The following is a 113442-nucleotide window of genomic DNA, read 5'->3' on the forward strand; positions in this document are numbered from 1 at the left end:
ATGGCGAAAGATTTTCTTACTCATCCTGGCGGCATCGCTCACTTTGAACAGCTACGGCTTTTCTTTGAGTCCAGCCTGGTACGCTATGCGGCGGAACATGCCACCGACGAGCAGATCGCGTTGTTAACGAAAGCGCTGGAAATTAATAGCCAGTCGCTGGATGACAACGCGCTGTTTATTCGTTCGGATGTCGAGTTTCACCGGGTGCTGGCTGAAATTCCCGGCAATCCGATCTTTATGGCTATTCATGTTGCTCTGCTGGACTGGCTAATCGCCGCTCGCCCAAGCGTTCCCGATCGTGAGCTGCATGAACATAATAACGTGAGTTATCAACAGCATATTGTGATTGTTGATGCCATTCGCCAGCGAGATCCCGATAAAGCGGATCGCGCTCTGCAAACCCACCTCAATAGCGTTTCCGCTACCTGGCACGCGCTCGGTAAAAAAAGTCAAAAAATGCGGTAGCGATCGCACCTCCGATCCCGGTTTAGTGAAGCAGATCGCACTATAAGCGTTCTGTATTATTTGCTGCTTATTTGATCTGGTATAACAGGTATAAAGGTAGGTAGTTAATATATTCATCATCCGTAGAGGTAGGTATGGCAAAAGCATTGCAAGGCGTAATGGCGGCGTTGTTGACCCCATTTGATCATCAGCAGCAACTGGATAGCGAAAGCCTGCGCCGTCTGGTGCGTTTTAACATCGGGCAGGGTATCGACGGGCTGTACGTTGGCGGTTCCACCGGGGAAGCATTCGTACAGAGCCTTGCTGAAAGAGAGCAGGTACTGGAGATTGTCGCCGAAGAGGCGAAGGGAAAAATCACGTTGATCGCCCATGTCGGGACGGTAAGCACCGCAGAAAGCCAGCAGCTTGCCAGCGCCGCAAAGCGTTACGGTTTTGATGCGGTCTCTGCGGTGACGCCTTTTTATTACCCTTTCAGTTTTGAAGAGCACTGTGACCATTATCGGGCAATCATTGATTCCGCAGATGGATTGCCGATGGTGGTATACAACATTCCGGCGTTAAGCGGTGTAAAACTTACCCTCGATCAGATCAATACGCTGGTGACATTACCGGGCGTGAGCGCGCTCAAGCAAACCTCCGGCGATCTCTTCCAGATGGAGCAGATCCGCCGCGCGCATCCGGATCTGGTGCTGTACAACGGTTATGACGAAATCTTCGCTTCCGGCCTGCTGGCGGGCGCGGACGGCGGTATCGGCAGCACATACAACATTATGGGCTGGCGTTATCAGGGGATTGTTCAGGCATTGCGTGAGGGCGATGTGGCGAAAGCGCAGCGTCTGCAAACCGAGTGCAATAAGGTTATTGATTTACTGATTAAAACCGGCGTATTCCGCGGCCTGAAAACGGTCCTGCATTATATGGACGTGGTATCGGTGCCGCTGTGTCGTAAACCGTTCGCGCCTGTTGATGAAAAATATCTGCCGGCGCTCAAGGCGCTGGCTCAACAACTGATAGAAGAAAAGGCGTAACAGCATAATGCCGGGGGCGCTACGCTTGCCCGGCCTACAACAGTGTGAGCGGTAGGCCGGATAAGGCGGAGCCGCCATTCGGCATAACGACAACAAAAATCGTCGGGAGAGTAAAATGAGTACTTCTACCCAAAACATCCCGTGGTATCGCCATCTCAACCGGGCGCAGTGGCGGGCATTTTCCGCTGCCTGGCTGGGATATCTGCTTGATGGTTTTGATTTTGTGTTGATTGCTCTTGTACTGACTGAGGTACAAAGCGAATTTGGGCTGACGACGGTACAGGCGGCAAGCCTGATTTCTGCGGCTTTTATCTCTCGCTGGTTCGGCGGGTTATTACTGGGCGCGATGGGCGATCGCTATGGGCGTCGTCTGGCGATGGTCAGCAGCATCATTCTGTTTTCGGTGGGAACCCTGGCCTGCGGGTTTGCGCCCGGTTACACCACCATGTTCATCGCCCGACTGGTGATTGGTATGGGCATGGCGGGCGAATATGGTTCCAGCGCGACCTATGTGATTGAAAGCTGGCCAAAACATTTACGCAATAAAGCCAGCGGTTTTCTGATTTCCGGCTTCTCCGTCGGCGCGGTCGTTGCCGCGCAGGTGTACAGCCTGGTGGTGCCTGTCTGGGGCTGGCGCGCGCTGTTTTTCATTGGCATTTTGCCAATTATCTTCGCTCTCTGGCTGCGAAAAAACATTCCGGAAGCGGAAGACTGGAAAGAGAAACACGCGGGTAAAGCGCCGGTACGTACGATGGTCGACATTCTTTATCGGGGCGAACATCGCATCATCAACATTTTAATGACTTTCGCCGCCGCCGCTGCGCTGTGGTTCTGTTTTGCCGGTAACCTACAAAATGCTGCGATTGTGGCGGGGCTGGGACTACTGTGCGCGGTTATCTTTATCAGCTTTATGGTGCAGAGCAGCGGTAAACGCTGGCCCACTGGCGTCATGCTGATGCTGGTGGTACTGTTTGCTTTCCTCTATTCCTGGCCGATTCAGGCGCTATTACCCACTTATCTGAAAACCGAGCTGGCCTACGATCCGCATACGGTAGCGAATGTCCTGTTCTTTAGCGGATTTGGCGCGGCGGTTGGTTGCTGCGTAGGCGGTTTTCTTGGCGACTGGCTGGGAACGCGTAAAGCATATGTCTGTAGCCTGCTGGCCTCGCAAATCCTCATTATTCCGGTCTTTGCGATTGGCGGCACAAACGTCTGGGTTCTGGGTCTGCTACTGTTTTTCCAACAGATGTTGGGGCAGGGGATTGCCGGGATTCTGCCGAAACTGATCGGCGGTTACTTCGATACCGATCAGCGCGCGGCGGGGCTGGGCTTTACTTATAACGTCGGCGCGCTCGGCGGCGCGCTGGCGCCGATCCTGGGAGCGCTGATCGCTCAACGTCTGGATCTGGGCACTGCGCTGGCATCGCTCTCTTTCAGCCTGACGTTTGTCGTGATCCTGCTTATTGGGCTTGATATGCCGTCTCGCGTACAGCGTTGGCTACGTCCGGAAGCGTTACGCACCCATGATGCTATCGACGACAAACCGTTCAGCGGAGCCGTACCGCTTGGCAGTGGTAAAGGTGCCTTTGTAAAAACGAAAAGTTAATCCGCTTGCCCGGTTTTAAACCGGGCAATATTTGTAAGGGAGTAGTATGTCGTTACTTGAACAACTGGATAAAAATATTGCCGCTTCTGGCGGCCTGATTGTCTCCTGCCAGCCCGTTCCGGGCAGTCCGCTGGATAAGCCGGAGATTGTAGCGGCAATGGCGTTGGCGGCGGAACAGGCGGGCGCGGTTGCGGTGCGTATTGAAGGCATAGACAACCTGCGTGTGGCCCGCTCGCTCGTTTCGGTACCCATTATCGGCATTATCAAACGCGATCTGGACGACTCTCCAGTGCGCATTACCCCTTTTCTCGACGATGTAGATGCGCTGGCGCAGGCTGGCGCAGCTATTATCGCCGTTGATGGAACCGCTCGGCAACGGCCGGTAGCCGTTGAGGCGTTGTTGGCGCGCATTCATCACCACCATCTACTGGCGATGGCCGACTGCTCATCCGTGGACGATGGTCTCGCCTGCCAACGGTTGGGCGCGGACATTATCGGCACGACAATGTCCGGCTACACCACCCCCGATACGCCGGAGGAACCCGATCTGCCCTTAGTCAAAGCGTTGCATGACGCCGGATGCCGGGTAATAGCCGAAGGGCGCTATAACTCGCCAGCACTGGCGGCGGAGGCGATCCGTTATGGCGCATGGGCGGTGACGGTGGGGTCCGCCATTACCCGTCTGGAACATATCTGTGGATGGTATAACGACGCATTAAAAAAGGCGGCGTCATGACTACGTTAGCAATCGATATTGGCGGTACTAAACTTGCCGCCGCGCTCATCGACAACAACTTGCGCATTAGCCAGCGTCGCGAGCTACCGACCCCCGCGAGCAAAACGCCGGATGCGTTACGTGAAGCATTAAAGGCGCTGGTTGAACCACTACGGGCAGAGGCGCGTCAGGTAGCGATAGCTTCTACCGGGATCATTCAGGAAGGGATGCTGCTGGCGCTAAACCCCCATAATCTGGGCGGCTTGCTACACTTTCCGTTAGTACAAACACTGGAAACGATCGCTGGCCTGCCGACGCTGGCGGTGAACGACGCGCAGGCGGCGGCCTGGGCGGAGTATCACGCGCTCCCTGATGATATCCGCGATATGGTATTTATCACCGTTTCAACCGGCGTTGGCGGCGGCGTTGTCTGCGACGGCAAGCTCCTTACCGGAAAAGGCGGTCTGGCCGGGCACCTGGGACACACCCTGGCGGACCCACACGGGCCCGTATGCGGCTGTGGACGCGTTGGTTGTGTAGAGGCCATCGCCTCCGGACGAGGGATGGCCGCGGCGGCGCGGGACGATCTGGCGGGATGCGACGCCAAAACCCTATTTATTCGCGCTGGCGAAGGTCATCAGCAGGCGCGACATCTGGTAAGCCAATCCGCGCAGGTAATAGCGCGAATGATCGCCGATGTGAAAGCGATTACCGACTGCCAGTGTGTGGTCATTGGCGGCAGCGTAGGGTTAGCTGAGGGATACCTGGAGCAGGTTCGCGCGTTTTTGATGCAAGAGCCTGAGCCTTATCACGTGGCGCTGAGCGCCGCTCGCTATCGGCATGACGCAGGATTATTAGGCGCTGCTTTGTTAGCTCAAGGAGACACATTATGATGATGGGGGAAGTACAGTCGTTGCCTTCTTGCGGGTTGCATCCGCGACTGCTGGATGCCTTGACTCTCGCGCTGGCGGCAAGGCCGCAGGAGAAAGCGCCGGGGCGCTATGAATTGCAGGGCGACAATATCTTTATGAATGTAATGCAGTTAACGACGCAAATGCCGGCCGAGAAGAAAGCGGAATTGCATGAACAATACATTGATATTCAGCTACTACTAACCGGCGTCGAGCGTATTGCGTTTGGGATGTCCGGTGCCGCTCGCCAGTGCGAGGAGATGCATGTTGAAGAGGATTACCAGCTTTGTAGTCAAATTGCCGACGAGCAGACTATTACGCTGCAAGCGGGGATGTTTGCTGTGTTTATGCCGGGAGAACCGCATAAACCGGGATGTGCAGTGGGTGAGCCAGATGACATCAAAAAAGTGGTAGTGAAAGTACGCGCCAGTCTGCTGGCGGCCTGAATCTCTTGCCGGAGCAGTCTTCCGAACGCAGCCCCTTACGGGGCTGCGTGGTGAATGTGCCGGAGAGCGCGGGTATGACGGGTTAACGCTTAAACGTCACGGCTTCCGGCTGGGTCAGGTGCAGCGTCGTCTGGCTCGGCACCGTCTCGGCAATCACCCGCCCGTGGCGAATCGAGTAACGGGCAGGCGTCTGGCGACGTACCGCATCGAATCCATTCTCAGCGGGTAAGATAACCAGATTCGCGGCATTGCCGACGCTCAGACCGTAGTCCTGTAAATGCAGGGTTTTTGCGCTGTGGGTAGTGATCAGATTTAACCCGTCGTTGATTTGCCCATACCCCATCAACTGGCAAACGTGTAACCCCATATGCAACACCTGCAGCATATTGGCGGTGCCTAATGGATACCACGGGTCGAAGACGTCATCATGGCCAAAGCAGACGTTGATCCCCGCTTCCAGCATCTCTTTCACCCGCGTGACGCCACGACGTTTCGGGTAAGTGTCAAACCGCCCTTGCAGATGAATATTCACCAGCGGGTTGGCGACGAAGTTAATCCCCGACATTTTCAACAGGCGGAACAGGCGTGACGCATACGCGCCGTTGTACGAGTGCATAGCCGTGGTGTGGCTGGCGGTCACGCGCGCCCCCATGCCATCACGATGCGCCAGCGCCGCGACCGTTTCGACAAAGCGAGACTGCTCGTCATCAATTTCGTCGCAGTGCACATCGATCAAGCGATCGTATTTCTGCGCCAGTGCAAAGATTTTGTGCAGCGATTCAACGCCATATTCCCGCGTGAACTCAAAGTGCGGAATGGCACCAATAACGTCAGCGCCCAAACGCACGGCTTCCTCTAACAGCGCTTCACCGTTGGGATAAGACAGAATACCTTCTTGCGGAAAGGCGACGATTTGCAGGTCTACCCACGGCGCAACCTCTTGCTTCACTTCCAGCATGGCTTTCAGCGCGGTGAGCGTAGGATCTGAAACGTCAACGTGAGTACGAACGTACTGGATGCCGTTAGCCATCTGCCATTTCAGGGTCTGCATCGCGCGCGCTTTCACATCTTCATGCGTGAGCATTGCTTTACGTTCTGCCCAGCGCTCAATCCCTTCAAACAGTGTGCCGGACTGGTTCCAGCTCGGTTCACCCGCCGTTTGCGTGGTATCCAGGTGGATATGTGGCTCAACAAACGGTGGAATAGCCAGACCGCCTTCGGCATCAAGCACTTCGCCCTGCGGTAACGATGCGGCTTCCTGAGGCTCAATTCGGCTAAAGCGCCCGTTTTCAATTGTAATCTGCCATAATCCTTCGTGTCCCTGCAGACGCGCCTGACGAATGGTGATGTTATTGTTCTGCATGGCTGACCTCTGGTGATTTAGCAAGGCTGCGGTTGAAAAGTGGATTCAGCAGGATATAGCTGAAGACGCCGCCGAGTACGGCGTTGACGGGCACAATACCAGGAACATAATGTCCGGCGGCGATGCCCAGCGCGACGGAAAGAATAGCAATCCAGTTAACGGGAATAAAGCGCACGGTGTTGAAGTCGGCATAGCGGCGGCGGTTCAACAGATAGTCGGCAATAATCACTCCGCCAATCGGTGGGATGGCCGATGACAGGAACGTCAGCCAGCCGACAAAATTATTGTAAAGCCACAGCGCGCACACGGTACCGATAATCCCGTTCACCACCGACAGCGTGCGGCTGGAAAGACCGGTAATATTGGCGAAGCCCAGACCCGATGCGTACAGCGCGTTATCGTTGGTGGTCCAGATATTCAGGCCAAGCACCACAATCGCGGGCAGCAGCAGCCCCTGCGCTATCATCACGTCAGAGATATCCGCCTGACCGACGGCGGCAGCGCCTGCCGCGCCAAAGATAAACATCAGCGAGTTGCCGAGGAAAAAAGCGACCATCGCAATCAGTACGGCGCTTTTGGCATGACGCCCGAAGCGGACGAAGTCGGCGGTCAATGTACCGGCGCTGACAAACGAGCCCACCACCAGCGCCAGCGCGCTGGAAAAATCCAGCGGCGTCTGCGGCACTATCGTTTTTAAATGCTCCAGCCCACCCACGCCGCTGACCGCCAGCCAGACGGAGTAGCTGCCCAGAATAACGATCGCGGGTACGGCAATGATAGACAAAATGGTCAACGCCGAGATGCCGAAAAAAATGGTCAGGGTCATCAGTAGACCCGAAACGGCAATCAGGATATTGGCATCAATGCCCGTCGCTTTACTGACCGGAATAGCGAACATCGCTACGCCAACGCCAAACCAGCCTACCTGTGTGCCGCCAAGCAGCAAGGAGGGAAGCCATGAGCCTTTAACGCCAAAGGAGTAACGTGCAAGGAGGTGGGTGGAGAGTCCGGTTTTTGCGCCGATGTAACCAAGAAATGCAGTGTAGATACCGAGGAGGAGATTACCGAAGAGAACTGCGAGGAAGAAATCATTATAAGAAAGACCGGTGCCGAGTGTCCCTCCGGTCCACATACTGGCGGAAAAAAACGTTAAACCCAACATGACAAACGTCAGTGGAATCACGCCCTTCCGCGCCGCCAGAGGGACGGGGCCCTGGCTATAATTGTTGTCCTGCGACACAACGCCTCCATGAATTTTGCCCAAAAAATCCGCCGCATAATATACAGTTCTCAAAATAAAGCAAACGTTTTCGTATGGTATTTTTTTGATAATTATTCATGGCATTAATGGTTCGCTAGTTTTTCTCCGTTGTCAGTGAACCACCGCGTGTGAGCTGAGTTTCCAGCATGGTTTGCGAACGAATAAGTTCGTCTGTGAGTAATTTTTCGTCGGGCAACTGCACTTTGTACTCGCTCGCCATGATGGTGTTTGGCAGGCCAGTCAGCGCGTAATGCGCTTCCCCCGCGCCTTTCCCTGCGCACAAAACCAGGCCGACTGGCGGGTTTTCTCCGGGCATTGTCCAGTGCTCTTTGGCATAGTTCAGGTACATATTCATCTGCCCGGCATCCGCATAACCGAATTTGCCTACCTTCAGGTCAACGAGCAACAGGCAGCGCAAGCGACGATGGAAGAACAGCAGGTCGACGCGGAACCAGCTATCGTCTATGCGTAGTCGGCGTTGGCGGCCAACAAAAGCAAAATCGTCACCGAGCTCCAGCATAAAGTCCATCAGGTGGCTGAGCAGCGCGTCTTCGAGATCTGATTCGGAATATTCGTCCTTCAGGTTAAGAAATTCCAGAATGAACGGGTCGCGTATGGCTTGCTCCGGCAAAACGTTTGGCTCGGCGGGTGCAGGCTGCTGCAACATGGCGGATTTGTCGTGGGACAGTAGCGTTCGTTCGTAAAATTGAGTGGCGATTTGCCTGTCGAGCTGCCGTACGGACCAGCCGTTACGTAGCGTCTCTTTCTCGTAAAAAGTGCGGGCATCGGGATTTTTTACCGACAAGAGGCGGACATACGCTGACCAGGGAAGAGGGAATGTTTTGGCGAGCGGTATGAGATTTGAAGATTCCGCAGACAGTGTCTGCGGAATTTCAATGTGTTGAAAACAAAGATAAAATGTACGAATTTGCCATAGGTTTCTGGTGGAAAAACCGCGCTTATAGCGCTGACTTAAATCTACCGATAATCGTTCGATAAGCTGGGTGCCATAGGCCGCTCGCGCTTCTCCTCCCTGTTCAAATTCGACAATGCGTCGGCCAATTTCCCAGTAGGTGGCAGTCATAATGGCATTGATGCTGCGCACGGTCTCGGTACGTGCCGTATCGACCAGACGAATAATACCGTCATGAATTTGCTGATATTCATCAGACTGTGGCGCTAAAGTTGGATTCGTCATGTCATCCCTTACGTGATAGTTTCATTGTGAAATTAGAACGCTATCAATACGCTTCAGGCGTAAACGGATCAATCTATGAACGGATTTTACATGGCATTACATCTCGATTTACGAGCGGGTTTCCAGAATCGGCAGGAGAGATATTGAGGAGAGGAATATCGGCTCCCCAGCCATCAGCACAAGGCATCAACCGGGGAGCCGGAAGGGTTACACTTCGAGGTAGTTCATAATCCCGTCAGCCGCCTTACGGCCTTCGGCAATCGCCGTCACCACCAGATCGGAACCGCGCACGATGTCGCCACCGGCGAAGATTTTCGGGTTGCTGGTCTGGAAAGCATTATCGCTGCGTTCCGGCGCGATAATTCGTCCCTGCGAGTCCAGTTCCACGCTGTGTTTCGCCAGCCATTCCATGCTGTGTGGACGAAAACCAAACGCCATCACCACCGCATCAGCCGGAACCACATGCTCAGAACCGGCGACGATCTCCGCCCGCCGACGGCCTTTGGCATCCGGTTCGCCCATTTCAGTGCGCACCATTTTTACGCCGCTCACTTTGCCGTTGGCATTGACTTCAATGCCCAGCGGTTGAACGTTAAACTGAAACTCGACACCTTCCTCGCGCGCGTTTTTCACTTCGCGTCTGGAGCCCGGCATGTTCTCTTCATCACGACGATAAGCACAGGTTACGTGCGTTGCACCCTGACGAATGGAGGTACGTACGCAGTCCATTGCGGTATCGCCGCCGCCCAGCACCACCACGCGCTTTCCTTCCATGCTGACATATGGTTCGTCGCTGGTTTCGCCAAACCCCATGATCTGCTTCGTATTGGCGATCAGGAACGGCAGAGCGTCGAAAACCCCGTCCGCATCTTCATTTTCCAGCCCGCCGCGCATCGACTGATAGGTGCCGACGCCAAGGAATACCGCATCGTAATCTTTCAGCAGGTCGTCGAGCTGTACGTCACGGCCTACTTCGACGTTGAGTTTGAATTCAATACCCATGCCGGTGAAGATCTCGCGACGGCGGGTCATCACCTCTTTTTCCAGTTTGAAAGCTGGAATACCGAAGGTCAGCAGGCCGCCGATTTCCGGATGGCGATCAAAGACCACCGCCTTCACGCCGTTGCGGGTCAGCACGTCGGCGCACGCCAGCCCTGCCGGACCTGCGCCGATAATCGCTACCCGTTTGTCCGTCTGGCGCACGCCGGTCATATCCGGGCGCCAGCCCATTTCGAACGCTTTATCGTTGATATAGCGCTCAATGTTACCGATGGTCACTGCGCCGAACTCATCGTGCAGCGTACAGGAGCCTTCGCACAGGCGGTCCTGCGGGCAGACGCGGCCACACACTTCCGGCAGGGTGTTGGTCTGGTGCGATAGCTCAGCCGCCTCAAAAATACGCCCTTCGTTAGCCAGTTTCAGCCAGTTCGGGATGTAGTTATGTACCGGACATTTCCACTCGCAGTAGGGGTTCCCGCAGGACAAACAGCGATCCGCCTGGGCTTTCGCCTGACCTTCAGAAAACGGTTCGTAGATTTCAACAAACTCGATCTTACGGATCTTCAGCGGTTTCTTCGGCGGATCAACGCGCTGCAGGTCGATAAATTGATAAACATTCTGGCTCATTTCAATTCCTTACTGCGCCTGCACGCGCAATTCTGCCGCACTACGACTACGGTGGCCCAACAGGGCTTTGACATCGCTGGACTTGGGCTTAACTAACGCGAATTGGGTTGAGAAGCTTGACCACCTGGACAGGATCTCTTCGCCGCGTTGCGAACCAGTATGCTGCACGTGCTCGGTGATCAGGCCGCGCAGATGCTCTTCGTGGATAGCCAGCGAATCAACGTCCAGTACTTCTACCAGTTCCGGGTTCACGCGTTTACGGAATTCGCCATCTTCGTCCAGTACATAGGCGAAGCCGCCGGTCATGCCCGCGCCGAAGTTAACGCCGGTTTTACCCAGCACGCAGACGATGCCGCCGGTCATGTATTCACAGCCGTTGTCGCCGATGCCCTCTACTACGGTAATCGCCCCGGAGTTACGCACGCCGAAACGTTCGCCCGCGCGGCCCGCCGCGTACAGACGGCCACCGGTGGCTCCATACAGGCAGGTGTTGCCGATAATGCTGGCTTTATGACTGAGGAAGGCGGAACCTACCGGTGGTCTGATGGCGATCAAACCGCCTGCCATACCTTTACCGACATAGTCGTTGGCATCGCCAGTCAGATATAACTCTACGCCGCCCGCGTTCCACACGCCAAAGCTCTGGCCTGCGGTACCGCTGAAGTGCGCTTTAATCGGATCGGAAGCCAGCCCCTGATCGCCGTGGGTCTGTGCGATGTAGCCGGAAAGCGACGCGCCGACGGAACGATCGGTGTTGCGGATGTCGAACCAGAAGGTTTTGCTCTGGCGCGCATCGACAAACGGCTTCGCCTGCTGCAACAGTTGCGCATTCAGCACACCGTTATCAAACGGCGGGTTATTCTCGGTGCAGTACAGCGCTTTACCCGGATGAGGTTCAGCGGTTTCCAGTAGACGAGACAGCGCCAGCTTCTGCTGTTTAGCGGTGAAGCCCTCCAGCTCTTTCAGCAGGTCGGTGCGGCCAATCAAATCCACCAGGCGGGTCACGCCAAGCGAAGCCATTAGCTCGCGCACTTCGCGGGCGATAAATTCAAAGTAGTTGGTCACTTTGAACGGCAGGCCGTGATAGTGGTTCTTACGCAGCTTGTCATCCTGAGTTGCTACGCCGGTTGCGCAGTTGTTCAGATGGCAAATGCGCAGGTATTTACAGCCCAGCGCCACCATCGGGCCGGTGCCGAAGCCGAAACTTTCCGCACCGAGAATCGCCGCTTTAATGATATCGACGCCGGTTTTCAGACCGCCGTCCACCTGCAGACGAATCTTGTGACGCAGGCCGTTAGCGACCAGCGCCTGCTGGGTTTCAACAAGTCCGAGTTCCCACGGGCAGCCAGCGTATTTCACCGAAGAGAGCGGGCTGGCGCCGGTACCGCCGTCGTAACCGGCGATAGTAATCAGATCCGCATAGGCTTTCGCCACGCCGGTCGCGATGGTGCCGACGCCCGGTTCGGACACCAGCTTCACGGAGATCATCGCCTTCGGGTTGACCTGTTTGAGGTCGAAAATGAGCTGCGCTAAGTCCTCGATAGAGTAAATATCGTGGTGCGGCGGCGGGGAGATCAGCGTCACGCCCGGCACTGAATAGCGCAGTTTAGCGATATACGGAGTGACTTTATCCCCCGGCAACTGACCGCCTTCGCCCGGTTTCGCGCCCTGCGCGACTTTAATCTGAATCACATCGGCATTGACCAGGTACGCTGGCGTCACGCCAAAGCGACCAGAGGCCACCTGTTTGATACGCGACACTTTATTGGTGCCGTAGCGCGCCGGGTCTTCACCGCCTTCGCCGGAGTTGGAGTTGCCGCCGAGGCTGTTCATCGCTTCCGCCAGCGCTTCGTGCGCTTCCGGACTTAATGCGCCGATAGACATGGCTGCGGTATCAAAGCGTTTAAACAGCTCACTGGCGGGCTCAACCTCGTCGATAGTCACCGCCTCGCCGTCTGGATGTATCGCCAGCAGATCGCGCAGCGTTGCCGCCGGACGCTCATTGACCAGTTTGGCGTATTCCTGATAATCGCTGTACTCGCCGCTCTGTACCGCCTGTTGCAGGGTACGCACGACATCCGGGTTATAGGCGTGATATTCGCCGCCGTGGACGTACTTCAGCAGGCCGCCCGGGCTAATGGGTTTGCGCGCCAGCCAGGCGCGTTTGGAGAGATTCAGCAGATCCTGCTGGAAGTCATCAAAGCTCGCGCCGCCGATACGGCTGACCACGCCCTGGAAGCACAGTTTTACCACATCATCGTGCAGCCCGACCGCTTCAAACAGTTTGGAGCAGCGGTAAGAGGCAATGGTCGAAATGCCCATTTTGGACATAATCTTGTACAGCCCCTTGTTGATGCCGTTACGGTAGTTCTGCATCACGGTACGGTAGTTTTTAGCGATGGCCTGGGTATCAATCAGGCGCCCCAGCGTTTCGTAGGCCAGGTACGGATAGATGGCCGTTGCGCCAAAGCCGAGCAGTACCGCAAAGTGATGCGGATCGCGGGCGCTTCCGGTTTCTACGATGATGTTGGCGTCGCAGCGCAGGCTTTGTTCCACCAGACGCGTTTGCACCGCGCCCACCGCCATCGGCGCGGGGACCGGCAGGCGATTCTTACCGATATTGCGATCCGAGAGGACCAGCAGCACGGTGCCGTTACGCACCATCTGTTCCGCTTTATCGCACAGCGCCTTAACCGTCGCGTCCAGTGTGGTTTCGGTGACATCAAAGGTAATGTCAAGCCAGTCGGCGCGGTAGTGATGCTCGCTCATGGTAGTGAGCTGTTTGAAATCGGAGTACAGCAGAATTGGCGATTTAAAACTCAGGCGATGGGCCTGACCTTCCGCTTCGCAGAAGACGTTCATTTCGCGACCGATGCTGGTGGCGAGCGACATGACGTGCGCTTCACGCAGCGGGTCGATAGGCGGGTTAGTGACCTGCGCGAACTGCTGGCGGAAGTAGTCGTAAATAATACGCGGCTGGCTGGAGAGCACGGCAAAGGGGGTATCGTCGCCCATTGAACCGACGGCTTCCTGGCCGTTTTCGCCCAATACGCGGATAACCGAGTCCAGCTCTTCGGCGCTGTAGTTAAACTGTTTTTGATAGCTGGCGAGCAGGTCATCGTCCAGTTCGCGGCTACCGACTTCTTCATCTGGCAACTCTTCAAACGGCACCAGACGGCGAACATTCTTTTCCATCCACGCTTTATACGGATGGCGGCTTTTCAGATCGTCATCGGTTTCCGCGGAATGCAGAATACGTCCGCCGCGGGTGTCGATCACCATCAGCTCGCCTGGGCCGACGCGGCCTTTCTCGACCACTTCATCCGGCTGATAGTCCCAGATACCGACTTCGGAGGCGCAGGTGATCAGCTTATCTTTGGTAATGACATAGCGTGCCGGGCGCAGGCCGTTACGGTCAAGGTTACAGGCGGCGAAGCGCCCGTCGGACATCACGATGCCTGCCGGACCGTCCCACGGCTCCATATGCATGGAGTTAAAGTCAAAGAAGGCGCGCAGATCCTGGTCCATATCGGGGTTGTTCTGCCAGGCGGGCGGCACCAACAGGCGCATGGCGCGGATGATGTCCATCCCGCCTGCCAGCAGCAGTTCCAGCATGTTGTCCAGCGAGCTGGAATCCGAACCGGTTTCGTTAACAAACGGCGCAGCGGACTGTAAATCCGGGATCAGCGGCGTCTGGAATTTATAGGTACGGGCGCGCGCCCACTGGCGGTTGCCGGTGATAGTGTTAATCTCGCCGTTATGCGCCAGGTAGCGGAACGGCTGCGCCAGCGGCCAACGCGGCACGGTGTTAGTGGAAAAGCGCTGGTGGAACAGGCAGATGGCCGATTCCAGACGCAGATCCGCAAGATCCAGGTAGAAGCGCGGCAGATCCGCCGGCATACACAGACCTTTATAAATGTTGACCAGGTTCGACAGGCTGCATACGTAGAAATCTTTGTCGTCCTGCAGGCGTTTTTCAATGCGTCGGCGGGCGATAAACAGACGGCGCTCCATATCACGCGGACGCCAGCCTGCCGGAGCGTTGACAAAAATCTGCTCAATACGCGGCAGAGAGGAGAGGGCGATTTCACCGAGCACGCCTTCATTGGTTGGCACATCGCGCCAGCCGACAATCGACAGGGTTTCCTGCTGTAATTCTTCTTCGACAATATGGCGTGACGCGGCGGCCAGTTCAGGATCTTTATTCAAAAAGATCATCCCGACGGCGTAGTTTTTGGCTAAGCGCCAGCCGCGCTCTTCGGCCACGATGCGAAAGAAACGGTCAGGTTTTTGTAACAGCAAGCCGCAACCGTCGCCGGTTTTACCGTCGGCAAGGATCGCGCCACGGTGCTGCATCCGGGCCAGCGCGTGTATGGCGGTACGCACTACCTTGTGGCTAGGTTCGCCTTCTATGTGGGCGATCAGGCCGAAACCACAGTTATCCTTCTCAAGGGATTTATCGTACAACATATCAGTGAACCTCCCCAGGCTCTACGGGACGCTCTCTCAACCGACGGCGCGCGGGCACAGCAAGAGCATGGCGACGGGGCTGGCGCATCATACGCTTACCTCGCATTCGCCCTCTTTGTGTCCTTGGCGCATTGGTAAATACGGTTAAGAGGGAATCTCAATTACTGCATAAATATGATGAGCAGACGGCTCATCCAGAAAGCTTCCAGCGGATCCCCAACTTATCGGGAATCCACACCCAGGTCAAATGGCAAACTGATTTATGCAAAAGTGTGCTGTAGCACAGATAACTTTTTGAATCTGTTGAAATTAAAAGGTTTTTTATAGAGTGGCTGCTAATACGGAGCGGCAGAAAGCCTGTGATCTGTCTCACTATAAGAGCCGCTCGCCAGACGTTATCTGACCTTGCTTTTTCAAAAATCTTGGCATTTTATGCTGTTTTAAGCGTGAGCAGTATTGAATGCTACTGTTTTTATCGATGACCCAGCAAACGCTGAAAAAAGAGGGGAATATCAGGAAAAATCATCAGCGGCATTATGAATGAAATATCGTTTATTTTGCTTTATTATGCAATGGATAAAAGCCTTCCGGGACGATTGATCCAGGTCATCGCCAAAGGAGACTAAAAATGGCAGGCTTTGGCCTCTTTTTAAGAGGCGGTCTATCAGATTATGCAGTTACAGAAATTAGTCAATATGTTTGGTGGGGATCTTTTACGTCGGTATGGGCAAAAGGTTCATAAGCTGACGCTTCATGGCGGTTTTAGCTGCCCTAATCGCGACGGCACCATCGGGCGCGGCGGTTGCACCTTCTGTAATGTCGCCTCTTTTGCCGATGAGGCGCAGCAGCATCATTCGATTGCCGAGCAGCTTGCGCATCAGGCGCATCTGGTGAACCGCGCTAAACGCTATCTGGCCTATTTCCAGGCCTACACCAGCACCTTTGCAGAAGTGCAGGTGCTGCGTTCCATGTATCAACAGGCGGTCAGCCTGGCCAGTATCGTCGGGTTATGCGTCGGTACGCGTCCGGATTGCGTCCCGCAGGCAGTAGTAGATTTACTGTGTGAATATAAAGATCAAGGCTACGAGGTGTGGCTGGAACTGGGATTGCAAACCGCGCACGATAAAACCCTGCGCCGAATTAACCGCGGGCATGACTTCGCCTGCTATCAGCGTACCACCCGGATTGCCCGGGAGCGCGGGCTGAAAGTGTGTGCGCATCTGATTGTGGGGCTGCCGGGCGAAGGGCAGGCAGAATGCCTGCAAACCATGGAGCGTGTGGTGGAGACGGGCGTTGACGGTATTAAACTGCATCCGCTGCATATTGTGAAAGGCAGTACGATGGCCAAAGCCTGGGAAGCGGGGCGGCTGAACGGCATCGAACTGGACGACTACACGCTAACGGCAGGTGAGATGATTCGTCATACGCCGCCGGAGGTGATTTATCACCGAATTTCAGCCAGCGCTCGCCGTCCGACGCTGCTTGCCCCGCTGTGGTGCGAGAATCGCTGGACGGGGATGGTTGAGCTGGACAAATACCTGAATGAGCATGGCGTACAGGGCTCTGCGCTGGCCCGTCCCTGGATACCACCTGTAGCGTAGCGTGATGAGGGGCGCTACGCATATTTCGCACAATATTCAACGCGGTTCCCATAATTGGGTATTATGTGCGAAGTTGTGGTGAAGGAATCCTCTATGAAGCAAATTCGTATGCTGGCGCAATACTATGTCGACCTGATGATGAAATTGGGTCTGGTGCGCTTTTCCATGCTCCTGGCGTTGGCATTGGTGGTGCTGGCGATTGTCGTGCAGATGGCGGTGACCATGGTGCTGCATGGTCAGGTTGAAAGTATCGACGTTATTCGTTCCATCTTTTTTGGCCTGTTAATTACGCCCTGGGCGGTCTATTTCTTATCCGTTGTTGTTGAACAACTGGAAGAGTCAAGGCAGCGACTGTCGCGTCTGGTGCAAAAGCTGGAGGAGATGCGCGAGCGCGATCTCAAGCTTAACGTACAGTTGAAGGACAATATTGCCCAGCTTAATCAGGAAATTGCCGATCGCGAAAAAGCGGAAGCGGAGCTGCAAGAGACATTTGAACAGCTAAAAGTAGAAATTAAAGAGCGTGAAGAGGCGCAAATCCAGCTAGAACAGCAATCCTCTTTTCTGCGCTCCTTTCTGGACGCCTCGCCGGATTTGGTTTTTTATCGTAATGAGGATAAAGAGTTTTCCGGCTGTAACCGCGCAATGGAATTGCTAACCGGCAAGAGCGAAAAACAGCTGGTGCATTTGAAGCCGGAAGATGTGTACTCTCCCGAAGCGGCGGAGAAAGTCATTGAAACCGATGAAAAAGTATTTCGCCATAACGTCTCCCTGACCTACGAACAGTGGCTGGATTATCCGGACGGACGAAAGGCCTGCTTTGAAATTCGTAAAGTGCCTTATTATGACCGTGTCGGTAAACGTCATGGCCTGATGGGATTTGGTCGTGATATTACCGAACGTAAGCGTTATCAGGACGCGCTGGAGCGCGCCAGCCGCGACAAGACCACGTTTATCTCTACCATCAGTCATGAGCTGCGCACCCCGCTTAACGGCATCGTCGGTTTAAGCCGCATCCTGCTGGATACCGATCTCACCGCCGAACAGGAAAAATACCTTAAGACAATCCATGTCTCCGCCGTGACGTTAGGCAATATTTTCAATGATATCATTGACATGGATAAGATGGAGCGGCGTAAGGTTCAGCTTGATAACCAGCCGGTTGATTTCACCAGCTTTATGGCCGATCTGGAAAACCTTTCCGGTTTGCAGGCGCAGCAAAAAGGGCTACGTTTTGTGCTTGAGCCGACGCTGCCGTTGCCGCACAAAGTCATTACCGACGGAACGCGTCTGCGCCAGATTTTATGGAATTTGATCAGCAATGCGGTGAAGTTTACTCAGCAGGGCCAGGTGACGGTGCGGGCGCGCTATGATGAAGGCGACATGCTGCACTTTGAAGTGGAAGATTCCGGGATCGGCATTCCGCAGGATGAGCAGGATAAAATTTTCGCCATGTATTATCAGGTGAAAGACAGTAACGGCGGCAAACCGGCAACGGGGACCGGTATCGGGCTGGCGGTCTCCCGTCGGCTGGCGAAAAATATGGGCGGCGATATTACCGTTTCCAGTCTGCCGGGCAAAGGATCGACCTTTACGCTAACGGTTCATGCGCCAGCGGTGGCGGAAGAGGTGGAGGACGCCTTTGATGAAGATGACATGCCCCTGCCCGCGCTGCATGTTCTGCTGGTCGAAGATATTGAACTGAACGTGATCGTGGCGCGTTCGGTACTGGAAAAACTGGGTAACAGCGTGGATGTCGCGATGACCGGCAAGGCGGCGCTGGAGATGTTCACGCCGGGCGAATACGACCTGGTCTTACTGGATATTCAGCTACCGGATATGACGGGGCTGGATATTGCCAGAGAACTGACCCGTCGCCACACGCGGGAAGATTTACCGCCGCTGGTAGCGCTTACGGCTAACGTTCTGAAAGATAAAAAAGAGTATCTGGACGCTGGTATGGACGATGTGCTGAGTAAGCCGCTGTCGGTGCCGGCCTTAACCGCGATGATTAAAAAATTCTGGGATGCCACCGATAAAGAGGAGAGTACCGTGACGCCTGAAGAGAGCGATAAAGCGCAAGCGCTGCTGGATATCCCGATGCTGGAACAATACATCGAGTTGGTTGGGCCTAAATTGATCACCGACGGTCTCGCGGTGTTTGAAAAAATGATGCCTGGCTATTTAAGCGTGCTGGAGTCCAATCTGACGGCGCGTGACAAAAAAGGCGTCGTTGAGGAAGGGCATAAGATTAAAGGCGCCGCCGGTTCGGTAGGGCTGCGTCATCTGCAACAGCTTGGCCAGCAAATCCAGTCGCCGGATCTTCCCGCCTGGGAAGATAATGTCGCGGAATGGATTGAAGAGATGAAGCAGGAGTGGCAGCACGATGTCGCGGTGCTGAAAGCCTGGGTGGCAAACGCGGAAAAAAAATGACCCCGGTTTGACCGGGGTGCGCGAATACTGCGCCAACACCAGGGAAATCGTGGCTGCGCCGTGCTTATTATGATGATGTCAAAGGCGCAGTCCTGTTTTCAGGCCGCACGCAGTTAAGATAGCAAATCCTAAATGATTTGTTACATGAATCATTTAAATGTGTGAAGCGTAGCATTTTAATCAAAATTATTAATGGGCTTGAGTCGGTTGCAGGAGGATGTTCACCATGAAAAAAATTGGCGTAGTGCTCAGCGGATGCGGCGTCTATGACGGCACCGAAATTCATGAGGCCGTTCTGACGCTGTTGGCCATTGCCCGCAGCGGCGCGCAGGCTGTCTGCTTCGCGCCGGATAAACCACAAGCGGATGTTATTAATCACCTGACCGGCGAAGCGATGGCGGAAACGCGTAACGTCCTGATTGAGGCGGCGCGTATTACGCGGGGCGATATTCGTCCCCTGTCCCAGGCTCAACCAGAGGAACTGGATGCGCTCATTGTGCCTGGTGGTTTCGGCGCGGCGAAGAACCTGAGTAATTTCGCCAGCCAGGGGAGCGAATGCCGGGTGGATAGCGATGTCGTCGCGCTGGCGAAGGCCATGCACCAGTCCGGCAAGCCGCTGGGATTCATCTGTATCGCGCCCGCAATGTTGCCGAAAATCTTTGACTTCCCGCTACGTCTGACAATAGGGACGGATATTGATACCGCTGAAGTACTTGAAGAGATGGGCGCCGAACACGTACCTTGCCCGGTTGATGATATCGTTGTGGACGAGGATAACAAGGTCGTGACCACCCCTGCCTATATGCTGGCGCAGGATATCGCCCAGGCGGCAAGCGGCATTGATAAATTAGTATCGCGCGTGCTGGTTCTGGCGGAATGAGCAAACGACGCATCGCGCCGTTAACGTTTTTGCGCCGTCTACTTTTACGTATCCTTGCTGCGCTCGCCGTCTTTTGGGGCGGCGGCATTGCGCTGTTTAGCGTGGTTCCGGTGCCTTTTTCGGCGGTGATGGCGGAACGGCAGATTAGCGCCTGGCTCGGCGGAGAGTTCGGTTATGTGGCGCATTCTGACTGGGTCAGTATGGCGGATATCTCGCCGTGGATGGGGCTGGCGGTAATTGCGGCGGAAGACCAGAAGTTCCCTGAGCACTGGGGCTTTGATGTTCCGGCGATTGAAAAAGCGCTGGCGCATAATGAGCGGAATGAGAGCCGTATTCGCGGCGCCTCTACGCTTTCGCAGCAAACGGCGAAAAATCTCTTTTTATGGGATGGACGCAGTTGGCTGCGCAAAGGTCTGGAGGCCGGGCTAACGCTGGGCATTGAAACTGTCTGGAGCAAAAAGCGCATTCTCACAGTTTATCTGAATATCGCGGAGTTTGGCGATGGTATTTTTGGCGTGGAGGCTGCGGCACAACGGTATTTTCATAAACCTGCCAGTCGCTTGAGTGTGTCTGAAGCCGCGTTACTGGCGGCTGTGCTGCCTAACCCGATTCGCTATAAGGCGAATGCGCCTTCTGGCTATGTGCGTAGCCGGCAGGCGTGGATTATGCGCCAGATGCGCCAACTGGGCGGGGAATCTTTTATGACGCGCAACCAGCTTAATTAATTTTGTCGAATGGCGGCGCGAACGCCTTATCCGGCCTGCGATCTGTGTCGTCCGGGCCTGATAAGCACAGGCCATTAAGCTTCGTGAGAAGTAAGCGCCAGCCGTTTCTTGTCTTTTGGCTGCGCGTCCCTCTCCAGGGCAACGGCCAGCGCAGGCTGGGCGATAAACCGCTGCCACACTCTCTCCAGTTTGCGTTCACAGCACCATGTTGACCAGGTCGCCAGCGGGATAAAGGTACTTTCCCCCAGATTGTCGCAAACCACCGGAACCACTTCTGACTCGCTGATACGCTGGCACAGGATGTTTTGCGGCTTCAGCGACATCGTCACAATATGGTTATCCTGCAGGTAGCGTTTCAGTTTTTTCAGTAGCCGCCGCAGGACAGCGACATCCTCTTCATAACGACATTGCGCGGCGAACTCGGTCAGGGTAATAGAGGGCGCGCCGTTGAAATCGGTAATCATGTCGTAGACATAGCCGGTGCCGCAATCGGTTTCTACCGTGCCGTAATAACGGGGGATAGCGCTCCAGTCCGTCAGGTAGCGGGACAGATGCGCATAGTAGCTCAATTCACGCCGAATCTCTTTATCACCGCCGTGGTCACGGTTGTAAATAACTTTTATGCAACGCCGGGCATTATCCGGATGCGTATAGCATTTACGATGTCGACCAGCGCCCAGCGGAGTCTGTTTGGATAAGAAGATCATGGCAAGTCCTGGAAAAATTTATTCACATAAATTTAGTATGGACAAAGAACTTAAACAAAACCGAAACGAAATTTTTTAAGGTTTTCTTAATGTTTTTATGCATAGGTAAAGCGCACGAAATGTACAAATCTTACGAAAGGGTGGGGCTGCGGGACAAGAGGCAGGCGTAACACGCCCGGTTTTGGGGTGACTGTCATCAAATACCGGGACGGCGTTGGGGGAAATAGGGTATAGAGGGGGAGGTTTAGTCTTCGTCAAAGCCGGAATTGAACAGCGCGATAACCGCCGCCAGCGCTTCAACTTCTTGCGGGCCGGTGGCTTCAATTTCGATCTGACGCCCTTTGGCGGAGTCGAGCATTAACAGAGCGATGACGCTATTTGCTTCCGCTTCGGTGCCTTCGTCATTGCGTAATAGCACCTCGGCGTCAAAACCCTGCATCAGTTCGAAAAGCTTCATGGCAGGCCGGGCATGCATGCCCAGCTTATTGGTGACTTCAACAGTTTGCTTTACGGTCATGTTTTGCGTTTTTCCAGCGTGCGATGGCGAGACTGGACATTTTTACCGCGCGAGCGGAAGTAGTCTGCCAGCTGTTCTGCAATATACACCGAACGGTGTTTCCCGCCGGTACAACCGATAGCGACGGTAAGGTAGCTGCGGTTGTTGGTCTCCAGCATCGGTAACCATAGCTCAAGATAGCTGCGAGTCTGATAGATAAAATTGTGAACTTCTGTGTGTCGGTCAAGAAACGCGGCTACCGGCTTATCAAGCCCGGTCATGGGGCGCAGTTTTGGATCCCAGTGCGGGTTGGGCAGAAAGCGGACATCAAACACATAGTCCGCATCAATCGGGATACCATGTTTAAAGCCGAAGGACTCAAATACCATCGTCAGTTCACGCTCGCGTTTGCCCAACAGCCGGGTACGCAGCATCTCCGCCAGCTCATGGACGGACATTTCTGAAGTGTCGACGATCAGATCCGCACGTGAGCGTAACGGCTCCAGCAAGTCACTCTCTTTATCGATCGCACTCTCTAAAGAAAGATTTTTGCTGGAAAGCGGATGCAAACGGCGCGTGTCGCTGTAACGGCGAATCAAGGTATTGCGGTCGGCATCAAGAAACAGCAATTGCGGCGAGAAAGCGCCAGGCAGATTATTCATCGCCTGTTCAAAAATCTCAGGTGATTCAGGCATATTGCGCACATCAATGCTGACGGCGGCGGAAATCTGGCGATCGGCCAGCGTTCGCGCCAGATCGGGCAACAGCACGACGGGGAGGTTATCCACGCAGTAAAATCCCATATCTTCCAGCGCGCGCAGAGCGACAGATTTACCTGATCCGGAACGCCCGCTGACGATCATCAGTACCATGTACCGTTTCTCCTCACAACGACAGAAAGAAATGCCATTGAGTTGTTATGCCTCATTCTGCTCACCTTCGGTGTCAGTAATGATTTGATACAGCTCTTCATCATTCAGCGCCGCGCGCAGGCGGCGGCAGATCGTTTTATCCGCCAGACGTTTCGCCACCAGCGACAGCGTGTGCAGATGCGTTTTAGTTTGATCGGCGGGCACCAGCAGGGCGAAGAGGAGATCGACCGGCTGGTTATCGATGGCGTCGAACGCGATCGGCGTTTCGAGCTGAACGAACACGCCGACGGCGCGTAAGGTATCTTCTTCCAGTTTCCCGTGCGGGATGGCGATACCATTACCAATACCGGTACTGCCCATTTTTTCGCGTGTCAGAATGGCTTCAAACACGACCTGAGGAGGTAAACTGAGCTGTTTTGCCGCCAGTTCGCTGATGATTTCCAGCGCGCGTTTCTTACTCTGACAATGAACGCCGCTACGCGTACACTCCTGGTTAAGTACACTGCTCAGTTGTAGAGTCGTATCGTTATTTATCATAATTTCACCTAAGAACCTGTCCTGTCAGGTTGATGGCCAGGTTCGGAGCGCTAACTGTACAAATGGCCCGTTGTGTCACACAACAGGCCGTCCTGCACTGGCTAACTGCCCGGACAATTAGTGTTGTTTCAGTTTATCTTTATGCCTGGTTAACTGCCTTGCCAGTTTATCAATCAAGCCGTCAATGGCGGCATACATATCCTGGCCTTCCGCGCTGGCGTGAATTTCGCCGCCGTTAACGTGTAGCGTCGCATCCGAGATGTGCGTGACCTTCTCCACTTTCAACACCACGTATACCTGATTAATCCGCTCAAAATACTGTTCAAGTTTGGCGAATTTTGTCGTCACAAATTCACGCAGGGCTTCAGTAATTTCGACATTATGTCCGGTGATATTGAGCTGCATAGTGTCTTCCTTATCGGTTGGGTCAAACCAGCTGTTTGCGTTGGTTTGACGGCGGAATGGATAAAGACTCTCGGTACTTCGCAACAGTGCGGCGCGCCACCATGATACCCTGTTCTGACAGCAGAGAGGTTAACTTGCTGTCGCTCAGTGGTTTCGCGGGGTTTTCCGCCGCAATTAACTTCTTCACCAGCGCGCGAATCGCGGTGGAAGAGGCTTCGCCTCCGCCTTCGGTATTGACGTGGCTGGAAAAGAAATATTTGAGTTCAAAAATACCGCGCGGGCTGTGCAAATACTTCTGCGTGGTCACGCGGGATATGGTGGATTCGTGCATCTCGACGGCCTGGGCGATATCCGCCAGTACCATCGGTTTCATATATTCTTCGCCCTGTTCAAAAAAGGCTTGCTGTTGCTCGACGATGCAGCGACTGACGCGCAGCAGCGTGTCGTTACGGCTTTCAAGGCTTTTTATCAGCCATTTCGCATCCTGTAAATTACTGCGGATGAACTGGCTGTCGGCATCGTTGCGCGCGCTATTGCACATGGCGGCATAGTGCTGGTTAATCTGTAAACGGGGAATACTGTCGCTATTAAGCTCCACCGTCCAGCGACCGTTATGCTTGCGTACCAGCACATCCGGGATAACGTACTCCGGCTCGCCGGTCTGGATCGATTGACCGGGTCTGGGATCGAGTGACTGAATCAGGTTTACCGCCTCTTTCAGCACCTCTTCTTTTAGTCGGGTAACGCGCATCAACGTGCGGAAATCGTGGTTGGCCAGCAGATCAAGGTGATCGCAGATAATAAGCCGCGCCTCTTCCAGCCACGGCGTGGATTTGTCGAATTGTGAAAGCTGGATCAGCAGACAGTCGCGAAGATCTTTTGCCGCGACGCCTACCGGATCAAAACGCTGAATACGCTTCAGGACGGCTTCGACCTCATCGAGATCCACCTCTACATCGCCCATGCTTTCGCGAATTTCGTCCAGGGATACGGTGAGATAGCCGGTATCATCTACCGCGTCGACAATGGATGTCGCAATAGCGCGATCGGTGTCCGAGAAGGGCGTTAGCTCAACCTGCCACATCAGATAATCCTGCAACGACTGCGTCGTTTCGCCCTGATAGACGGGCAGCTCATCGTCGATATAATCGCCGCTGGGGCCGGACGGCGTCCCGGCGGTGTAAATTTCATCCCAACTGGCGTCAAGCGGCAGCTCTTCCGGCATCTCTTTTTGTTCGAGCGCGTCGGCGGTATCGAGAGGATCGTTATCCTGAGGTTGCTGAGTGTCGATTTCGTCATGAAGATCGGTTTGCTCAAGCAGCGGGTTATTTTCCAGCGCTTGCTGGAGTTCCTGCTGAAGTTCCAGCGTAGACAACTGCAACAGACGGATGGCCTGTTGTAGCTGAGGCGTCATCGCCAGTTGTTGGCTAAGCCTGAGTTGCAAACCTTGCTTCATATTCAGAGTCGTTTTCTCCCGCTAGAGCAGCATAGCCCTCTACCCTATCAGAGTCTGAAGTCTTCCCCAAGATATACACGCTTAACGTGTTCGTCTTGCAGGATTTCTGTCGGCGTACCGTGGGCAATAAGGTGGCCCTGGCTCACGATATAGGCACGTTCACAGACTGCCAGCGTCTCACGGACGTTATGGTCGGTGATCAGCACGCCGAGCCCGCTATCGCGCAGATGCTCGATAATGCGTTTGATGTCGATAACGGAAATCGGGTCGACGCCGGCAAAGGGTTCATCCAGCAGGATAAATTTGGGATTAGCGGCCAACGCGCGGGCTATTTCGACACGACGGCGTTCACCACCGGACAGCGCCTGTCCCATGCTGTCGCGCAGATGCTCGATATGAAACTCTTCCATCAGCTCGTTGGCGCGGTCTTCTCGCTGTTCTGCGGTCAAATCGTCACGAATTTGCAGTACCGCCATCAGGTTATCAAATACGCTGAGACGGCGGAAAATAGAGGCTTCCTGCGGCAAATAGCCGATACCGCGGCGCGCGCGCGCGTGCAGCGGCAGCAGACTGATATCTTCATCATCGATGATGATATTGCCCGCGTCACGCGGCACGATACCGACGACCATATAAAAGGTGGTGGTTTTACCCGCGCCGTTTGGACCGAGCAGCCCGACAATCTCCCCGGAGTTAACGGTCAGACTGACATCTTCCACTACGCGACGGCCTTTATAGGCCTTCGCCAGATTCTTTGCAGTTAATGTTGCCATAACGAATTAGTTACTCTTCTTTTGCGCCGGAGTCTGGCCTTTGTTTTTGTCTTGCAACTGCGACGGCACCAGAACGGTGGTGACGCGTTTGCCTTTCTCGCTGAAGGCCTGCATTTTCTGCTCTTTCACCAGGTAGGTGATTTTGTCGCCGGTAATGTTGCTGTCAAGCTGCTCCAGATAAGCGTTGCCGGTCAGCACCACAAAATCTTTCGCCAGCTCGTAATGCATATGGGAAGCGTGGCCTTTCACCGGCTTACCGTTGTCCTGCATCTGGTAGAAGGTGGCCGGATTGCCGTAACCGTCGATCACCTCTTTCCCCTGTTCGCCGCCAGGGCGGGTAACCACGACTTTATCGGCGTTGATCTTAATCGTGCCCTGGGTCATTACCACGTTGCCCGTAAAGGTCACGACGTTGCCTTGCATATCCAGCGACTGTTGATCCGAGTCAATATGAATAGGCTGTTCGGTATCGCCCGTGACGGCGAAGGCCGGAATGCTGGCGGCCAGCAGCGAGCCGGCAAGCATAAGATTAAGGCTGAGTTTGTTTGTTTTGAATTTCATAAGAGGTTCTAACCTTTTCAATCAGCTCGGCGTTCTTGCTGCGTAAGTTACCGCGCATTTTCAGTCCGCTGGAGTTAAATGTTGTGCCGTATAACGTCACCAGATCGTTCGAGGTAACATCCTGCGTCACCAGATTAATCTGCGCGTTATCGGTGGTAATTCTGCGTAATTGAGCGTCAGGCACCAGGGCGTTGACTTCAACATGGCCATACAGATAGAGCATCCGATCGTTAGTCAATTTGGCTTTATCGGCCTTGATCGACCATGTCGGCACTTTATCCTTATCAAAGGTGGTTAATACCGGTTGCGTAAACCATGAGACCGCCTGATCGGAAAAATATTCAACGTGCTGCGCGATCAGACGATAGCTCAACGCGCCTTCCGGACTGTACACGACGGTATCCGTATGCTCGCTTTTATACGTGGGATCGTTGCTGTTGACCATCACGGCAGCAGGATCGTCTTTATCCGCCAGATTGATACCAATCAGTACCAGAATGGCCAGCGACAGTAGAATGATAACCCAACGTCTGGTTTTACTCATATCGATTGCCCTTTGGCCTCATCCAGCTTGCCCTGCGCCAGCAGCAGCAAATCGCACACCTCACGTACCGCGCCGCGCCCGCCGGCAATGTGCGTCACATAGTCAGCGCGGGGGATCAGCAGCGGATGCGCATCCGCAACGGCAACGCTTAACCCCACTTTTTCCATCACTGGCCAGTCAATCAGATCATCGCCGACATAGGCAACATTTTCCGGCGCAATGGCCAGTTTTTCCAGCAGATCGCTAAAGGCGATCAGCTTATTCGACTGTCCCTGATAAAGATGGACAATCCCCAGCGTGGCGCAGCGATCTTCTACAAGTTTAGCCTTTCGTCCGGTAATAATGGCAACCTCGATATTGGAGGTCAAAGCACAGCGAATACCATAGCCGTCACGAACGTTGAAAGCCTTCAGCTCTTCGCCGTTATTGCCCATATAAATCAGGCCGTCAGACAATACGCCATCCACGTCCAGGATGAGCAGGCGGATATTCTCCGCTTTGGTCATGACATGGGTGCTGACGGGGCCATAACAGGTCGCAAGCGACGCACCTGCTTTACTCATCGTTAATTATCCTTGAGTTTCTACACGACGCCTGCACGCAGGAGATCATGCATATGTAACACACCGAGTAACTGGTCGCCATCAGCAACCAGTACGGAGGTGATATGGCGGGACTGCATTAAATTCAGCGCATCGACAGCGAGAATACCGGGACGCACGCGAATGCCCCCTGGCGTCATCACCTCGGCGATCCCCAACTGGCGCATATCGCCGCCCATATCGAACACGCGACGTAAATCGCCGTCGGTGAAGATACCGTCGATCTTCATGGATTCATCGCAAATGACGGTCATACCGAGATTTTTACGCGTAATTTCTAACAGCGCATCACGCAGGGTGGCATGTTTATTAACATGCGGGATCTCATCGCCAGTATGCATAATATCGCTTACGCGCAGCAGTAGCTTACGTCCCAGCGCGCCGCCAGGATGCGACAGAGCGAAATCCTCGGCGGTAAAGCCGCGCGCTTTTAACAATGCCACGGCGAGCGCGTCGCCCATCACCAGCGTTGCGGTGGTACTACTGGTAGGCGCCAGGCCTAACGGACACGCTTCTTTGGGCACTTTAACACACAGATGCACATCTGCCGCACGCGCCATGCTGCTTTCCGGTCGCCCGGTAATGCAAATTAACGGTACGTGCAGCCGTTTAAGCACCGGTATTAGCGCCGCGATCTCGCTGGATTCGCCGGAGTTGGAGATAGCGATAACCACATCCTGCGGCGTAACCATCCCCAAATCGCCGTGCGCGGCTTCGCCTGGATGTACAAAAAAGGAAGAGGTGCCGGTACTGGCGAACGTGGCGGCCATTTTCCGTCCGATATGGCCGGATTTTCCCATCCCCATGACCACCACTTTTCCGGTACAGTTGAACATTTTTTCACAGGCCAGCGTGAAATGCTGGTTGATATATTGATCAAGCTCCGCCAGGCCTTCACGTTCAATTTCCAGGACCTCTTTGCCTGCCTGCTGAAAGTCAAACCCCGGTTGCAACGCTAAATGCGACATAATCCGTTTCCAGTTATCCAACAAGAAGTGGCGATAGCCAATAGAGCATCGCCAGCCATACGATAAACCCGCCGGTCAGCAGTATACCTGCGCCCCGACCAATCTGACGCGGATGCCGCCAGCAAAGTAAAGCGAAAACCACGCTAACCAGCAACATCACGCTATAATCACGCCCAAATGCCAGCGGGTTGATCTCCCCCGGCGCGATCAGCGCAGGCAGTCCCAGCACGATGGCGAGATTAAAAATATTGGCGCCAATGAGATTACCAACGGCAATATCATTTTCGCCTTTTCGCACGCCGGCAATCGCCGTCGCCAGCTCTGGCAGACTGGTGCCGACGGCGATGACTGTCAGACCGAGCGTTAATTCACTCATGGCGAAATAGTTCGCCAGCACCGTAGCGTTATCGATTACCATGCGCGTCGCCATCGGCATGATGACCAGCGCAATGCCCAGCCATAAGAACGCGACGGGGAGCCCTCCTTCGCGCGGTAGCTCCGCCAGTTGTTCGCGGGTGAGGCTGTCATTCCCCTGGCGTTCGGCCAGACGCGCGATTTTAACAATGAATAACAGCCATAGCACAGCCAGAAGCAGGAGAAAGATACCATCACTGCGACTTAACTGTCCGTCATGCAGTACGGAACCGGCTATCACGCTAACAAATAACATTAATGGCAATTCGCGACGTAGAACATCGGAATGCACGGTAAATGGACGAACCAGCGCCGCCAGCCCTAAGATCAGCAAAATATTGGTGATGTTAGAACCGAGCGCCGCACCGACGGCCAAATCGAGCTGACCGTGTAGCGATGCGGCGGCCGACACAATAATTTCCGGCAGCGAGGTGCCGATACTCACGACCGTCATCCCGATGATCAGCGGGGGAATACCGAATGTACGGCATAAAATAGAGGCCGCAAACACCAGACGATCGGCGCCGTAGGCCACCAGAAGCAAACCAATTATGAGTAGCGCCATCGCTAAAAGCATCTAAAGTCCTTTCTTCAGGTATACTCGCCGGTCCCCTGGAAGGGATATCTGGAAGCCGTAACGAAGTCCTAATTTTGACTTTATGCGGCTAAAAAGTAAAACGAATGCCAGCTTTCGCTAACCCTGTCAGTTAATATTCTGTAATTATGTCGAACCCATGGTTAAATTCAGCGCCATGGTTACCTCAACAAGGCAATACGAAGGATGAATCAATGGGTCAGTCTGCGGCCAATTTAGTCGATATGCGCGACGTCAGCTTTTCCCGTGGCGAACGCTGCATTTTCGATAATATTTCCCTGACGGTGCCGCGCGGGAAGATCACGGCGATCATGGGGCCGTCGGGCATCGGTAAAACCACGCTGTTGCGCCTGATTGGCGGACAGATCCCGCCGGATAAGGGCGAGATCTTATTTGATGGCGAGAATGTGCCGGCCATGTCCCGTTCGCGGCTCTACACCGTCCGTAAACGTATGAGTATGCTGTTTCAGTCGGGAGCGCTGTTTACCGACATGAACGTGTTTGACAATGTGGCCTATCCGCTACGGGAGCACACCAATTTACCCGCGCCGCTGCTAAAAAGCGTCGTGATGATGAAACTGGAAGCTGTCGGGCTGCGCGGCGCGGCAAAACTGATGCCTTCCGAGCTCTCCGGTGGGATGGCGCGCCGCGCCGCGTTGGCGCGCGCCATCGCTCTGGAACCGGATCTCATCATGTTCGATGAGCCGTTTGTCGGCCAGGACCCGATTACCATGGGCGTTCTGGTGAAGCTGATTTCAGAATTGAACAGCGCGCTGGGCGTGACCTGCGTGGTGGTCTCGCATGATGTGCCAGAGGTGCTCAGTATTGCGGATCACGCCTGGATCATGGCGGACAAAAAAATCGTCGCTCACGGTAGCGCTCAGGCGTTGCAGGAGAATACGGACCCGCGCGTGCGTCAGTTCCTTGACGGCATTGCCGACGGGCCGGTTCCGTTCCGCTATCCGGCGGGCGACTATCACCTTGATTTACTCGAAACAGGGAGTTAAGCCACTCATGCTGTTAAATGCGCTGGCAGCACTCGGACACAGCGGGATCAAAACCGTCAGGACGTTCGGGCGCGCCGGGTTAATGTTATTCAATGCGATTATTGGTAAGCCGGAGTTTCGCAAACATGCGCCGCTGCTGGTGCGCCAGCTTTATAATGTGGGCGTCTTGTCGATGCTTATCATTATTGTCTCCGGCGTATTCATCGGTATGGTGCTGGGGCTGCAAGGCTATCTGGTTCTGACCACTTACAGCGCGGAGACCAGTCTTGGCATGTTAGTGGCGCTTTCGCTGCTGCGCGAGCTGGGGCCGGTGGTCGCGGCGTTGCTGTTTGCCGGGCGGGCCGGGTCGGCGTTGACGGCGGAAATCGGCCTGATGCGGGCGACGGAGCAGCTCTCCAGTATGGAGATGATGGCGGTCGATCCATTGCGCCGGGTGATTTCGCCGCGCTTTTGGGCGGGCGTGATTTCGTTGCCGCTACTGACCATTATCTTTGTGGCGGTCGGTATCTGGGGCGGCTCGCTGGTCGGCGTAAGCTGGAAAGGAATCGACGCTGGGTTCTTCTGGTCCGCGATGCAGAATGCCGTCGACTGGCGTATGGACCTGGTGAACTGTCTGATAAAGAGCGTGGTGTTCGCCATTACGGTAACATGGATTGCGTTATTCAACGGTTATGACGCAATACCGACTTCTGCCGGGATTAGCCGGGCAACGACGCGTACCGTGGTTCACGCATCGTTGGCCGTTCTGGGGCTGGATTTTGTGCTGACCGCACTGATGTTTGGGAATTGAGTTCATGCAAACGAAAAAAAATGAAATTTGGGTAGGCGTTTTTTTGCTGGTAGCGTTGCTGGCGGCGCTGTTTGTTTGCCTGAAGGCGGCAAATGTGACCTCTATGCGCACGGAGCCGACCTATAAGGTTTATGCGACCTTCGATAACATCGGCGGTCTGAAAGTGCGTTCCCCGGTACGCATCGGCGGGGTGGTTGTCGGGCGGGTTGAAGATATCTCGCTTGATCCGAAAACATACCTGCCGCGCGTAACGCTCGACATCGAAGAGCGTTATAACCATATTCCCGATACCAGCTCGTTGAGTATTCGTACTTCCGGGCTGCTGGGGGAGCAATATCTGGCATTAAACGTCGGTTTTGAAGATCCTGAGCTGGGAACGTCTATCCTCAAAGATGGGAGTACGATTCAGGACACCAAGTCTGCAATGGTGCTGGAAGATATGATTGGCCAGTTCCTTTATAACAGCAAAGGCGACGACAATAAGAATTCTGGCGATGCGCCAGCCGCAACGGAAGGCCATACTGAAGCCACAACGCCCGCGGGCGAAACGAAATAATCTCAGGAGAATTGAGGCATGTTTAAACGACTGATGATGGTGGCCCTGCTGGTCATTGCGCCATTAAGCGCAGCAACGGCAGCGGATCAGAGCAATCCTTATAAACTGATGAACGAGGCGGCGCAGAAAACTTTTGATCGCCTGAAAAACGAACAGCCGAAAATTCGTGCCAATCCGGATTACCTGCGAGACGTTGTTGATCAGGAACTTCTGCCGTACGTGCAGGTAAAATATGCCGGCGCGCTGGTGTTGGGCCGCTACTACAAAGAGGCGACCCCGGCGCAGCGTGAAGCCTATTTTGCAGCGTTTCGCGAATACCTGAAACAGGCATACGGTCAGGCGCTGGCGATGTACCACGGTCAGACTTACCAGATAGCGCCTGAGCAACCGCTGGGCGATGCGACCATTGTGCCTATCCGTGTAACGATTATCGATCCCAACGGTCGTCCGCCGGTACGCCTGGATTTCCAGTGGCGCAAAAACACTCAGACCGGCAACTGGCAGGCGTATGACATGATTGCGGAAGGCGTCAGCATGATCACCACCAAGCAAAATGAGTGGAGCGATCTGCTGCGTACTAAAGGCATCGACGGCCTGACCGCACAACTGAAATCTATCTCTCAACAGAAAATTACTTTGGACGAGAAACAGTAATGACGCCGCAACTCACCTGGACGCGTGAGGCGGACACTCTGGTGCTGGCGGGAGAGCTGGATCAGGACGTGTTGGCGCCGCTATGGGACGCGCGCGTAGAAGCGATGACTGGCGTTACCCGTATCGACCTGAGCCAGATCTCCAGGGTGGATACGGGGGGACTGGCGCTGCTGGCGCACCTTGTGAACCAGGCAAAAAAGCAGGGCAATGCCGTGTCGCTGTCTGGCGTTAACGACAAGGTTTACGCGCTGGCGCAATTATATAACTTGCCCGAAGACGTACTTCCCCGTATGTAATGAATGCCGGATGGTTTATCCGGCCTACACTTCGCATGATCCCCGTAGGCCGGATAAGTTGCGTTAGCAGCACCATCCGGCACTTTTACCGCGCTGATTTATCAGCGTAATCTTTTGCTTATTTAAGACGGCGCGACTTTGCTCTAAGATGTTGGGCTGTTTTCACTATTTGACGAATAAAGAACCCATGGAAAATCATGAAATTCAGAGTGTGCTGATGAATGCCCTCTCCCTCCAGGAAGTCCACGTCTCCGGCGATGGCAGTCACTTTCAGGTTATTGCCGTGGGCGAGATGTTTGACGGCATGAGCCGGGTCAAGAAACAGCAAACGGTCTATGGGCCGCTAATGGAGTACATTGCGGACAACCGTATCCATGCCGTATCGATCAAAGCGTATACCCCGGCGGAATGGGCGCGCGATCGTAAACTTAACGGATTTTAAGCTACGGGTAACCTGCCGGTAGCGGAGATGAATGCTTAACTGAGAATACAATAATGGATAAATTTCGTGTACAGGGGCCAACGACGCTCCAGGGCGAAGTCACAATTTCCGGCGCCAAAAACGCCGCGCTGCCGATCCTGTTCGCCGCTCTGCTGGCAGAAGAACCGGTAGAGATCCAAAACGTTCCAAAACTGAAAGACGTGGATACGTCGATGAAGCTCCTGAGCCAATTAGGCGCGAAAGTGGAACGCAATGGATCGGTACACATTGACGCCAGCCAGGTGAACGTGTTCTGCGCGCCTTATGATCTGGTTAAGACCATGCGCGCCTCGATATGGGCGCTGGGGCCGCTGGTTGCCCGTTTTGGTCAGGGACAAGTCTCTCTGCCGGGGGGCTGTACTATCGGCGCGCGTCCGGTTGATCTGCATATTACCGGTCTGGAACAACTGGGTGCGACCATCAAGCTGGAAGAGGGCTACGTAAAGGCCTCCGTCGAAGGACGTCTTAAAGGGGCGCATATCGTGATGGATAAGGTCAGCGTCGGCGCGACCGTCACCATTATGTGCGCCGCTACGCTGGCGGAAGGGACGACCATCATTGAAAACGCCGCGCGCGAGCCGGAAATTGTCGACACCGCTAACTTCCTGGTTACGCTGGGGGCGAAGATCGCCGGGCAGGGCACCGATCGTATTACGATCGAGGGCGTAGAGCGTCTGGGCGGCGGCGTTTATCGTGTGCTGCCGGATCGTATCGAAACGGGGACTTTCCTGGTGGCGGCAGCGATCTCTCGCGGCAAAATCCTCTGCCGTAACGCGCAACCGGACACTCTGGACGCGGTACTGGCGAAACTGCGCGATGCTGGCGCGGATATCGAAGTGGGCGAGGACTGGATTAGTCTGGACATGCACGGCAAACGGCCGAAGGCGGTCAATGTCCGTACCGCGCCGCACCCGGCATTCCCGACCGATATGCAGGCGCAGTTCACGTTGCTGAACCTGGTGGCGGAAGGGACGGGCTTTATCACTGAAACCGTCTTTGAAAACCGTTTTATGCACGTGCCTGAACTCAGCCGCATGGGCGCGCGTGCGGAAATTGAAAGCAATACCGTCATATGCCATGGTGTAGAAACGCTCTCTGGCGCCCAGGTCATGGCGACAGATCTGCGGGCATCTGCGAGCCTGGTGCTGGCGGGCTGTATTGCGGAAGGCACGACGATTGTGGATCGCATTTATCACATCGATCGCGGTTATGAGCGCATCGAAGACAAACTGCGCGCGCTAGGCGCGAATATTGAACGCGTGAAAGGCGAATAACCTTCTGTACGCTGAATAACCCCCGCGAACGCGATGCGGGGGTTGTTTTACAGGCACTTACTCTACATTCTGTTTGTTTTTATTACGCGCTCTCATAAGCCGCGTTCTGTCGATAAACTCATGCGTGCGCGGATCGTGATAACGCGATGGCCAAATAACCCAGGGTTCCGTTCCCAATGCTTTCGCGATAATCAACTCTCCTTTCGGCCACGGGCGCGTTAATGCATTGGCCAGCGTGGATGAACTCAATCCATTCCGGCGTGACTCAGCGGCCATTGAAGTCCCTTTTTTACGTAGTCCGGCAATGATATCGGCCGGATGCCAGTCAATAAGCTTGCTTTCCATACATCCATCACTCCTTAGGTTAATCACTTACGGTTTTAACAACCCGACGACGTTCGATACTATAACGCTTCGTGAAGGAATGTTCTAAAAAGTTCATGTAAGTGGCGGCAATATTCAGAATATGCCAGGGGAAATCCTGGATGAGTATGTGAAAAACAGGCGATAGGGTATCTGGAGTTTATTAGAACTTAATGGGATATCCCGCGCAGTACGCGGGATAAGAGAACGGCATTAACGATCGCGCTGTACCGCGATGTGTGCGAGACCGATTAGCGCCTCACGCCATGGAGTATCCGGCAATATCTGCAACGCGGATATCGCTTTGTCGGCTTCTTCTTCCGCGCGCTGACGCGTCCATTCCAGCGAGCCGCAGGTGGTCATCGCTTCCAGAACCGGTTCCAGAAGATGACGGCCATTACCTTGTTCAATAGCGGTACGGATCATCGCTGACTGTTCTGGCGTACCGTGGCGCATGGCGTGAAGCAACGGTAAGGTAGGTTTGCCCTCATTGAGGTCATCACCCACATTTTTACCGAGATGCTCGCCGTCGGCACTGTAATCCAGCAGATCGTCAATGAGCTGGAAAGCCGTACCAAGGTAGCGGCCATAGTCCTGCAACCCTTTCTCTTGCTCAGGCGTACAACCGGCGAGAATACCGGAGCACTGGGCGGCAGCTTCGAACAGACGGGCCGTTTTACTGTAAATCACCCGCATGTAATTTTCTTCGGTAATGTCCGGGTCATTCACGTTCATCAATTGCAGCACTTCGCCTTCTGCAATCACGTTGACCGCTTCCGACATCACTTCCAGCACTTTTAACGAGCCGAGGCTGGTCATCATCTGGAAGGCGCGGGTATAGATAAAGTCGCCGACCAACACGCTGGCGGCATTACCGAAAGCGGCATTTGCCGTCGCTTTGCCGCGACGCATATCGGATTCATCCACCACATCATCATGTAGCAGCGTCGCCGTGTGGATAAACTCGATCAGAGCGGCGATAGTCACGTGCGCGTTACCCTGATAACCCACCGCGCGCGCGGCAAGAACGGCAATCATCGGACGAATGCGTTTTCCGCCGCCGCTAATAATGTAATATCCTAGCTGATTAATCAGTTGAACGTCGGAATTAAGCTGTTCAAGGATTGTCGCATTGACACCCGCCATATCTTGCGCGGTTAACTCGTTGATTTTTTCTAAATTCATCGCAAAAGCCGGGCTTATCGCCCCGATTATCCCATGTCTGAATGAGGTAACGTAGGGTTTATGGTTAGAAATATACCCTGATTGTACTGAAAAAACGCCGCAGATAAACGTTACCGTATGCGTTGTGTTTTTTTTCTTCATGTATTGATGGTAGCACTTGTCAAAGCCGTGCAATTTGCGTAATATTCGCGCCCTATTGTGAATATTTATAGCGCGCTCTGAATCATTGAAAGGTGTGCGCGGAAGCGGAGTTTTTTATGTACGCGGTTTTCCAAAGTGGTGGTAAACAACACCGAGTAAGCGAAGGTCAGACCGTTCGCCTGGAAAAGCTGGACATCGCAACTGGCGAAACTATCGAGTTCGCTGAAGTTCTGATGATCGCAAACGGTGAAGAAGTCAAAATCGGCGTTCCTTTCGTTGATGGCGGCGTAATCAAAGCTGAAGTTGTTGCCCACGGTCGTGGCGAGAAAGTTAAAATCGTTAAGTTTCGTCGCCGTAAACACTACCGTAAGCAGCAGGGCCATCGTCAGTGGTTCACTGATGTGAAAATTACCGGCATCAGCGCTTAAGATTAGGGGAGCAGATTAAATGGCACATAAAAAGGCTGGCGGCTCGACTCGTAACGGTCGCGATTCTGAAGCTAAACGTCTGGGCGTAAAACGCTTTGGCGGTGAAGCAGTTCTGGCAGGCAGCATCATCGTTCGTCAACGTGGTACTAAATTCCACGCTGGCACCAACGTTGGTTGCGGTCGTGACCACACTCTGTTTGCTAAAGCAGACGGTAAAGTGAAATTCGAAGTTAAAGGCCCGAAAAACCGTAAATACATCAGCATCGTTGCTGAGTAAGTTTTTTGTGGTCCGGTAACGGATGAAAGCCCCGCACCTGTTGCGGGGCTTTTTACATTCGATGGCCGACTAAAATATACCCGTGTGGCTGTGCGAATGCCGTTAACGGGTCTTTGCAGGGAACACGGCATGAAGCAGCAGGCAGGCATTGGCATTCTTTTAGCGCTCACTACCGCGATGTGCTGGGGAGCGTTGCCAATAGCAATGAAGCAAGTGCTGGAGGTGATGGAGCCTTCAACCATTGTCTTCTACCGCTTCTTAATGGCCAGTATTGGCCTCGGGGCGATACTGGCAGTAAAAAGAAAGCTGCCGCCGCTGCGTATTTTTCGTAAGCCGCGCTGGTTGGTGTTATTGGCGATAGCGACCTGCGGACTGTTCGGTAATTTCATTTTGTTCAGTTCTTCCCTGCAATATTTAAGCCCAACCGCGTCGCAGGTTATCGGCCAGCTCTCGCCGGTTGGCATGATGGTCGCCAGCGTCTTTATTCTGAAAGAAAAGATGCGCGGTACGCAGGTGATTGGCGCGCTGATGTTATTGAGCGGGCTGGTGATGTTTTTTAACACCAGTCTGATCGAGATTTTTACCCGACTGACCGACTACACCTGGGGCGTTATTTTTGGCGTAGGTGCGGCGATGGTGTGGGTGAGCTATGGCGTGGCGCAAAAAGTATTATTGCGACGTCTGGCCTCGCAGCAGATCCTGTTTTTACTGTACACTTTATGTACGATAGCGCTCTTGCCGCTGGCAAAACCGATGGTGATAGCGCAACTGAGCGACTGGCAGCTCGCCTGTTTGATTTTCTGCGGGCTAAATACGCTGGTAGGATATGGCGCCCTGGCGGAAGCGATGGCGCGTTGGCAGGCGGCGCAGGTGAGCGCGATAATCACGCTTACACCGCTATTTACCCTGCTGTTTTCAGATCTTTTATCTATGGCCTGGCCCGATTTCTTCGCCAGACCGATGTTAAACCTTTTAGGTTATCTCGGTGCGTTTGTCGTGGTTGCGGGCGCGATGTATTCCGCCATTGGTCATCGTATTTGGGGCGGTTTACGCAAGCATGAAACGGTGGTTTCGCAACCCCGCTCAGGCGAATGATTTACGGAGAATAAAATGAAGTTTGTTGATGAAGCATCGATTCTGGTCGTTGCAGGCGATGGCGGTAATGGCTGTGTGAGCTTCCGCCGCGAAAAATATATCCCGAAAGGCGGCCCGGACGGCGGTGATGGCGGCGACGGCGGCGACGTCTGGATGGAAGCCGATGAAAACCTGAATACGCTGATCGATTACCGCTTTGAAAAATCGTTCCGCGCTGAACGTGGTCAGAATGGCGCGAGCCGCGACTGTACCGGTAAACGCGGTAAAGACGTGACCATCAAAGTGCCGGTCGGTACGCGCGTTATCGACCAGGGAACCGGTGAAACGATGGGCGACATGACCAAACACGGTCAGCGTCTGTTGGTCGCGAAGGGCGGCTGGCATGGGTTAGGCAATACCCGTTTTAAATCCTCGGTTAACCGTACGCCGCGCCAGAAAACCAATGGTACGCCGGGCGATAAGCGCGACCTGCTGCTGGAACTGATGCTGCTGGCGGATGTCGGGATGCTGGGGATGCCAAACGCCGGTAAATCAACGTTCATTCGCGCGGTATCGGCAGCAAAACCGAAAGTCGCGGACTATCCGTTTACCACGCTGGTGCCGAGCCTGGGCGTGGTACGTATGGACAGCGAAAAGAGTTTTGTGGTGGCCGACATTCCGGGGTTGATCGAAGGCGCGGCGGAAGGCGCGGGCCTGGGGATTCGCTTCCTGAAGCACCTCGAACGTTGCCGCGTACTGCTGCACCTCATTGATATCGATCCGATCGACGGTTCCGATCCGGTGGAAAACGCCCGTATCATTATTGGCGAACTGGAAAAATACAGCCAGGATCTGGCGGCTAAACCGCGCTGGTTAGTGTTCAACAAGATCGATCTGATGGATAAAACCGAAGCGGAAGAGAAAGCGAAAGCGATCGCCGAAGCGTTGGGCTGGGAAGGGAAATACTATCTGATTTCCGCTGCCAGTCAGCTGGGGGTGAAAGATCTCTGCTGGGATGTGATGACCTTTATCATCGAGAATCCGATCGCGCAGGCTGAAGAAGCAAAACAGCCGGAAAAAGTCGAGTTCATGTGGGACGATTATCATCGCCAGCAGTTGGCTGAAGTGGAAGAAGACGCAGACGATGACTGGGATGACGACTGGGATGAAGACGACGAAGAAGGCGTCGAGTTCATCTACAAACGTTAATCTCGTAGCCGGATGGCGCTAACGCTTATCCGGCCTACAAAAGCCAACGGGCCGCATTTGCGGCCCGTTTTATTATGTTCGTTGTAGGCCGGATAAGACGCGTTAGCGCCGCCATCCGGCAATAATGCACTCAGTTATTCTGATAAATATCCTTATACAACCGACTCTCGAAGCGTACCAGCGGGATTCGGCGATTACGCTGATCGGCAGGTGGAACCGCGTAGCCGGACAAATACTGTACAAATGCCATCCGTTGCCCGCTTGCGGTGGTAATAAAGCCCGCCAGATTATACACGCCCTGCAGTGATCCGGTTTTCGCCGAAACCTTACCGTCTACGCCCGCCTGATGCAGCCCGGCGCGGTATTGTAATGAACCATCATAGCCCGCCAGCGGCAGCATAGAGATAAAGTTCAGCTCGTTATCGTGTTGGGCGATATATTGCAGCACCTGCATCATCGTGGCGGGAGCGATCAGGTTATGGCGGGAAAGACCGGAACCGTCGGCAATAATGGTATTGCCGATATCAATTCCCGCCTGTTGGCGCAGGATCTGGCGAACGGCATCCGATCCCGCCCGCCAGGTGCCAGGCACGTTAAACCTGACATGACCAATCATCCGAAAAACAGTATCGGCGATCATGTTGTCTGACTTTTTCAGCATAATCTTAAGCAGATCGTGCAGTGGCGCCGACTGTTTACTGGCGACGATCGTTCCGGGCTCGTTAACCTGCGTCTGGCGCAGCAGCGTGCCGCGGTAAGTTATCCCGGCCTCTTTCAGTTCCTGCTTGAGGATCGCGCCCGCGTAGCTGGCGCCGTCCTGAATAGCAAAGGCCAGCGGCAGCGGGTCGGCGCGCTGTGGTAAACAGCCGGTAAGCGTATAACGGTTCAAATCGCCAGGCACAACATCCAGCTCGCAATACTGCGCGTCTGCCGAACCGCGCGGCAGAGTCCGTACCTGGCTGAACATCGTTACCGGATAATAAGAGGCCACGCGAATAAAGGCTAAATCGTTTGGTTTTTGCGCGCTATAAAGCGACACAGAAAAACAGTTGCGGTCAACAATGGCGGCGGCGGGAGGCGCGCTGAAACACTGCGTCAGGTCGTTCCACGGCCAGCCTGGCGCTTTATCGTGGCTGGCGAAAATCGACGTGTCGATAAGCACATTGCCGTCGATTTGCGTGACGCCGGACTTTTTCAGCGTCGCGACCATATTGCGAATATCCTGACGTCTTAGCGTTGGATCGCCACCGAAGCGCGCAATTACGTCACCTTTCAGGATGCCGTTATCGACGTTGCCTTTAGTCTCCAGCGTGGTCGTAAAACGGAAATCCGGGCCGAGTTGAATCAGCGCCGCCAGCGCGGTAATCACCTTTTGGGTACTGGCGGGAAGCGCCATCTGCTGACTATGATAATCAATAGCCGGCGCGGGCGCGCCAATCTTTTGCACCATCAGCGCGAGGTTGGCGCCGGCCGGAAGCTGTTTGATGTATTCGTCAATATTCGCGGCCTGAACGCTGAACGCTATACTGGTGGTCAATCCGATGATAAATCTGGAAAATCGCATAATCTCGCGCTAACACCCTGGAAACAAGCCGTCATACTACGGCGCAACGCCCTAAAAAGTAAACGATGACCCATAGGGAACTCCAGGGTAAAATGGTTATCAAAGAGGAAATTGTAGCTGACCTGGGACTGCGCGCCCGGGTTGGTGTTTTTTTGCTTCTGACCCTGGTATGGCATATGCCGGGGCTGGCTTAGCAGCCGGGGTAGAGTTCATTGCCCCCTACAGGAATGTTCAAGAGGTATAACAAATGCAAGCTATTCCGATGACCTTACGCGGAGCCGAAAAACTGCGCGAAGAGCTGGATTTTCTGAAATCTGTGCGCCGTCCTGAAATCATCGCCGCTATCGCCGAAGCGCGCGAACATGGCGATTTAAAAGAAAACGCGGAGTATCATGCTGCACGCGAACAGCAGGGTTTCTGCGAAGGGCGCATTAAAGATATCGAAGCAAAACTGTCGAATGCGCAGGTGATTGATGTCACTAAAATGCCGAACAATGGTCGCGTGATTTTCGGCGCTACCGTCACGGTGCTGAACCTGGACACCGACGAAGAGCAGACCTACCGCATTGTTGGCGATGATGAGGCGGATTTTAAGCAAAATCTCATTTCGGTAAACTCGCCAATCGCTCGCGGTCTGATCGGCAAAGAGCAGGATGACGTCGTGGTGATCAAAACGCCTGGCGGCGATGTGGAATACGAAGTGCTTAAAGTGGAATACCTTTAAGCAGTACTCAATACGCAAATTGTTGGTGTATTGTAAAGAAAGGAAAAAGGCCGCATAGCGGCCTTTTATCAACGGAGAGAGCGTGGCATTTTGCTCTCCTGCTCGTGGAAAACCCCTCGTTTTACACAGATTTTGTGTTCGACTTTAGGATATCCTTAACGCGGCAGCGAGATTTTACGCTCTTTAGTTGGGCGATACAGCACCAGCGTTTTACCGATGACCTGTACGTTACAGGCGCCGGTTTCGCGCACGATAGCGTCCACGATCAAGGTTTTTGTTTCGCGATCTTCCGAGGCGATTTTCACCTTGATAAGTTCATGGTGCTCTAACGCTTGTTCAATCTCGGCCAGTACCCCTTCGGTCAAACCATTATTGCCAAGCATAACAACAGGCTTGAGCGGATGTGCCAGACCTTTTAGGTGCTGTTTTTGTTTAGTACTCAGATTCATCGTATATTTTTGCTTACGTTGGGATTGAAAACGGGTCATTCTACCGCCATCTCCCTTATATCGCCAAATAGGCGTGTAGAAATTTACGCCATTGGCTACGATGAACTGCCCCGACGGGAAAGTTAAATGACAGGTAAAAAGCGTTCTGCCAGCTCAAGCCGCTGGCTTCAGGAACACTTTAGCGATAAATATGTTCAACAGGCGCAGAAAAAGGGGCTACGCTCCCGTGCCTGGTTTAAACTTGATGAAATACAGCAAAGTGACAAACTTTTTAAGCCGGGAATGACGGTAGTCGATCTCGGCGCTGCGCCAGGAGGCTGGTCACAGTATGTGGTCACGCAGATTGGCGGCAAAGGCCGCATCATCGCTTGTGATCTTTTACCTATGGATCCTATCGTTGGTGTGGACTTTCTTCAGGGCGATTTTCGTGATGAACTTGTCATGAAAGCGTTACTGGAACGCGTGGGTGACAGTAAAGTACAAGTTGTCATGTCGGATATGGCACCAAACATGAGCGGAACACCGGCGGTGGATATCCCCCGCGCCATGTATCTGGTGGAGCTGGCGTTAGAGATGTGCCGCGATGTGCTGGCGCCAGGCGGAAGTTTTGTAGTGAAGGTGTTCCAGGGCGAAGGTTTCGATGAGTATCTAAGGGAAATTCGCTCCCTGTTTACGAAGGTTAAAGTTCGTAAGCCGGACTCTTCGCGTGCGCGTTCGCGTGAAGTGTACATTGTAGCGACCGGGCGAAAGTGATAACCGGCAGATTTCAGACGTAAGGTTTGAAAGAAACTGGATATAGAGTATCCTGACGCTGTTTTTAACACAGTTGTAATAAGAGGTTAATCCCTTGAGTGACATGGCGAAAAACCTAATACTCTGGCTGGTCATTGCCGTTGTGCTGATGTCAGTATTCCAGAGCTTTGGGCCCAGCGAGTCTAATGGCCGTAAGGTGGATTACTCTACCTTCCTGCAAGAGGTCAATCAGGACCAGGTTCGCGAAGCGCGTATCAACGGACGTGAGATCAACGTTACCAAGAAAGATAGTAACCGTTACACGACTTACATTCCGATTAATGATCCGAAGCTGCTTGATAACCTGCTGACTAAAAACGTCAAGGTTGTTGGCGAACCACCTGAAGAGCCAAGCCTGCTGGCTTCTATCTTCATTTCCTGGTTCCCGATGCTGTTGCTGATCGGCGTCTGGATCTTCTTCATGCGTCAGATGCAGGGCGGCGGTGGCAAAGGCGCCATGTCGTTCGGTAAGAGCAAGGCGCGTATGCTGACGGAAGATCAGATCAAAACCACGTTTGCTGACGTCGCAGGTTGTGACGAAGCGAAAGAAGAAGTGGCGGAACTGGTTGAATACCTGCGTGAACCGAGCCGTTTCCAGAAGCTGGGCGGTAAAATTCCGAAAGGCGTCCTGATGGTCGGCCCGCCGGGTACCGGTAAAACCCTGCTGGCAAAAGCCATTGCGGGTGAAGCGAAGGTGCCATTCTTTACGATTTCCGGTTCTGACTTTGTGGAAATGTTCGTCGGTGTCGGCGCGTCTCGTGTGCGTGACATGTTCGAACAAGCCAAGAAAGCGGCACCGTGCATCATCTTCATCGATGAAATCGACGCCGTCGGTCGCCAGCGTGGCGCTGGTCTGGGCGGCGGTCACGATGAACGTGAGCAGACGTTGAACCAGATGCTGGTTGAGATGGACGGCTTCGAAGGTAACGAAGGTATCATCGTTATCGCCGCAACTAACCGTCCGGACGTTCTGGACCCGGCGCTGCTGCGTCCAGGCCGTTTTGACCGTCAGGTGGTGGTCGGTCTGCCGGACGTTCGCGGTCGTGAGCAGATTTTGAAGGTGCATATGCGTCGCGTACCGTTAGCGACGGATATTGATGCGGCGATCATTGCGCGCGGTACGCCGGGCTTCTCCGGTGCGGACCTGGCGAACCTGGTCAACGAAGCGGCGCTGTTTGCCGCACGCGGCAACAAACGCGTAGTGTCGATGGTTGAGTTCGAGAAAGCGAAAGACAAAATCATGATGGGCGCCGAACGTCGCTCCATGGTGATGACGGAAGCGCAGAAAGAGTCGACCGCGTACCACGAAGCGGGCCACGCGATTATCGGTCGCCTGGTGCCGGAACACGATCCGGTGCACAAAGTGACGATTATCCCGCGCGGTCGTGCGCTGGGCGTGACCTTCTTCCTGCCTGAAGGCGACGCGATCAGCGCCAGCCGTCAGAAGCTGGAAAGCCAAATCAGCACGCTGTACGGCGGACGTCTGGCGGAGGAGATTATCTACGGCGTTGAGCATGTTTCTACCGGCGCGTCGAACGACATTAAAGTCGCGACTAACCTGGCGCGTAACATGGTCACCCAGTGGGGCTTCTCGGAGAAACTTGGTCCGTTGCTGTACGCGGAAGAAGAGGGCGAAGTGTTCCTCGGCCGTAGCGTCGCAAAAGCGAAACATATGTCTGATGAAACTGCGCGTATCATCGACCAGGAAGTGAAAGCGCTGATTGAACGTAACTACAATCGCGCTCGTCAGATCCTGACTGACAATATGGATATTCTGCACGCGATGAAAGATGCGCTGATGAAATATGAAACCATCGATGCGCCGCAGATTGATGACCTGATGGCGCGTCGTGAAGTGCGTCCGCCTGCGGGCTGGGAAGATCCAAACGGCACCAATAACTCTGACAGCAATGGTACGCCTCAGGCGCCGCGTCCGGTTGATGAACCACGCACGCCGAACCCGGGCAACACGATGTCAGAGCAGCTGGGCGACAAATAAGCATTTGTTGTACAACATTATGTTTAGCGCTCACCGAAACCCTGGGGCTTGCCCCGGGGTTTTTCTTTTTTAACTCATCATAAATAAAACAGGGATTTTGACCATGAAACTCTTCGCTCAGGGCGCCACGCTCGATCTCACTCATCCGCATGTTATGGGTATCCTGAACGTAACGCCGGATTCGTTCTCCGACGGCGGCGCGCATAACACGCTGATTGAGGCGGTGAAACATGCGAATTTAATGGTGAATGCCGGGGCGACAATTATTGATGTGGGGGGGGAATCAACGCGACCAGGCGCGGCAGAAGTGAGCGTGGAAGAAGAGCTGGATCGCGTTATTCCGGTACTGGAAGCAATCGCGCAACGTTTTGAAGTGTGGATTTCTGTGGATACCTCTAAACCCGAGGTGATCCGTGAAGCGGCAAGGGCGGGCGCGCATATTATCAATGATGTCCGTTCGCTCTCCGAGCCCGGCGCGTTGGAAGCGGCAGCGGAAACCGGCTTGCCGGTCAGTCTTATGCACATGCAGGGCAACCCCAAAACCATGCAGGAGGCGCCGAAATATGACGATGTCTTTGCCGAGGTGAATCGCTACTTTATTGAGCAAATAGCACGTTGTGAGAAGGCCGGCATCGCAAAAGAGAAATTGTTGCTCGACCCCGGATTCGGTTTCGGTAAAAATCTCTCTCACAATTATACCTTACTGGCGCGACTGGGTGAGTTTCATCATTTTAACCTGCCGCTGCTGGTGGGCATGTCACGTAAAACGATGGTTGGTCAGTTACTTAACGTGGGACCATCAGACCGTCTGAACGGTAGCCTTGCGTGCGCGGTAATTGCCGCGATGCAGGGCGCGCAGATCATTCGCGTCCATGACGTCAAAGAAACCGTAGAGGCAATGCGGGTGGTGGAAGCCACTCTGTCTGCAAAGGGAAACAAACGCTATGAGTAATCGTAAATATTTCGGTACCGATGGGATTCGCGGACGTGTAGGCAATGCCCCCATTACACCTGATTTCGTGCTTAAACTGGGTTGGGCTGCCGGAAAAGTGCTGGCGCGTCATGGCTCGCGTAAAATCATTATCGGTAAAGATACGCGTATTTCCGGCTATATGCTGGAGTCCGCGCTGGAGGCGGGCCTTGCCGCTGCGGGGCTGTCGGCCTCGTTTACCGGACCTATGCCAACGCCAGCCGTCGCCTATTTGACGCGGACTTTCCGCGCGGAGGCGGGTATCGTTATCTCGGCTTCGCATAACCCGTTCTATGATAACGGCATTAAATTCTTCTCTATCGACGGTACGAAACTGCCTGACGATGTGGAAGAAGCCATCGAAGCCGAAATGGAAAAAGAGATCACCTGCGTAGACTCCGCCGAGCTGGGTAAAGCCAGCCGCATCGTCGACGCCGCCGGACGCTATATTGAGTTCTGTAAAGGCACCTTCCCGAACGAACTGAGCCTCAATGGCCTGAAAGTGGTTGTGGATTGCGCCAACGGCGCTACCTACCATATCGCGCCGAATGTGCTGCGCGAGCTGGGCGCGACCGTTATCGCCATCGGCTGTGAGCCAAACGGCGTCAACATTAACGAAGAAGTGGGCGCGACCGACGTGCGCGCGTTGCAGGCGCGCGTGTTGGCGGAGAAGGCGGACCTCGGCATCGCGCTTGACGGCGACGGCGACCGGGTCATCATGGTTGACCATGAAGGCAATAAAGTCGATGGCGATCAGATCATGTATATCATCGCGCGCGAAGGGCTGCGCCAGGGGCAACTGCGCGGCGGCGCGGTGGGGACGCTGATGAGCAATATGGGGCTGGAGTTGGCGCTCAAGCAGCTTGGCATTCCGTTTGCCCGGGCGAAAGTGGGCGACCGCTACGTGCTGGAAAAATTGCAGGAAAAAGGCTGGCGCATCGGCGCGGAAAACTCTGGTCACGTTATTCTGTTGGATAAAACGACCACTGGCGACGGTATTGTAGCGGGGCTACAAGTTTTGGCGGCGATGGTGCGTAATCATATGAGTCTGCACGATCTGTGCAGCGGTATGAAAATGTTCCCGCAGATTCTGGTTAACGTGCGTTACACCGCCGGTAGCGGCGATCCGCTGGAAAATGAAGCGGTGAAAGCGGTAACGGCGGACGTAGAAGCCACGCTCGGCAATCGTGGGCGGGTACTGCTACGTAAATCCGGTACCGAACCGCTGATTCGCGTGATGGTGGAAGGCGAGGATGAAGCGCAGGTTACGGCATTCGCCCATCGTATCGCGGATGCGGTAAAAGCCGTTTAAGCGTTTAAGTGACTAAAAAGGCGGCGGTTGCCGCCTTACGGCCCGCAAAAAACAACGCTTTTGCTGTTTTTTTCCGCAGTTGATACAATGCGCTTAAATTGCCCTTGCGAAGGTCATTCGCTTTGGTTAGTATTCACACCCGCTTCAGTGGGAAACAGTAAAAATCCCGCTTTATTGGTAGAAGCATTGGTACGCGGCAACTCCGCAAGGAACAGGTTGATTATGTACGAAGCTCTTTTAGTTGTTTTCCTTATTGTGGCAATTGGCCTTGTAGGTCTGATCATGCTGCAGCAAGGTAAAGGCGCTGATATGGGAGCCTCCTTCGGAGCAGGCGCTTCCGCTACGCTATTTGGTTCAAGTGGTTCTGGTAACTTCATGACCCGAATGACGGCGGTATTGGCGACGCTGTTCTTCATCATCAGTCTGGTGTTGGGTAATATCAATAGTAACAAAACCAATAAAGGAAGCGAGTGGGAAAATCTGAGCGCGCCGGCGAAGACCGAGCAGACTCAACCTGCTGCACCGGCCCAGCCGACCAGCGATATCCCGCGCTAATAGCAGTATCCGTGCCGAGGTGGTGGAATTGGTAGACACGCTACCTTGAGGTGGTAGTGCCCAATAGGGCTTACGGGTTCAAGTCCCGTCCTCGGTACCAATATTCCAGAAAAGAGACGCTGAAAAGCGTCTTTTTTTTCGTCTGTTATTTGTGGTTGTCTGTAGGTCGGATAAGGCGTTTACGCCGCCATCCAACATTATTACAACCCATGATGGCGCTACGTTTATCAGGCCTACAGACACCATATATTCCGCGCATAAAAAAGGCCGCTTTCGCGGCCTTAAAATGATCAATGTTTACTTCGCTTTGTTTTCCAGATTCTCAACCTGCGGCAGACCGGTCGCGGAAGAGGCGGTTAACAGACCCGCTTTCGCGTAGCCGAACAGTTTCTCGCGGGTATCGGTAATGTCCAGATTACGCATGGTCAACTGGCCAATACGATCGTCCGGTGAGAATACGGACTCGCCTTTCTCCATGGTCAGACGCTCAGCCTTATAGGTCAGGTTGTCTGACACGGTGTTCAGGATGGAGTAGTCGTTGCCGCGACGCAGCTCCAACGTCACTTCACCGGTAATCTGGCTGGCGACCCAACGTTGCAGGCCATCACGCAGCATCAGCGCCTGCGAGTCGAACCAGCGGCCCTGATACAGCAGTTTGCCCAACTGACGACCATGAGAGTGATATTGCTCAATGGTGTCTTCGTTGTGAATACCGGTCAACAGACGCTCGTAAGCGATGTGCAGCAGTGCCATTCCGGGGGCTTCATAAATACCGCGGCTTTTTGCTTCAATGATGCGGTTTTCAATTTGGTCGCTCATACCCAGGCCGTGACGGCCGCCGATGCGGTTTGCTTCCAGCATCATCTCAACATCATCGCTGAAGGTTTTGCCATTCAGCGCTACCGGATGTCCTTGTTCAAAACGGACGGTCACCTCTTCTGCCGGGATCTTCACGCTCTCGTCCCAGAACTTCACGCCCATAATCGGGTTGACGATCTTGACGCTGGAGTTAAGAAACTCCAGATCTTTCGCTTCGTGCGTCGCGCCGAGCATGTTGGAGTCGGTGGAGTAGGCTTTTTCGACTGACATCTTATAGTCGAAACCGCAGGCAATCATAAATTCAGACATCTCATGACGGCCGCCCAGCTCATCGATAAAGTCGGTATCCAGCCACGGTTTGTAAATCTGCAGCTCGGCGTTGGTCAGCAAGCCGTAACGATAGAAACGTTCAATATCGTTGCCTTTATAGGTGCTGCCGTCGCCCCAGATATTCACGCCGTCTTCTTTCATCGCGGCGACCAGCATCGTGCCGGTCACGGCACGGCCCAGCGGCGTGGTATTGAAATAGGTCAGTCCGCCAGTCGTATTATGGAAAGCGCCGCACTGAATCGCTGCGATCCCTTCTGCAACCAACTGCTTGCGGCAATCAATCAGGCGAGCATTCTCTGCGCCATACTCCATTGCGCGACGAGGAATGGCGTCATAGTCATCCTCATCCGGTTGTCCCAGATTCGCAGTATAGGCATATGGGACAGCTCCTTTTTGTCGCATCCACAGCAGTGCGGCGCTGGTGTCCAGACCGCCGGAAAAAGCGATACCAATACGTTGACCTGCTGGAAGATGCTTAAGAATCGTCGTCATAGAATAGAACCCTGCTTGATTGACTGATAATGAGATCGGTTTCTGCTTTAGTGCATTTTTATGCAAAATAAATGAGTTTTCATTTAATCATCTTTTAGCAGAGACAGGAAGCGTTTAGTGAAGGTTTACTGAAATAACGTTGTGAAATGCATGTATAAGCCGGAGAGGTGGGATGAGTATAACGAAGAGTGGTATTCATTCATCTGCATATTGGGAATAGGGTTGACATAACTCATGCCTGGTCACTATACTGTGCGCAGATTTTACGTCCCGTCCTCGGTACCAAATCCCAGCAGTATTTGCATTTTTTACCCAAAACGAGTAGAATTTGCCACGTTTCAGGCGCGGGGTGGAGCAGCCTGGTAGCTCGTCGGGCTCATAACCCGAAGGTCGTCGGTTCAAATCCGGCCCCCGCAACCACTTTCCCTTAGAGTTCTTTTTCAAATATACTGTGAAGATTATGTCCTTCGTAGCTGGATTTGAAAAAAATTCTTTCGGAAGGTACACCAGACCGCCGTTGCGGTTATAGGGTTCAGTTATCTAAAGCCCCGATTTATCGGGGTTTTTTGTTATCTGACTACAGAATAACTGGGCTTTAGGCCCTTTTTTTATGTCTTGGGGGTGGGCTTGTCCACATTAGAGCAAAAATTAACAGAGATGATTACAGCGCCAGTTGAAGCCTTAGGCTACGAGCTGGTCGGCATCGAATTTATTCGCGGTCGCACATCCACACTGCGCATCTATATTGATAGTGAAGATGGCATCAATGTTGATGATTGTGCTGATGTGAGCCACCAGGTAAGCGCGGTGCTGGACGTTGAAGATCCTATCTCCGTGGCTTACAACCTTGAAGTCTCGTCACCGGGTCTCGACCGTCCTATGTTCACTGCCGATCATTATGCGCGTTTCCAGGGTGAAGAAGTCGCGCTGGTTCTTCGCATGGCGGTACAGAACCGTCGCAAGTGGCAGGGCATTATCAAAGCGGTGGACGGTGAAATGATTACCGTCACAGTCGAAGGCAAAGATGAAGTGTTCGCGCTGAGTAATATCCAGAAGGCGAACCTGGTTCCCCACTTTTAACAGTCTGGATGAGGTGAAAAGCCCGCGATGAACAAAGAAATTTTGGCTGTTGTTGAAGCCGTCTCCAACGAAAAAGCGCTGCCACGCGAAAAAATTTTTGAAGCGCTGGAAAGTGCGCTGGCGACAGCAACAAAGAAAAAATATGAGCAGGAGATCGATGTTCGTGTAGAAATCGATCGTAAAAGCGGTGATTTTGATACTTTCCGCCGTTGGTTGATCGTTGAAGAAGTGACCATGCCGACGAAGGAAATTACGCTGGAAGCGGCGCGTTTTGAAGACGAAAGCCTGAATGTCGGCGACTATGTTGAAGATCAGATTGAATCTGTCACCTTTGACCGTATCACCACGCAGACTGCGAAACAGGTTATCGTTCAGAAAGTGCGTGAAGCCGAACGGGCGATGGTTGTCGATCAGTTCCGCGACCAGGAAGGCGAAATCGTCACTGGCGTGGTGAAGAAAGTGAACCGCGACAATATCTCTCTGGAAATTAAATCCGAAGGGATGGCCGGTAACGCTGAAGCGGTGATTCTGCGTGAAGATATGCTGCCGCGCGAAAACTTCCGCCCTGGCGACCGTATTCGCGGCGTGCTGTATGCTGTTCGCCCGGAAGCGCGTGGCGCGCAGCTGTTCGTCACCCGTTCCAAGCCGGAAATGCTGATCGAACTGTTCCGCATCGAAGTGCCGGAAATCGGCGAGGAAGTGATTGAAATTAAAGCGGCGGCTCGCGATCCGGGCTCTCGTGCGAAAATCGCAGTGAAAACCAACGATAAACGTATCGATCCGGTCGGCGCTTGCGTGGGGATGCGCGGCGCGCGCGTTCAGGCGGTCTCTACCGAACTGGGCGGTGAGCGTATTGATATCGTGCTGTGGGATGATAACCCGGCGCAGTTCGTCATTAATGCGATGGCGCCGGCAGACGTCGCGTCTATCGTGGTGGACGAAGATAAACATACCATGGATATCGCCGTTGAAGCCGGTAATCTGGCGCAGGCGATCGGACGTAATGGTCAGAACGTCCGCCTGGCTTCGCAATTGAGCGGCTGGGAACTCAACGTAATGACCGTTGATGACTTGCAGGCTAAACATCAGGCTGAAGCACATGCCGCTATCGAGATCTTTACTAAATATCTTGATATTGATGAAGAGTTCGCGACCGTTCTGGTAGAAGAAGGTTTCTCCACGCTCGAAGAACTGGCCTATGTGCCAATGAAAGAACTGCTGGAAATTGACGGCCTTGATGAGCCGACCGTTGAAGCACTGCGCGAGCGTGCTAAAAACGCACTGGCCACTCTGGCGCAGGACCAGGAAGCAAGCCTCGGTGATAACAAACCGGCTGACGATCTGCTGAATCTGGAAGGATTAGATCGCGATATGGCTTTCAAACTGGCGGCTCGTGGTGTTTGTACGCTGGAAGATCTCGCCGACCAGGGCATTGATGATCTGGCTGATATCGAAGGGTTGACCGACGAAAAAGCCGGTGAGCTGATTATGGCTGCCCGTAATATTTGCTGGTTCGGCGACGAAGCGTAATAAACTGTAGCAGGAAGGAACAGCATGACAGATGTAACCCTAAAAGCGCTGGCCGCAGAGAGACAGGTTTCCGTGGATCGCCTGGTACAGCAGTTTGCTGATGCAGGTATCCGGAAATCTGCTGACGACTCTGTGTCCGCACAAGAAAAACAGACTTTACTGGCGCACCTGAACCGCGAAGCGGTTTCTGGTCCCGATAAACTGACGCTGCAGCGTAAGACGCGCAGCACCCTGAATATTCCAGGTACCGGTGGAAAAAGTAAATCGGTACAAATCGAAGTCCGCAAGAAGCGCACCTTTGTGAAACGCGATCCGCAAGAGGCTGAACGCCTGGCCGCGGAAGAGCAGGCGCAGCGTGAAGCGGAAGAGCAAGCCCGTCGTGAGGCAGAAGAACAGGCCAAACGCGAGGCGCAACAAAAAGCTGAACGCGAGGCCGCAGAACAAGCTAAGCGTGAAGCCGCTGAAAAAGCGAAACGTGAAGCTGCGGAAAAAGACAAAGTGAGCAATCAACAGACTGACGATATGACCAAAACCGCCCAGGCCGAAAAAGCCCGCCGTGAGAATGAAGCTGCAGAGCTGAAGCGTAAAGCGGAAGAAGAAGCACGTCGCAAACTCGAAGAAGAAGCGCGTCGTGTAGCAGAAGAAGCTCGCCGCATGGCGGAAGAAAACAAATGGACCGCAACGCCTGAGCCAGTAGAAGACACCAGTGACTATCATGTCACCACTTCTCAGCACGCTCGCCAGGCCGAAGACGAAAACGATCGTGAAGTAGAAGGCGGTCGTGGTCGTGGCCGTAATGCAAAAGCGGCGCGTCCGGCGAAAAAAGGCAAACATGCCGAATCTAAAGCCGATCGCGAAGAAGCGCGTGCTGCGGTTCGCGGCGGTAAAGGCGGCAAGCGTAAAGGGTCTTCTTTACAGCAAGGCTTCCAGAAGCCCGCTCAGGCCGTTAACCGTGACGTGGTGATCGGTGAAACCATCACCGTTGGCGAACTGGCGAACAAGATGGCGGTGAAAGGTTCTCAGGTCATCAAAGCGATGATGAAGCTGGGCGCCATGGCCACCATCAACCAGGTCATCGACCAGGAAACCGCACAGCTGGTTGCCGAAGAGATGGGCCACAAAGTTATCCTGCGTCGTGAAAACGAACTGGAAGAAGCGGTAATGAGCGACCGTGATACCGGCGCTGCGGCTGAACCGCGCGCACCGGTTGTGACCATCATGGGTCACGTTGACCACGGTAAAACCTCTCTGCTGGACTACATTCGTTCCACGAAAGTAGCCTCTGGCGAAGCGGGCGGCATTACCCAGCACATCGGTGCTTACCACGTTGAAACTGACAACGGGATGATCACCTTCCTGGACACCCCGGGTCACGCCGCGTTTACCTCGATGCGTGCTCGTGGTGCGCAGGCAACGGATATCGTGGTTCTGGTGGTAGCGGCAGACGATGGCGTGATGCCGCAGACTATCGAAGCTATCCAGCACGCGAAAGCGGCAGGTGTGCCGGTCGTGGTTGCGGTGAACAAAATCGATAAGCCGGAAGCCGATCCGGATCGCGTTAAGAACGAACTGTCCCAGTACGGCATTCTGCCGGAAGAGTGGGGCGGTGAAAGCCAGTTCGTTCACGTGTCTGCGAAAGCGGGGACCGGTATTGACGAACTGCTTGATGCTATCCTGCTGCAGGCCGAAGTTCTGGAACTGAAAGCGGTACGCAAAGGTATGGCGAGCGGCGCGGTGATCGAATCCTTCCTGGATAAAGGTCGTGGTCCGGTGGCTACCGTTCTGGTACGCGAAGGTACGCTGCATAAGGGCGATATCGTGCTGTGTGGCTTCGAATACGGTCGCGTGCGTGCGATGCGTAACGAACTGGGTCAGGAAGTGCTGGAAGCGGGTCCGTCCATTCCGGTGGAAATCCTCGGCCTGTCCGGCGTTCCGGCTGCGGGTGACGAAGTGACCGTGGTTCGTGACGAGAAGAAAGCGCGTGAAGTTGCTCTGTATCGTCAGGGTAAATTCCGTGAAGTTAAACTGGCGCGTCAGCAGAAATCTAAACTCGAGAACATGTTCGCCAACATGACCGAAGGCGAAGTTCACGAAGTGAACATCGTGCTGAAGGCCGACGTACAGGGTTCTGTGGAAGCGATCTCCGACTCCTTGCTGAAACTGTCTACCGACGAAGTGAAAGTGAAGATCATCGGTTCTGGCGTAGGTGGTATCACCGAAACCGACGCGACCCTGGCTGCGGCGTCCAACGCCATTCTGGTTGGCTTCAACGTTCGTGCCGATGCCTCTGCGCGTAAAGTGATCGAATCTGAAAGCCTGGATCTGCGTTACTACTCCGTCATCTATAACCTGATCGACGAAGTGAAAGCGGCGATGAGCGGTATGCTGTCTCCGGAACTGAAACAGCAGATCATCGGTCTGGCTGAAGTGCGCGATGTGTTCAAATCGCCGAAATTCGGCGCGATCGCGGGCTGTATGGTTACCGAAGGTACGATTAAACGCCATAACCCAATCCGCGTTCTGCGTGACAACGTGGTTATCTATGAAGGCGAGCTGGAATCCCTGCGCCGCTTCAAAGATGACGTTAACGAAGTCCGTAACGGCATGGAATGTGGTATCGGCGTGAAGAACTACAACGACGTTCGCGTTGGCGATATGATTGAAGTATTCGAGATTATCGAGATCCAACGTACCATCGCTTAATCTTCGTCGTCTTTTGGGCCGCAACGGCGTTGGCTGCGCTCGCTCACCCCGGTCACATAGTTATCTATGCTCCCGGGGATTTACGAGCTTGCCGCCTTGTTGCAATCCAAAATCCTTAGAAGATGATTAGGCGTAGGCCGGGTAAGCGAAGCGCCACCCGGCAAGAAATTTAAAAAGGGGCTTATGGCCCCTTTTTTGTCTTTATTCTGGAGAATTTATTATGGCGAAAGAATTTGGTCGCCCTCAGCGCGTAGCGCAAGAGATGCAGAAAGAGATCGCGCTCATCCTGCAACGCGAAATCAAAGATCCACGTGTAGGTATGATGACCACCGTATCGGGTGTTGAAATGTCCCGCGATCTGGCATACGCCAAAGTATTCGTGACGTTCCTCAACGATCAGGACGAAGCGGCTGTGAAAAACGGCATTAAGGCCCTGCAGGAAGCGTCTGGTTTCATCCGCAGCTTGCTGGGTAAAGCGATGCGTCTGCGCATCGTACCGGAACTGACCTTCTTCTACGACAACTCGCTGGTGGAAGGGATGCGTATGTCCAACCTGGTGACTAACGTGGTGAAACATGACGAAGAACGTCGTGTGAACCCGGACGACAGCAAGGAGGACTGATGAGTCGTCCTCGTCGTCGTGGCCGCGACATTCACGGCGTTCTGCTGCTGGATAAGCCGCAGGGTATGTCCAGCAATGACGTGCTGCAGAAAGTTAAGCGCATCTACAATGCCAACCGCGCCGGGCATACCGGCGCGCTGGACCCGCTGGCGACCGGCATGTTGCCGATTTGCCTCGGCGAAGCGACAAAATTTTCGCAGTACCTGCTGGATTCTGACAAACGCTATCGTGTTATTGCCCGTCTGGGGCAGCGCACGGATACCTCTGACGCCGATGGTCAAATCGTGCAGGAGCGTCCGGTGACTTTCAGCGCTGAGCAGCTTGCGAGCGCGCTGGAGACCTTTCGTGGGGATATCGAACAGATTCCCTCGATGTATTCGGCGCTGAAGTATCAGGGCAAGAAACTGTACGAATATGCCCGCCAGGGTATCGAAGTGCCGCGCGAAGCCCGCCCGATTACCGTCTATGAGCTGCTGTTTATTCGCCATGAAGGTAACGAGCTGGAGCTGGAAGTTCATTGCTCCAAAGGCACCTATATTCGTACCATTATTGATGATTTAGGTGAGAAACTGGGCTGTGGCGCGCACGTAACGTACCTGCGTCGTCTGACGGTCAGCAAGTATCCGGTGGATCGTATGGTGACGCTGGAGCACTTGCGCGAGCTGGTAGCACAGGCGGAGCAGCAGGGCGTTCCGGCGGCGCAGTTGCTCGATCCATTATTGATGCCAATGGACAGTCCAGCTTCGGACTATCCTGTTGTTAATCTGCCGTTAACATCTTCGGTATACTTCAAAAATGGCAACCCGGTTCGTACCACGGGCGCACCGTTGAAGGGACTGGTTCGTGTGACGGAAGGTGAAGACGATAAATTTATCGGTATGGGCGAAATTGACGACGAAGGCCGTGTCGCGCCTCGTCGGCTGGTAGTAGAGTACCCGGCGTAATGTCGCTTCGTCTTGCGATAAGAGAGCGCTGCGAGTAGAATACTGCCGCTTAACGTCGCGTAAATTATTTAACAGTTTACGCGGCGTACACTGGGATCGCTGAATTAGAGATCGGCGTCCTCTCATTCTTAAATACTTTGGAGTTTTAAAATGTCTCTAAGTACTGAAGCTACAGCTAAAATCGTTTCTGAGTTCGGTCGTGACGCAAACGACACCGGTTCTACCGATGTTCAGGTTGCTCTGTTGACTGCACAGATTAACCACCTGCAGGGTCACTTTGCAGAGCATAAAAAAGATCACCACAGCCGTCGTGGTCTGCTGCGTATGGTTTCTCAGCGTCGTAAACTGCTCGACTACCTGAAACGTAAAGATGTTGCACGCTACACCGCGCTGATTGAGCGTCTGGGTCTGCGTCGCTAATTCTTTCGAGTTTCAGAAAGAGGGGGCCTTCATGGCCCCTTTTTTCCAGCAGATGGCAGCAATTCGCTGGAAACTAATGTATTGTTGCTATGAATGATCTTCCGTTGCAGAGGTTCGCGCGGCTAATGAGAGGCTTTACCCATATCAGGGTTAGGGTTGTCATTAGTCGCGAGGATGCGCAGAAGATCGGGTATTAACGACGGCGCGTATTATGCCGTCAAAAATTGGAAAGGATATTATTTTGCTTAATCCGATCGTTCGTAAATTCCAGTACGGTCAGCATACCGTTACGCTGGAAACTGGCATGATGGCGCGTCAGGCCACTGCCGCTGTTATGGTAAGCATGGATGACACCGCCGTATTCGTTACCGTTGTCGGCCAGAAAAAAGCCAAGCCAGGCCAGGACTTCTTCCCACTGACCGTTAACTATCAGGAGCGTACCTACGCTGCTGGTCGTATCCCGGGCAGCTTCTTCCGTCGTGAAGGCCGTCCAAGCGAAGGCGAAACCCTGATCGCGCGTCTGATTGACCGCCCGGTTCGTCCGCTGTTCCCGGAAGGCTTCGTTAACGAAGTGCAGGTTATCGCGACCGTCGTTTCCGTTAACCCGCAGGTTAACCCAGACATCGTTGCCATGATCGGCGCATCCGCTGCGCTGTCCCTGTCCGGCATTCCGTTCAACGGCCCAATCGGCGCGGCGCGCGTAGGTTATATCAATGACCAGTACGTGCTGAACCCGACCCAGGACGAGCTGAAAGAAAGCAAGCTGGACCTGGTGGTTGCCGGTACCGAAGCGGCTGTGCTGATGGTGGAATCCGAAGCTGAACTGCTGAGCGAAGACACTATGCTGGGCGCGGTGGTATTCGGTCACGAGCAGCAGCAGGTTGTTATCCAGGCGATCAACGATCTGGTGAAAGAAGCCGGTAAACCACGTTGGGACTGGCAGCCGGAAGCCGTCAACGACGCGTTGAACGCGCGTGTTGCTGCGCTTGCTGAATCTCGTCTGAGCGACGCGTACCGCATCACCGATAAACAAGAACGCTATGCTCAGGTTGACGTAATCAAATCCGAAACCATTGAGCAGCTTATTGCAGAAGATGAAACTCTGGATGCTAACGAGCTGGGCGAAATCCTGCACGCTATTGAGAAAAACGTGGTGCGTAGCCGCGTACTGGCAGGCGAGCCGCGTATTGATGGCCGTGAAAAAGACATGATCCGTGGTCTGGACGTGCGCACTGGCGTGCTGCCGCGTACTCACGGTTCCGCTCTGTTTACCCGTGGTGAAACGCAGGCGCTGGTTACCGCGACTCTGGGTACTGCCCGTGACGCGCAGGTGCTTGATGAACTGATGGGCGAGCGCACTGACAGCTTCCTGTTCCACTACAACTTCCCTCCGTACTCCGTAGGCGAAACCGGCATGGTCGGTTCTCCGAAGCGTCGTGAAATTGGTCACGGTCGTCTGGCGAAGCGCGGCGTGCTGGCAGTGATGCCGGACATGGATAAATTCCCGTACACCGTTCGCGTGGTGTCTGAAATCACCGAATCCAACGGTTCTTCCTCTATGGCTTCCGTGTGCGGCGCTTCTCTGGCGCTGATGGACGCTGGCGTGCCAATTAAAGCCGCCGTAGCAGGTATCGCTATGGGTCTGGTGAAAGAAGGCGACAACTACGTTGTACTGTCTGACATTCTGGGCGACGAAGATCACCTGGGCGATATGGACTTCAAAGTGGCGGGTTCCCGCGACGGTATCTCTGCGCTGCAGATGGATATCAAAATTGAAGGTATCACCAAAGAGATCATGCAGGTTGCGTTGAACCAGGCTAAAGGCGCGCGTCTGCACATCCTGGGCGTGATGGAACAGGCGATCAACGCGCCGCGCGGCGATATCTCTGAATTTGCGCCGCGTATCCATACCATCAAGATCAGCACGGACAAGATCAAAGACGTGATCGGTAAAGGCGGTTCTGTGATCCGCGCGCTGACTGAAGAGACCGGCACCACCATCGAAATTGAAGATGACGGTACTGTGAAGATCGCGGCGACCGACGGTGAAAAAGCGAAATACGCTATCCGTCGTATCGAAGAGATCACCGCAGAGATCGAAGTCGGCCGTATCTACAATGGTAAAGTGACCCGTATCGTTGACTTTGGCGCGTTTGTTGCCATCGGCGGCGGTAAAGAAGGTCTGGTTCACATCTCTCAAATCGCGGATAAGCGTGTAGAGAAAGTGACCGACTATCTGCAGATGGGTCAGGAAGTCCCGGTTAAGGTTCTGGAAGTTGACCGCCAGGGCCGTGTACGTCTGAGCATTAAAGAAGCAACCGAGCAGTCTCAACCTGCGGCTGCGCCGGAAGCTCCGGCGAGCGAACAGGCCGAGTAAGGTAGCCTTTTGCCCTCCGCAGTGCGGAGGGCTTTAGACCTGGCTGGACGCCTTGTTGAGCCACCGGGGAACAGGACGTTCATTCAATCGTTGTCTTCGGGAGTGGGAAATGAAGCCTTTTTTGCGCTGGTGTTTCGTTGCGACAGCACTTACGCTTGCAGGATGCAGTAATTCCGCCTGGCGTAAAAGTGAAGTCCTCGCAGTACCATTGCAACCGACTTTACAGCAGGAAGTGATTCTGGCGCGTATGGAACAGATTCTTGCCAGTCGGGCTTTAACCGATGACGAACGCGCACAGCTTTTATATGAGCGCGGAGTGTTGTATGATAGTCTTGGTTTGAGGGCATTAGCGCGAAATGATTTTTCACAAGCGCTGGCAATCAGACCGGATATGCCTGAAGTATTCAATTACTTAGGCATTTATTTAACGCAGGCAGGCAATTTTGATGCTGCCTATGAAGCGTTTGATTCTGTACTAGAGCTTGATCCAACTTACAACTACGCGCACTTAAATCGCGGTATCGCATTGTATTACGGCGGCCGTGATAAGTTAGCGCAAGATGATCTGCTGGCGTTTTATCAAGACGATCCCAATGATCCTTACCGCAGCCTGTGGCTGTATCTTGTTGAGCAGAAGCTTAATGAGAAGCAGGCGAAAGAAGCGTTAAAAGCACGCTTCGAAAAATCGGATAAAGAGCAATGGGGATGGAACATTGTCGAGTTCTACCTGGGCGACATTAGCGAAGCAACGCTGATGGAAAGGCTCAAGGCGGACGCAACGGATAACACCTCGCTCGCTGAGCATCTCAGTGAAACCAACTTCTATTTAGGTAAGTATTACCTAAGTCTGGGGGATTTGGACAGCGCCACGGCTCTGTTCAAACTGGCGGTGGCCAACAACGTTCATAACTTTGTTGAGCACCGATACGCATTGTTGGAATTATCGCTCCTGGGCCAGGACCAAGATGACCTGGCAGAATCGGACCAGCAATAGCTGACGAACATATCAGCCCGTAATCTTTTTGATTGCCATCACCTTCGCGGGTGAGGGCGTTGTTGTTCGTTAATACACCTACTTTGAGCCGGTTCACACTTTTCAATGAAAATTGCAGATCAATTTCATGATGAGTTATGTAGACTGGCCGCCATTAATTTTGAGGCACACGTACTACATGGCTGAATTCGAAACCACTTTTGCAGATCTGGGGCTGAAGGCTCCTATCCTTGAAGCCCTTACCGATCTGGGTTACGAAAAACCATCTCCAATCCAGGCAGAGTGCATTCCGCATCTGCTGGGCGGTCGCGACGTGCTGGGCATGGCCCAGACCGGTAGCGGCAAAACCGCAGCGTTCTCTTTACCGCTGCTCAACAATCTTGATCCTGAGCTGAAGGCACCTCAGATTCTGGTGCTGGCGCCAACCCGCGAACTGGCGGTACAGGTTGCCGAAGCCATGACGGATTTCTCTAAACACATGCGCGGCGTAAACGTGGTTGCCCTGTACGGCGGTCAGCGTTATGACGTGCAGTTACGCGCCCTGCGTCAGGGGCCGCAGATCGTTGTCGGTACGCCGGGACGTCTGCTTGATCACTTAAAACGCGGCACCCTCGACCTCTCTAAACTGAGTGGTCTGGTGCTGGATGAAGCCGACGAAATGCTGCGTATGGGCTTCATCGAAGACGTTGAAACTATTATGGCGCAGATCCCGGAAGGTCATCAGACCGCTCTGTTCTCCGCCACCATGCCGGAAGCGATTCGTCGCATTACCCGCCGCTTTATGAAAGAGCCGCAGGAAGTGCGCATTCAGTCCAGCGTGACTACCCGTCCTGACATCAGCCAGAGCTACTGGACTGTCTGGGGTATGCGTAAAAACGAAGCGCTGGTGCGTTTCCTGGAAGCGGAAGACTTTGATGCGGCGATTATCTTCGTGCGTACCAAAAACGCGACCCTGGAAGTAGCAGAAGCGCTGGAACGTAGCGGCTACAACAGCGCCGCGTTGAATGGCGATATGAACCAGGCGCTGCGTGAGCAGACTCTGGAACGCCTGAAAGATGGTCGTCTGGACATCCTGATCGCTACCGACGTTGCGGCACGTGGTCTGGACGTTGAACGTATCAGCCTGGTGGTGAACTACGATATCCCGATGGATTCCGAGTCCTACGTTCACCGTATCGGTCGTACCGGCCGTGCGGGTCGCGCCGGTCGCGCGCTGCTGTTCGTTGAGAACCGCGAGCGTCGTCTGCTGCGCAACATCGAACGCACCATGAAGCTGACCATTCCGGAAGTGGAACTGCCGAACGCAGAACTGCTGGGTAAACGCCGTCTGGAAAAATTCGCCGCGAAAGTTCAGCAGCAACTGGAAAGCAGCGATCTGGATCAGTACCGTGCGCTGCTGGCGAAAATCCAGCCGTCTGCTGAAGGTGAAGAGCTGGATCTCGAAACGCTGGCCGCCGCACTGCTGAAAATGGCGCAGGGCGAGCGTCCGCTGATTCTGCCGCCGGATGCGCCGATGCGTCCTAAGCGTGAATTCCGTGACCGTGATGACCGTGGTCCGCGCGATCGTAATGACCGTGGCCCGCGTGGCGACCGTGAAGAACGTCCGCGTCGTGAACGTCGTGACGTTGGCGATATGCAGTTATACCGCATTGAAGTGGGCCGTGATGACGGCGTTGAAGTTCGTCATATCGTGGGCGCTATCGCTAACGAAGGCGACATCAGCAGCCGTTACATTGGTAACATTAAGCTGTTCGCGTCTCACTCCACCATCGAGCTGCCGAAAGGTATGCCGGGCGAAGTGCTCCAGCACTTCACGCGTACCCGCATTCTGAACAAGCCGATGAATATGCAGCTGTTGGGTGATGCGGTTCCGCACGCGGGCGGCGAACGTCGCGGCGGTGGTCGTAGCTTCAGTGGCGAGCGTCGTGAAGGCGGTCGTAATTTCAGCGGCGAACGTCGTGAAGGTGGTCGTGGTGATGGTCGTCGCTTCAGCGGCGAACGTCGTGAAAGCCGTGGTCCGCGTCGTGATGACTCTACCGGTCGCCGTCGTTTCGGCGGCGATGCGTAACTCACGCTGACCTGCGCATTCACAGCGTAAAGTAAAATATACAGCCCCGATCGTCACAATCGGGGCTTTTTTTATTTCTTTTGTACTCGTGTACTGGTACAGTGCAACGTATTGAGAGATAGTCACATTATAAATGACTGGAGAGAGAGCTGAATGGCAACACTTACCACCACCCAAACGTCACCTTCGCTGCTTGGCGGCGTGGTGATTATCGGCGGCACCATCATTGGCGCGGGGATGTTCTCCCTGCCGGTGGTCATGTCCGGGGCGTGGTTCTTCTGGTCGATGGCGGCGCTGGTCTTTACCTGGTTTTGTATGCTGCACTCCGGGCTGATGATTCTCGAAGCCAACCTTAACTACCGCATAGGTTCGAGTTTCGACACCATCACCAAAGATCTGTTGGGGAAAGGCTGGAACGTGGTCAACGGCATTTCTATTGCCTTTGTGCTCTACATCCTGACTTACGCCTATATCTCGGCGAGCGGCTCAATTCTGCATCATACCTTTGCTGAGATGTCGCTGAACGTTCCGGCGCGAGCGGCAGGTTTTGCCTTTGCGCTGCTGGTGGCGTTTGTCGTGTGGCTGAGTACGAAGGCGGTCAGCCGGATGACGGCGATTGTGCTGGGCGCGAAAGTGATTACTTTCTTCCTGACCTTCGGCAGCCTGTTAGGGCACGTTCAGCCTGCCACGTTGTTTAACGTGGCTGAAAGCCACGCGTCATATACGCCGTACCTGCTGATGACGCTGCCATTTTGTCTGGCCTCTTTTGGTTATCACGGTAACGTACCGAGCCTGATGAAATATTACGGCAAAGATCCGCGTACCATCGTCAAGTGCCTGATTTATGGGACGTTACTGGCGCTGGCGCTCTATTCCGTCTGGCTGCTGGGGACGATGGGCAACATCCCGCGTCCGGAATTTATCGGCATTGCGCAGAAAGGCGGCAATATTGATGTGCTGGTACAGGCGTTGAGCGGCGTGCTGAACAGCCGCAGCCTGGATCTGCTGCTGGTGGTGTTCTCTAACTTTGCTGTCGCCAGTTCCTTCCTTGGCGTGACGCTGGGGCTGTTTGACTATCTGGCGGATCTGTTTGGCTTTGATGACTCGGCAATGGGGCGTTTTAAAACGGCGCTGCTGACGTTTGTGCCGCCAATTGTCGGTGGCCTGCTGTGGCCGAACGGTTTTCTGTACGCCATTGGCTATGCAGGTTTAGCTGCAACTATCTGGGCGGCCATTGTGCCTGCGCTGTTGGCGCGCAAATCTCGCGAACGTTTCGGCAGCCCAAAATTTCGCGTCTGGGGCGGTAAACCGATGATTGCCCTGATTCTGGTCTTCGGTGTCGGCAACGCGGTTATCCATATTCTGTCGAGCTTTAATTTGCTGCCGGTGTACCAGTAACGTTATTGTGCCGGATGGCGGTTGCACCTTATCCGGCCTACTTGATGCTGTAGGCCCGGTAAGCGAAGCGCCACCGGGCAAAACAATGCGCTACCCCAACAATTCCTGCTTCACATCCATCGCCAAATCAAACGAATGCAGGCGTGCCTGGTGGTCAAAAATCTGCCCGTTGACCATAATTTCATCCGCCTGGGTTTCCCGCAGGATGGATTCCAGCCCGTGGCGGACTTTCGCCTTATCACCGACCAGCGACATACTCAGCGCCTGTTGCACGCCATACTGCTCGGATGGCGACCAGAAGGTCTCCATATTCTCAATCGGCGGCGGCAGTTGGCCGGTTTCCCCACGGCGTAGCTTCACAAAAGCCTGCTGCATAGAGGTAAACAGGAATTCGGCGTCGCGGTTGCTGTCGGCGGCGATAATATTGATACACACCATCGCGTACGGTTTTTCCAGCCGCGCTGAAGGTTTGAACTGGGTACGGTACAGATGCAGCGCCTGGAACAACATATCCGGCGCGAAATGCGAAGCAAAGGCGAACGGTAGGCCAAGCTGGGCCGCCAACTGTGCGCTATACAGGCTGGAGCCCAACAGCCAGAGCGGGATCTGCTCGCCGTAGCCGGGCACCGGGCGCACATGCGGATTAGGGTCGCGAGCGTCGAACCAGTCCACCAGCTCTGCGACATCGCGTGGAAAGTTATCGATATCGCCGCTCATATGGCGACGCAGCGCGCGCATCGTCGGCTGATCGCTACCCGGCGCGCGTCCCAACCCTAAGTCTATACGTCCCGGGTAGAGCGTATTCAGCGTGCCGAACTGCTCGGCAATCACCAGCGGTGAATGGTTAGGCAGCATCACGCCGCCGGAGCCAAGATGTAATGTTGTGGTATTGGCCGCCAGATAACCAATCAATACCGAGGTCGCCGCGCTGGCGATACCGGTCATGTTGTGATGTTCTGCCAGCCAGTAGCGGTGATAATCGCGCTTTTCAGCCAGCCGTGCGAGATCAAGCGAGTGAGTAAAGGCTTCTTTTGCCGAAGATCCTTCAGGGATCGGCGCCAGATCCAGCACCGAGAACGGAATAGTTTTGTCAGTCATAACGGCTCACTTTGTTACCGGTTAATCTTTTAATACTGCATTAAAGATTAGCGAATGTTGTTAACAAAGTGAGCTTTATGAGACTGACGGCAAAAACAATACCCGATGGCGCTGCGCTTATCGGGCCTACGGGATCGCTATTTGTAGGCCGGACAAGGTATTTATGCCGCCATCCGGCTAGGCCTGTAGCTCCAGCCCGGCCAGCCGCTTCCAGTAGCCGTTACAGTCGCTATGCGCGGCAAGCGGTAATGGTGCGCCGCCGTTTTCGTTAGCGCGAAAGGCATCAAGCATGGCAAATGTCTCCGTCCCCAACGGCGACAGCCGCACGATATCGACCAATCCCTGCATCGACGTCAGTTCGTTGCCAAGGTTATAGACATAGCCGCTCATGGTCTGAATACCGTTAAGCACAAACACCTGCTGATTCTCTTGCGAGAACACGTCACGACCGTTTGGATACTTGATACAGCAGGTTTCGCACTCATCTTTCGGGCGGTCTTCCGAACGGGCGGTAAAGCAGCGAGCGGAGTAGGCCAGCGGCAGATGCCCGTAGCTCAACACTTCCACTTCAAACTGATTGCGGATGCCCAGTTCATCGCACTGATTAAGCAAATTCACCAGCCAGTCGCGGGACAGCTCCACCGGCATACACCAGCGTACCATGCCTTCTTTCAGCAACCGGCGCAGCGTGACCGCGTTGTAGCAATTCAGCGCATGGCCGGCGACAAACGGCAGTTTGCGCTCGGCGCACAGATTCACCACGCCAAGATCGCTGGCTTCCAGCAGAAAATCGCCGTTGTCCACATAGCGTTTCAGCTCGCTTAATTCAGATGACGCCTGTACCAGCGCCAGGGTGGAGAGCACCACCTGCTTACCGCTGGCGGCGAGGGATTTCGCCATTTCCAGCCAGTCGCCGACTTTAGTCGCGCGACGCTTGCTGCACACCGCTTCGCCCAGATAAATGACGTCAGCGCTGCTTTTTGCGGCCTGCTGATAAAAATCTTCCAGCGTCTCTTTCGGCCAGTAATAAAGCACCGGTCCTAAGGAATATTTCATAGCTCCTCTCACTGCCATTTACGGTGATATGCGCCAAGCGTGGTTTGGGTGCCTTCGGACATCGCGCCGAGCGTCTCCATCCAGTCGCGCTGTGGAACGAAGTTTTGCGGGGCGGCTTTGCAGCGATCGATCGCCTGGCGCCACACTTTCGCCACCTGGCTGACGTAGGCCGGGCTGCGCTGGCGGCCTTCGATCTTCACCGAAGCGATGTTCGCCGCCATGAGCTCCGGCAGCAGTTCCAGCGTGTTCAGGCTGGTTGGCTCCTCCAGCGCGTGATAGCGCTCGCCGTCCACTAAATAGCGGCCTTTGCACAGCGTTGGGTAGCCCGCGTTTTCGCCATCCTGGTAACGGTCAATCAGGACATCATTCAGGCGCGATTCCAGCCCCTGCGGCGTTTGCTGCCAACGGACAAAGCGGGCGGGAGAGCAGGCGCCGACGGTATTGGGCGACTCCCCCGTCAGGTAGGAAGAAAGATAGCAGCGACCTTCCGCCATAATGCACAGGCTGCCAAACGCGAATACCTCCAGCGGCACCGGCGTGACGCGGGCCAGTTGTTTTACCTGGTGAATCGACAGTACACGCGGCAGTACTACACGGTGGACATCAAAGTTGCGGTGATAAAAGCGAATCGCCTCTTCGTTGGTTGCCGAGGCCTGAACGGAAACATGGCGCTCAATATGCGGGTAACGCTCTGCGGCATATTCCAGCATAGCGAGGTCGGCAAGAATCAGCGCGTCGGCGCCAAGCTGCGCCGCCATATCCACGGCGCGCTGCCAGCGGGCATAGCCGTCCGGATGCGCAAAAGTATTAATGGCGATGTGTAATTTGCGGCGATGCTGGTGAACAAAACTCACCGCTTCCTGCAATTTTTTTTCGGTAAAGTTAAGGCCGGCAAAATGACGGGCATTGGTATCGTCTTTTAACCCGATATAAACGGCGTCAGCGCCGTTTTCGATGGCCGCCTTCAGCGCCGGGAGATTTCCGGCAGGGCAGAGCAGCTCCATAATTTATCCTGAGGGTTACGTCTGAGACGCAAAATTGTTAACGAACAGGGATTTTAGTTAACCTTGCTGCGACAATTTTTGATTTAAGGCAGTTAAAGGCGTATTGGTAACACCAATAATGGGGTAGAAAATCAGACCCAATTGTTGATTTACGCCGCCATGTGATTTATTGGATATGGCAAAATAACAGGACTATTGAAACAGGGAGTAAAGCTCGTGTTAGATAAACTGCGTTCACGCTTAGTCCATGCTGGCCCGTCTCTGATGAGTGTACCGGTTAAACTGACGCCCTTTGCGCTAAAGCGCCAGGTTCTGGAACAGGTTCTGAGCTGGCAGTTTCGTCAGGCGCTGGCCGATGGAGAGCTGGAATTCCTCGAAGGTCGTTGGTTAAGCATTCATGTTCGTGACATCGACTTAAAATGGTATACCACGGTTGAAAATGAAAAGCTGATCGTTAGCCAGCAGGCGGATGCCGACGTCAGTTTTAGCGCCGACGCCAGCGATCTGCTAATGATTGCCGCCCGTAAACAGGACCCGGATACGCTCTTTTTCCAGCGTCGACTGGTCATTGAAGGCGATACTGAGTTAGGGTTGTATGTGAAGAATCTGATGGACGCCATCGAACTGGAGCAGATGCCGAAAGCGTTACGCGTTATGCTGCTGCAACTGGCGGATTTTGTTGAGGCGGGTATGAAAAACTCGCCGGAAACCAAACAGACATCGGTAGGTGAACCATGCTAATTCGAGTAGAAATTCCCATTGATGCGCCTGGTATTGATGCGCTGTTACGCCGTTCATTCGAAAGCGATGCGGAAGCGAAGCTGGTTCACGATTTGCGTGAAGATGGTTTTCTGACGCTCGGACTGGTGGCCACGGATGATGAAGGCCAGGTGGTGGGCTATGTCGCCTTTAGCCCGGTTGATGTGCAGGGCGAAGATTTACAGTGGGTCGGCATGGCGCCGCTGGCGGTCGATGAAAAGTATCGCGGGCAAGGGCTGGCGCGCCAGTTAGTGTATGAAGGGCTGGATTCGCTCAACGAGTTCGGCTACGCGGCGGTCGTGACGCTGGGCGATCCGGCGTTATATAGCCGCTTCGGTTTTGAACTGGCCGCACATTACGATCTTCACTGCCGTTGGCCCGGTACGGAAAGCGCTTTCCAGGTACACCGTTTGGCTGAGGATGCGCTGGAGGGCGTGACGGGGCTGGTGGAGTATCACGACCACTTCAATCGTTTTTAAGCACCGGCGTTTGCAGGCTGGACAGCAGCGCCTCAAACGCTTCGCGTTCCGTCACAAGGCGCTCCTTCTGGCGCTTTGTGAGCTGTTTGATGCGATACTCTATGCGCAGGGCCAGCGAGCGATCGCCGACCTGCGCCGCAAACGCCAGCGTTAACTCGCCTTTTCCCCGTAATGCTTTTGCGCCTTTTCCCGTTTGATGCTGCCTGTAACGACGCGCCACATCGGTGGTTATTCCGGTGTAAAGCGCATTGTCTGCAGTACGAATCAGATACAGATACCAGGGTGTCATTGTCGCCATCAGCATGATAATTTTCAGGTTCCCAGTATAAGCGAGAATAAAGATGGACACACTTACCGCTATTGGCCGTTGGCTGGCGAAACAACACGTGGTGACCTGGTGCGTACACCATGAGGGAGAGCTGTGGTGCGCCAATGCGTTTTATTTGTTCGATGCGCAAAACGTCGCACTGTATCTGTTAACGGATGATAAAACCCGCCATGCGCAAATGTCCGGCGCGTGCGCGCCAGTTGCGGGAACGGTCAATGGTCAGCCGAAAACGGTGGCGCGCATTCGCGGCGTGCAGTTTAAAGGGGAAATTCGCCGTCTGGAGGGGCAGGAGAGCGACGCCGCGCGTAAAGCTTACCTTCGTCGCTTCCCGGTCGCCAGGGTGCTGCCAGCGCCGGTATGGGAAATCCGGCTGGATGAAATTAAATTCACCGACAACACGCTGGGGTTTGGTAAAAAACTGCACTGGTTACGCGACTCACGCGCCCAGCAGGCGTAGCGCCTCGCGGTTAAATGCCGGCAGGTCGTCAGGCGTGCGGCTGGTCACCAGCTGATCTTTATCGACGACGACTTCCTGATCGTAAAATTCCGCGCCCGCATTCTTCACATCGATAATAATCGGTTTCACCGCCGTGAGTTTGCGGCCACGAATGACATCGGCGCTGATCAACAACTGCGGGCCGTGGCAAATGGCAAAAACCGGTTTACCGCTGTTAACGAAATCGCGGGTAAAATCCACGAAACGGCTGTCGCCGCGCAGGTAGTCCGGCGAATGACCTCCCGGCAATAGCAAGGCGTCGAACTCGTCGGGACGAACGTCATCAATAGCCTTATCAATAGTGACGCTGGCCTCGCCTTTTTTTCCTTTCACCGTTTTACCCGCCTCTTTTTCGATGGTGATGACCTCATGGCCGGCCTGACGGAATTCTGCAGCCGGCGAGGTAAATTCTGAATCTTCAAATTCATCGGTAATCAAAACGGCAATTTTCTTACTCATGCGTTTCCTCCGCAGTGGTGGCGTCGGGTAAGGCAAATTTTCCACAATGATGGATACTTACCTCGTAGACTATTAAGCCTGGTCGATAGGGCCGAGAGTGCAAGGTGGACAAATCTGTAAAGGAGCGAGGATGAGTCAGGTACTGATTACCGGCGCGACCGGACTGGTCGGCGGACATCTGCTGAGAATGTTAATCAACATGCCGCAGGTGAGCGCTATCGCCGCGCCGACGCGTCGCCCGCTGACGGATATTGTCGGCGTTTATAACCCTCACGATCCGCAGCTTACCGATGCGTTAGCTCAGGTGACCGACCCGGTAGATATTGTTTTTTGCTGCCTGGGCACGACCCGGCGTGAAGCGGGAAGTAAAGCGGCGTTTATTCATGCGGATTATACGCTGGTGGTTGATACTGCGCTGACCGGACGTCGACTGGGTGCGCAGCACATGGTGGTGGTCAGCGCAATGGGAGCAAACGCGCACTCTCCGTTTTTCTACAATCGGGTGAAAGGAGAAATGGAGGAGGCGTTAATCGCGCAAAATTGGCCTCGTTTGACGATTGCCCGACCTTCTATGCTGCTCGGCGACAGAACAACGCGGCGGGTGAATGAAACGCTTTTCGCTCCGCTATTTCGGCTGTTGCCAGGAAACTGGAAATCGATCGATGCGCGGGATGTGGCGCGGGCCATGCTGGCGGAAGCGCTGGCGCCAGCACAAGAAGGCGTGACGATTCTGACCTCATCGCAACTGCGGGAAAAAGCGGGGTAGCGAAGCCGGATGATTTACCGGATGGCGACGCGGTTTACACATTTTTATCGCCACCCGGCACACCGGTTACTTAATATACGTAAAGGCGGTGGTCACGCGTTTCACGCCGCTCACCCGGCTGGCGATGTCTGCTGCCGCTTTACCTTCACGTTCAGTCACCAGGCCCAGCAGGAACACTTCGCCATTCTCGGTGGTGACTTTCACATTTGACGATTTTACCTGATCGCTGGTCAGTAGCTGTGAGCGAACTTTCGTGGTGATCCAGGTATCGTTAGAGGCGGTCCCCAGGCCGATAGGCTGACCCTGGCGAATCTCGTTATAGACCTCGGTGGTGCCTTCAACGCCCATCGCTATCTGTTTAGCGCGTGCGGAGAGTTCGCTGTTTGGCGACTGCCCCACTAACAAAACTTTGCCCTGATAAGCCGTGACATTGATGCGCGTCTCTTTTTTGATTTGCTCATCTTTCGACAGCGCGCTGCTGACACGCAGTTCCAGCGTTCCGTCATCCACCTGGGTGCCCACGCTACGCGGGTCGGTTGCGGCTTTGGTGCCGACGGCTGCCGTACCCACTACCGCGGCGGCGACGCAACCTTGCAATAGCAACGCAGAAATAAGGACTGCGAGCGGCGAAAATGCCTTCATGTGTACTCCTTAATCATCCTGGTGAGGAAAAAGCGTGTTATCGATCAAATCGCACAGGCAGTTTACCGTCAGCATATGCATTTCCTGAATGCGCGCGCTGTGGTGTGAAGGGATACGAATTTCGACATCCTGCGGCCCTAATAGTCCGGCCAGCTCACCCCCGTCATACCCGGTTAGCGCCACAATGGTCATGTCACGTGTGACGGCTGCTTCAACGGCTTTTACGATATCGCGACTATTACCACGCGTAGAGATCGCCAATAAAACATCGCCTGCATGTCCCAGCGCCCGGACTTGTTTTGCATAAACTTCATCGTGCAGGCGATCGTTAGCGATCGCAGTTAAGACCACATTATCGGTATTTAGTGCAATGGCGGGTAAACTGGGTCGCTCCGTTTCAAAGCGGTTAATCATGCTGGCAGCAAAATGCTGTGCGTTGGCCGCGGACGTCCCGTTTCCACAACAGAGGATTTTGTTGCCGTTAAGCAGGGAATGAACCAGCGTCATGGCGGCGCGGGAAATGGCATCCGGAAGCGCTTCCGCCGCAGCAATTTGAGTTTGAATGCTTTCTGTAAAGCAAACTTTGATTCTTTCGAGCACGCTAATCCTTAAAATCTTCAATTATGAGTGGTCGTTAAACGCATCCCGAAACCACTCAATCTCATTTCCGGTGAAGGCTAACACATCGAACCGACAATCCACAGTATCAAAACTCCCATTCTGGCGGGCGAGCCACAAGCGGGCAGTATGTAATAATTTGTGTTGCTTGCTGCGGGTCACACTAGCCGCCGCGCCGCCATAAAGCCCGGAGCGCCGATAGCGGACCTCAACAAAAACCGTCGTTTTTCCGTCGCGCATGATCAGATCGATTTCGCCGCCGCGCTCGCGCACGTTGGCGGCGATAAACCGCAGTCCTTTGCTTTCCAGCCAGCGACGCGCGGCAGCTTCCCACGCGTCGCCAGCCTGTTTACGCGTTAGCTGGCGGGAACAATCTCCCCTTGCTGGTATTTGAGCCATGATAACTTCCTGTTAATCACACAATCCGGGCTGGCGGTTAATGCGCCGGTATTACCATTGATCTCAAACCCCTGCACCTGACGCATCTGCGAAAAGTGGTTCGCCAGCGTCCAGGCATCCACGCCCATGGCGTACATCCGCGCCAGAGAATAGTCGTTATGTACAGCGCTCAGCGCCTGCTGCATCAACGGCATATTGCCGCCTGCCAGCATAGGAATTTCACTGTATTGTAAACCCTCCATTTCCAGACGGAAGTCGGGGCCGGAGGTGCCTTGCGCGCTGCGGGAGCTGGCATACAGCGTCGCGCCGCTCTGAGTGCCGTTACGCATGGCGATCATCGGTTTGATAAAGCCAATCTCTTCCGGCGTAGCCAGAATATAGACCGCGTCTACGCGTCCGCCGCCGGTGATTTGCGCGTCGGTCGGCGGCGCAGGGATGGTCAGACCGCCAATGGTGACGCCAGGCTGCGCAGGCACGCTGGCGGCGACCGGACTGCCCATCAACGCGATACCCGCGCCGCCGTTCACGCCCATTTTCAGCTCGGCTACGGAGCCGAATTTTTGCTGTAACACGATGCCGCCGCCCAGTTTTTGCCACTCCTGGGTGAAGGCGTTCGCCACGCGATCGCCAAGCGTGCTGCGTGGGATCAACAGCAGCGGCGACTGCTTGCCCTGGTCATAAATATGATGCGCCGCATCACGGGCTTCATCTTCTGGAGAGAGCGCGAAATAGCAGATATTAGGGAAGCTACGTACCGTTTCCGGCTGGTTGAGCGCCAGCACGTTGAGCGGCGTGTTGCTTTTCATCAGCGCTTCCACATTGTTTTTCAACAGCGGCCCGACCACGATACTGGCGCCGTCTTGCTGAACCTGAGCAAGCACCTGATCCAGCGGCTGGGAAGAGGTATCGTAGATTTTTAATTCAGCGGAGGGATCCGCCGGCGCGCTTGTTGTAGCAGGGGGAGTTTGTGGCGCGCTGACTGGCGTAGCGGACTGGGATGGAGCGTCATCAGTCAGATCGCTCACCGAGGCCTGCGACGGACTGGCGACGCCGTTGGTCATTTGTGGCTGCGTCTCCTCCACGCCAGGTTCTACCGGCGCGTCAGGCGCGGCGGCAGGCTGCATTTCCACCGCCTGGGTGCCGAGGTTTTTCGCGGCTTCGAAACCTTGCTGGATGGTACGGCCAAACACGGCAGCCTGACCGTTCAGCGGCAGCAGCAGAGCGATTTTGCTGGTGGAAGCTGGTTTAAAACGTTGTACATTGACGAGCTGCGTCGGCAGCATTTTCGCCCCCGGATTTTGCGGGTAGCGTTTTTGCCAGTCGGCGATCCCGGCTTTCAGCATGTCTGGATCGTTGCGGTTGTCAAACCAGACGCGCTGCAGATCCAGCCAGCCCTGAAGCACATTTTCATCAGCGTTGATAACCAGCGTTCTGGCCTGATCCGGCGTCATGGCGGAGAGCGCCTGCCAGGTAGCGTCGATATTTTTTTGTTTATCTTTCGCCGCCAGTAGCGGTTCCTGGGCGATTAACGCCCGCAACAGGGTAAGCGACGGGCGTCCCTGGCTGGCAACGATCTGCGCCTGCCAGTAACGCGCTTGCTGATTTGGCGCAAAGTCGGCGGGTTTTAGTTTATCCAGCAAGGCCTGCGCGCCTGCGACATCTTTTTGCGCCAGTTTGATTTCTACCGCTAATAAAGACTGTTCGCGACGCTGGGTATCGTTCAGATTTTGCGGGAGTTGGTTGAACAGGTCGACGGCCTGCTGGCTTTTTCCTTCTTTCAGCAGTGCATGAATGGCGAGTAATTGCCAGTTGGTCTTGCTATCATCTGCGCTTTGCTGCATCTGATGCAGGTAAAAGGCGGAGTCAGCTTGCGCTGAACCCTGCATATAGGCTGCGCTTTGATCTGGCGCCTGGGTGCCGCACCCGGCGAAAAGTAGCGCAGCCAGGACGACAGGCAGCGCGCGTGCGGCGTTCAAACGAGAAAATGTTGAGGGTACCATACTGTATCCAGTGATATTTTTTTACGCAATGCTCAATATTAAATCGGCAATACGGACGACACAATGAAACAAAACGAATCGGCGGATAATTCTCAGGGCCAACTCTTTATTGTACCTACTCCTATCGGTAATCTGGCGGATATCACCCAGCGTGCGTTGGAGGTGTTACAGGCTGTAGATCTGATTGCCGCCGAGGATACTCGTCACACCGGTTTATTGCTGCAACATTTTGGGATTAATGCCCGATTGTTCGCGCTGCACGACCATAACGAACAACAAAAAGCGGAAACGCTGGTCGCGAAGCTAAAAGAAGGGCAGAACATTGCGCTGGTTTCCGACGCCGGTACGCCGCTGATTAACGATCCGGGCTACCACCTGGTGCGTACCTGCCGTGAAGCGGGGATTCGCGTGGTGCCGCTACCGGGGCCATGTGCGGCGATTACCGCCCTGAGCGCCGCTGGCCTGCCATCTGACCGGTTCTGCTATGAAGGCTTTTTACCGGCGAAATCCAAAGGCCGCCGTGATGCGCTAAAAGCCATTGAAACGGAACCGCGAACGCTGATTTTTTATGAGTCAACCCACCGCCTGTTAGATAGTCTGGAAGATATCGTCGCGGTATTGGGAGAATCCCGTTATGTGGTGCTGGCGCGTGAGCTGACCAAAACCTGGGAAACCATTCACGGCGCGCCGGTCGGCGAGCTGCTGGCGTGGGTGAAAGAGGATGAAAACCGTCGCAAAGGCGAAATGGTGCTGATTGTCGAAGGCCATAAAGCGCAAGAAGACGACCTGCCCGCCGACGCGCTGCGCACGCTGGCGCTGCTACAGGCAGAACTGCCGCTGAAAAAAGCGGCGGCGCTGGCAGCAGAAATTCACGGCGTGAAGAAAAATGCGCTGTATAAGTATGCGCTGGGGCAGCAGGAAGAATAAAAGCGAGCGCCCGGGAACCGCCTTTTATCGCCATCGCGTTAATACTCAATCAGGTGATTGATGTGGGTAAAGTGATGGGGGCATTGGGCGGTGATAGCGGGCCGGACCTTTCCTTCGGGCTTACTCTCGCGATCAGCAACGCATAACCGACTCCTTTTTAGACGATCATTAATTCCACGCCTGTTTTCGCTAATGCCGCTTTATCCTGTTTGCTGATACTGTCATCGGTTATCACACAGTCGATCTTGTCCATCGGCAATACCTGGTTAAAGCCGCGACGGTTAAATTTGGTCGCGTCCAGTACCGCGATAACTTTGTGTGCCGCCGCCGCCATGACGCCGCTAATGGAATAACCTTCGTTAAACGTGGTAATACCGTTTGTCGCATCAATGCCATCCGCCCCGACAAACATGACATCGGCGCTGATGCCGTGTAGCGATCGTTCCGCAATCGTGCCGTGCATTGAGTGGGTTTTATGCCGTACCGTACCGCCGCAAACCACCAGCGTGAGATCTTTATTTTCTGATAGTGTAAAAGCGGCAGGCAAGCTGTTAGTGATCACCGTAATATTGCTTTTTCGCGCGAGCGCTTCCGCAATCAGTAATGTTGTGCTCCCGCTATCCAGAATGATGGTCATTCCTTCTTCAACCATTGCCGCAGCCGCCTGGGCAATCCGCTTTTTCGGATCGCTGGCGAGTTGATACCGATCTTCCAGAATGACTTCCTGATTGTCGCCTTCCGCCAGATGACTTCCCGGTTTTGCCGCGCCGCCATGAAAACGGGTGACAAGGCCTTTCTCTTCCAGCAGACGCAGGTCAGCACGGATAGTCACTTCAGAAATACCAAAGGTATTTGAAAGATCCATCACCAGCACGCTGCCTTGCGTATTAATCAGGTCGACAATTTTATTTCTTCGCTCAAATGAGTTCATATTGATTTGCCTGATAATTAACTGTAACTAGTTTAAACGAAGGATTGCGAAAGGTGAACGCTAAATTTCGAAAGGAAATGTGAGCCAGCGCAGGTTGCTGGCTCGTACCATCAGGAAAGTTGAAGTAAGATTTTGCCCTGCATGGGCGCGCCATTAAGCGCTTTGACTGCTTCTGCAAAGCTTTCCGCATCGCCGCGATGGGCAATGAGAGGGGCCAGTTGAAGACGTTTTTCAGCCAACAGGCGCGCTGCGGTTTCCCATTCCTCTCCTGGCCATGGCGCGGAGTAGTTCATCCAACTGCCGAGGAGCGTGAGCTCTTTACGCAAAATTAACCCGAATGTGCGCGTCGTCAGGGTGAGATCGTGATGTAACGTCCCCACCAGCGCCAGTTGCGCGCGCGGCCCGGCGATATCGATAGCCAGCGAGACGGTCTGGGGAGTTCCTGCCGTTTCGAGAACCAGTTGATCAAACTGAATGTCGGACAACGCGGTCTGGATGTCGTCGGCGGTCATTTCCCGGCTATTACAGGTATGCGTTGCGCCGAGCGCTTTCGCCAGTTCCAGTTTCTGCGGATTGATATCAATCGCCGTTACGCTTCGCGCGCCCAGTTCCCGCGCGCACTGTAAGGCCAACAGGCCAATTGTCCCGGCCCCGACGATAATTACGTTTTTCCCCTCGCAGCCCTGCGCCAGATGAAAGGCGTGTAAGCCCACGGTAATCGGTTCGATAAACGCGCCATCTTCAATCGGCATATCAGACGGCAAGCGGAAAAGATTGGCCCGTTTGACCACCACATATTCCGCATTACCACCTTCGCTGCGCGATCCTACAAACTGATACTGTTTGCATAAAGAAAAGTAACCGCGTTCGCATTGCGGACAGTGAAAGCAGGGAAGAAGCGGGACACAAGCGACGGCATCGCCAGGCTGCATATCCGTTACGCCTGTGCCGTAGGATTCAACGTAGCCGCTGAATTCATGGCCTAACGTAATAGGATAATAATGGGCGCCCTGCGCGAAAATACGCGGGATATCCGACCCGCAAAGCCCTGAGCTAACGACTTTGACCAACACATCGTCCTCGGCTTGCAGTTGTGGTAAGGGACGTTCTTCAACGCGCACGTCTCCCTCAGCGTGAATAACCACTGATTTCATAACATTCTCCAGGAAGGTGAGGGGAGCGATTGCTCCCCTAAAATTAAGAGGCGATTTGACTTTGCTGTAGCGCCGTGGCTTTCTCAGCCGCGACAAACTGTCGGGCGCGACGCCAGGTCAGCAGTACGCCGGCCAGATAGATAATGGCAATGACGGCGAAGCCGACGATATTCTGCCAGGTAAAAAGTTGAATCAGCAGCCAGGTGATGGGAGAACCGCCCTGATCCAGCGAGGCGACTTGTCCGCCTGCTTTTAGCGCTCCGGCATTGGCAGCCAGTTGGGTATGCAGGCCAATCGTCTGGGTGGCTATCCACAGGGTGATACCCATAATAATGACACCTGAAATCAGCGTGCGGAACAGGTTGCCCTGGTGTACCGCGACCGCCATCGCAATAAAGAAACCGATGGTGGCGAGGTCGCCGAACGGCAGCACCTGGTTTCCCGGTACTAAGACGGCAATCAGGATGGTCAGCGGAATGAATATCAGGCTCGCGGAGACAACAGAGGTATGACCGAGCAGTAGCGCTGGATCAAGGCCTATCAGGAACTCCTGCCCGCCAAATTTGGCCTGTAGACGTTTACGTGCATGTTTGGCGATAGGCGTTAGGCCATCCATAATAGGTTTAATGACGCGTGGCATAAGCAGCATCACCGCTGCGGTTTTGACCGCCAGTTGCAGAACGGCTTTGGCGTCGTAGCCTGCCAGTACACCAATCACCAGCCCCATCACGAAGCCGACAGTCACCGGCTCGCCAAACGGTCCGAAGCGTTTCTGAACATCATCTGCGCTAAAGTGAATACGATTGAGGCCCGGAATTTTTTCGATAATGGTATCAACGAGCACCGCCACGGGGCCCAGGTACGCGGATGAACCGTGTGGGATAGCAATCCCCTCGAGGCCAAAATAGTCGCGGGTATCTTTGGCAAACCAGTCCCCCAGTTTGTAGACAAAGGCGGCATGAACCACAACGCCCAGAATCCCCAGCCAGTATGAACCGGTCGCCAGATGCAGCATGGCGCCCGTGAAGGTCATGTGCCAGATATTCCAGATATCGACATTCACCACGCGGGTCATGCGGGTCACCAGCATCAGGACGTTAACCCCAATGGCGACAGGGATCGCGACCAGCGCGATTTGTGACGCCCAGGTCATGGGCGATGAACCTGGCCAGCCGACGTCAATAACGTGGAGATTGATTTGGAAATGTTCCGCCATGGCTTTCGCCGCGGGGCCGATAGAATCCAGCATCAGGCCGATGACCAGACCAATACCCACGAAGCCGATACCAATATGCAAACCCGATTTAAAACAATCCCCAAGCTTCATTCCCAGCAGTTTAGAGAACACGATGATCACCAGAGGCAACATCACCGTTGGGCCTAAGTCGAGGATATAACGCATTATTTCGCTAAACATACGTTACCCCATGAGAATGGACAGAATTTTTTGCTGTAATGCTTCAATACCCACGCCGGAAACAAAAGGCATACCGTGAACGACGGGAATATCGCCGAAGGCGCGATCGACCCTGGCAGTGGTACAGATAAGATCGGCGCCGTCCATATAGGTTTCGATTTCGGTGACCCGGCATTGCACTAAGTCGAGCTCAATATGGTTGGCATCACATAGCTCTTTAATTTCTTCCGCAGCCATCGTTGAGGTTGCAACCGCACCGCCACAGGCCACAATTACTTTACGTTTCATAGGGTATTCCTCATTATTATCAATTTATTATCAAACCTGGACGCACTGCTCAGGCTCAAGGATGGTTTCCTGAAAGCGTATCGCCAGTTCGGCATCCGGCGCGCTTAACAGGGCATCGAGGGTGCTCGGGTTCTGTAGCTCACTAAACAGGCGGCGCAGAAGTTTTAGCTGTGCCGCCGGGTTTTCAACGATTAAGGCGATGATTAACGAAACGGCAATCTCTTCGTCATCATCCGCCTGTTGAAACATGACCGGCTTATCTGGACGAATCAGATAGATAGCGGGTGATTTCGCATGAACCGCCTCGCAATGAGGGATAGCGACGGCGTGACGCTCCAGCGCAATGCCGGTAGGAAAAGACGCTTCACGTTCCACCAGCGCCTGCGGATAACTATCATGTACCACGCCTTTCGCCAGCATCTCTTTGCCAATGTGCGCCAGCGCCTGTTGGCTCGAGTCGAATGTGATTCCGGTTCGGACAAATAGTTGGCTCATAAATTCTCCATTATTCAGGCGACATCCGGCGTGCAACCGAAGCGATAAGCGCGCAGAACATCCTGAATTTTGTCAATAATCAGGTTATGCGGCGTGGGGGTGAGCACGCCCTCAGACAGGCGTTCAAACTGTACGGGCATAAACTGGCTAATTAATCCCAGCGGCAATGTGACGTTATTCAGATTGGCGATTAACTTCTCTACGCTTTGACGAATACGCGGGTGCGGCCAGTAATAGCGAATACGGTCAGACAAACTAAAGTGGATGTCGACCATCGCCTGGCTCCAGGTTGGACGGTAGTATTTTTTCCAGTAGCCCGGTTCGTTTAGCATAACTTCATCAATGACCTCCAGTACCCGACTACGTTGTTCCGGGGAGATCAGCTCGTTTTCCATTTGCGCAAGTGCGAAAATGGCTTCGCGCAGCGCGAAAGTGAGCGCCGGGCCGACCTTCAGAATGGCGTAATGATCGCGTACCAGCGCACGGTAGGCCTGGCGAGTTTGGTAATCGGTGGAGTGTGCTTCATAGACCATCGGCGTTTCTTTTATCCAGTCGGAAAGCGCTTTAGCGGCCTGCGGTTGATAGTGGATAATCTGTGTATGGTCGAATTCTACGCCCGGCTGTACGACAATCGCGATAACCCGGTTCAATGCCTCCTCCAGCCCCAGGGCGCGAAAAGCAGCCTGATGCGTTTGCAGCGTGCGGGCCGCATCCTGTTCGCGGGTAACATGCACGGCGTTAATGGCGCTGGCTTCCCCGCCAGGAACCGGAACTTCAGTGCCGATAACATAGGTTAAATGGCGTTTTTGTTCGTCGGTCGCCGTCGTTTCCGCTGCCTGGCAAAGCAGGGCGGCGCGTTTAGCGACAACCATTGGGTCCAGCGGCGTCGGGTCGTCAGCGCAGGACATAGAGGCATCAAGATGGATTTTGCTAAACCCGGCAGCGACGTAAGCCTTAATGAGTTCGACGGATTTTTCCATCGCCGTATCTGCAGGTTCGTTTTGCCAGCAGTTAGGTCCCAGGTGATCGCCGCCTAAAATAAGCCGTTCTCGTGGAAAACCCACTTCCTGGGCGATGCCATAGACAAAATCACGAAGGTCAGCCGGTTTCATGCCGGTATAACCGCCAAACTGATTAACCTGGTTAGAGGTCGCTTCGATCAGAACTTTGTTCCCGCTATTCAGATCAAAACGTAATGCGGATTCAATCACCAGCGGGTGTGCTGAACATACGGAACAGATCCCTATCTGTTCCCCTGCTTTGTGACGAGAAATTATTTCTTTCACTTCTGGCTCCGATATCTTTTGTTTATCTTCATAATATTTTTGGTTTGAAGGCAAAGGATAATAATGGCTTTCGTGATCCAGCTATGAAAACGCCCTTTGCCGTGCTAAATCCGGGGGCTTTAGAGCTTCCCTTCACAACCGCAGTCGGCAATCACTTTACGTACAACCTCTTTCATGGCCGCTTTCGCCGGGATCATGTAATGGCGGGGATCGCTGGCCTCTGCGTGTTGCGTTAAATAGTTTTTAAGCGCGCCGGAAAAGGCGATTTTAAGCTCGGTCGCGACGTTAACTTTGCAGATGCCCAGCGAAATAGCGCGGGTAATATCGCGGGTCGGCAGGCCAGAGGCGCCGTGAAGGACTAAGGGGACATCAACCCGCTGACGAATTTCCGTCAGTCGTTCAAAATCAAGTTTTGGTTCAGCGGTGTAGAGGCCGTGCGCGGTGCCGATAGCAATGGCTAACGAGTCGATACCCGTTTTTTCCACAAATTCCCGGGCCTGTTCCGGATGGGTATAAAGCGCATCTTTGCCGTCAACGATAAGATCGTCTTCCTGCCCGCCGAGACGCCCAAGTTCAGCTTCAACGCTGACATCGTAGCGATGACAGTAATCAACCACGCTTTTCACCAGCGCAATATTGTCGGCAAAGGGGAAATGCGACCCGTCGATCATGACCGAGCGTACCCCGGCGGCGACTTTCATTTTGATGTCGGCCAGTTTTTCATGATGATCGAGATGTACCGCGAGAGGATGGTTCCAGCTTTTCGCCAGTTCTGCGGCGATAGCCACGATATTACCGACGCCTGCGTAGCTAAAGGTGCCTGGCGTACCGGCGACAATTAGCGGAGAGCGCAATTCTGCGGCGGTTTCCACCACCACTTGCAATGTCTCCAGGTTGTGGATGTTAAACGCCGGCACAGCATAGCCTTCCTGCTGCGCCTTCTTTAGCATTGTTCTGCCTGAAATGATAAACATCCTTCCTCCGAAATCTTTCGTTTGTTTTCTTTGAAAGAATTTATAGGCTTTCGGAATGTTTTTTTGTGATTTTGATCTGATAAATGAAAGTTTCGAAATAAAATGGAAGTTATCGAAAGTCAGGGGTAAAAAAAGCATGTCGGGCAGACATACTTCAGGCTACAGACTAAGGGCGAAAAAATACCGGGTAGCGCTGGCGCTTACCCGGTCTACAGATTATGCGGTTATACCCTGGTCGGAGAAGGGTACTGACTGGATCAGGTCACTGGCGCCGGGTTAAATATCGCCAGTTGGTTATGTAGGCCCCACTGGTCCGAGAAAGTCTTTTTCCGGCCGCTGGCGACATCGAGAATAAAGTGAAACAGCTTCCAGCCCACATCTTCGATTGTCTCTTCACCCGTGGCGATGGTGCCTGCATTGATATCCATTAAGTCATACCAGCGGTTCGCCAGCTCGGTACGCGTCGCCATTTTAATTACCGGCACCGCCATCAGCCCGTACGGCGTGCCGCGTCCGGTGGTAAAGACCTGTACGGTAATGCCGGAAGCGACCTGCTGCGTGCCGCAGACGAAATCGCTGGCGGGCGTCGCGGCGTAAATCAGGCCGCGTTTGGTGGGGCGTTGGCCCGGCGACAATACTTCGACAATGGCGCTCTTACCCGATTTAGCGATAGAGCCCAACGCTTTTTCCACGACGTTCGCCAGGCCGCCTTTTTTGTTGCCAGGGGACGGGTTAGCGCTGCGATCGGTTTTCCCCATATCAAGATAGTTATCGTACCAGGCCATTTCATCCAGCAGGCGTTTACCCACGGCTTCGTTGATGGCGCGCGGCGTCAGAAGATGAATGGCATCGCGCACTTCGGTGACCTCCGAGAACATGACGGTCGCGCCGCAGCGTACCAGCAGATCGGAAGCATAACCCACCGCCGGGTTTGCCGTGACGCCGGAAAACGCATCGCTGCCGCCACACTGCATCCCGACGACCAGCTCGGAGGCCGGGCAGGTTTCGCGCTGGCGCTGGTTCAGTTTCGTCAGATGGCGTTCGGCGACCCGCAAAATATCGTCGACCATTGATTTAAAGCCGACATGCTGCTCGTCCTGTAAACGCACAATACTGGCGCTTTCAACGGCGATACCGGGGACATCCTCGGTGCCTTCCAGCAGTCGTTCCGGCTGCAGTTTTTCGCAACCGAGGCCAATCACCATCACTTCGCCGCCAAAATTGGGGTTGAGCGCGATGTTATGAATTGTGCGAATCGGCACGACCGCCGCCGGCGCGTTGATTGCCACGCCGCAGCCGTACAGATGGTTTAGCCCTACAACGCCATCGACATTCGGGTATTTGGGCAGGAGATCGCGCTCAATCACTTTCACCACATAATCGACCACGCCCGCCACACAGTGCACGCTGGTGGTAATGCCAAGCAGATTTTTGGTGCCGACGCTGCCATCGGCGTTACGATAGCCCTCAAACGTATAGCCTTCCAGCGGCGGCAGCGGTTCCGGTACTTTGGTCGCCAGCGGTAGCGTATTCAGCGGCGGCGCTTTTGGCAGTTCAACCAGCGACTCGTCGATCCAGCTTCCGCGTGGGATGTCGCGTACCGCATAACCGATGACTTCGCCATAACGGATGATTTCGCCGTGAGCGGGGATATCCGTCAGAGCAACTTTATGGCCTTGCGGAATATGTTCAGTCAGTTCCAGACCATCCGGAAAACGTGTTCCGGCTTTAAGACCGTGGTCATTAACAATAATTGCGACATTATCGGTTTCATGTACTTTTATATAAAACGCCGATGGCGATTCCTGGCGAATTTCGATATTGGCCATTGTTCAACATTCTCCAGCCTGGATGATAGAAATAGGATTATCTATTTTGGTTATGGTTAAATCGTTAAATCTCAATATAAGAAATAAAGTTCATGCATAATGAAATAAGAATGACAGGAGTATAAATATAAGAATGTGATCCAGATCACCGCAAATTATGAAATTTTTTATGTAGGCCGGGTAAAGCGTAAATGTGTGCATTAGCGCCCAGTATCATGGGCGTATGCTCAAAAATAAGCGTTAAATAATTCCTTTTTAATGAGCGTTTGCACAATGATTATCCGCCATAGGCTGTTTATACTGAATGGCGAATTCAGTGTATCTGACGAGTTATTTGAAAATACCATGATAATAATAAAAGACGATAAAGATATCAGAACGGTATATTGTGCTACAGGATGTGTACCACATTAGAAATAGAATGCGGAGACCCATTCTGATTTCAGATAAGCATTTTATTGTCGTTGCTATAAGTTATGGTGGCGGCATCACATGTAGAGAATTAAAGAAATAAGCGAAGGTATAAGCGATGAATAACGCTATTTTCCCGAATAAGTTTAAAGCGGCGCTGGCGGCGCAACAGGTGCAGATTGGCTGCTGGTCTGCACTGGCAAGCCCAATCACCACCGAAGTTCTTGGTCTGGCGGGATTTGACTGGCTGGTGCTGGATGGCGAACATGCGCCGAACGATGTGACCACCTTAATTCCGCAGTTAATGGCATTGAAAGGCAGCGCCAGCGCGCCTGTAGTACGTGTGCCAACCAATGAACCGGTCATTATCAAACGGATGCTGGATATTGGGTTTTATAACTTCCTGATCCCCTTTGTTGAAACGCAAGAGGAAGCGGCTCGCGCCGTCGCCTCGACGCGTTACCCGCCGGAAGGCATTCGCGGCGTCTCCGTTTCTCACCGCGCGAATATGTTCGGTACGGTGCCTGATTACTTTGCGCAGTCGAACAAAAACATCACCATTATTGTTCAAATCGAAAGCCAGTTGGGTGTCGACAATGTTGATGCCATCGCCGCAACGGAAGGCGTTGATGGCATTTTTGTCGGCCCAAGCGATTTGGCCGCCGCGCTGGGTCATCTCGGCAATGCTTCTCACCCTGACGTGCAGCAGACGATTCAACATATTTTCGCCCGCGCTAAAGCGCACGGTAAACCGTGCGGCATTCTGGCGCCGGTAGAGGCGGATGCCCGCCGTTATCTGGAATGGGGCGCGACCTTTGTCGCCGTTGGCAGCGATTTAGGCGCCTTCCGCGCCAGCACGCAGAAGCTTGCCGACACCTTTAAAAAATAATCCTGGTATGGAAAGAGAGAACGCTATGACGATGAAAGTTGGCTTTATTGGCTTAGGCATCATGGGTAAGCCCATGAGCAAAAACTTACTGAAAGCAGGGTATTCGCTGGTGGTGTCCGATCGTAATCCTGAAGCGATTGCTGACGTCATTGCCGCAGGCGCGGAAACGGCCTCTACGGCGAAGGCGATCGCTGAACAGTGTGACGTCATCATCACGATGCTGCCTAACTCTCCGCATGTGAAAGAGGTTGCGCTGGGCGAGAACGGTATCATCGAAGGCGCGAAGCCGGGAACCGTATTGATTGATATGAGTTCTATCGCGCCGCTGGCAAGCCGTGAAATCAGCGATGCGCTGAAGGCGAAGGGCGTTGAGATGTTGGATGCGCCGGTCAGCGGCGGCGAGCCGAAGGCGATTGATGGCACGCTGTCGGTGATGGTGGGGGGCGATAAAGCCATTTTCGACAAGTACTACGACCTGATGAAAGCGATGGCGGGTTCCGTGGTGCATACCGGCGATATCGGCGCAGGCAACGTCACAAAACTGGCTAACCAGGTGATCGTGGCGTTGAATATCGCCGCCATGTCTGAAGCGCTGACGCTGGCGACTAAAGCGGGCGTCAACCCGGATCTGGTCTATCAGGCGATTCGCGGCGGTCTGGCTGGCAGCACGGTACTGGATGCGAAAGCGCCGATGGTCATGGACAGAAACTTTAAGCCAGGTTTCCGTATCGATCTGCACATTAAAGATCTGGCGAATGCGCTGGATACCTCCCACGGCGTTGGCGCGCAGCTCCCGCTGACCGCCGCCGTTATGGAAATGATGCAGGCGTTACGTGCGGATGGACACGGTAATGACGATCATAGCGCGCTGGCGTGCTACTACGAAAAACTGGCGAAAGTGGAAGTCACTCGCTAACGACGTTGTGCCCGGATGGCGTGTAGCGATCCGGGCCTGAATTTCAGGCTGGATAAGTGAAACGCCATCCGGCGTTGTGCAGTAACAGGCTACCACTATGAAAATCGTAATTGCCCCCGACTCCTATAAAGAAAGCCTTTCTGCCGCCGAGGTAGCGCAGGCGATAGAAAAAGGATTTCGGGAAATTTTCCCCGATGCGCAATATGTCTCTGTTCCGGTTGCCGATGGCGGCGAAGGAACGGTCGAAGCCATGATTGCCGCGACGCAGGGCGTTGAACGCACCGCATGGGTGACCGGGCCGTTGGGTGAAAAAGTGAAAGCCTGCTGGGGAATGTCCGGGGATGGTAAAACCGCGTTTATTGAAATGGCGGCGGCCAGCGGACTGGCGCTGGTTCCACCAGAAAAACGCAACCCTTTGATTACTACCTCGCGGGGAACGGGGGAGCTGATATTGCAGGCGCTGGAAAGCGGCGCAAGCAATATCATTATCGGCATTGGCGGCAGCGCGACAAATGACGGCGGCGCAGGGATGATGCAGGCGTTAGGCGCAAAACTGCGCGATGCAAACGGCGCGGATATCGGTTACGGTGGCGGAAGCCTTCATTGTCTAAGCGACATTGATATTTCAGAGCTCGATCCCCGTTTAAAACTCTGCGCGATTCGTGTCGCTTGCGATGTCTCTAATCCTCTGATCGGCGACAACGGCGCATCACGAATTTTTGGGCCGCAGAAAGGCGCGACCGAAGAGAACATTGTTGAGCTGGACAGAAATCTTGCTCACTATGCCGACATCATAAAAAAATCGCTGAATGTCGACGTAAAGGCGGCGCCCGGCGCAGGCGCGGCAGGCGGTATGGGGGCGGCGTTAATGGCTTTTCTCGGTGCGGAATTACGCAGCGGGATCGAAATTGTCACGGCGGCACTGAACCTGGAGGAGCATATCCACGACTGTACGCTGGTGGTGACGGGAGAAGGGCGGATTGATAGCCAAAGTATTCGCGGTAAAGTGCCGATTGGCGTCGCGAATGTGGCGAAAAAATATCATAAGCCAGTGATTGGCATTGCCGGCAGCCTGACGCACGATGTAGGGATAGTGCATCACTATGGCATCGACGCTGTCTTTAGCGTACTCACGCGCATCGTGACGCTGGAGGAGGCTTTTCGGGGCGCTTTTGACAATATTTATCGGGCATCCAGAAATGTTGCTGCCGCTCTGGCGATAGGAATGCGCAGCGCAGGGTGACAAAGTCGCGCGAACCCTCTATACTGCGCGCCGAAGCTGACCAGACAGTCGCCGCTTCGTCGTCGTCCTTTCGGGGAGACGGGCGGAGGGGAGGAAAGTCCGGGCTCCATAGGGCAGGGTGCCAGGTAACGCCTGGGGGGGAAACCCACGACCAGTGCAACAGAGAGCAAACCGCCGATGGCCCACGTAAGTGGGATCAGGTAAGGGTGAAAGGGTGCGGTAAGAGCGCACCGCGCGGCTGGTAACAGTCCGTGGCACGGTAAACTCCACCCGGAGCAAGGCCAAATAGGGGTTCATAAGGTACGGCCCGTACTGAACCCGGGTAGGCTGCTTGAGCCAGTGAGCGATTGCTGGCCTAGATGAATGACTGTCCACGACAGAACCCGGCTTATCGGTCAGTTTCACTTCTTCATAAAACCCGCTTCGGCGGGTTTTTGCTTTTACAGGGCGACAGGATGAATGACTGTCCACGACGCTATACCCAAAAGAAAGCGGCTTATCGGTCAGCTTCACTTCTTCATAAAACCCGCTTCGGCGGGTTTATGCTTTTACCGGGCGGCAGGATGAATGGCTGTCCACGACGCTATACCCGAAAGAAAGCGGCTTATCGGTCAGTTTCACTTCTTCATAAAACCCGCTTCGGCGGGTTTTTGCTTTTACAGGGCGGCAGGATGAATGACTGTCCACGACGCTATGTCCAAAAGAAAGCGGCTTATCGGTCAGTTTCACCTCTTCATAAAACCCGCTTCGGCGGGTTTTTGCTTATCAGGCCGGTGAAGGGTATAGAGGTTGCAGAAGACGCCAGCGTCACCATCCGGCAATTAATTGACAGCCGTGGTGACATAATATTATTCGTTTTTGTGATGAGAAACACAAAACGCTATGGATTGCGCTCTTTTTAGTTGAAGTGAAAAGCAATCGATTTCTTTCACAAAATTACATCCTGAAAAACAGCAAGAAAGCGGTGTAAATTATTTGTTGTGAATGAAAATTAAATGTATGAAATATTTTGGTTAAAATTTTATTAAATGTTTCTTTACAAACAAATAAGGTAAAAAAATGTGACGCGTAACGGTTTTTAAGCGCATTTACCTTCGGTTTATACTTAAATTTGAGAAATTACGCTTTAAATTTAACGCTGGAATTGCCGATAAAATGTCCTGTAATTGATTGAAATATCGTCTTCATGGGATGTCGAAAATAGGAGATAAAATAGGCTGGTTATCGCCATAATATATCGTTATCCCGACCCTATTTTTTGATTGAAATCAGGCTAAGTTGCTGTTTTGTTTTTGTAACTTATTGAAGTAATTGGTTTTCTTTATTTAATAAAAACCATGTGAAAATTGCGGTAAGTTAATTTGTGAGTGGTCGCACATAACCTTTAAGATTTAATTTGCTACACTTCCTGCCGTTCACAATGTTATTTCAGAGCGGTAGATATGAATACTCTTGTTCTCCCTAAAACACAGCATTTGGTGGTCTTTCAGGAAGTCATTAGAAGTGGTTCTATCGGTTCTGCCGCAAAATCGTTAGGGTTAACCCAACCCGCCGTCAGTAAAATCATTAGCGATGTTGAGGCCTATTTTGGCGTTGAGCTAATTGTACGTAAAAATACCGGCGTTACGTTGACCGAAGCGGGACAGGTACTGCTTTCCTGGTCTGAATCTATCACCCGCGAAATGAAAAACATGATCAACGAGATGAACAGTATGACGTGCAATACCGTTGTCGACGTCTCGTTTGGTTTTCCTTCGCTGATTGGCTTTACCTTCATGTCCGATATGATTCATAAGTTCAAAGAGGTATTTCCAAAAGCGCAGGTATCCATGTACGAAGCCCAGCTCTCTTCATTCCTGCCGGCCCTGCGCGACGGGCGGCTGGACTTTGCTATCGGTACGCTCAGTAATGAAATGCAGCTACAGGATCTGCATGTCGAGCCGCTGTTTGAATCAGAGTTTGTCCTGGTAGCCAGCAAGTCCCGAACATGCACCGGCACCATCACACTGGAGTCGTTAAAAGACGAACAGTGGGTGTTGCCGCAAACGAATATGGGCTACTACAGCGAATTACTCACCACTCTACAACGAAATGGCATCAGCATCGAAAACATTGTTAAAACAGATTCCGTTGTCACAATATATAATCTTGTTCTCAATGCTGATTTCTTAACTGTTATTCCCTGCGATATGACCACGCCTTTTGGCTCTAATCAATTTATCACGATACCCATAAAAGACACGTTACCCGTCGCACGTTATGCGGCGGTATGGTCTAAAAATTATCGTATCAAAAAAGCCGCTTCAGTATTAGTAGAATTGGCTAAGCAATATTCATCATATAATGGATGCAGACGCAGGCAGTTAATAGAAATTAAATGATATGGAATAAACATATTTAGCGAAATTGACGTCACCTGTTTCTTTTGAACAGTGGGCAACGGTAACTTATTTTTAATACCCAGGTTAAGAGGTTATAATGCACATTACATACGATCTCCCGGTTGCAATTGAAGATATCCTCGAAGCGAAAAAAAGACTGGCGGGGAAGATATATAAAACGGGAATGCCTCGCTCTAACTATTTTAGTGAACGTTGCAAAGGCGAAATATTTCTCAAGTTTGAAAATATGCAGCGTACGGGTTCATTTAAAATTCGTGGCGCTTTTAACAAACTTAGCTCGTTAACGGAGGCGGAAAAACGTAAAGGCGTCGTGGCCTGTTCCGCAGGTAATCATGCACAGGGCGTTTCTCTTTCTTGCGCAATGCTGGGTATTGACGGCAAAGTCGTGATGCCGAAGGGCGCGCCAAAGTCAAAAGTGGCGGCCACCTGTGATTATTCGGCGGAAGTGGTGCTCCACGGTGACAACTTCAATGACACCATTGCTAAGGTGAGTGAAATTGTCGAAACCGAAGGTCGCATTTTTATTCCGCCTTACGACGATCCAAAAGTCATTGCCGGGCAGGGCACTATTGGTCTGGAAATTATGGAAGATCTGTACGATGTCGATAATGTCATCGTGCCTATTGGCGGCGGCGGTTTAATTGCAGGTATTGCCATTGCGATTAAATCGATTAACCCGACCATTAAAGTTATCGGCGTACAGGCCGAAAATGTTCACGGTATGGCGGCGTCTTATTACGCTGGCGAAATAACCACGCACCGAACGACCGGCACCCTGGCGGATGGTTGTGATGTCTCCCGCCCGGGTAATTTAACCTATGAAATTGTTCGTGAATTAGTCGATGACATTGTTCTGGTTAGCGAAGATGAAATTCGTAACAGCATGATCGCTTTAATTCAGCGCAATAAGGTTATTACTGAAGGCGCTGGCGCTCTGGCCTGCGCCGCACTATTAAGCGGGAAATTAGATAGCCATATTCAGAACAGAAAAACGGTCAGTATTATTTCTGGCGGCAATATCGATCTTTCTCGTGTATCACAAATTACGGGTTTAGTTGACGCTTAATCTTTTCGTGAGGATAGGATATGAGTACTACTGATAGCATTGTATCCAGCCAGGCAAAACAGTCGTCATGGCGTAAATCGGACACGACGTGGACGCTGGGTTTATTTGGTACCGCCATTGGCGCCGGGGTGCTGTTTTTCCCTATCCGCGCCGGGTTTGGCGGGCTTATCCCCATTCTGCTGATGCTGGTTTTAGCTTACCCCATTGCGTTCTATTGTCACCGGGCGCTGGCGCGTCTGTGTTTATCCGGATCTAATCCGTCCGGCAATATTACGGAAACGGTCGAAGAGCACTTTGGTAAAACGGGCGGGGTAGTTATCACGTTCCTTTACTTCTTTGCGATTTGTCCGCTGCTGTGGATTTATGGCGTCACCATCACTAACACGTTCATGACGTTTTGGGAAAACCAGTTGCAGATGCCAGCGTTGAATCGCGGTTTCGTGGCGCTGTTCTTGCTGCTGCTGATGGCCTTTGTGATCTGGTTTGGTAAAGATCTGATGGTTAAGGTGATGAGTTACCTGGTATGGCCGTTTATCGCCAGCCTGGTGCTAATCTCATTATCGCTGATTCCTTACTGGAACTCGGCGGTTATCGATCAGGTTGATCTCAGTAATATCGCGCTGACCGGGCACGATGGCATACTGGTTACGGTGTGGCTGGGCATCTCTATCATGGTGTTCTCCTTTAACTTTTCGCCCATCGTCTCTTCCTTCGTGGTGTCTAAGCGGGAAGAGTATGAGAAAGAGTTTGGCCGCGAATTTACCGAGCGTAAATGTTCACAGATCATCTCGCGCGCCAGTATGCTGATGGTCGCCGTGGTGATGTTCTTCGCCTTTAGCTGCCTGTTTACGCTCTCCCCGCAGAACATGGCGGATGCGAAAGCGCAGAACATTCCGGTACTTTCCTACCTGGCCAACCATTTCGCCTCTTTGTCGGGGACAAAATCTACTTTTGCAACGGTGCTGGAGTATGGCGCGTCTATCATCGCGCTGGTTGCTATTTTCAAATCTTTCTTCGGTCACTACCTGGGGACGCTGGAAGGGCTGAACGGCCTGGTGCTGAAATTCGGTTATAAAGGCGATAAAACCAAAGTCTCTATGGGCAAGCTTAATACCATCAGCATGATCTTCATTATGGGGTCTACCTGGGTCGTAGCTTACGCAAACCCGAACATTCTGGACCTGATTGAAGCGATGGGCGCGCCGATTATCGCCTCGCTGTTATGCCTGCTGCCGATGTACGCCATTCGTAAAGCGCCGTCGCTGGCGAAGTACCGTGGTCGTCTGGATAACGTGTTCGTCACCCTGATTGGTCTGCTGACCATCCTGAATATTGTCTACAAATTGTTCTAATCCTCACGTTTAGCCTGTGTTCCGCCCCAGGGCGCGGACGCAGGCTGACATCGACGGAGGCACTACATGAATGAATTTCCGGTCGTTCTGGTCATTAATTGCGGATCATCTTCTATCAAATTCTCTGTACTGGATGTCGCTACCTGTGATGTTTTAATGGCGGGAATAGCAGATGGAATGAATACTGAAAACGCCTTTTTATCTATTAATGGCGGTAAGCCGATACACCTCGCGCACTCTAATTATGAGGACGCGTTAAAAGCCATTGCCTTTGAGCTGGAAAAACGTGATTTAACGGATAGCGTGGCATTAATTGGTCACCGTATCGCGCACGGTGGAGAGCTATTTACACAGTCCGTCATTATTACCGATGAGATTATCGATAATATTCGTCGGGTATCACCTTTGGCGCCGCTGCATAATTACGCTAATTTAAGCGGCATTGACGCGGCGCGGCACCTTTTCCCGGCCGTGCGTCAGGTGGCGGTATTTGATACCAGTTTCCACCAGACGCTGGCGCCGGAAGCCTATTTGTACGGATTGCCGTGGGAGTATTTTTCCAGTCTGGGTGTGCGTCGCTACGGCTTTCACGGTACGTCGCATCGCTATGTTTCGCGGCGCGCGTATGAACTGCTTGACCTCGATGAAAAAAACTCAGGCCTGATTGTCGCGCATCTGGGCAATGGGGCGTCTATCTGCGCGGTACGCAATGGTCAGAGCGTGGATACCTCAATGGGGATGACGCCGCTTGAGGGGCTGATGATGGGTACTCGCAGCGGCGACGTTGATTTCGGCGCGATGGCGTGGATAGTCAAAGAAACCGGGCAGACGTTGAGCGATCTGGAGCGAGTGGTGAATAAAGAGTCCGGTTTGCTCGGCATCTCCGGGTTGTCATCCGACCTTAGAGTCCTGGAAAAAGCCTGGCACGAAGGACATGAGCGCGCCCGGTTAGCGATAAAAACATTTGTCCACCGTATCGCCCGTCATATTGCCGGACACGCGGCATCGTTACATCGGTTGGATGGCATTATTTTTACCGGCGGTATTGGTGAAAATTCAGTATTAATTCGCCAGTTGGTAATTGAACATTTGGGCGTACTGGGGCTTACGTTAGACGTTGAAATGAATAAGCAGCCGAATTCTCACGGCGAGCGCATTATTTCCGCTAACCCTTCTCAGGTTATTTGCGCTGTTATTCCCACGAATGAAGAGAAAATGATTGCCCTTGATGCCATTCATTTAGGCAACGTGAAAGCACCAGTGGAATTTGCATAACTTAACGGTTGTTCTGTAGAGAGATTATTTTTCATGAAGGTAAATATCGATACCAGCGATATGCTGTATGCCGAAGCATGGCGTGATTTTAAAGGTACGGACTGGAAAGAAGAAATTAATGTCCGTGATTTTATTCAGCATAACTATACGCCCTATGAGGGGGATGAATCTTTTCTCGCCGACGCGACGCCAGCGACCACGGCGCTGTGGGAAAAGGTGATGGCGGGAATACGTATCGAGAACGCGACCCATGCGCCGGTGGATTTCGATACCAACATCGCGACGACGATTACCGCGCACGATGCGGGATATATTGAAAAAGAGCTGGAAAAAATCGTCGGTTTACAAACGGATAAGCCGCTTAAACGCGCTTTGCATCCGTTTGGCGGCGTTAACATGATCAAAAGTTCATTCCACGCCTATGGCCGCGAAATGGACGCCGATTTTGAATATACCTTTACCGACCTGCGGAAAACCCATAATCAGGGCGTATTCGATGTTTACTCGCCGGATATGCTGCGCTGCCGTAAATCCGGCGTATTAACCGGTTTGCCGGATGGTTATGGTCGCGGGCGCATTATTGGCGATTATCGTCGTGTCGCGCTGTATGGCATCCGTTATCTGGTGCGCGAACGCGAGCTGCAATTCGCCGATCTGCAGTCGAATCTGGAGCAGGGACAGAATCTTGAGGCGACGATTCGCCTGCGTGAGGAGTTGGCGGAGCATCGTCGCGCGCTGCTGCAAATGCAGGAGATGGCGGCGAAATACGGCTACGATATCTCCCGCCCGGCGCGGAACGCGCAGGAAGCGGTACAGTGGCTCTACTTCGCTTATCTGGCGGCGGTAAAATCGCAAAATGGCGGTGCAATGTCGCTGGGAAGAACCGCCTCGTTCCTTGATATCTACATTGAGCGCGATTTCAACGCGGGCCTTCTGACAGAGCAGCAGGCGCAGGAACTGATCGACCATTTCATCATGAAGATCCGCATGGTGCGCTTCCTGCGCACGCCGGAATTTGATTCGCTCTTTTCCGGCGATCCGATCTGGGCCACCGAAGTTATTGGCGGGATGGGGCTTGATGGCCGCACGCTGGTGACGAAGAACTCTTTCCGTTATCTGCATACCCTGCACACGATGGGGCCAGCGCCGGAGCCGAACCTGACCATACTGTGGTCAGAAGCGTTGCCGGTGGCATTCAAGAAATATGCTGCGCAGGTCTCCATCGTGACCTCATCTTTGCAGTATGAAAACGACGATTTAATGCGTACCGACTTTAACAGCGACGATTATGCTATCGCTTGTTGCGTCAGCCCGATGGTCATCGGTAAGCAGATGCAGTTCTTCGGCGCGCGCGCCAACCTTGCCAAAACGTTGCTGTACGCTATCAATGGCGGCGTTGATGAGAAACTGAAAATCCAGGTCGGGCCGAAAACCGCGCCGTTAACGGATGAGGTGCTGGATTATGACGCAGTAATGGAGAGCCTCGACCATTTTATGGACTGGCTGGCGGTGCAGTACATTAGCGCGCTGAACATCATTCACTACATGCACGATAAGTACAGCTATGAAGCTTCGCTGATGGCGCTGCACGACCGTGATGTGTATCGGACGATGGCGTGCGGCATCGCCGGACTGTCGGTGGCGGCGGATTCCCTGTCCGCCATCAGGTACGCTCAGGTGAAGCCGATTCGCGACGAAAATGGCCTTGCCATCGACTTCGCTATTGAAGGCGAGTATCCGCAGTACGGCAACAACGATGAGCGCGTGGACAGCATCGCCTGCGACCTGGTGAAACGCTTTATGCAAAAAATTAGCGTGTTGCCGACGTATCGCAATGCGGTGCCGACGCAGTCCATTTTGACCATCACCTCGAACGTCGTGTACGGGCAGAAGACCGGCAATACGCCGGATGGACGCCGCGCCGGAACGCCATTCGCGCCGGGGGCGAACCCGATGCATGGTCGTGACCGCAAAGGGGCGGTAGCCTCGCTGACGTCGGTGGCGAAACTGCCGTTTACCTACGCCAAAGACGGTATTTCGTACACCTTCTCGATTGTGCCTGCGGCGCTCGGGAAAGAAGATGCGGTGCGGAAAACCAATCTTGTCGGCCTGCTGGACGGCTATTTCCATCATGAAGCACAGGTAGAAGGCGGGCAGCATCTGAACGTCAATGTCATGAACCGTGAAATGTTGCTGGATGCGATTGAACATCCGGAAAACTACCCGAACCTGACGATCCGCGTTTCCGGCTATGCCGTGCGCTTCAATGCGCTGACTCGTGAGCAGCAACAGGACGTTATTTCGCGCACCTTTACTCAGGCGATGTAACGTGAACGGGGCGATCGTGTGGATCGCCCCGCGACGGATCTTCACTGAACGGTAATCTTAGGGGGAGATATGATTAGCGCATTTGATATTTTTAAGATTGGCATTGGACCTTCAAGCTCCCATACCGTTGGGCCAATGAATGCAGGAAAATGTTTTATCGATCGGCTGATCGACAGCGGCGACCTGCCGCGAACGACTCGCATCACGGTTGATCTTTACGGATCGCTATCGCTGACGGGCAAAGGCCACGCGACCGATACCGCCATCATTATGGGCCTGGCGGGCAATACGCCGCAGGATGTCAATATTGATAGCATTCCGGCGTTTATCCAGGAGGTTGCCCGCAGCAGCCGTTTATCGGTGGCGGGTGGCGCGCATGTGGTGGATTTTCCCGTCGCCGACAGTATTCTCTTTCACGCTGAAACCCTGGCGCGCCATGAAAACGGTATGCGAATTACCGCCTGGAACGGACAAACGCCGCTTTTGCACAAAACGTATTACTCTATTGGCGGCGGCTTTATTGTCGAAGAGGAACGCTTTGGTCAGTCGCACGACGTAGAAAAATCGGTGCCGTATGATTTTCATTCCGCCAGCGAACTGCTGACGCTGTGTGAAAGACAGGGGCTCTCGGTTTCCGGCCTGATGATGCAAAATGAACTGGCGTTGCGGAGCAAAGAGCAGATTGACGCTGGCTTTGCCCGCATCTGGCAGGTGATGGCGACCGGAATTGAACGTGGCATGAATACTGAGGGCGTGCTGCCGGGGCCGCTGAACGTCCCACGCCGCGCGGTAGCGTTACGGCGTCTGCTGGTCTCCAGCGATAATCTCTCCCGCGATCCGATGAACGTCATTGACTGGATTAACATGTTCGCCCTGGCCGTGAGCGAAGAGAACGCGGCGGGCGGGCGAGTGGTCACCGCGCCGACCAACGGCGCGTGCGGCATTATTCCTGCGGTGCTGGCCTATTACGACAAATTCCGTCGTCCGGTCAATGCCAACTCTATCGCCCGTTATCTGTTGTCGGCGGGGGCGATTGGCATGCTGTACAAGATGAACGCCTCGATATCCGGCGCGGAAGTGGGGTGTCAGGGCGAGGTTGGCGTCGCGTGTTCGATGGCGGCGGCGGGGCTGACAGAACTGCTGGGCGGTAGCCCGGCGCAGGTCTGTATTGCGGCGGAAATTGCGATGGAGCATAACCTTGGCCTCACCTGTGACCCGGTGGCGGGTCAGGTGCAAATCCCTTGTATTGAACGTAATGCGATTAACGCCGTTAAAGCGGTAAATGCGGCGCGAATGGCGCTACGCCGTACCTCTGAGCCGCGGGTTTCGCTCGATAAAGTGATCGAAACCATGTACGAAACGGGTAAAGACATGAACGACAAATATCGCGAGACGTCGCGCGGCGGTCTGGCGATTAAAGTCGTTTGTGGATAGGCCCGACAGGCGCAGAGTGAGTAGGCTATGGGATAACGCAGAAGACAGAAGCTGAGAAAAGGGCGCACCAATGTGCGCCCTTTTTTGTTGTGATGTGCGTCAAATAGAGAAAATAACAACATTAAACCAATAGTAAATAGAAAAGAATTCTTAACCCACAAGAAATGCAGGTGTTTTATTGGTAAGTTTTTCTCTTATCGTGCGCGTATGATTTTCTTATTACAAGAAAGTACCTGCACCTCACGTTCTGCATATCGCCTTGCTGCGGCACGAAAAATAAAAAAAACCTCTACCTACACATTGAGCGAGAATTTTATGGAATCGGCTAGTAATACCAGCGTAATCCTCGACGCATCAGCCCCGGCGCGTCGGGCAGGGATGACAGAAAGCGAATGGCGTGAAGCCATCAAATTTGATAGTACCGACACCGGTTGGGTCATTATGAGTATCGGGATGGCGATCGGCGCAGGAATCGTTTTTCTTCCTGTCCAGGTTGGCCTGATGGGACTTTGGGTCTTTTTACTCTCTTCTATTATTGGCTATCCGGCCATGTACCTGTTCCAGCGGCTGTTTATTAATACGCTGGCGGAATCCCCGGAATGTAAAGACTACCCCAGCGTGATCAGCGGCTATCTGGGCAAAAACTGGGGTATTTTATTAGGCGCGCTGTACTTTGTAATGCTCGTCATCTGGATGTTCGTCTATTCTACGGCGATTACTAACGACAGCGCCTCTTATCTGCATACTTTCGGCGTAACGGAAGGATTACTTTCCGATAGTCCGTTTTATGGTCTGGTGCTGATCTGCATCCTGGTGGCGATTTCCTCACGCGGTGAAAAATTACTGTTCAAAATTTCCACCGGCATGGTGCTGACCAAGCTACTGGTAGTAGCGGCGCTGGGCGTCTCCATGGTGGGTATGTGGCATCTGTATAACATTGGCGCGCTGCCGCCGATGGCCCTGCTGATTAAAAACGCCATTATTACCCTGCCATTTACGCTGACCTCGATTTTATTTATCCAGACGTTAAGCCCAATGGTGATCTCTTACCGTTCACGCGAAAAATCTATTGAGGTCGCACGTCATAAAGCGTTGCGCGCCATGAATATCGCGTTTGGCGTCCTGTTCGTTACCGTCTTTTTCTATGCGGTTTCCTTCACCCTGGCGATGGGGCATGACGAAGCGGTGAAAGCCTACGAGCAGAATATTTCCGCCCTGGCGATCGCCGCGCAGTTTATTAGCGGCGATGGCGCTGGCTGGGTCAAAGTGGTTAGCGTAATTCTGAACATCTTTGCCGTCATGACCGCCTTCTTTGGCGTTTACTTAGGATTCCGCGAAGCGACGCAAGGCATTGTGATGAATATCCTGCGCCGCAAAATGCCCGCCGAGAAGATTAAGGAAAATCTGGTACAGCGCGGCATTATGATTTTCGCTATTTTGCTGGCCTGGAGCGCCATTGTGCTCAACGCGCCGGTACTGAGCTTCACCTCTATTTGTAGCCCTATCTTCGGTATGGTGGGCTGTTTAATTCCGGCATGGTTGGTCTACAAGGTTCCCGCATTGCACAAATATAAAGGCGCTTCGTTGTACCTGATTATTATTACCGGTCTGCTGCTATGCGTTTCTCCGTTCTTGGCATTCTCTTGATATACCTGAGATTAAGGTTGTTGTTATGTTTGAATCTAAAATAAATCCATTGTGGCAAAGTTTTATCCTGGCCGTACAGGAAGAAGTAAAACCGGCGCTGGGGTGTACTGAGCCAATTTCACTGGCGCTGGCGGCAGCGGCGGCGGCGGCTGAACTTGACGGCACAGTTGAACGCATTGACGCGTGGGTTTCGCCTAATCTGATGAAAAATGGTATGGGCGTTACCGTTCCAGGAACGGGAATGGTAGGGCTACCGATCGCCGCGGCGCTTGGCGCGTTGGGCGGTGATGCGAAAGCCGGGTTGGAGGTGTTAAAAGACGCTTCCGCTAAAGCCGTTGCCAATGCAAAAGCGATGCTGGCCGCCGGACATGTCGCAGTGATGTTGCAGGAGCCATGTAACGATATCCTGTTTTCACGGGCGAAAGTGTATAGCGGCAATAGCTGGGCATGTGTCACGATCGTCGGCGATCATACAAACATTGTGCGGATAGAAACCGACAAGGGCGTGGTATTTACCCAGGCCGATAATGCGCAGGAAGAAGAAAAAACCTCGCCGCTGGGAGTGCTGTCTCATACCTCGCTGGAAGAGATCCTGGCGTTTGTGAATGCGGTGCCCTTTGACGCTATCCGCTTTATTCTGGATGCGGCCAGGCTAAACGGCGCGTTGTCGCAGGAGGGACTGCGTGGTTCCTGGGGGCTGCATATCGGTTCGACGCTGGCCAAACAGTGCGATCGCGGTCTGCTGGCGAAAGATCTCTCCACGGCGATTTTGATCCGTACCAGCGCGGCGTCAGACGCCAGAATGGGCGGCGCCACGTTGCCCGCGATGAGCAACTCCGGCTCCGGCAACCAGGGGATTACCGCCACGGTGCCAGTCATGGTGGTTGCTGAACATGTCGGCGCCGATGACGAACGCCTGGCGCGCGCGCTAATGTTATCGCATTTGAGCGCTATCTATATTCACCATCAGCTTCCGCGTTTGTCGGCGCTGTGCGCGGCAACTACGGCGGCGATGGGCGCGGCGGCGGGTATGGCGTGGCTGATAGATGGTCGTTATGACACTATCGCAATGGCTATCAGCAGCATGATCGGCGATGTCAGTGGGATGATTTGCGATGGCGCGTCGAATAGCTGTGCGATGAAAGTCTCTACCAGCGCGTCGGCGGCGTGGAAAGCCGTACTGATGGCGTTGGACGATACGGCGGTGACCGGAAACGAAGGGATTGTGGCGCACAATGTCGAACAATCTATTGCGAATTTGTGTTCGCTGGCGTGTCGCTCAATGCAGCAGACAGACAAGCAGATCATCGAGATTATGGCCAGTAAAGCGCATTAATAATAACGCCCCGGCATGTCGTCGGGGCAGCGTGTTGCCCGATGGCGCTGCGCTTATCGGGTCTACCCGTTATCAGCCGGATCGGGCGCTTGCGTCGCCATCCGGCATGATTTCAGGCTGCGGCCTCTTCTTCTGCCAGCCGGGCTTCGGCGTCCGCCACGATGGCTTCCAGTTCGGTTAGCATCTCTTCATAGCCCAGCGGCACAGTGGCGCTCATCGTCTCCTGTACGGCAGGTTTTACCACGGGCTGACGTTTCTTCGCCGATTTTTTGCTCATCTTGTGACTCCTTTTCTGGCTGGCTACACCGGTAAATCTACCAGTAATGCGCGCAGCGGCGTATCGGCAACCAGCGTAATGTTAGGTTCATCACGAATAAATGCGCCATCTCCGCAGGTTAACGCCTCGCGTTCTTCGTTGTGCGTCATCGCGTGGAACGTACCGTGAATCGACTGCAAATAGGCGCGCGGCCCGTGAAGCTGGAAATTAAGCGATTCGCCTTTCTCCAGCGTAATATGATGTACCCAGACCTGTTGGCGCAGTTGTAAGCTGTTTTGCTCACCGTCGGGCGAGGCAAGAAGCTGTTGTTGCGCCGCCAGGAGTGGGATTTTTTGTACCAGCGTGTTTTCCCGTTCAGGACAGGCGTCAAGCCACAGTTGCATTCGGGTTAACGGCTTAACTTTGCTGAGATTATGTTCGCTGTAGCTAATGCCCGGCTGCGCGGCGAGCAGTAACGCTTCGCCCGCTTTAGCCTGTACATGGTTGCCGTCGCTGTCGCGGTATTCCGCTTCGCCGTCCAGAATCAGGTTTAAAATATCCACCTTTGGATAAGTTCGAGGCTGAAAAGAGGCGCCCGGCGCCAGCACTTCCTGGTTCAGTACGCGCAACGACGCGTAGCCCAGCAGTGTAGGGTCGAAGTAGTGTCCAAAGGAGAAGGTATAGCGGGCCTGTAGCCATCCGTAGTCTGCCTGTCCACATTGTTTGGCGGTTCGGGTCGTAATCATCGTTATTAACCTCTCTTTACTTCCTTTTATGTTAAGGGGCTGGACGCTGCATTGTTAGCCAGATATTCTGCCCGGTATGTTCAAATTTCCTGAATGAGAACGTTATGGCTAAAGAGAGAGCGCTGACGCTTGAAGCATTGCGTGTGATGGACGCCATTGACCGCCGGGGCAGTTTTGCTGCAGCGGCTGATGAGTTGGGGCGGGTGCCCTCCGCGCTGAGTTACACCATGCAGAAGCTGGAAGAAGAGTTGGACGTTGTACTGTTCGATCGCTCCGGCCATCGTACAAAATTCACCAACGTCGGACGTATGCTGCTGGAACGCGGGCGGGTATTGCTGGAAGCGGCAGACAAGTTAACGACGGATGCTGAAGCGTTGGCCCGCGGTTGGGAAACGCATCTGACGCTGGTCACTGAAGCTCTGGTACCGACGCCTGCTTTTTTTCCACTGATCGACCGGCTGGCCGCTAAAGCCAATACGCAGCTTTCATTGATTACCGAAGTACTGGCTGGCGCATGGGAGCGGCTTGAGCAGGGACGGGCGGATATCGTTATCGCCCCGGATATGCATTTTCGATCGTCGTCGGAAATTAACTCCCGTAAGTTGTATACGTTAATGAATGTGTATGTCGCCGCGCCTGACCACCCTATTCATCAGGAGCCGGAGCCGCTTTCGGAAGTGACGCGGGTTAAATACCGCGGCGTAGCGGTAGCGGATACCGCGCGCGAGCGGCCAGTATTAACGGTGCAACTGCTGGATAAGCAGCCACGTCTGACGGTAAGCACGATTGAAGATAAACGTCAGGCGCTGCTGGCCGGGCTTGGCGTCGCGACCATGCCATATTCGATGGTGGAACAGGATATTGCCGAAGGGCGGCTACGCGTGGTCAGCCCGGAATCGACCAGCGAAATCGATATTATTATGGCCTGGCGGCGCGACAGTATGGGGGAGGCAAAAGCCTGGTGCCTGCGGGAAATACCTAAGCTATTCGCCGGAAAATAAATAGCGCGCGGCGCTTTAAAAGCGGCGCCGCGCCGCCATCAGGAAAAACGTTTCGGATCGGGGCCGAAGCGGTTGTCGCCCGGCGTACCATTCTGGCAGTTGAACGCGATGATGATAAGCCAGCCGATAATGGGGATAAGTAGCAACAGTAGCCACCATGCGGAGCGGTCAGTGTCATGCAGACGACGGAACTGCACGGCCCACCACGGTAAAAAGATCAGAACGCCGTAAATGGTGGTCAGAACGCCTTCACCCCCGGCGCGTTGCCAGCCAAGCATGGCGTCCAGCAGGCCCAACACAAAGGTAAAGATGATATTGACCAGAATAAACATCCAGTACTCTTTGCGTCGCGCGCGGCCGCCAAATCCCAGATAATTTTTTAAAACCTTTAAATACCAATCCATTTTCGCCTCAATAATGGTTCAATCACTTGTTTTTAAAGTAATCAAACTAAGAATAGCCGCGAATGAAATGTTGGTAAATATTTGTGGTATTTATTAATAAGGCGTCCCGGAGGACGCCTGAAATTAGCCAAAGCGCACGTCGCGCCCGTGAGGTTCGAGCAGATCCTGCCACGGTCCGACAGAAATGATACCCGTGGGGTTAATCGTTTTATGGCTACGGAAATAGTGGTGACGAATATGGTCAAGATTAACGGTTTCAGCAATGCCCGGTATTTGATAGATATCGCGCAGGAAACCGTACAGATTCAGGTAGTCGCTGATTCGGTATTTGTCGCATTTGAAATGAGTCACGTAAACCGGATCAAAGCGTACCAGGGTCGTCCATAAGCGGATATCCGCCTCGGTCAACTGGTCGCCCGTCAGATAGCGGTGCTGTCCGAGAATCTGCTCCAGGCGCGCCAGCGCAGTAAACACCTTTTCTACCGCTTCATCATACGCTTGCTGGCTGGTGGCGAAGCCTGCTTTATAAACGCCGTTATTAACGTTGTCATAAATCCAGCCGTTTAACTCGTCAATTTTGCTTTGCAGCGCGGGGGGATAGTAATCCCCGGCTTTAGCGCCCAGCCCATCGAAGGCGGAGTTAAACATACGAATGATTTCGGCGGACTCGTTGCTGACGATAGTATGATTTTTTTTATCCCATAAGACCGGTACGGTGACGCGGCCGCTGTAGTGTGGATCGGCGTGCAGATACAACTGGTAGAGAAATTCATGCTGATAGAGGGTATCGCCGGTGGCCGCCGGAAAAGTATCATCAAACGTCCAGCCGTTTTCCAGCATCAATGGATTCACGACGGAAACCGGAATAAACGGCTCCAGACCTTTCAGTTTACGGAAAATGAGCGTGCGATGCGCCCAGGGGCAGGCAAGGGAAACGTACAGATGGTAACGATCTTTTTCTGCGGCGAATCCGCCTTCGCCGGAAGGTCCGGGCGCGCCGTCAGCGGTAAGCCAGTTGCGGAAAGCCGACGCTGAACGCTGAAATTTCCCCCCGGAAGATTTGGTGTCATACCAGGTGTCGTGCCAGACGCCATCGATCAGTTGTCCCATGTCTCTCTCCTTCAGATGACAAAAGCGAGGCGCTATTCCCTCGCTTTTTTAATTGAGTATAGATTGCTTACCACTTTTTATTCAGCAGACGGTCAAGGCTGAACGCGCCAGGCCCGGTTAACGCCAGTAATAAGAATCCGCCGGCAATGGTCAGGTTTTTCATAAACATCAGCGAGTTTACACCTTCTGCAAAATTGCTATGGAAGATCAATGCCGTCAGCAACGTAAAACCAGCGGTGAAAAGCGCAGTGGTGCGGGTGAGGAACCCCAGCAGAATCGCCAGACCGCCGCCGAACTCAAGCAGTATGGTGAGCGGCAGCAGGAATCCTGGTACGCCCATCGCTTCCATATACTGTTGTGTGCCCGCATAGCCGCTAATTTTTCCCCATCCTGCGGTAATAAACAGAACTGGCATTAAAATACGCGCTATCAGTACACCAACATCTTCTAATTTTTTCATTTTATTCTCCAGGAGGCCGATTCGGCGGCTGCTGCTATTTTCATGAGCAATGGCGCGGTTTAGCGCGTCATTGTTATCGCTGGAGAGAATCATAAACGTGGCGTACAGGAATTGTTAGCAAGGAAAATTGCCAAATTTTTTCAAAAAATTTGAGTAATTGATAAAGGGACGATATGCATAAAAGTATCGCGCCACCAGGTGTAATCGGGCGATAACCTGATGGCGCGATGCTATAAAAGAAAAGATATTAACCGCGGAGCTGTTGTTGACGGAGGGTAGTTTTTACCAGGCGCCAGGCGCTCCAGATACCCAGGCCGCGTTTCGCCCAGCGTACCAACATATTAGGATGACGGATGGTCCAGATGGCCATTACGCTGCTACCGACCAGCGCCCAGGAGCGCAGGCTTAACACCGTATTCCAGCCGCGATCGTACGCGCCGGTGGTCTCCAGCCAGTCGCGACGGCTGGCGGACAGATCCAGCCGTTGCTGCTGGATCTGACTGAGAAGCAGCGCTTTACGTTTTTCGCGTTCGCCTTTGCTGCTCACGACTGATCGTCCTCCAGAATTTGCCGATCGTTAGCCAGTTCGTGCCGCGTATGGCGCAATAGCGTGGACTGACGCGCTTTGCGCAAAGTCCAGATGCCGCCGATTAGCGCAAGCACTAACAGCACAACTGTGGTAGCGATCATCGCGTTCAAACGGTACTGAGGATCGATAGCCCAGATGACCAGAACCATCAGGCTCATTAAGCCAAACGCCGCGAAGAGCATGGTAAGACCTACCATCAGCAAAAGCTGAAAGAGGTTCGCTTTCTCTTCTTCCAGTTCTACTACCGCCAGTCGCAGCCGGGTTTCCACCATCTCAACGATAATGGTGACAATCCGCTGCCCGATACCCAGTACGCTTTTGCCTGGTCCTTGTGCCTGTCGAGAGTCCGCCATAATTAACGACGCGTCAGCAGCACGCCCAACACCAGACCGACAGCGGCGCCAATGCCTACGCCTGTCCAGGGATTTTCGCGCACATAATCATCGGCGCGGGCGGCGGCGACGCGAGTCTGTTTGGCAATCACATCACCCGTTTCGCCCAGGCGGTAACGGCTCTCTTTCAGCGCGCGCTCGGCTTTGCTACGAATCTTACTCAACTCTTCTTTCGACTTTTCGCCCGAAGAGCTCAGCACTTCTTCAAGCGTATCGGTCAGGGATTTCAACTCAGCGCGCAGATGTTCCGTAGTGTTATCTTTCGACATAGTTTTCTCCAGGTGAGTGAGTATTTACATTCGGCGTTAATTTAGTAGTCTCTGGCCTCAAGTTTTTTTAGCTCATCCTGAGCCTCGGCCAGCTTACGTTCACGTTTGTCTATTTTATCCGCATCGCCTTTTGCTTTTGCCTCGGCTAAATCACGTTGGCGTTCGGCTACCTCTTCTTTTTGCTCAGCGATCTTTTTCTGATGCTCGGCGCGCAGCTTGCTGTCAGTACAATTGGCGCGTACTTCGCTGAGCGCCTTGTTCAGACCCTCAATACGGCGCTGATTGTTGTGCTTTTCAGCGTAGCTAATTTCCTTTTGTATATCCTGCTCTTTTTCCTGACAAAGCGAATTAGCGTAGCTACCGGCGCTAAGCGTAAAAAGTGTGATAGCCAAAGCGATGCGGTATTTCATTCCTGAACTTTCCCTTATGTTCGGACCCGTTGTCCGGGGCGGTGATCCCGATAATAACGCGGTGGGTTAAACACCGCTTTATTAATCATAGTCATTAAACAATGAAATCACCAAAGTGAGTGATATGATTCGGATTCCTGGAGATTAGCCAAAGCGGTGTGAGCTTTCCCGTAAGCGGGACAGCCACTGTACCGTTTCGTTGTCATCGTCCTGCTGAGCGACGACATAACCGTGTGGTAACGTTTGATCAAGCACTGTTTTTGCTGCGGCGCTTTGCGCAGGGGAATCGAAGGTAATGAGCAACATGTCATTTTTAGGCGTAATGCTTTTAAAATGAATGCCGTTCGCATCCAGATGATGCAGAACTGAGAAGCCGTCTGGCATACTGGCGCCCTGGTTAACCGCGCGAATGGCCAGCGTCGACTCTTGCTGACGCAGCGTTGACCACGTCATCATGAGTATGGTCAGCATCAGTAGAAAAGCGCTGATCCAAATGAGTTGTCGGGCAGTTATGCGTGGTTTAAGCATAAGTTATCCCCGGCTCCCATACTTCTTTTTCCACAGCATGACCAGTGAACCCGCCAGGCCAAAAAAGAGCAGCACCACGGGCAGCAGCATCAGGCATGACATTAACTGATCTTCATATTTCATAAAGACGGGCGTTTTGCCCAGCAGATAGCCCAGCGACGTCAGGATAAGCACCCACAACAAGCCGCTCATCCAGTTGAAGAACTGAAAGCGCGCGTTATTCAGGCCGGATATGCCGGCAATGGTGGGCAGCAGCGTTCTGACAAACGCGATAAAACGGCCTATCAATAATGCCGACAGGCCGTGTTTATGGAAAAGGTGATGGGCGCGTTGATGATAATGTGCGGGGAGATGAGAGAGCCAGTTTTGCACGGTGCGGGTATTCCCCAGCCAGCGGCCCTGAATATAGCTCACCCAGCAACCCAGGCTGGCCGCGACGGTAAGCAGCAAAATGGTTTGTGGAAAACCCATCGCGCCTTTGGCGATCAGCACGCCGACCAGGATCAACAGGCTGTCGCCAGGCAAAAAGGCGGCAGGGAGCAGCCCATTTTCCAGAAACAAAATCATAAATAACACAAAATATAACATGCCAATCATGGAAGGATTGGCCAGTGTTTCAAAGTCCTGAGCCCACAGGGCATTCAGCAATTGAGTCAGTAGTTCCATTCAGTATTCCTGGAGAATCGGTTAACGTCACGCCGGTGATCTGAGGTTTGCACTGCCGCAACAGAGTTGGAGTTTTTATCAGCGTTGCGGAAACGGCAAATTCGCGGCCTGAACTATTCCTTGTTAAGTTGTGAAGTAAGCAAGCACTAACACACAAAAATTCAAAATGCATCTAATTGTAACAAAGGTCAACGAAGTCCGTTATAGAAATTACGCGTCGTTGAGCTTTGATTTTGCTTATCGCAAGGGAGGGTGGCGAGAGGATTTACACAGGCTGACACTTTATACTGTACGCTGACCGAGCGCCGCGGCAGACGCCATCTACATATAACGTTACGCGAGGATGTCGCGCGTGATCATCAATTCGCTTTCCGTCATAGCCTATGGATTGGGAGATTCAGATCTATCGTTACGCCGGATGGCATACGCCATCCGGCATCGATAATCACTTAGCTACGCAAGGCGTTATTCGCCAGACGTTCGTCCTCTGCCTGGCAGGCTGCCGCAGTGAACAGAACATCGGTAGATGAGTTCAGCGCCGTTTCACACGAATCCTGCAATACGCCGATAATAAAGCCGACCGCTACTACCTGCATCGCGATATCGTTCGGGATGCCAAACATGTTGCACGCCAGCGGGATCAGCAGCAATGAACCGCCTGCCACGCCGGAGGCGCCGCAAGCACACAGCGAGGCCACCACGCTCAGCAGCAACGCTGTAGGCAGATCCACCGGGACGCCTAACGTATGGACTGCCGCCAACGTCAGAACCGTAATGGTAATTGCCGCGCCGGCCATATTGATAGTGGCGCCCAGCGGAATGGAAACGGAGTAAGTATCCCTGTCCAGATTCAGTTTTTCGCACAGCGCCATATTCACTGGAATATTGGCGGCAGAGCTGCGGGTAAAGAAGGCATAAACGCCGCTTTCACGCAGGCAGGCGAACACCAGCGGATAAGGGTTGCGACGAATTTTCCAGAATACCAACAGCGGGTTGACCACCAGCGCGACCAGCAGCATACAGCCAATCAAGACGACCAGCAGGTGCGCATAGCCCCACAGGGTGGAGAAGCCGGTGGTTGCAAGCGTTGATGAAACCAGACCAAAAATACCGACTGGCGCGAAACGGATCACCAGTTTCACCATAAAGGTCACGGCGTTAGACATATCGTTCACGAGGTTTTTGGTGGTTTCATTGCCATGACGCAGGGCAAATCCCAGACCGACGGCCCATACCAGAATCCCGATATAGTTAGCGTTCAGCAGCGCGTCGATGGGGTTCGACACCATACTCATCAGCAGACCGCGCAGGACTTCTACAATGCCGGACGGCGGCACGATATCCTGGGCGCTACTGGACAGATGCAGCGTTGAAGGGAAGGCGAAGCTGAACACAACGGCCGCCAGCGCGGCTGAAAAGGTGCCTAGCAGGTAAAGAAAGAGAATAGGGCGAATATTGGTTTTTTGGCCGTGCTGGTGGTTGGCGATCGAGGCCATTACCAGCATCAGCACCAGAACGGGGGCGACCGCTTTTAAGGCGCCGACGAACAGGGTGCCAAGCAAGCCAACCGCTTCCGCCGCAGGCTTAGAAATCCATGCCAGTAAAATCCCCAGTACCAGACCCACTAAAATTTGTTTAACCAGACTGCCTTGCGCTAAACGCTGCAGTAGCCCTGATGCTCGTTGCGTAGCCATTTCATGTTCCTTGTATTGTGTTGCTGGTCATCCCCTGCACGCTCTTACGGCGCATCTTTCAGGATGTAACAAAGTGTTTGCCTGGTTGAGTATAAGGAAAGTTGAAGGTTCGGGAAGCGAAATATCCTGGATTTTTTGCTGTGATCATGTTTTATAACCTTATATTAACAGTATTGTGACATGTTAAACAAAAACGCCCGGCAGGTGTGCGCTGCCGGGCGTTTTTGATGGGGCAGGTTTACCCCGATAAAAGATTATTGCGCTCGTAGTTTCTTATCGCGCTGATGGTTAACCCAGGCGTTAATCACCAGCGTAATGGTCAGAATGCCAAACACTACGCCCAGCGAAATCGCGATAGGAATATGGTAGAAGTCGACGATCAGCATCTTAATGCCGATAAAGACCAGAATGACCGCCAGACCATATTTCAGCATCGAGAAGCGTTCCGCCACGCCGGACAGCAGGAAGTACATCGCGCGCAGTCCTAAGATGGCAAACAGGTTAGAGGTCAGTACGATGAACGGGTCGGTGGTGACCGCAAAGATCGCCGGAATACTGTCAACAGCGAAGATCACATCGCTGAACTCAACCATAATCAGCACCAGCAGCAGCGGCGTGGCATACAGCAGGCCGTTTTTACGTACGAAAAAGTGCTCGTTCTCGATCGTATCAGTCATGCGCAGATGCCCGCGCAGCCAACGCACCATCGGTTTTTCGCCAATGCCGGATTCGTCTTCCTTCGCCAGCGCCATTTTTACGCCGGTAAACAGCAGGAAGGCACCGAACACATACAGCAGCCATTCGAACTGAGTGATAAGCCAGGTACCGGCGAAAATCATGATAGTACGCAACACGATCGCGCCAAGAACCCCATACACCAGCACCCGGCGCTGCAGAGCCGGAGGGACGGAGAAATAGCTAAACAGCATCAGCCAGACAAAGACGTTATCTACGGCCAGCGACTTTTCAATCAGATAGCCGGTAAGGAACGCTAATGCCTGCGGGTCAGCAACTTCGCGCCCTTGCGTTTCAGCCAGATACCACCAGAAAGCGGCGTTAAACAGTAGCGAGAGCGTTACCCACAGGATTGACCATCCTGCCGCTTGTTTCATCGACATAGCATGTGCGCCACGGCGTCCCTGCAACAACAGGTCGATGGATAGCATTATCACCACAACAACCGCGAATCCACCCCATAATAATGGCGTACCAACAGTATTCATTATTTCTCCCCATGCAAAAAAAAAACGGCTAACGCCGAATGGCATTAGCCGCTGCTTTTATGCATAGACCTTGCCATTCGGCAAGGTCTCACTTACAACAATAAAGGAATACGCTGACGCATTCCTTTATGGCTGCCCGGTGACCGGATGTGGTTTTGCACACATCGTAATGACGATCGACCGGCAATGAAGTTACTCCCCTTTGCGCGTAACAAAGTATGACAGGCCACGCGTAGAGTCAATGACCTGTAACATATGATTTACATAATTTTACGCAGTAAGGGGATGGGTCAGATCGTCCGCCGGGAAGATGACCCCGGTTTGACGGCGTATTTCTGTCAGCCATTTTGCCGTGGCGCGACTTAGCGACAACCCCGGATGTTCCACGGCGTGGTTTTCAATAAGCTGGGCAAACGCCCCGGCTTCATACAGCATGGTATTAATATGCTGAGGCTGGGTCAGATCCTGCATCAGCGCGCCGCGCGGCGCAAAACACACTTTCTGGCATTCCGACAGCTTTTCAATGACCAGCGATCCCCTCTCGCCCTGAATTTCACTGGCCAGTACCGAGTCGCTGACTTTGGAATGCTGTAGCGTGACGCTAAAATCGCCGTAATCCATAACCACGACGCCGTGCGCATCTACTCCGCTTTCCAATAAATTCGCCGACGCCTGAACGCTGCGCGGTTCGCCCCATAGCGCGATCGCCGACGCCAGACAGTAATACCCGATATCCATAATCGAACCATTGGAGAAGGCCGGATTAAACGTATTCGGATTTTCACCGTTCAGATAGCGCTGATAACGTGAAGAGTACTGGCAGTAATTTAGGAATGCTTTATGCATTCTGCCGATTTTCGGCAACGATTCCCGCAGCAGCAGGAAATTGGGCAGGCAGGCGGTTTTAAAGGCTTCAAACAGTATCCGCTGATTATCGCGCGCGCAGGCGATAGCGGCATCAACCTCCGCCAGGTTAGAAGCCAGCGGCTTTTCGCACATGACATGTTTTTTATGCTGCAAAAAGCGCTGCGTCTGGGAGAAATGCAGGGAATTCGGGCTGGCGATATAAACCGCCTCAATCGCGTCGCTTTGCGCCATCGCTTCCAGCGAGGTAAACAGATGCTCGACGGGATAATCATTTGCGAAAGACTGCGCCTGTTCAAGACTACGGGAGTAAACGGCGGCGAGCCTGAATTTGCCGGTTTCATGGGCGGCGTCGACAAACTGGCGCGTGATCCAGTTAGTCCCAATTACAGCGAAACGTATCATAAACGTCAGCGGACTCCAGAAAGGGATTTTTCGTCAATGTAGCACGCCTTTCCGCCCTTGCCAGTGCGCTGCGACGCACTCTGGCATTTTACTGGCGAGAAGGGCACCCGTGTGCGCTATCAGCCCCAATAGTGACGCCAGCGCCCAGATATTTAGGCTGACGGTGCAAAATTTTGGCATCCAGCACTGCGCTAACCCGCGCCAGCTTTTCCCGAAGTCGTGTGTAGGTTCCGTGCCTTTTATTCAGATCCGGCGCGTTAACGCCGATAGCGTCAATGCCATATTGTTGCGCCAGCCAGATCGCCCGTTGATTATGAAATGCTTGCGAGATAATCGTAATGCGGCTTTCGCCAAACACTTTCCGGGCGCGAACCACGGAGTCCAGCGTGGAGAATCCGGCATAATCACAAAAAATGGCCGCTTCCGGCACACCTTTCGCTATCAGCGCCTGCTGCATCGCCGAAGGTTCATCGTACTCTTTTTTGCCGTTATCGCCGCTGACTAACAGCCACTTCACTTTACCGGCGTGATACAACGCGGCGGCAGTATTAATCCGCCGGGTAAAATACCGATTGCCGGGTTTCGCGCCTAACACCAGCCCGACGTTGCGGGCGGGAACGGTCTGAATGTCATTCCATGTCAGATGCTGTGAGGCGTTGACGATAAGCCAGTTGGAATAGAAAAGCGCGACGCCTGCTGCGACAAGCAGAAAACACGCCACTGTTAACGCCCGGCGTGTAAAACAGAGGCGGCGGATAAAACGGGCACATTGTGAGAGCATGGTTGTTGCGCGGTTCCGTTGGCGGTGGATAAAAAATACCCTCTACAGATCGTCATCCTTGACGTGCGGCAGGCAATGAGCGAAATGTGAACGCGCCGATTTTATGCCCACGCCGTTAAAAAGATACGGGGGAAGGGGCATTTTCAGAATTTATTGTGCCGACAGCGCCTGATGCGTCAGCCACAGTCGCGTATCAAACTCCAGTTGATGGTACTGCGGCTCCATATGGCAGCAGAGCTGATAAAACGCTTTGTTATGATCTTTCTCTTTCAGGTGCGCCAGCTCGTGAACCACAATCATCCGTAAGAATGGCTCCGGGGCGTTACGAAACACGGTGGCGACGCGGATCTCCGCCTTTGCCTTGAGCTTGCCGCCCTGAACGCGCGAGACAGCGGTATGCAGTCCCAGCGCATTTTTCAGCACATGGATCTTGCTGTCATACATCACTTTATTGATGGGCGGCGCATTGCGCAGAAACTGACTTTTCAGTTCCTGAGTATAGTGATATAGCGCTTTGTCAGTGGCGTAATCATGCGCGCCGGGATAACGTTTTTCCAGCACTGCTCCCAGGCGCTGCTCGGCGATTAAGGCGCGCACCTGGGCAAGGAGATGTTCCGGATACCCCTGAAGGTAAGTTAGTGAGGTCATCAAAGCTCCATGTTGCTGATAAAAAGTGTATACTCACGCACCCTTTTCAGGGATAACGCCGCAATTTTACCATTCAGGAGGCCTAATGAGCCACGTAGACGACGGTTTCCGTTCACTGACGCTGAAACGTTTTCCGCAAACGGATGATGTTAACCCGCTTCTGGCGTGGGAGGCGGCCGATGAGTATCTGCTGCAACAGTTGGATGAGACGGAAATTCGCGGCCCGGTGCTGATCCTGAATGATACGTTTGGCGCGCTAAGCTGTGCGCTGGCGGAGCATTCGCCATACAGTATTGGCGATTCGTATTTAAGCGAACTGGGTACGCGAGAGAATTTACGTCATAACGGCATCGCGGAGTCCAGCGTAACGTTTCTCGACAGTACCGCTGACTACCCGCAGGCGCCGGGCGTGGTATTGATTAAAGTACCGAAAACGCTGGCGTTGCTGGAACAGCAGTTACGCGCTTTGCGTAAGGTCGTTACGGCGCAAACGCGTATTATCGCCGGCGCGAAAGCGCGTGATATTCATACCTCTACGCTGGAACTGTTTGAAAAAGTGCTGGGCCCAACCACGACGACGCTGGCGTGGAAGAAAGCGCGCCTGATTAACTGTACCTTCAGTCATCCGCAACTGGCCGACGCGCCGCAAACGCTAAGCTGGAAACTGGAAGATACAGGCTGGACGATTCACAACCACGCGAATGTGTTTTCTCGTACCGGATTGGATATCGGCGCGCGCTTCTTTATGCAGCATTTGCCGGAAAACCTCGACGGGGAGATTGTCGATCTCGGCTGCGGCAATGGGGTGATTGGCCTGAGCTTACTGGCGAAAAATCCGCAGGCGAACGTGGTATTTGTCGATGAATCGCCGATGGCGGTAGATTCCAGCCGTTTGAATGTAGAAACGAACCTGCCGGAAGCGTTCGAACGCTGCGAATTTATGATCAACAACGCGCTCTCCGGCGTGGAGCCGTTCCGTTTTAACGCTGTGTTCTGCAACCCGCCGTTCCACCAGAAACATGCGCTGACGGATAATATCGCCTGGGAGATGTTCCATCATGCCCGCCGCTGCCTGAAAATCAACGGCGAACTGTATATTGTGGCGAACCGCCATCTGGACTATTTCCACAAGCTGAAGAAGATTTTCGGTAATTGCGCGACGATAGCAACCAACAATAAATTTGTTATTTTGAAAGCGGTGAAGCAGGGACGCCGTCGATAAGGCGCTCAAGCGTCATACCGGCCTATAAAACCGGTATGACGGCGTAAGCCCGACAAGCGCAGCGCCATCAGGTAAAGTCGTTAAATCTCCAGCGCCAGTCGGGTGCCCTGGGCAATCGCCCGTCGGGCATCCAGCTCCATCGCGACATCGCATCCGCCGATAAGATGTACCGTTTTACCTGCGGCGCGTAACGGGTCCGCCAGTTCACGGCGGGGTTCTTGTCCGGCGCAGATCACCACATGATCCACTTCCAGCAACTGCGGTTCGCCGCCGATCAAGAGATGTAATCCGTCGTCGTCGATCTTCTGGTAACTGACCGCCGGGATCATCTTCACGCCGCGCGCCAGTAACGTCGCGCGATGGATCCAGCCGGTGGTTTTACCTAATCCTTCGCCCGGCTTGCTGGCTTTGCGTTGCAGCATGACGATTTGCCGTGGACTACGTGCCAGGCGTGGGCCTTCCGGGCGCAGACCGCCTGCCTGTTGCAGGCTGGTATCAATTCCCCATTCCGTACAAAATTCAGCAATATTTTGGCTGG

At 53.6% G+C, this 113442-nt stretch carries 113 protein-coding genes, 2 tRNA genes and 1 other RNA gene (2 of these 116 running past the window's edge); 60 read left to right on the forward strand and 56 right to left on the reverse strand.

The window, feature by feature from the left end; genetic code table 11:
- The 6 genes from nanR to nanQ all read left to right on the forward strand — a co-directional run.
- Positions 1-465: the 3' portion of a transcriptional regulator NanR gene (nanR, locus tag ACLJR2_RS05265; protein ID WP_000382926.1), read on the forward strand. The gene continues 327 nt to the left of window position 1, outside the view; the window shows 465 of its 792 coding nt (coding positions 328-792); the start codon falls outside the window, past its left edge; it ends in the stop codon at positions 463-465.
- Positions 466-599: 134 nt separating this feature from the next.
- The gene (nanA, locus tag ACLJR2_RS05270; protein WP_001029666.1) at positions 600-1493 is read left to right on the forward strand and encodes an N-acetylneuraminate lyase; all 894 of its coding nucleotides are present in this window, start codon (positions 600-602) and stop codon (positions 1491-1493) included.
- Positions 1494-1608: 115 nt separating this feature from the next.
- Entirely contained in the window at positions 1609-3099 is a 1491-nt protein-coding gene (nanT, locus tag ACLJR2_RS05275; protein ID WP_000108071.1) for a sialic acid transporter NanT, read from the forward strand.
- A gap of 46 nt (positions 3100-3145) precedes the next feature.
- On the forward strand, positions 3146-3835 hold the full coding sequence (locus ACLJR2_RS05280; RefSeq protein WP_000054444.1) for an N-acetylmannosamine-6-phosphate 2-epimerase: 690 nt from the start codon (positions 3146-3148) through the stop codon (positions 3833-3835).
- Positions 3832-4707: an N-acetylmannosamine kinase gene (gene nanK, locus ACLJR2_RS05285; protein ID WP_000208982.1), complete on the forward strand. Its 876-nt coding sequence runs from the start codon at positions 3832-3834 to the stop codon at positions 4705-4707. Before ACLJR2_RS05280 ends, nanK begins: the two co-directional genes overlap by 4 nt.
- Positions 4704-5171, forward strand: a complete 468-nt coding sequence (gene nanQ, locus ACLJR2_RS05290; RefSeq protein ID WP_000979900.1) for an N-acetylneuraminate anomerase — start codon at positions 4704-4706, stop codon at positions 5169-5171. The genes nanK and nanQ overlap by 4 nt, the downstream gene beginning before the upstream one ends.
- Positions 5172-5253: 82 nt before the next feature.
- On the opposite strand, the gene ACLJR2_RS05295 is transcribed toward nanQ, so the two are convergent.
- From ACLJR2_RS05295 to gltB, 5 genes are all read right to left on the reverse strand, one after another.
- Positions 5254-6534 carry a cytosine deaminase gene (locus ACLJR2_RS05295; protein WP_001180674.1) on the reverse strand — a complete coding sequence of 427 codons (1281 nt, stop codon included), beginning with the start codon at positions 6532-6534 and terminating at the stop codon, positions 5254-5256.
- Complete coding sequence (gene codB, locus ACLJR2_RS05300) at positions 6521-7774, reverse strand: cytosine permease (RefSeq protein WP_000076263.1); 1254 nt, start codon at positions 7772-7774, stop codon at positions 6521-6523. The genes ACLJR2_RS05295 and codB overlap by 14 nt, the downstream gene beginning before the upstream one ends.
- A 115-nt stretch (positions 7775-7889) precedes the next feature.
- The gene (locus ACLJR2_RS05305) at positions 7890-8993 is read right to left on the reverse strand and encodes a YhcG family protein (protein ID WP_000184305.1); all 1104 of its coding nucleotides are present in this window, start codon (positions 8991-8993) and stop codon (positions 7890-7892) included.
- Positions 8994-9200: 207 nt separating this feature from the next.
- Positions 9201-10619, reverse strand: a complete 1419-nt coding sequence (gene gltD, locus ACLJR2_RS05310; protein WP_000081642.1) for a glutamate synthase subunit GltD — start codon at positions 10617-10619, stop codon at positions 9201-9203.
- A gap of 9 nt (positions 10620-10628) precedes the next feature.
- On the reverse strand, positions 10629-15089 hold the full coding sequence (gene gltB, locus ACLJR2_RS05315; protein WP_000965015.1) for a glutamate synthase large subunit: 4461 nt from the start codon (positions 15087-15089) through the stop codon (positions 10629-10631).
- A gap of 671 nt (positions 15090-15760) precedes the next feature.
- Between gltB and ACLJR2_RS05320 the strand changes: the two genes are divergently transcribed.
- The 4 genes from ACLJR2_RS05320 to mtgA all read left to right on the forward strand — a co-directional run bounded on the left by ACLJR2_RS05320 (position 15761) and on the right by mtgA (position 20725).
- Complete coding sequence (locus ACLJR2_RS05320) at positions 15761-16690, forward strand: TIGR01212 family radical SAM protein (protein ID WP_001176875.1); 930 nt, start codon at positions 15761-15763, stop codon at positions 16688-16690.
- 93 nt (positions 16691-16783) lie between these two features.
- Positions 16784-19120: an aerobic respiration two-component sensor histidine kinase ArcB gene (gene arcB, locus ACLJR2_RS05325; RefSeq protein ID WP_000809822.1), complete on the forward strand. Its 2337-nt coding sequence runs from the start codon at positions 16784-16786 to the stop codon at positions 19118-19120.
- A gap of 226 nt (positions 19121-19346) precedes the next feature.
- Positions 19347-20000: an isoprenoid biosynthesis glyoxalase ElbB gene (gene elbB / locus ACLJR2_RS05330; RefSeq protein WP_000719822.1), complete on the forward strand. Its 654-nt coding sequence runs from the start codon at positions 19347-19349 to the stop codon at positions 19998-20000.
- The gene (mtgA, locus tag ACLJR2_RS05335) at positions 19997-20725 is read left to right on the forward strand and encodes a monofunctional biosynthetic peptidoglycan transglycosylase (RefSeq protein WP_000044647.1); all 729 of its coding nucleotides are present in this window, start codon (positions 19997-19999) and stop codon (positions 20723-20725) included. The genes elbB and mtgA overlap by 4 nt, the downstream gene beginning before the upstream one ends.
- Before the next feature lie 74 nt (positions 20726-20799).
- Here mtgA and yrbL read toward each other — a convergent pair whose 3' ends face one another.
- From yrbL to ACLJR2_RS05395, 12 genes are all read right to left on the reverse strand, one after another.
- On the reverse strand, positions 20800-21432 hold the full coding sequence (gene yrbL, locus ACLJR2_RS05340) for a PhoP regulatory network protein YrbL (protein WP_000576802.1): 633 nt from the start codon (positions 21430-21432) through the stop codon (positions 20800-20802).
- A 244-nt stretch (positions 21433-21676) separates the two neighbouring features.
- Positions 21677-21949 carry a PTS phosphocarrier protein NPr gene (npr, locus tag ACLJR2_RS05345; protein WP_000216797.1) on the reverse strand — a complete coding sequence of 91 codons (273 nt, stop codon included), beginning with the start codon at positions 21947-21949 and terminating at the stop codon, positions 21677-21679.
- Positions 21946-22800, reverse strand: coding sequence for an RNase adapter RapZ (gene rapZ / locus ACLJR2_RS05350; protein WP_000243749.1), 855 nt, complete (start codon positions 22798-22800; stop codon positions 21946-21948). Before rapZ ends, npr begins: the two co-directional genes overlap by 4 nt.
- Before the next feature lie 45 nt (positions 22801-22845).
- Entirely contained in the window at positions 22846-23337 is a 492-nt protein-coding gene (ptsN, locus tag ACLJR2_RS05355) for a PTS IIA-like nitrogen regulatory protein PtsN (protein WP_000609332.1), read from the reverse strand.
- 117 nt (positions 23338-23454) lie between these two features.
- Positions 23455-23742, reverse strand: a complete 288-nt coding sequence (gene hpf / locus ACLJR2_RS05360) for a ribosome hibernation promoting factor (protein WP_001176589.1) — start codon at positions 23740-23742, stop codon at positions 23455-23457.
- Between the two features lie 22 nt (positions 23743-23764).
- Positions 23765-25198, reverse strand: coding sequence for an RNA polymerase factor sigma-54 (gene rpoN, locus ACLJR2_RS05365; RefSeq protein ID WP_000809020.1), 1434 nt, complete (start codon positions 25196-25198; stop codon positions 23765-23767).
- A 47-nt stretch (positions 25199-25245) separates the two neighbouring features.
- Positions 25246-25971: an LPS export ABC transporter ATP-binding protein gene (gene lptB / locus ACLJR2_RS05370; RefSeq protein ID WP_000224104.1), complete on the reverse strand. Its 726-nt coding sequence runs from the start codon at positions 25969-25971 to the stop codon at positions 25246-25248.
- Between the two features lie 6 nt (positions 25972-25977).
- Complete coding sequence (gene lptA, locus ACLJR2_RS05375) at positions 25978-26532, reverse strand: lipopolysaccharide ABC transporter substrate-binding protein LptA (RefSeq protein WP_000669770.1); 555 nt, start codon at positions 26530-26532, stop codon at positions 25978-25980.
- Positions 26501-27076, reverse strand: coding sequence for an LPS export ABC transporter periplasmic protein LptC (lptC, locus tag ACLJR2_RS05380; protein WP_000047845.1), 576 nt, complete (start codon positions 27074-27076; stop codon positions 26501-26503). Before lptC ends, lptA begins: the two co-directional genes overlap by 32 nt.
- Positions 27073-27639 carry a 3-deoxy-manno-octulosonate-8-phosphatase KdsC gene (kdsC, locus tag ACLJR2_RS05385; protein ID WP_000030029.1) on the reverse strand — a complete coding sequence of 189 codons (567 nt, stop codon included), beginning with the start codon at positions 27637-27639 and terminating at the stop codon, positions 27073-27075. The genes lptC and kdsC overlap by 4 nt, the downstream gene beginning before the upstream one ends.
- Before the next feature lie 20 nt (positions 27640-27659).
- Complete coding sequence (kdsD, locus tag ACLJR2_RS05390; RefSeq protein ID WP_000018617.1) at positions 27660-28646, reverse strand: arabinose-5-phosphate isomerase KdsD; 987 nt, start codon at positions 28644-28646, stop codon at positions 27660-27662.
- A gap of 13 nt (positions 28647-28659) precedes the next feature.
- Positions 28660-29637 (reverse strand): calcium/sodium antiporter, encoded by a 978-nt coding sequence (locus tag ACLJR2_RS05395; RefSeq protein ID WP_000922731.1) that lies wholly within the window; start codon positions 29635-29637, stop codon positions 28660-28662.
- Positions 29638-29849: 212 nt separating this feature from the next.
- On the opposite strand from ACLJR2_RS05395, the gene mlaF reads away from it, so the two are divergent.
- From mlaF to murA, 7 genes are all read left to right on the forward strand, one after another.
- Positions 29850-30662 carry a phospholipid ABC transporter ATP-binding protein MlaF gene (mlaF, locus tag ACLJR2_RS05400; protein WP_000531566.1) on the forward strand — a complete coding sequence of 271 codons (813 nt, stop codon included), beginning with the start codon at positions 29850-29852 and terminating at the stop codon, positions 30660-30662.
- 7 nt (positions 30663-30669) lie between these two features.
- Complete coding sequence (mlaE, locus tag ACLJR2_RS05405) at positions 30670-31452, forward strand: lipid asymmetry maintenance ABC transporter permease subunit MlaE (RefSeq protein WP_000925786.1); 783 nt, start codon at positions 30670-30672, stop codon at positions 31450-31452.
- A gap of 4 nt (positions 31453-31456) precedes the next feature.
- The gene (gene mlaD / locus ACLJR2_RS05410; RefSeq protein ID WP_001193591.1) at positions 31457-32008 is read left to right on the forward strand and encodes an outer membrane lipid asymmetry maintenance protein MlaD; all 552 of its coding nucleotides are present in this window, start codon (positions 31457-31459) and stop codon (positions 32006-32008) included.
- Between the two features lie 18 nt (positions 32009-32026).
- A complete protein-coding gene (mlaC, locus tag ACLJR2_RS05415) occupies positions 32027-32662 on the forward strand; it encodes a phospholipid-binding protein MlaC (RefSeq protein ID WP_000476475.1) in 636 nt (211 codons plus the stop codon).
- A complete protein-coding gene (mlaB, locus tag ACLJR2_RS05420; RefSeq protein WP_000188844.1) occupies positions 32662-32958 on the forward strand; it encodes a lipid asymmetry maintenance protein MlaB in 297 nt (98 codons plus the stop codon). Before mlaC ends, mlaB begins: the two co-directional genes overlap by 1 nt.
- Positions 32959-33145: 187 nt before the next feature.
- Positions 33146-33400: a BolA family iron metabolism protein IbaG gene (ibaG, locus tag ACLJR2_RS05425; RefSeq protein ID WP_001518349.1), complete on the forward strand. Its 255-nt coding sequence runs from the start codon at positions 33146-33148 to the stop codon at positions 33398-33400.
- A gap of 53 nt (positions 33401-33453) precedes the next feature.
- A complete protein-coding gene (gene murA / locus ACLJR2_RS05430) occupies positions 33454-34713 on the forward strand; it encodes a UDP-N-acetylglucosamine 1-carboxyvinyltransferase (RefSeq protein ID WP_000357288.1) in 1260 nt (419 codons plus the stop codon).
- A gap of 57 nt (positions 34714-34770) precedes the next feature.
- On the opposite strand, the gene sfsB is transcribed toward murA, so the two are convergent.
- Both sfsB and ispB read right to left on the reverse strand, forming a co-directional pair.
- Complete coding sequence (sfsB, locus tag ACLJR2_RS05435) at positions 34771-35058, reverse strand: DNA-binding transcriptional regulator SfsB (protein ID WP_000444168.1); 288 nt, start codon at positions 35056-35058, stop codon at positions 34771-34773.
- 231 nt (positions 35059-35289) lie between these two features.
- Positions 35290-36261: an octaprenyl diphosphate synthase gene (ispB, locus tag ACLJR2_RS05440; RefSeq protein WP_001047354.1), complete on the reverse strand. Its 972-nt coding sequence runs from the start codon at positions 36259-36261 to the stop codon at positions 35290-35292.
- A gap of 257 nt (positions 36262-36518) precedes the next feature.
- On the opposite strand from ispB, the gene rplU reads away from it, so the two are divergent.
- From rplU to cgtA, 4 genes are all read left to right on the forward strand, one after another.
- Positions 36519-36830, forward strand: coding sequence for a 50S ribosomal protein L21 (gene rplU / locus ACLJR2_RS05445; protein WP_000271396.1), 312 nt, complete (start codon positions 36519-36521; stop codon positions 36828-36830).
- Between the two features lie 19 nt (positions 36831-36849).
- Positions 36850-37107, forward strand: a complete 258-nt coding sequence (gene rpmA, locus ACLJR2_RS05450; RefSeq protein WP_000940593.1) for a 50S ribosomal protein L27 — start codon at positions 36850-36852, stop codon at positions 37105-37107.
- 129 nt (positions 37108-37236) lie between these two features.
- Entirely contained in the window at positions 37237-38202 is a 966-nt protein-coding gene (locus ACLJR2_RS05455; RefSeq protein ID WP_000813052.1) for a DMT family transporter, read from the forward strand.
- Positions 38203-38217: 15 nt separating this feature from the next.
- The gene (gene cgtA / locus ACLJR2_RS05460) at positions 38218-39390 is read left to right on the forward strand and encodes an Obg family GTPase CgtA (RefSeq protein WP_000673556.1); all 1173 of its coding nucleotides are present in this window, start codon (positions 38218-38220) and stop codon (positions 39388-39390) included.
- 130 nt (positions 39391-39520) lie between these two features.
- Here cgtA and dacB read toward each other — a convergent pair whose 3' ends face one another.
- Positions 39521-40954, reverse strand: a complete 1434-nt coding sequence (gene dacB, locus ACLJR2_RS05465; RefSeq protein WP_001212686.1) for a serine-type D-Ala-D-Ala carboxypeptidase — start codon at positions 40952-40954, stop codon at positions 39521-39523.
- 247 nt (positions 40955-41201) lie between these two features.
- On the opposite strand from dacB, the gene greA reads away from it, so the two are divergent.
- Complete coding sequence (gene greA, locus ACLJR2_RS05470) at positions 41202-41678, forward strand: transcription elongation factor GreA (RefSeq protein WP_001148008.1); 477 nt, start codon at positions 41202-41204, stop codon at positions 41676-41678.
- 155 nt (positions 41679-41833) lie between these two features.
- Here the strand turns inward: greA and yhbY are convergent, their stop codons facing one another.
- Entirely contained in the window at positions 41834-42127 is a 294-nt protein-coding gene (gene yhbY, locus ACLJR2_RS05475) for a ribosome assembly RNA-binding protein YhbY (protein ID WP_001592995.1), read from the reverse strand.
- Between the two features lie 126 nt (positions 42128-42253).
- Between yhbY and rlmE the strand changes: the two genes are divergently transcribed.
- From rlmE to ACLJR2_RS05505, 6 genes are all read left to right on the forward strand, one after another.
- Positions 42254-42880, forward strand: a complete 627-nt coding sequence (gene rlmE, locus ACLJR2_RS05480) for a 23S rRNA (uridine(2552)-2'-O)-methyltransferase RlmE (RefSeq protein ID WP_000145974.1) — start codon at positions 42254-42256, stop codon at positions 42878-42880.
- 103 nt (positions 42881-42983) lie between these two features.
- Positions 42984-44918, forward strand: coding sequence for an ATP-dependent zinc metalloprotease FtsH (ftsH, locus tag ACLJR2_RS05485; protein ID WP_001107481.1), 1935 nt, complete (start codon positions 42984-42986; stop codon positions 44916-44918).
- A gap of 103 nt (positions 44919-45021) precedes the next feature.
- Positions 45022-45870 (forward strand): dihydropteroate synthase, encoded by an 849-nt coding sequence (gene folP, locus ACLJR2_RS05490; RefSeq protein ID WP_000764711.1) that lies wholly within the window; start codon positions 45022-45024, stop codon positions 45868-45870.
- Complete coding sequence (gene glmM, locus ACLJR2_RS05495; protein WP_000071169.1) at positions 45863-47200, forward strand: phosphoglucosamine mutase; 1338 nt, start codon at positions 45863-45865, stop codon at positions 47198-47200. The genes folP and glmM overlap by 8 nt, the downstream gene beginning before the upstream one ends.
- A gap of 222 nt (positions 47201-47422) precedes the next feature.
- The gene (secG, locus tag ACLJR2_RS05500; protein ID WP_000272680.1) at positions 47423-47755 is read left to right on the forward strand and encodes a preprotein translocase subunit SecG; all 333 of its coding nucleotides are present in this window, start codon (positions 47423-47425) and stop codon (positions 47753-47755) included.
- 13 nt (positions 47756-47768) lie between these two features.
- Positions 47769-47855: transfer RNA gene (locus ACLJR2_RS05505), tRNA-Leu, on the forward strand.
- Positions 47856-48052: 197 nt separating this feature from the next.
- On the opposite strand, the gene argG is transcribed toward ACLJR2_RS05505, so the two are convergent.
- Positions 48053-49396 (reverse strand): argininosuccinate synthase, encoded by a 1344-nt coding sequence (gene argG, locus ACLJR2_RS05510; protein WP_000207645.1) that lies wholly within the window; start codon positions 49394-49396, stop codon positions 48053-48055.
- Between the two features lie 343 nt (positions 49397-49739).
- On the opposite strand from argG, the gene ACLJR2_RS05515 reads away from it, so the two are divergent.
- From ACLJR2_RS05515 to mtr, 12 genes are all read left to right on the forward strand, one after another.
- Positions 49740-49816 (forward strand) — tRNA-Met (locus ACLJR2_RS05515).
- A 207-nt stretch (positions 49817-50023) separates the two neighbouring features.
- On the forward strand, positions 50024-50476 hold the full coding sequence (gene rimP, locus ACLJR2_RS05520) for a ribosome maturation factor RimP (protein WP_000105461.1): 453 nt from the start codon (positions 50024-50026) through the stop codon (positions 50474-50476).
- 27 nt (positions 50477-50503) lie between these two features.
- The gene (gene nusA, locus ACLJR2_RS05525; RefSeq protein WP_001031038.1) at positions 50504-52006 is read left to right on the forward strand and encodes a transcription termination factor NusA; all 1503 of its coding nucleotides are present in this window, start codon (positions 50504-50506) and stop codon (positions 52004-52006) included.
- Positions 52007-52030: 24 nt separating this feature from the next.
- Complete coding sequence (gene infB, locus ACLJR2_RS05530) at positions 52031-54709, forward strand: translation initiation factor IF-2 (RefSeq protein WP_000133064.1); 2679 nt, start codon at positions 52031-52033, stop codon at positions 54707-54709.
- Positions 54710-54929: 220 nt separating this feature from the next.
- Positions 54930-55331 (forward strand): 30S ribosome-binding factor RbfA, encoded by a 402-nt coding sequence (gene rbfA, locus ACLJR2_RS05535; protein ID WP_001040208.1) that lies wholly within the window; start codon positions 54930-54932, stop codon positions 55329-55331.
- Complete coding sequence (gene truB / locus ACLJR2_RS05540; RefSeq protein WP_000089678.1) at positions 55331-56275, forward strand: tRNA pseudouridine(55) synthase TruB; 945 nt, start codon at positions 55331-55333, stop codon at positions 56273-56275. Before rbfA ends, truB begins: the two co-directional genes overlap by 1 nt.
- A 150-nt stretch (positions 56276-56425) precedes the next feature.
- Positions 56426-56695: a 30S ribosomal protein S15 gene (gene rpsO / locus ACLJR2_RS05545; protein WP_000059465.1), complete on the forward strand. Its 270-nt coding sequence runs from the start codon at positions 56426-56428 to the stop codon at positions 56693-56695.
- Positions 56696-56936: 241 nt separating this feature from the next.
- On the forward strand, positions 56937-59072 hold the full coding sequence (gene pnp / locus ACLJR2_RS05550; protein ID WP_001670767.1) for a polyribonucleotide nucleotidyltransferase: 2136 nt from the start codon (positions 56937-56939) through the stop codon (positions 59070-59072).
- A gap of 109 nt (positions 59073-59181) precedes the next feature.
- Complete coding sequence (gene nlpI / locus ACLJR2_RS05555; protein WP_000802069.1) at positions 59182-60066, forward strand: lipoprotein NlpI; 885 nt, start codon at positions 59182-59184, stop codon at positions 60064-60066.
- Positions 60067-60171: 105 nt separating this feature from the next.
- Positions 60172-60252, forward strand: a complete 81-nt coding sequence (gene yrbN, locus ACLJR2_RS05560) for a protein YrbN (RefSeq protein WP_010723222.1) — start codon at positions 60172-60174, stop codon at positions 60250-60252.
- Complete coding sequence (gene deaD, locus ACLJR2_RS05565; RefSeq protein WP_000807248.1) at positions 60245-62134, forward strand: ATP-dependent RNA helicase DeaD; 1890 nt, start codon at positions 60245-60247, stop codon at positions 62132-62134. The genes yrbN and deaD overlap by 8 nt, the downstream gene beginning before the upstream one ends.
- 153 nt (positions 62135-62287) lie before the next feature.
- Positions 62288-63532 carry a tryptophan permease gene (mtr, locus tag ACLJR2_RS05570; RefSeq protein WP_000224387.1) on the forward strand — a complete coding sequence of 415 codons (1245 nt, stop codon included), beginning with the start codon at positions 62288-62290 and terminating at the stop codon, positions 63530-63532.
- 90 nt (positions 63533-63622) lie between these two features.
- Here mtr and ACLJR2_RS05575 read toward each other — a convergent pair whose 3' ends face one another.
- The 3 genes from ACLJR2_RS05575 to ACLJR2_RS05585 all read right to left on the reverse strand — a co-directional run bounded on the left by ACLJR2_RS05575 (position 63623) and on the right by ACLJR2_RS05585 (position 66690).
- Complete coding sequence (locus tag ACLJR2_RS05575; protein WP_000130420.1) at positions 63623-64630, reverse strand: luciferase-like monooxygenase; 1008 nt, start codon at positions 64628-64630, stop codon at positions 63623-63625.
- Positions 64631-64807: 177 nt separating this feature from the next.
- Complete coding sequence (locus ACLJR2_RS05580; protein ID WP_077905101.1) at positions 64808-65704, reverse strand: U32 family peptidase; 897 nt, start codon at positions 65702-65704, stop codon at positions 64808-64810.
- Positions 65695-66690 (reverse strand): peptidase U32 family protein, encoded by a 996-nt coding sequence (locus ACLJR2_RS05585; protein WP_000421309.1) that lies wholly within the window; start codon positions 66688-66690, stop codon positions 65695-65697. The genes ACLJR2_RS05580 and ACLJR2_RS05585 overlap by 10 nt, the downstream gene beginning before the upstream one ends.
- 216 nt (positions 66691-66906) lie before the next feature.
- Between ACLJR2_RS05585 and ACLJR2_RS05590 the strand changes: the two genes are divergently transcribed.
- Together ACLJR2_RS05590 and ACLJR2_RS05595 are read left to right on the forward strand one after the other, a co-directional pair.
- Entirely contained in the window at positions 66907-67431 is a 525-nt protein-coding gene (locus ACLJR2_RS05590) for an SCP2 domain-containing protein (protein ID WP_000884721.1), read from the forward strand.
- Positions 67425-67928, forward strand: coding sequence for a GNAT family N-acetyltransferase (locus tag ACLJR2_RS05595; RefSeq protein ID WP_000908562.1), 504 nt, complete (start codon positions 67425-67427; stop codon positions 67926-67928). Before ACLJR2_RS05590 ends, ACLJR2_RS05595 begins: the two co-directional genes overlap by 7 nt.
- Here ACLJR2_RS05595 and ACLJR2_RS05600 read toward each other — a convergent pair.
- Entirely contained in the window at positions 67915-68232 is a 318-nt protein-coding gene (locus ACLJR2_RS05600) for a GIY-YIG nuclease family protein (RefSeq protein ID WP_000928379.1), read from the reverse strand. The two genes, ACLJR2_RS05595 and ACLJR2_RS05600, sit on opposite strands and share 14 nt — an antisense overlap.
- 37 nt (positions 68233-68269) lie before the next feature.
- On the opposite strand from ACLJR2_RS05600, the gene ACLJR2_RS05605 reads away from it, so the two are divergent.
- Complete coding sequence (locus ACLJR2_RS05605) at positions 68270-68713, forward strand: YhbP family protein (RefSeq protein ID WP_000380404.1); 444 nt, start codon at positions 68270-68272, stop codon at positions 68711-68713.
- Here the strand turns inward: ACLJR2_RS05605 and yhbO are convergent.
- Positions 68693-69211, reverse strand: a complete 519-nt coding sequence (gene yhbO, locus ACLJR2_RS05610; protein ID WP_000037599.1) for a protein/nucleic acid deglycase — start codon at positions 69209-69211, stop codon at positions 68693-68695. The two genes, ACLJR2_RS05605 and yhbO, sit on opposite strands and share 21 nt — an antisense overlap.
- A gap of 130 nt (positions 69212-69341) precedes the next feature.
- Here yhbO and ACLJR2_RS05615 point away from each other — a divergent pair, with 130 nt between their 5' ends.
- On the forward strand, positions 69342-69977 hold the full coding sequence (locus tag ACLJR2_RS05615; protein WP_001534150.1) for an NAD(P)H-binding protein: 636 nt from the start codon (positions 69342-69344) through the stop codon (positions 69975-69977).
- A gap of 66 nt (positions 69978-70043) precedes the next feature.
- Here ACLJR2_RS05615 and dolP read toward each other — a convergent pair whose 3' ends face one another.
- Genes dolP through ACLJR2_RS05635 form a run of 4 tightly spaced genes read right to left on the reverse strand, consistent with a single transcriptional unit; the run spans position 70044 to position 73636 of the window.
- On the reverse strand, positions 70044-70619 hold the full coding sequence (dolP, locus tag ACLJR2_RS05620) for a division/outer membrane stress-associated lipid-binding lipoprotein (protein WP_000643280.1): 576 nt from the start codon (positions 70617-70619) through the stop codon (positions 70044-70046).
- A 9-nt stretch (positions 70620-70628) separates the two neighbouring features.
- Positions 70629-71219, reverse strand: coding sequence for a DnaA initiator-associating protein DiaA (gene diaA / locus ACLJR2_RS05625; protein WP_000893481.1), 591 nt, complete (start codon positions 71217-71219; stop codon positions 70629-70631).
- A gap of 21 nt (positions 71220-71240) precedes the next feature.
- On the reverse strand, positions 71241-71636 hold the full coding sequence (locus ACLJR2_RS05630; protein WP_000057285.1) for a YraN family protein: 396 nt from the start codon (positions 71634-71636) through the stop codon (positions 71241-71243).
- A complete protein-coding gene (locus tag ACLJR2_RS05635) occupies positions 71594-73636 on the reverse strand; it encodes a penicillin-binding protein activator (protein ID WP_000249233.1) in 2043 nt (680 codons plus the stop codon). The genes ACLJR2_RS05630 and ACLJR2_RS05635 overlap by 43 nt, the downstream gene beginning before the upstream one ends.
- Positions 73637-73699: 63 nt before the next feature.
- Here ACLJR2_RS05635 and rsmI point away from each other — a divergent pair, with 63 nt between their 5' ends.
- The gene (rsmI, locus tag ACLJR2_RS05640; RefSeq protein ID WP_000812296.1) at positions 73700-74563 is read left to right on the forward strand and encodes a 16S rRNA (cytidine(1402)-2'-O)-methyltransferase; all 864 of its coding nucleotides are present in this window, start codon (positions 73700-73702) and stop codon (positions 74561-74563) included.
- 157 nt (positions 74564-74720) lie between these two features.
- Here rsmI and ACLJR2_RS05645 read toward each other — a convergent pair whose 3' ends face one another.
- The 8 genes from ACLJR2_RS05645 to garD all read right to left on the reverse strand — a co-directional run bounded on the left by ACLJR2_RS05645 (position 74721) and on the right by garD (position 82937).
- On the reverse strand, positions 74721-75494 hold the full coding sequence (locus ACLJR2_RS05645) for a DeoR/GlpR family DNA-binding transcription regulator (RefSeq protein WP_001083898.1): 774 nt from the start codon (positions 75492-75494) through the stop codon (positions 74721-74723).
- Between the two features lie 110 nt (positions 75495-75604).
- Positions 75605-76648, reverse strand: a complete 1044-nt coding sequence (gatD, locus tag ACLJR2_RS05650) for a galactitol-1-phosphate 5-dehydrogenase (RefSeq protein ID WP_000844173.1) — start codon at positions 76646-76648, stop codon at positions 75605-75607.
- Positions 76649-76691: 43 nt separating this feature from the next.
- Complete coding sequence (locus ACLJR2_RS05655) at positions 76692-78065, reverse strand: galactitol-specific PTS transporter subunit IIC (RefSeq protein ID WP_000490601.1); 1374 nt, start codon at positions 78063-78065, stop codon at positions 76692-76694.
- A gap of 3 nt (positions 78066-78068) precedes the next feature.
- Entirely contained in the window at positions 78069-78353 is a 285-nt protein-coding gene (gene gatB / locus ACLJR2_RS05660) for a PTS galactitol transporter subunit IIB (protein WP_000824293.1), read from the reverse strand.
- A gap of 30 nt (positions 78354-78383) precedes the next feature.
- Positions 78384-78848, reverse strand: coding sequence for a PTS galactitol transporter subunit IIA (gene gatA, locus ACLJR2_RS05665; protein WP_000080445.1), 465 nt, complete (start codon positions 78846-78848; stop codon positions 78384-78386).
- Positions 78849-78862: 14 nt separating this feature from the next.
- On the reverse strand, positions 78863-80134 hold the full coding sequence (gatZ, locus tag ACLJR2_RS05670; RefSeq protein ID WP_015633143.1) for a tagatose-bisphosphate aldolase subunit GatZ: 1272 nt from the start codon (positions 80132-80134) through the stop codon (positions 78863-78865).
- A gap of 119 nt (positions 80135-80253) precedes the next feature.
- Entirely contained in the window at positions 80254-81108 is an 855-nt protein-coding gene (locus ACLJR2_RS05675; RefSeq protein WP_000469979.1) for a tagatose bisphosphate family class II aldolase, read from the reverse strand.
- Between the two features lie 257 nt (positions 81109-81365).
- On the reverse strand, positions 81366-82937 hold the full coding sequence (garD, locus tag ACLJR2_RS05680) for a galactarate dehydratase (protein WP_001273727.1): 1572 nt from the start codon (positions 82935-82937) through the stop codon (positions 81366-81368).
- 529 nt (positions 82938-83466) lie between these two features.
- Here garD and garL point away from each other — a divergent pair.
- The 13 genes from garL (at position 83467) to ACLJR2_RS05745 (ending at position 99236) form a co-directional block, all read left to right on the forward strand.
- Entirely contained in the window at positions 83467-84237 is a 771-nt protein-coding gene (gene garL / locus ACLJR2_RS05685) for a 2-dehydro-3-deoxyglucarate aldolase (protein ID WP_001057715.1), read from the forward strand.
- Between the two features lie 25 nt (positions 84238-84262).
- Positions 84263-85153: a 2-hydroxy-3-oxopropionate reductase gene (garR, locus tag ACLJR2_RS05690; RefSeq protein WP_000178106.1), complete on the forward strand. Its 891-nt coding sequence runs from the start codon at positions 84263-84265 to the stop codon at positions 85151-85153.
- 97 nt (positions 85154-85250) lie between these two features.
- Entirely contained in the window at positions 85251-86396 is a 1146-nt protein-coding gene (gene garK / locus ACLJR2_RS05695) for a glycerate 2-kinase (RefSeq protein ID WP_000706464.1), read from the forward strand.
- Between the two features lie 32 nt (positions 86397-86428).
- Positions 86429-86803: RNase P RNA component class A (gene rnpB, locus ACLJR2_RS05700), an RNA gene on the forward strand.
- A 48-nt stretch (positions 86804-86851) separates the two neighbouring features.
- Positions 86852-87298, forward strand: coding sequence for a hypothetical protein (locus ACLJR2_RS05705; protein ID WP_159420106.1), 447 nt, complete (start codon positions 86852-86854; stop codon positions 87296-87298).
- Between the two features lie 540 nt (positions 87299-87838).
- Positions 87839-88777: a transcriptional regulator TdcA gene (gene tdcA, locus ACLJR2_RS05710; protein ID WP_001534138.1), complete on the forward strand. Its 939-nt coding sequence runs from the start codon at positions 87839-87841 to the stop codon at positions 88775-88777.
- Positions 88778-88874: 97 nt separating this feature from the next.
- Positions 88875-89864, forward strand: a complete 990-nt coding sequence (gene tdcB, locus ACLJR2_RS05715) for a bifunctional threonine ammonia-lyase/L-serine ammonia-lyase TdcB (RefSeq protein ID WP_000548368.1) — start codon at positions 88875-88877, stop codon at positions 89862-89864.
- A gap of 20 nt (positions 89865-89884) precedes the next feature.
- Positions 89885-91216 (forward strand): threonine/serine transporter TdcC, encoded by a 1332-nt coding sequence (gene tdcC / locus ACLJR2_RS05720; RefSeq protein WP_000108129.1) that lies wholly within the window; start codon positions 89885-89887, stop codon positions 91214-91216.
- Between the two features lie 66 nt (positions 91217-91282).
- The gene (gene tdcD, locus ACLJR2_RS05725; protein ID WP_001534171.1) at positions 91283-92491 is read left to right on the forward strand and encodes a propionate kinase; all 1209 of its coding nucleotides are present in this window, start codon (positions 91283-91285) and stop codon (positions 92489-92491) included.
- Positions 92492-92524: 33 nt separating this feature from the next.
- Positions 92525-94819, forward strand: a complete 2295-nt coding sequence (gene pflB, locus ACLJR2_RS05730) for a formate C-acetyltransferase (RefSeq protein WP_000867323.1) — start codon at positions 92525-92527, stop codon at positions 94817-94819.
- A 69-nt stretch (positions 94820-94888) separates the two neighbouring features.
- Entirely contained in the window at positions 94889-96253 is a 1365-nt protein-coding gene (gene tdcG, locus ACLJR2_RS05735) for an L-serine ammonia-lyase (protein WP_000622077.1), read from the forward strand.
- A 315-nt stretch (positions 96254-96568) separates the two neighbouring features.
- Positions 96569-97900, forward strand: a complete 1332-nt coding sequence (locus ACLJR2_RS05740) for an amino acid permease (protein ID WP_000443189.1) — start codon at positions 96569-96571, stop codon at positions 97898-97900.
- Positions 97901-97925: 25 nt separating this feature from the next.
- A complete protein-coding gene (locus ACLJR2_RS05745; RefSeq protein ID WP_000463081.1) occupies positions 97926-99236 on the forward strand; it encodes a serine dehydratase subunit alpha family protein in 1311 nt (436 codons plus the stop codon).
- A gap of 112 nt (positions 99237-99348) precedes the next feature.
- Here the strand turns inward: ACLJR2_RS05745 and ACLJR2_RS05750 are convergent, their stop codons facing one another.
- Together ACLJR2_RS05750 and ACLJR2_RS05755 are read right to left on the reverse strand one after the other, a co-directional pair.
- The gene (locus tag ACLJR2_RS05750; protein ID WP_000039327.1) at positions 99349-99513 is read right to left on the reverse strand and encodes a hypothetical protein; all 165 of its coding nucleotides are present in this window, start codon (positions 99511-99513) and stop codon (positions 99349-99351) included.
- Positions 99514-99536: 23 nt separating this feature from the next.
- Positions 99537-100238 (reverse strand): pirin family protein, encoded by a 702-nt coding sequence (locus ACLJR2_RS05755; RefSeq protein ID WP_000633554.1) that lies wholly within the window; start codon positions 100236-100238, stop codon positions 99537-99539.
- A 104-nt stretch (positions 100239-100342) separates the two neighbouring features.
- On the opposite strand from ACLJR2_RS05755, the gene yhaJ reads away from it, so the two are divergent.
- Positions 100343-101239, forward strand: coding sequence for a DNA-binding transcriptional regulator YhaJ (gene yhaJ / locus ACLJR2_RS05760; RefSeq protein ID WP_001041026.1), 897 nt, complete (start codon positions 100343-100345; stop codon positions 101237-101239).
- A gap of 38 nt (positions 101240-101277) precedes the next feature.
- On the opposite strand, the gene ACLJR2_RS05765 is transcribed toward yhaJ, so the two are convergent.
- From ACLJR2_RS05765 to ACLJR2_RS05830, 14 genes are all read right to left on the reverse strand, one after another.
- Positions 101278-101643, reverse strand: a complete 366-nt coding sequence (locus ACLJR2_RS05765; protein WP_000384139.1) for a DUF805 domain-containing protein — start codon at positions 101641-101643, stop codon at positions 101278-101280.
- Between the two features lie 123 nt (positions 101644-101766).
- Positions 101767-102753, reverse strand: coding sequence for a glutathione S-transferase family protein (locus ACLJR2_RS05770; RefSeq protein ID WP_000531163.1), 987 nt, complete (start codon positions 102751-102753; stop codon positions 101767-101769).
- Positions 102754-102820: 67 nt separating this feature from the next.
- The gene (locus tag ACLJR2_RS05775) at positions 102821-103213 is read right to left on the reverse strand and encodes a DoxX family protein (RefSeq protein ID WP_001592732.1); all 393 of its coding nucleotides are present in this window, start codon (positions 103211-103213) and stop codon (positions 102821-102823) included.
- 247 nt (positions 103214-103460) lie between these two features.
- A complete protein-coding gene (locus ACLJR2_RS05780) occupies positions 103461-103760 on the reverse strand; it encodes a YqjK-like family protein (protein WP_000095496.1) in 300 nt (99 codons plus the stop codon).
- The gene (locus ACLJR2_RS05785) at positions 103757-104155 is read right to left on the reverse strand and encodes a phage holin family protein (RefSeq protein ID WP_000785626.1); all 399 of its coding nucleotides are present in this window, start codon (positions 104153-104155) and stop codon (positions 103757-103759) included. Before ACLJR2_RS05785 ends, ACLJR2_RS05780 begins: the two co-directional genes overlap by 4 nt.
- 2 nt (positions 104156-104157) lie before the next feature.
- Entirely contained in the window at positions 104158-104463 is a 306-nt protein-coding gene (locus ACLJR2_RS05790; protein WP_000031219.1) for a YqjD family protein, read from the reverse strand.
- A 41-nt stretch (positions 104464-104504) separates the two neighbouring features.
- The gene (locus tag ACLJR2_RS05795; protein WP_000877297.1) at positions 104505-104873 is read right to left on the reverse strand and encodes a DUF1090 domain-containing protein; all 369 of its coding nucleotides are present in this window, start codon (positions 104871-104873) and stop codon (positions 104505-104507) included.
- A gap of 144 nt (positions 104874-105017) precedes the next feature.
- A complete protein-coding gene (gene mzrA, locus ACLJR2_RS05800) occupies positions 105018-105401 on the reverse strand; it encodes an EnvZ/OmpR regulon moderator MzrA (protein ID WP_000917516.1) in 384 nt (127 codons plus the stop codon).
- 3 nt (positions 105402-105404) lie between these two features.
- A complete protein-coding gene (gene yqjA / locus ACLJR2_RS05805) occupies positions 105405-106067 on the reverse strand; it encodes a DedA family general envelope maintenance protein YqjA (RefSeq protein ID WP_000422141.1) in 663 nt (220 codons plus the stop codon).
- Positions 106068-106516: 449 nt separating this feature from the next.
- Positions 106517-107761: a serine/threonine transporter SstT gene (gene sstT, locus ACLJR2_RS05810; RefSeq protein WP_000235363.1), complete on the reverse strand. Its 1245-nt coding sequence runs from the start codon at positions 107759-107761 to the stop codon at positions 106517-106519.
- Between the two features lie 254 nt (positions 107762-108015).
- Complete coding sequence (locus ACLJR2_RS05815) at positions 108016-108984, reverse strand: TerC family protein (protein ID WP_001098833.1); 969 nt, start codon at positions 108982-108984, stop codon at positions 108016-108018.
- A 270-nt stretch (positions 108985-109254) separates the two neighbouring features.
- Positions 109255-110253, reverse strand: a complete 999-nt coding sequence (locus ACLJR2_RS05820) for a Gfo/Idh/MocA family protein (RefSeq protein ID WP_000617678.1) — start codon at positions 110251-110253, stop codon at positions 109255-109257.
- Positions 110254-110341: 88 nt separating this feature from the next.
- Positions 110342-111034, reverse strand: coding sequence for a vancomycin high temperature exclusion protein (locus tag ACLJR2_RS05825; protein WP_000951045.1), 693 nt, complete (start codon positions 111032-111034; stop codon positions 110342-110344).
- Positions 111035-111184: 150 nt separating this feature from the next.
- A complete protein-coding gene (locus ACLJR2_RS05830) occupies positions 111185-111682 on the reverse strand; it encodes a M48 family metallopeptidase (RefSeq protein WP_000202966.1) in 498 nt (165 codons plus the stop codon).
- An 85-nt stretch (positions 111683-111767) separates the two neighbouring features.
- Between ACLJR2_RS05830 and rlmG the strand changes: the two genes are divergently transcribed.
- Positions 111768-112904 (forward strand): 23S rRNA (guanine(1835)-N(2))-methyltransferase RlmG, encoded by a 1137-nt coding sequence (gene rlmG, locus ACLJR2_RS05835; RefSeq protein WP_000019989.1) that lies wholly within the window; start codon positions 111768-111770, stop codon positions 112902-112904.
- An 80-nt stretch (positions 112905-112984) separates the two neighbouring features.
- Here rlmG and ACLJR2_RS05840 read toward each other — a convergent pair whose 3' ends face one another.
- Positions 112985-113442: the 3' end of an NADPH-dependent 2,4-dienoyl-CoA reductase gene (locus ACLJR2_RS05840; RefSeq protein ID WP_000121517.1), read on the reverse strand. 1561 nt of this gene lie beyond the right edge of the window; the window shows 458 of its 2019 coding nt (coding positions 1562-2019); its start codon lies beyond the right edge, outside the window; it ends in the stop codon at positions 112985-112987.

The organism is Salmonella sp. SAL03688, assembly GCF_046551895.1.
GTDB classification, from domain to species: domain Bacteria; phylum Pseudomonadota; class Gammaproteobacteria; order Enterobacterales; family Enterobacteriaceae; genus Salmonella; species Salmonella enterica.

Excerpts from the sequence above, each read along its gene's own strand:
- tdcB (WP_000548368.1), top strand. The coding sequence starts at position 88,875 with ATGCACATTACATACGATCTCCCGGTTGCAATTGAAGATATCCTCGAA.
- ptsN (WP_000609332.1), bottom strand. The coding sequence starts at position 23,337 with ATGATAAATAACGATACGACTCTACAACTGAGCAGTGTACTTAACCAG.
- nlpI (WP_000802069.1), top strand. The coding sequence starts at position 59,182 with ATGAAGCCTTTTTTGCGCTGGTGTTTCGTTGCGACAGCACTTACGCTT.
- garK (WP_000706464.1), top strand. The coding sequence starts at position 85,251 with ATGAAAATCGTAATTGCCCCCGACTCCTATAAAGAAAGCCTTTCTGCC.
- ACLJR2_RS05740 (WP_000443189.1), top strand. The coding sequence starts at position 96,569 with ATGGAATCGGCTAGTAATACCAGCGTAATCCTCGACGCATCAGCCCCG.
- mlaE (WP_000925786.1), top strand. The coding sequence starts at position 30,670 with ATGCTGTTAAATGCGCTGGCAGCACTCGGACACAGCGGGATCAAAACC.
- mlaF (WP_000531566.1), top strand. The coding sequence starts at position 29,850 with ATGGGTCAGTCTGCGGCCAATTTAGTCGATATGCGCGACGTCAGCTTT.
- mlaC (WP_000476475.1), top strand. The coding sequence starts at position 32,027 with ATGTTTAAACGACTGATGATGGTGGCCCTGCTGGTCATTGCGCCATTA.
- rlmG (WP_000019989.1), top strand. The coding sequence starts at position 111,768 with ATGAGCCACGTAGACGACGGTTTCCGTTCACTGACGCTGAAACGTTTT.
- gatD (WP_000844173.1), bottom strand. The coding sequence starts at position 76,648 with ATGAAATCAGTGGTTATTCACGCTGAGGGAGACGTGCGCGTTGAAGAA.
- tdcA (WP_001534138.1), top strand. The coding sequence starts at position 87,839 with ATGAATACTCTTGTTCTCCCTAAAACACAGCATTTGGTGGTCTTTCAG.
- gatA (WP_000080445.1), bottom strand. The coding sequence starts at position 78,848 with ATGAGCCAACTATTTGTCCGAACCGGAATCACATTCGACTCGAGCCAA.
- ACLJR2_RS05395 (WP_000922731.1), bottom strand. The coding sequence starts at position 29,637 with ATGCTTTTAGCGATGGCGCTACTCATAATTGGTTTGCTTCTGGTGGCC.
- mlaD (WP_001193591.1), top strand. The coding sequence starts at position 31,457 with ATGCAAACGAAAAAAAATGAAATTTGGGTAGGCGTTTTTTTGCTGGTA.
- rlmE (WP_000145974.1), top strand. The coding sequence starts at position 42,254 with ATGACAGGTAAAAAGCGTTCTGCCAGCTCAAGCCGCTGGCTTCAGGAA.
- infB (WP_000133064.1), top strand. The coding sequence starts at position 52,031 with ATGACAGATGTAACCCTAAAAGCGCTGGCCGCAGAGAGACAGGTTTCC.
- ACLJR2_RS05645 (WP_001083898.1), bottom strand. The coding sequence starts at position 75,494 with ATGAACTCATTTGAGCGAAGAAATAAAATTGTCGACCTGATTAATACG.
- tdcD (WP_001534171.1), top strand. The coding sequence starts at position 91,283 with ATGAATGAATTTCCGGTCGTTCTGGTCATTAATTGCGGATCATCTTCT.
- garD (WP_001273727.1), bottom strand. The coding sequence starts at position 82,937 with ATGGCCAATATCGAAATTCGCCAGGAATCGCCATCGGCGTTTTATATA.
- folP (WP_000764711.1), top strand. The coding sequence starts at position 45,022 with ATGAAACTCTTCGCTCAGGGCGCCACGCTCGATCTCACTCATCCGCAT.
- nanA (WP_001029666.1), top strand. The coding sequence starts at position 600 with ATGGCAAAAGCATTGCAAGGCGTAATGGCGGCGTTGTTGACCCCATTT.
- ACLJR2_RS05830 (WP_000202966.1), bottom strand. The coding sequence starts at position 111,682 with ATGACCTCACTAACTTACCTTCAGGGGTATCCGGAACATCTCCTTGCC.
- ACLJR2_RS05605 (WP_000380404.1), top strand. The coding sequence starts at position 68,270 with ATGGACACACTTACCGCTATTGGCCGTTGGCTGGCGAAACAACACGTG.
- ACLJR2_RS05825 (WP_000951045.1), bottom strand. The coding sequence starts at position 111,034 with ATGCTCTCACAATGTGCCCGTTTTATCCGCCGCCTCTGTTTTACACGC.
- yrbL (WP_000576802.1), bottom strand. The coding sequence starts at position 21,432 with ATGATCTTCTTATCCAAACAGACTCCGCTGGGCGCTGGTCGACATCGT.
- nusA (WP_001031038.1), top strand. The coding sequence starts at position 50,504 with ATGAACAAAGAAATTTTGGCTGTTGTTGAAGCCGTCTCCAACGAAAAA.
- truB (WP_000089678.1), top strand. The coding sequence starts at position 55,331 with ATGAGTCGTCCTCGTCGTCGTGGCCGCGACATTCACGGCGTTCTGCTG.
- dolP (WP_000643280.1), bottom strand. The coding sequence starts at position 70,619 with ATGAAGGCATTTTCGCCGCTCGCAGTCCTTATTTCTGCGTTGCTATTG.
- nanQ (WP_000979900.1), top strand. The coding sequence starts at position 4,704 with ATGATGATGGGGGAAGTACAGTCGTTGCCTTCTTGCGGGTTGCATCCG.
- ACLJR2_RS05630 (WP_000057285.1), bottom strand. The coding sequence starts at position 71,636 with ATGGCTCAAATACCAGCAAGGGGAGATTGTTCCCGCCAGCTAACGCGT.
- ACLJR2_RS05305 (WP_000184305.1), bottom strand. The coding sequence starts at position 8,993 with ATGACGAATCCAACTTTAGCGCCACAGTCTGATGAATATCAGCAAATT.
- kdsC (WP_000030029.1), bottom strand. The coding sequence starts at position 27,639 with ATGAGTAAAGCAGGTGCGTCGCTTGCGACCTGTTATGGCCCCGTCAGC.
- mlaB (WP_000188844.1), top strand. The coding sequence starts at position 32,662 with ATGACGCCGCAACTCACCTGGACGCGTGAGGCGGACACTCTGGTGCTG.
- ACLJR2_RS05755 (WP_000633554.1), bottom strand. The coding sequence starts at position 100,238 with ATGATTACGACCCGAACCGCCAAACAATGTGGACAGGCAGACTACGGA.
- deaD (WP_000807248.1), top strand. The coding sequence starts at position 60,245 with ATGGCTGAATTCGAAACCACTTTTGCAGATCTGGGGCTGAAGGCTCCT.
- ACLJR2_RS05750 (WP_000039327.1), bottom strand. The coding sequence starts at position 99,513 with ATGAGCAAAAAATCGGCGAAGAAACGTCAGCCCGTGGTAAAACCTGCC.
- rpsO (WP_000059465.1), top strand. The coding sequence starts at position 56,426 with ATGTCTCTAAGTACTGAAGCTACAGCTAAAATCGTTTCTGAGTTCGGT.
- ACLJR2_RS05580 (WP_077905101.1), bottom strand. The coding sequence starts at position 65,704 with ATGGCAGTGAGAGGAGCTATGAAATATTCCTTAGGACCGGTGCTTTAT.
- ACLJR2_RS05745 (WP_000463081.1), top strand. The coding sequence starts at position 97,926 with ATGTTTGAATCTAAAATAAATCCATTGTGGCAAAGTTTTATCCTGGCC.
- ispB (WP_001047354.1), bottom strand. The coding sequence starts at position 36,261 with ATGAATTTAGAAAAAATCAACGAGTTAACCGCGCAAGATATGGCGGGT.
- npr (WP_000216797.1), bottom strand. The coding sequence starts at position 21,949 with ATGACCGTAAAGCAAACTGTTGAAGTCACCAATAAGCTGGGCATGCAT.
- ACLJR2_RS05765 (WP_000384139.1), bottom strand. The coding sequence starts at position 101,643 with ATGGATTGGTATTTAAAGGTTTTAAAAAATTATCTGGGATTTGGCGGC.
- ACLJR2_RS05820 (WP_000617678.1), bottom strand. The coding sequence starts at position 110,253 with ATGATACGTTTCGCTGTAATTGGGACTAACTGGATCACGCGCCAGTTT.
- ACLJR2_RS05585 (WP_000421309.1), bottom strand. The coding sequence starts at position 66,690 with ATGGAGCTGCTCTGCCCTGCCGGAAATCTCCCGGCGCTGAAGGCGGCC.
- ACLJR2_RS05795 (WP_000877297.1), bottom strand. The coding sequence starts at position 104,873 with ATGAAATACCGCATCGCTTTGGCTATCACACTTTTTACGCTTAGCGCC.
- ACLJR2_RS05600 (WP_000928379.1), bottom strand. The coding sequence starts at position 68,232 with ATGCTGATGGCGACAATGACACCCTGGTATCTGTATCTGATTCGTACT.
- sfsB (WP_000444168.1), bottom strand. The coding sequence starts at position 35,058 with ATGGAAAGCAAGCTTATTGACTGGCATCCGGCCGATATCATTGCCGGA.
- gatB (WP_000824293.1), bottom strand. The coding sequence starts at position 78,353 with ATGAAACGTAAAGTAATTGTGGCCTGTGGCGGTGCGGTTGCAACCTCA.
- mtr (WP_000224387.1), top strand. The coding sequence starts at position 62,288 with ATGGCAACACTTACCACCACCCAAACGTCACCTTCGCTGCTTGGCGGC.
- gltD (WP_000081642.1), bottom strand. The coding sequence starts at position 10,619 with ATGAGCCAGAATGTTTATCAATTTATCGACCTGCAGCGCGTTGATCCG.
- ACLJR2_RS05675 (WP_000469979.1), bottom strand. The coding sequence starts at position 81,108 with ATGTTTATCATTTCAGGCAGAACAATGCTAAAGAAGGCGCAGCAGGAA.
- lptC (WP_000047845.1), bottom strand. The coding sequence starts at position 27,076 with ATGAGTAAAACCAGACGTTGGGTTATCATTCTACTGTCGCTGGCCATT.
- ACLJR2_RS05455 (WP_000813052.1), top strand. The coding sequence starts at position 37,237 with ATGAAGCAGCAGGCAGGCATTGGCATTCTTTTAGCGCTCACTACCGCG.
- ftsH (WP_001107481.1), top strand. The coding sequence starts at position 42,984 with ATGGCGAAAAACCTAATACTCTGGCTGGTCATTGCCGTTGTGCTGATG.
- tdcG (WP_000622077.1), top strand. The coding sequence starts at position 94,889 with ATGATTAGCGCATTTGATATTTTTAAGATTGGCATTGGACCTTCAAGC.
- ACLJR2_RS05280 (WP_000054444.1), top strand. The coding sequence starts at position 3,146 with ATGTCGTTACTTGAACAACTGGATAAAAATATTGCCGCTTCTGGCGGC.
- ACLJR2_RS05320 (WP_001176875.1), top strand. The coding sequence starts at position 15,761 with ATGCAGTTACAGAAATTAGTCAATATGTTTGGTGGGGATCTTTTACGT.
- arcB (WP_000809822.1), top strand. The coding sequence starts at position 16,784 with ATGAAGCAAATTCGTATGCTGGCGCAATACTATGTCGACCTGATGATG.
- kdsD (WP_000018617.1), bottom strand. The coding sequence starts at position 28,646 with ATGTCGCATTTAGCGTTGCAACCGGGGTTTGACTTTCAGCAGGCAGGC.
- nanT (WP_000108071.1), top strand. The coding sequence starts at position 1,609 with ATGAGTACTTCTACCCAAAACATCCCGTGGTATCGCCATCTCAACCGG.
- ACLJR2_RS05815 (WP_001098833.1), bottom strand. The coding sequence starts at position 108,984 with ATGAATACTGTTGGTACGCCATTATTATGGGGTGGATTCGCGGTTGTT.
- ACLJR2_RS05705 (WP_159420106.1), top strand. The coding sequence starts at position 86,852 with ATGAATGACTGTCCACGACGCTATACCCAAAAGAAAGCGGCTTATCGG.
- ibaG (WP_001518349.1), top strand. The coding sequence starts at position 33,146 with ATGGAAAATCATGAAATTCAGAGTGTGCTGATGAATGCCCTCTCCCTC.
- rplU (WP_000271396.1), top strand. The coding sequence starts at position 36,519 with ATGTACGCGGTTTTCCAAAGTGGTGGTAAACAACACCGAGTAAGCGAA.
- elbB (WP_000719822.1), top strand. The coding sequence starts at position 19,347 with ATGAAAAAAATTGGCGTAGTGCTCAGCGGATGCGGCGTCTATGACGGC.
- rapZ (WP_000243749.1), bottom strand. The coding sequence starts at position 22,800 with ATGGTACTGATGATCGTCAGCGGGCGTTCCGGATCAGGTAAATCTGTC.
- dacB (WP_001212686.1), bottom strand. The coding sequence starts at position 40,954 with ATGCGATTTTCCAGATTTATCATCGGATTGACCACCAGTATAGCGTTC.
- glmM (WP_000071169.1), top strand. The coding sequence starts at position 45,863 with ATGAGTAATCGTAAATATTTCGGTACCGATGGGATTCGCGGACGTGTA.
- ACLJR2_RS05790 (WP_000031219.1), bottom strand. The coding sequence starts at position 104,463 with ATGTCGAAAGATAACACTACGGAACATCTGCGCGCTGAGTTGAAATCC.
- gltB (WP_000965015.1), bottom strand. The coding sequence starts at position 15,089 with ATGTTGTACGATAAATCCCTTGAGAAGGATAACTGTGGTTTCGGCCTG.
- yhbO (WP_000037599.1), bottom strand. The coding sequence starts at position 69,211 with ATGAGTAAGAAAATTGCCGTTTTGATTACCGATGAATTTGAAGATTCA.
- yhbY (WP_001592995.1), bottom strand. The coding sequence starts at position 42,127 with ATGAATCTGAGTACTAAACAAAAACAGCACCTAAAAGGTCTGGCACAT.
- ACLJR2_RS05655 (WP_000490601.1), bottom strand. The coding sequence starts at position 78,065 with ATGTTTAGCGAAATAATGCGTTATATCCTCGACTTAGGCCCAACGGTG.
- ACLJR2_RS05595 (WP_000908562.1), top strand. The coding sequence starts at position 67,425 with ATGCTAATTCGAGTAGAAATTCCCATTGATGCGCCTGGTATTGATGCG.
- pflB (WP_000867323.1), top strand. The coding sequence starts at position 92,525 with ATGAAGGTAAATATCGATACCAGCGATATGCTGTATGCCGAAGCATGG.
- rpmA (WP_000940593.1), top strand. The coding sequence starts at position 36,850 with ATGGCACATAAAAAGGCTGGCGGCTCGACTCGTAACGGTCGCGATTCT.
- greA (WP_001148008.1), top strand. The coding sequence starts at position 41,202 with ATGCAAGCTATTCCGATGACCTTACGCGGAGCCGAAAAACTGCGCGAA.
- ACLJR2_RS05775 (WP_001592732.1), bottom strand. The coding sequence starts at position 103,213 with ATGAAAAAATTAGAAGATGTTGGTGTACTGATAGCGCGTATTTTAATG.
- rpoN (WP_000809020.1), bottom strand. The coding sequence starts at position 25,198 with ATGAAGCAAGGTTTGCAACTCAGGCTTAGCCAACAACTGGCGATGACG.
- garL (WP_001057715.1), top strand. The coding sequence starts at position 83,467 with ATGAATAACGCTATTTTCCCGAATAAGTTTAAAGCGGCGCTGGCGGCG.
- lptB (WP_000224104.1), bottom strand. The coding sequence starts at position 25,971 with ATGGCAACATTAACTGCAAAGAATCTGGCGAAGGCCTATAAAGGCCGT.
- ACLJR2_RS05770 (WP_000531163.1), bottom strand. The coding sequence starts at position 102,753 with ATGGGACAACTGATCGATGGCGTCTGGCACGACACCTGGTATGACACC.
- ACLJR2_RS05635 (WP_000249233.1), bottom strand. The coding sequence starts at position 73,636 with ATGGTACCCTCAACATTTTCTCGTTTGAACGCCGCACGCGCGCTGCCT.
- nanK (WP_000208982.1), top strand. The coding sequence starts at position 3,832 with ATGACTACGTTAGCAATCGATATTGGCGGTACTAAACTTGCCGCCGCG.
- mtgA (WP_000044647.1), top strand. The coding sequence starts at position 19,997 with ATGAGCAAACGACGCATCGCGCCGTTAACGTTTTTGCGCCGTCTACTT.
- cgtA (WP_000673556.1), top strand. The coding sequence starts at position 38,218 with ATGAAGTTTGTTGATGAAGCATCGATTCTGGTCGTTGCAGGCGATGGC.
- mzrA (WP_000917516.1), bottom strand. The coding sequence starts at position 105,401 with ATGCTTAAACCACGCATAACTGCCCGACAACTCATTTGGATCAGCGCT.
- rbfA (WP_001040208.1), top strand. The coding sequence starts at position 54,930 with ATGGCGAAAGAATTTGGTCGCCCTCAGCGCGTAGCGCAAGAGATGCAG.
- hpf (WP_001176589.1), bottom strand. The coding sequence starts at position 23,742 with ATGCAGCTCAATATCACCGGACATAATGTCGAAATTACTGAAGCCCTG.
- lptA (WP_000669770.1), bottom strand. The coding sequence starts at position 26,532 with ATGAAATTCAAAACAAACAAACTCAGCCTTAATCTTATGCTTGCCGGC.
- garR (WP_000178106.1), top strand. The coding sequence starts at position 84,263 with ATGACGATGAAAGTTGGCTTTATTGGCTTAGGCATCATGGGTAAGCCC.
- murA (WP_000357288.1), top strand. The coding sequence starts at position 33,454 with ATGGATAAATTTCGTGTACAGGGGCCAACGACGCTCCAGGGCGAAGTC.
- yrbN (WP_010723222.1), top strand. The coding sequence starts at position 60,172 with ATGAAAATTGCAGATCAATTTCATGATGAGTTATGTAGACTGGCCGCC.
- ACLJR2_RS05785 (WP_000785626.1), bottom strand. The coding sequence starts at position 104,155 with ATGGCGGACTCTCGACAGGCACAAGGACCAGGCAAAAGCGTACTGGGT.
- secG (WP_000272680.1), top strand. The coding sequence starts at position 47,423 with ATGTACGAAGCTCTTTTAGTTGTTTTCCTTATTGTGGCAATTGGCCTT.
- yqjA (WP_000422141.1), bottom strand. The coding sequence starts at position 106,067 with ATGGAACTACTGACTCAATTGCTGAATGCCCTGTGGGCTCAGGACTTT.
- argG (WP_000207645.1), bottom strand. The coding sequence starts at position 49,396 with ATGACGACGATTCTTAAGCATCTTCCAGCAGGTCAACGTATTGGTATC.
- ACLJR2_RS05615 (WP_001534150.1), top strand. The coding sequence starts at position 69,342 with ATGAGTCAGGTACTGATTACCGGCGCGACCGGACTGGTCGGCGGACAT.
- tdcC (WP_000108129.1), top strand. The coding sequence starts at position 89,885 with ATGAGTACTACTGATAGCATTGTATCCAGCCAGGCAAAACAGTCGTCA.
- ACLJR2_RS05295 (WP_001180674.1), bottom strand. The coding sequence starts at position 6,534 with ATGCAGAACAATAACATCACCATTCGTCAGGCGCGTCTGCAGGGACAC.
- ACLJR2_RS05575 (WP_000130420.1), bottom strand. The coding sequence starts at position 64,630 with ATGACTGACAAAACTATTCCGTTCTCGGTGCTGGATCTGGCGCCGATC.
- sstT (WP_000235363.1), bottom strand. The coding sequence starts at position 107,761 with ATGGCTACGCAACGAGCATCAGGGCTACTGCAGCGTTTAGCGCAAGGC.
- rsmI (WP_000812296.1), top strand. The coding sequence starts at position 73,700 with ATGAAACAAAACGAATCGGCGGATAATTCTCAGGGCCAACTCTTTATT.
- yhaJ (WP_001041026.1), top strand. The coding sequence starts at position 100,343 with ATGGCTAAAGAGAGAGCGCTGACGCTTGAAGCATTGCGTGTGATGGAC.